Genomic DNA, 115,343 nt, shown 5'->3' on the forward strand with positions numbered 1-115,343 from the left:
CAGGACCGTGAAACGACTCCACGCCGATGATAGTGCGGATTGCCCGTGTGAAAGTAGGTAATCGTCAGGCTCCCCCACAAGCCAGAAACCCCACCCCCAGCGGTGGGGTTTTTGCGTTTACGCGGCCAATTCCGCGCGCTTCAACTACTTTCCGATCCGAAGCGCATCCGCGTAACCCGGCGACTTCCGACACGCTCGCTTAAAATCCGTGTCCTTCCGGCTCAGGCGGTCGGCACTTCCTCTAAAACCGCTATGCCCGCTTTCGCGCCGGCGCTCGATCGGATCCCCCTGCAATAAACCGGTCGAGTCTCTCACTGGCCTCGGTAATCGCCCAAAGCGGAGCGCGATGCAACTGCCGATCGTACCTCGTCGCGATCGATGCAAAGAGCTCGAATCGCGCTTCGTCCAGCTTCCATTCGTCGCGTTCCCGACCTGCGTCGAACACCATCGCCGAGGCGCGATCCGCGGCGTGGAGTTCTTCATGGCTCATCGAGCCGAAGCCGGCATCGGCGAGGTAGCTGGTCAACAGCATGATCTGCGTGAGCGTCTGTGCATCGCTCTTCGTGCCGACGCCGCGACGCAATGCGTCGAGCGACAGATGAACTCGTAACGCGAGATCGTCGGCGATCTGGCGCGCGATGGGCAACAGCATGGCTTTGGCATGCCGCGCGCGGGCGGCGCTGGTGTTGCGGAAAGGAATCGGTTGTGCCATGGAGATCCAAGGGGTTTGCCTGAGCACATGCAATAACGGCGCGCTTCGCAAAAGGTTGAGCCTTCATTGCGTTTTACCCGCTTCCTTCGACGAAAACGTTTGCTGGCAACCACTTGCGCGCAAATTGCCGGCATGTCGCGGCGTCTGTAGTCGAGCGGATTGACACCTACATCGCCCGCGGTGCGCCGTTTGCTACCCTCGAATCCAGCGGTTTTCCCTCCCATCCTTCGCCCACGGAAAAGCGTCGCCACATTCCGACCTCGCGGACGTCCGGTCGTCAGCCTTGGCCAAACCTCTCTATCATGACAATTGGAACAACACCGACCAGCAAGCCGGAAGGGAGCAAGTCCGGCCCGCAAGCGCCATCCAGCTGCGTTCGACCCAAGGAAGCATCGATGCGGGCTCCATGCGGTGAACTGCCTCGCGCGCTCGATCATGCGCCGCGTCGCCGCGGCACGGTCGGCTGTCTCGACGTGCCTGTTCCCGATGGATGTGATCAGCGGCGCGGGCCACGACGCGGTCTATCTCGCGCGCGTCACACCCGGCAAGACGATCTTCGTTCCATGAAAGGACGGCGTCAGCCACAACGAAACCGAGGACGCGCGCCGATCAGCTGGAAGCCGGCTTCAATATGCTGCTGCAGCTGAGCGCGACGTCGAGGACAGGGAGCATACGCGCATGAAGATCCTGATCGCACGAATGAACCACGAGACCAACACGTTCTCGCCGGTAGAAACCCCGCTGGCCGCATTCGGCCGCAACGGTCCCAGCTACGGCCGCGCCGCGTTCGACGAAAACAAGGGTATGCAAACCGCGATGGCCGCGTTCATCGACGCGGCCGAGCGCGTCCACGCCGAAATCGTGACACCGATCTCCGCCATGGCGAATCCGAGCGGGCCAGTGGACGCCGCCGCCTACGATACGATCAGCGACGCGATCGTGGCAGCCGCGACGGGCTGCGACGCGGTAATGCTCGATCTGCACGGCGCGATGGTCGCCGAAAACTCGGTCGACGGCGAAGGCGATCTGCTCGCGCGTGTCCGTGCCTCATTGCCGCAAGCGCCGATCGCGGTCGCACTCGATCTGCACGGCAACGTCACGCAGAAGATGATCGACAACGCCGACATCATCGTCAGTTTCAAGACCTATCCGCACGTCGACATGTACGAGACTGGCGCGCACGCGGCGCGCCTATTGTTCGACATGATCGACGGCCACGCAAAGCCGGTCATCGCGTGGCGTCAACCGCCGCTGCTCACGCACACGCTGCGCAGCGCGAGCGCCGACGGCGCGATGAAACGCGCGCTCGATGCCGCGCACGCCGCCGAGGCCGAGGGCATGCTCGCGGTGTCGGTGCTGGCGGGCTTCTCGCTCGCCGATATCGACGCGCCATGCATTAGCGTCGTTGTAGTCGGCAATGGCGAGCGCGCGGATGCGGAGGCGGTCGCCGAGCGAGTCGCGCGGCAGATCTGGGACGAGCGCGACGATTTCGTCTATCGCAGCGCGCCGCTTGCCGAATCGGTCGCGCGGGCGGCGTCGCTCGCGCGCGGCGCCGACAAACCGGTGCTGCTGCTCGATCATGGCGACAACTGCATGTCAGGCGGCACGTGCGACACGATGGATCTGCTCGAGGAAGCATTGAAGCAGGGCCTCGAAGGCATCGTCAGCGGGCCGTTGTGCGACCCGCAGGCGGTCGCGGCCCTCGCGGCCTCAGGAGTCGGAAGTACAGTCACGCTCGCGATCGGCAACAAGCTGACAAACGATGCTTTGCCATCGCGTTCGCCGCTCGCCCTGACCGGCGTCGTGCGCGCGCTGACGGACGGCGAATACGTGATCAGCGGTCCGACCTACACGGGCCAACGCGCGTACATGGGTCGCGCGGCGGTGCTCGACACTGGCACGGTGAAACTCGTCGTGACCGAACACACGCATGAGCCATGGGATCTCGGCGTGTTCGAGAGCGTCGGCATCGATCCGCGCCGCGCGCGTTTTCTGCTGCTCAAATCACGCATGTATTGCCGGCCCGTATTCTTGCCGATCGCGGCGGCGCTCGTCGAATGCGATAGCCGCGGCGTCACGAGTTCGGACTACGGTCTGTTCAGATTCGAGCACGTGAAACGGCCGGTTTATCCATTGGACCCTGACACCGAATGGACCGCGACGAACTGATCAACACACATGCGTTTCGATAAATCGCCGCAAGGGCTTGTGAAGTCCGCAATGAGTCTCTATAATTCGCGCCTCTAAAGGCTCGTAGCTCAGTTGGTTAGAGCACCACCTTGACATGGTGGGGGTCGTTGGTTCGAATCCAATCGAGCCTACCAACGCATCTGTGACGTAGACGAAAGCGGTTCCGCTTTCGTCTACGGTCCTGTCAAATCCATCCCGTCGTTCCCGCAGTTTCGCCGTTCGGCATCACGTTCCCTTCGTTTTCGTTGTCCGCTCGTGGCTCACAGCTCGCGCACATTCACGCGCTCTCTGCCGCTGCCGCGTCGTCGTTCGACAACGCGCGGCGAGGTCGCGCTGATCTCCGGCGGCGGCTCGGGCCACGAGCCCGCGCACGGCGGCTACGTCGGCCACGGCATGCTGAGCGCGGCGGTGGCCGGCGAAGTCTTTACATCGCCATCCACCGACGCCGTGCTCGACGCAATCCGTGCGGTGGCCGGTCCCGCGGGCGCGTTGCTGATCGCCAAGAACTACACGGGGGACCGCTTCAACTTTGGCCTCGCGGCCGAAATGGCGCGCGCCGAGGGCATTCCCGTCGAGATGATGATCGTCGCCGACGACGTCGCGTTGAGCGCGAGCGCGATCACGCGGGCCGTCGCGGACTAGCGGGCACGGTGCTGGTTCACAAGATCGCGGGCGCGGCAGCGGCGCGCGGTTTGCCGTTGGCCGAGGTCGCGCGGATCGCCAAAGAAGCGGCCGCGTCTCTCGGCACGATGGGCGTCGCGCTGACGCCCTGCACGGTGCCGGCCGCGGGCAAGCCGGGCTTCGAACTGGGCGATCGCGAAATCGAATGGGGCCTCGGCATTCATGGCGAACCCGGCGTGGCGCGCGGTGCGCTGGAGCCGGCCGATGCGATGGTCGGCAAGCTGCTGGCAACGACCTCGCGTACCGCCTCGATGCATCCGCGCCGCGGGCGTTCGAGTTATGTCGGCGAGCGAGCGATCGGTCATGTGGACCCGGGCGCGCACGCGGTGGCGTTATGGCTCGCAGCGATTCGCGAGGCCCTTTCCGGTCAGGCGCGGGCGAACGCGAACGCTACTGCGAACGCAACGGGCAAACGAGCTTGCACGGACGAGAAAAACAACGATGCCTTCAAGGCCGCAGCAGATCGAACCCCGCGAAAGCAACGACGCCGCTCAGCGCGATCAGCGCCACCGAATGCTGTCCAACGTACAGCAGCCCGGCGGCGGACCAACACGTGACGGCGAAAGCGGCGATACGTTTCATGCTTCCTTCTTCTACGACTCGAACTCAAAAACCGGCTCAGAAGCCTAGCGTAACGGCCAGCAAGCCACTGACGACACCGCACACCACCACCGCGCAGGCCACCATCGTCAGCACGCGCCGCGGAAACGACCGCGCGAGCATCGCGAGCGACGGCACGCTGACGAGCGGCAGCGTCATCAGCAGCGCGCCGGCGGGGCCGGCGGCCATACCGAACGACAGCATCGCCTGAATGATCGGCACTTCACCTGCGGTCGGAATCACGAACAGCGTGCCGGCGATCGACAGCGCAATGATCCACAGCAGGCTGTTGTCGACGTCCGGGCCTATATGCGGAAACAGCCACGCGCGCGCCGCGCCGAGAATCAGCACGAGCACGATGTATTCCGGCACGAGCCGCAGCGTCATGCGCCCGAGAATCGAGATCCAGCGCGAGAACGCGGTGCCCGGATCGTCGGCGCTGACCAGTTGCGCGACGGCCTCTCGCGACGCTTGCGCTTCCTGCGGCGTGACCATGCGGTTCACGAGGTAGCCGAGGCCGAACACCATCACGATGCCGAGCGCGAGACGCAGGCCCATCCACTGCCAGCCGAGCACGAAGCCCATGAAGATCAGTGTCGCGGGATTCAGCGCGGTATTACCGAGCCAAAAAGCAATCGCCGCACCCGGCGCCGCTTCGCGTGCGCGCAGGCCGGCGACGACCGGCGCCGCGCAGCAGGTGCACATCATGCCCGGCAACGACATCAGGCCGCCTTTGACGACGCTGTTGAAGTCGGCACGACCGAGCGCGCGCGCGACCCACTGCGGCGGAATCAGCGCCTGCACCGCGGAGCCGAGCAGCAGGCCGAGCACCATCGCCTGCCAGATCGCCTTGCCGTACGTGAGCGCGAAGTCGATCGCGGCCTGCCACGAGGCCGCCGGGGCGCTCGCGGACGTGCCCATCAAGATCGACTTGCCGATCGAATGCTGGCTCGCGGCGACGAACGCGCGGTTGTAGTACGGAAACCACTTCACATAGAAGAGGCCGACGACGGCGATCAGCAGGAATACGACCCAGCCAAGCGTGACGCGGGGTTGCCGAAGGGTTGATTGCATGATGGTTCTTAAATGTCGTTGTGAGTCAACCGAGGACTAGCGTACGGGTGTCGAGCTGCGCGAGCAGCGTTTTCGCCTGCTCGACGACGTCGGCATCGTTCGGGCGGAAATCGAGTTGCAGCGCATTCGGCAGCTGATCGAAATGCTGGCCGCTGCTGCGCGCATACGCGGGATCGTAGTGAAGTTCGATCAGTTCGTGCGCGAGCTCGGCGCGCCGGTTGTCGTCGACGAGCCGCTGCCAGCCCGTGACCCGCTCGCGGCTGTGCAGACCGATCAGCCGTTCCAGCTGTCCCTTGAAGTAGTCGGGATGCTCGAACAGATGCGCGTAATCCTGCAGCAGAAATGCCGCGCGATCCTCCCGGCTCGAACGCACCTCGACGCACGCGCCTCGATGAAACGTTTCGAGCAGCGCGAGCGGCAGCGTGACGGTGCCGATGCGCCGGCTTTCCGCCTCGACGAACACCGGCCGGTTCACGTCGAAATCTTGCAGAGCGGTGACGAGCAGCGTGTCGAAACGCTTCTGCGACGGCTGCTGCACGCCCGTGTACGCGCCGAGCAGCGAGCCGCGATGCGAGGCGAGCGCCTCGAGGTCGAGCGTTTGCGCGCCGGCCTGATGCAGCGCCGACAGCAGCCGTGTCTTGCCGCTGCCGGTCGGGCCGACGAGCGCGATGTAGCTGAAGCGGCGCGGCAGGGTTTCGAGCCTCTCCAGCGTGGCGCGCCGATAGCTCTTGTAGCCGCCCTCGAGTTGCCGCGCTGACCAGCCGATCATGTTGAACAGCGTCGTGACCGAGCCCGAGCGCTTGCCGCCGCGCCAGCAGTAGATGAGCGGGCGCCAGTTGCGCGGCCGGTCGGCGAACGTGGTTTCGAGATGATGCGCGATGTTGCGCGCGACGAGCGCCGCGCCGAGCCGCGTGCCCTCGAACGGCGACACCTGCTTGTAGGTCGTGCCGACCAGCACGCGTTCTTCGTTGCTGAGCACTGGCGCGTTGGTCGCGCCCGGAATATGGTCTTCCTCGAACTCGAGCGGCGTGCGAACGTCGACGATTTCATCGAAATCGTCGGCTTTATCGAGGCTGACTAGAAGACTTTTCAAGGGAGTAGGGACAAAACGGACCGCGGGAAGACCGAAATTATCGCATGCGCGGCTCGTTCGGGCCGGTTATGCGTCCTTGCCGGCGTTCTCCGGTGACGCGTCCCCTCAGCCGCCTGCCTCAGATGACCTCGACTCGCGCTTCCCCGCTCACCAGCTCGCCGATCACCCGCGCGTCGGCGAAGCCATCGGCGCGGAACAGCGCGAGCACCTCGTCGACCGCATCGGGCGCGCACGACACCAGCAGCCCGCCCGACGTCTGCGGATCGGTCAACAACGCGCGGCCGGCGGACGGCAACGTGGCGGGCAGCACCACGTCGTGGCCGTAGGCGTCCCAATTGCGGCCCGATGCGCCGGTGAAGATGCCGGCTTCCGCCAGGCTCGCGACGTTCGGCAGCCACGGCAGGTCCGCATAGCGCACGCGCGCGGTCAGCTTCGAGCCGCGCGCGAGTTCCAGCGTGTGACCGAGCAGGCCGAAGCCGGTGATGTCGGTCAGCGCATGCACGCCGTCGAGCCGCGCCAGCTCGGCGCCCGGCCGGTTCAGCTTGGTGGTCGCGCCGATCATGGCCGCGTAGCCGGCGTCATCGAGCCGGTCTTTTTTCAGTGCCGCGGACAGAATGCCGACGCCGAGCGGCTTGCCGAGGATCAGCACGTCGCCGGCCTGGCCGCCCGCGTTGCGCTTGACGCGCTTCGGATCGACGATGCCCAGCGCAACCAGGCCGTATATCGGCTCGACCGAATCGATCGAATGGCCGCCCGCGAGCGGGATGCCCGCGTCCGCGCAGACCGATTCGCCGCCTTTCAGCACGGCCGCGATCACGTCGTGCGGCAGCACGTTGATCGGCATGCCGACGATCGCGAGCGCCATGATCGGCTTGCCGCCCATCGCGTAGACGTCGGAAATCGCATTGGTCGCGGCGATGCGGCCGAAGTCGAACGGATCGTCGACGATCGGCATGAAGAAATCCGTGGTCGCGACGATCGCCTGGTCTTCGTTGAGCTTGTAGACGGCGGCGTCGTCGGCGGTGTCGTTGCCGACCAGCAGGTCGGGAAAAAACGGCAGCGGCGCGCTTCGCTTGAGCAGATCGGCGAGCAGGCCGGGCGCGATCTTGCAGCCGCAGCCGCCACCGTGCGACAGGCTCGTAAGGCGGGGCGACTGGCTTGCTTGGACTTGGGTCATGAGAGCGGGAGTTCGGGTTCGTCGAATGACCGCATTATGAGGGTAGTTTTCACACTGTGCAGCGTCGGCGCGGGCCGCAAACCGGCTTTATGCCAAAGCGGTATATCCGAACGATAAACGCCCGCGTAAAAAGTACTAACCCCGAAGCAAATGCCAACGGCAGGTGAGGCGATGAAACGAATTGTTCACGCGCTAACGCAATTGCGCATCGCCGCGCGAATTGATCGCCGTCGCCAATTAGCAAACCAATTACCGCGCGGTTGCAATGCCTTATTTATTGCTGCCCGCGCCGGTCCCATACAAGCCATTGTTGAATCCGCCGGCGCCTTGGGCTTTTTGTCCCTGGCCGGCGGTTTTGCCGCGCGCATTACCTTGTCCGCTGTCTTTCGACTGAGGCGTTTGCGATTCGTGAACCGCCGATGCGGCCGGTTCAGGCTTCGAACCCATTCCGGACGAACGGCTTTCCATGTGCGAAGAGCCGCCCGACTGGGGAATCTGCGCAAGGCTGGGAGAGTTGGTGGCCAACAGTGCGGCGCCGAGAAGCGCAAGCGAGGCTGCGCCGGCTACCGCGCGGCAGGAGTAAGTAGAGTAGTTCATAGGAGCGAATAATCCGTCGAGAAGGTCAATTGAATTTCACCATTCGCGGATAGAGCATGAACGGTGCCCGGCACCTGGAATAAATCGTGCAGGCAGGGTGCGCCGTTCACTCAACCGATTTTCGCATGTCCGATTTACCCGGGTGGCCAATGCACTACGATCGAGGTACATGTCGTGAAACGGCATCTATAATCAATTTTGTTCCCAAAAGAGCCGAGGCCATGCAATGACGCAAATGACTCGGCGACAATTCCTGAAGGTTTCTGCCACCTCGCTCGCCGGATCGAGCCTAGCCCTGATGGGCTTCTCGCCGACACCCGCGCTGGCCGAAGTCCGTCAGTACAAATTGTCGCGTGCTACCGAAACCCGCAACACCTGCCCGTACTGCTCGGTGGGCTGCGGCGTCCTCATGTACGGGCTTGGCGACCAGGCCAAGAACGTGAAGACGAGCATCTTCCACATCGAGGGCGACCCCGACCATCCGGTCAATCGCGGCACGCTGTGCCCGAAGGGCGCGAGCCTGATCGACTTCATCCATAGCCCGAGCCGTCTGCGCTATCCCGAGTACCGCGCGGCCGGGGCGAACGAGTGGAAGCGCATCTCGTGGGAAGACGCGCTCGACCGCATCGCCAAACTGATGAAGGAAGACCGCGACGCGAATTTCGTCGAGACGACCGCAGACGGCAAGAAGGTCAACCGCTGGCTGACAACCGGGATGCTCGCGGCGTCGGCCAGCAGTAACGAGGTGGGTTATCTGACGCACAAGACTGCTCGCAGTCTTGGCATGCTTGGATTCGACAATCAGGCGCGTGTCTGACATGGCCCGACGGTGGCAGGTCTTGCCCCGACGTTTGGCCGTGGAGCGATGACGAACCATTGGGTCGACATCAGAAACGCGGACTTGATTCTCGTGATGGGCGGCAATGCGGCCGAGGCCCACCCGTGCGGTTTCAAATGGGTCACCGAGGCGAAGGCGCACCGCAAGGCGCGCCTGATCGTGGTCGACCCGCGCTTTAATCGCACGGCGTCGGTCGCGGACTACTACGCGCCGATTCGCACCGGGACGGACATCGCATTCCTCGGCGGGGTGATCAACTATCTGCTGACGAACGACAAGATCCAGCACGAGTACGTGAAGAACTACACGGACGTGTCGTTTATCGTCCGTGAGGATTTTGCGTTCAACGACGGCATGTTCTCCGGCTACAACGCCGACAAGCGCAGCTACGACAAGACCTCGTGGGACTACGAGCGCGGCGACGACGGCTTCGCCAAGGTCGACCCCACGCTGCAGGACCCGCGCTGCGTCTATCAGCTGATGAAGAAGCATTACTCGCGCTACACGCCCGAGCAGGTCGAAAAAATCTGCGGCACGCCGAAGGACAAGTTCCTGCACGTATGCGAGATGCTCGCGGCGACGTCGGTGCCGGGACGCGCGACCACGATCATGTACGCGCTCGGCTGGACGCAGCACTCGATCGGCTCGCAGATCATCCGCACCGGCGCGATGGTCCAGCTGCTGCTCGGCAACATCGGCATCGCGGGCGGCGGCATGAATGCGCTGCGCGGCCACTCGAACATCCAGGGCCTGACGGACCTCGGCCTGATGTCGAACCTGCTGCCGGGCTACATGACGCTGCCAATGGAGGCGGAGCAGGACTTCGACGCCTACATCGCGAAACGCGCCGCGCAGCCGCTGCGGCCGAACCAGCTGAGCTACTGGCGCAACTATCGCGCGTTCCACGTGAGCTTCATGAAGTCGTGGTGGGGCGACAAGGCGACCGCCGAGAACAACTTCGCTTTCGACTATCTGCCGAAGCTCGACAAGTCCTACGACCTGCTGCAGGTCTTCGAGCTGATGAGTCAGGGCAAGATGACCGGCTACATCGCGCAGGGCTTCAACCCGCTTGCCGCCGCGCCGTACAAGTCAAAGAACGGCGCGGCTCTGGCCAAGCTGAAGTGGCTCGTGATCATGGATCCGCTCGCGACCGAAACGTCGGAGTTCTGGAAGAACCACGGCCCGTTCAACGACGTCGACAGCGCATCGATCCAGACCGAGGTGTTCCGTCTGCCGACCACCTGCTTCGCCGAGGAACGCGGCTCGCTCGTCAGTTCGAGCCGGGTGCTGCAATGGCACTGGCAGGGCGCGGACGGCCCCGGCGAAGCGAAGAGCGACCTCGAGATCATGGCTGGGCTGTGGCTGCGGATTCGCGACGCTTATCGCAAGGACGGCGGCAAGTATCCCGATCCGATCCTGAACATGAGCTGGCCGTATGCGAGGCCGGACAGCCCGACGCCCGAAGAAATCGCGATGGAGTTCAACGGCAAGGCGCTCGCGGACGTCACCGATCCGAAGGACCCGACCAAGGTGCTCGCGAAGAAAGGCGAGCAGCTCGCGAGTTTCGCGCTGCTGCGCGACGACGGCTCGACTTCGAGCGGCTGCTGGATCTTCTGCGGTGCGTGGACCCAGGCGGGCAACCAGATGGGCCGCCGCGACAACTCGGACCCGACCGGCATCGGCAACACGCTGAACTGGGCGTGGGCATGGCCGGTGAACCGGCGGGTTCTGTACAACCGCGCGTCGTGCGATCTCAACGGCAAGCCGTTCGATCCGACGCGTAAGCTGATCGCGTGGAACGGCAGCACGTGGTCGGGCGCCGACATTCCGGACTTCAAGGTCGACGAGCCGCCTGACGGCGGCATGAATCCGTTCATCATGAATCCGGAAGGCGTCGCGCGGTTCTTCGCGCGCGACGCGATGGTCGAGGGGCCGTTCCCCGAGCACTATGAACCGTTCGAGACGCCGCTCGGCTACAACCCGCTGCATCCGGACAACAAGCTGGTCGTCAGCAACCCGGCGGCGCGCGTGTTCCCGGCCGACAAAGCCACGTTCGGCACGCACGAGAACTTCCCGCATACGGCGACCAGCTATCGGCTGACCGAGCATTTCCACTACTGGACGAAGCACGCGAAGCTGAATGCGATCATCCAGCCCGAGCAGTTCGTCGAGATCGGCGAAGATCTCGCGAAGGAGATCGGCGTGGTGGCGGGCGACCGGGTCAAGGTGAGCTCGAACCGCGGGCATCTGATAGCCGTCGCGGTCGTGACCAAGCGCATCAAACCGCTGACTGTCGAAGGCAAGAAGGTGCAGACCGTTGGGCTGCCGATTCATTGGGGCTTCATGGGGCTCGCAAGGCCGGGCTATCTCGTCAATGCGCTGACGCCCCCGGTGGGCGACGGGAACTCGCAGACACCGGAAACCAAGTCGTTCCTCGTCAAGGTCGAAAAGGCATAAGGTAAAGAGATGGCACTGCAATCACTGGACATCAGACGCGTCTCGGCCACGACCACGCAGCCGCCGGTGGCCCGCGCGCCGGCCTCCGGGCAGGTCGCGAAGCTCATCGACGTGTCGAAGTGCATCGGCTGCAAGGCGTGTCAAACCGCCTGCATGGAGTGGAACGATTTGCGCGACGAAATCGGCGTGAACGTCGGCGTCTACGACAATCCGCCCGACTTGACTCCGGATTCGTGGACCGTGATGCGTTTCGCGGAGTACGAGAACTCCGCCGGCGATCTCGAATGGCTGATCCGCAAGGACGGCTGCATGCACTGCGAAGACCCGGGCTGTCTGAAGGCCTGTCCGTCGCCGGGCGCGATCGTGCAGTACACGAACGGCATCGTGGATTTTCACGAGGAGAACTGCATCGGCTGCGGCTTTTGCATCGCGGGCTGTCCGTTCAACATACCGCGCATGTCAAAGAAGGATCGCCGCGTGTACAAGTGCACGCTGTGTTCGGACCGCGTGGCGGTCGGCCAGGAGCCGGCCTGCGTGAAGACCTGCCCGACCGGCGCGATCATGTTCGGCACCAAGGAGGACATGAAGCTGCAGGCCGAGGACCGCATCGTCGATCTGAAGGAGCGCGGTTTCCAGAACGCTGGCCTGTACAACCCGGAAAAGGTCGGCGGCACGCATGTGATGTACGTGCTGCATCACGCCGACCGGCCGTCGCTGTATCACGGCCTGCCGGACGATCCGCGCATCAGTCCGATGGTGACGTTGTGGAAGGGCATAGCCAAGCCGATCGGGCTCGCCATCATGGGGATCGCCGCGCTCGCGGGCTTCTTCCACTACACGCGCGTCGGTCCGAACGAGGTGACCGAGGCCGACGAAGCCGCCGCCGTCGAGGAAGCCGAAGAGGCACGCCGTTCGCGGGAGGGTAAGCAATGAACCACTCTGAGCACACCGACTTCACGGACGTGAAGGGCAACCGCCTGATCGTGCGCTATACGCCGAACGAGCGCACGAACCATTGGATCACCGCGATCTGTTTCATCCTGCTTGCGCTGTCCGGTCTCGCGTTGTTCCATCCGTCGATGGCGTTTCTGTACTTCGTGCTTGGCGGCGGACAGTGGACGCGAATCCTGCACCCGTTCATCGGCTGCGTGATGTTCATCTCGTTCCTGATCCTTGCGTTGCGCTTCTGGCATCACAACTATCTGGACCAGGCGGATATCCAGTGGATGAAGCAGTACCGCGACGTGCTGAACAACCGCGAGGAGCGCCTGCCCGCAATCGGCAGGTACAACGCCGGGCAGAAGCTGCTGTTCTTCGTGATGGTGATCTGTATGCTGCTGCTGTTGCTGAGCGGCATCGTGATCTGGCGGCGCTATTTTTCGCTCTACTTCCCGATTGGCCTGATCCGGCTCTCCGCGGTCGTGCACGCGGTGACGGCGTTCTTGCTGATCGTCGGCATCATCGTGCATATCTATGCGGCGCTGTGGGTCAAGGGCTCCATAGGTGCGATGACGCGCGGCACCGTTACTTATGGCTGGGCGCGCAAGCACCATCCGAACTGGTTCAGAGAAATCATCGGCAAGTAAAGTATGTTCAATCGGCGCTGCCTCAGCGCGTGTCTCAATGCGCCGCACGCAGCACCCCGCGCACCGGGCCGCCGCGCCACGTCGATGACGGGCGGCGGCTCTTCAGTTTTCAGAGGTCGATAACTTGGCTCAACGCATTCTCGAAGCCGCCGACATCGAGTCGCTCGATCCCTCGGCAATACCCCGCATCCGCATGCCGGAGCGGCTCGCGGTGTTCGCGCCGCGCGCCGCGCGCCTGCGCCAGCTCGCCTCGCGCGGCAATCCGATTGCCGGCTATCTGCGGCTGATGGCGGCGCTGGCCGATGCGCAGCAGGCGGTGCTCACGCACTTCAAGGCACAGCCGCCGAGCCCCGAGCTGATCGCGAGCGCGCAGCAGTATTCGATGCCGCTAATTCCGGCGCTGTCCGGCGCGCGCGATCCGGCGTGGCGCGACGTGCTGCTGCAACTGCTCGACAAGATCGAAGCCGCGGGTCCGTTGACGCCGCCGCTCGTCGCGGTGTTCGCGCGCCTGCGCTCGCTCGACGTCGCCACGCTCGAAGCGCAGGCCGACGCGATCTTCGCGCAGCGCTTCGCCGACGTCGAGCCGGCGAGCGCGCCGTTCATCATGGCCGCGCTGCAAGTCGTATGGACCGACCTCGCCGCCGACATCGACAAGCGCGCCGTGCCGTATCTCGACACGCCGGGGCTGTGCCCGGTGTGCGGCTCGCATCCGGTGGCGAGCACGCTGCGCATCGGCGGCGCGTACGACAACTATCGCTATCTGCAATGCGGGCTGTGCGCGACCGAATGGCATATGGTCCGTAGCAAATGCTCGAACTGCGATTCGACGAAAGGCATCGCGTACCACGTGGCCGGCTCGCCCGACGCCGATGCGGCCACGCGCGAAGCCGAAACGAAAAACGCCGTGCTGAAGGCGGAGTCGTGCGACGAATGCCATACTTACCGCAAGATCGGCATCCAGGCGAAGGACTACGAGTTCGATCCATTCGCGGACGACCTCGCGAGCCTCACGCTCGATCTGCTGATGGGCGCGGAAGGTTACCGGCGCGCGTCGCCGCATCCATGGCTGTGGCCGGAGCAGACGGCCGGCGCGACGGAAGCGGAGGGCGACGAGTCCGCCTGACGGCGACCTGGCCGGACGCAAGTTCAACACGACATAAGGATTGCTCGTGAGCGATGTGAGCAGCTCGGAATTGCGTGCGCTGATGGCGCGCGTGCCGTCGGTGGACAAGGTGATGGCGTCGGCGGAATTCGCGCCGCTGATCGGCGAATACGGGCGCACCCAGGTGCTCAATGCGCTGCGCGATGCGCTCGATGCGTGGCGTATCAGCGCGCAATCGGGCGATGCGGCGGCCAACCCGGCGGTGAGCGCGCTCGATACCCCGCAGCTGCATGCGGCGGTCGCCGCGGCGCTGCTCGCACGCAACGCGTCGCGGCTGCGCAGCGTATTCAATCTGACCGGCACCGTATTGCACACGAACCTCGGCCGCGCGCTGCTGCCCGACGAGTCGGTGCGCGCCGTGATGACCGCGCTCACGCAACCGGCCAACCTCGAGTTCGATCTCGCCACCGGCATGCGCGGCGACCGCGACGACCTGATCGACGGTCTGATCTGCGAGCTGACCGGCGCCGAAGCGGCAACCATCGTCAACAACAACGCGGCCGCGGTGCTGCTCACGCTGTCCGCGCTCGCGGCGAAGAAGGAAGTGGTGGTGTCGCGCGGCGAGCTCGTCGAAATCGGCGGCGCGTTTCGCATTCCCGACATCATGAGCCGCGCGGGCGCGAAGCTGCGCGAAGTCGGCACGACGAACCGCACTCATCTGAAGGACTATGAACAGGCGATCAACGCGCGCACCGCGCTGCTGATGAAAGTCCACGCAAGCAACTATGCGATCAGCGGCTTCACGAAGGAAGTCGGCATCGACGAGATCGCGCCGCTCGCGCACGCGCGCGGGCTCGCGGTCGCTGTCGATCTCGGCAGCGGCACGCTGGTCGATCTCGCCGAATGGGGCTTGCCGCGCGAGCCGACGGTGCGCGAGACCGTCGCGGCGGGCGCCGATGTGGTCACGTTCAGCGGCGACAAACTGCTCGGTGGGCCGCAGGCCGGGTTGATCGTCGGGCGGCGCGATCTGATCGCGAAGATCAAGAAGCATCCGTTGAAGCGCGCACTGCGCGTCGGCAAGCTGACGCTCGCGGCGTTGGAGCCGGTGCTGCGGCTGTATCGCGCGCCCGAGAAGTTGACGGAGCGGCTGACCACGCTACGGCTCCTCACGCGTGCCGCCGAAGACATTCACGCTGCCGCGCTGCGCGTGCTACCGGCGCTGCAGCAGGCGATCGGCGCGCGCTACACCGTGGCGGCGGAACCGATGTTCAGCCAGATCGGCAGCGGCGCATTGCCGGTCGACGTGCTGCCGAGCCATGGCCTCGTCATCAGGATGAGCGACGGCAAGCGCGGCGGCCGTCATCTGCTCGCGCTCGAAAAGCAGTTGCGCGAGATGGCGCGGCCGGTGATCGGCCGGATCGCGGACGACGCGTTGCGGCTCGATCTGCGCTGCCTCGAAGCCGCCGACGAAGCGCAATTGATCGCACAGCTAATCGCGCAACCGGAAAGCAACTGAAGGACAGGCACGCATGATCGTCGGTACAGCGGGGCATATCGACCACGGCAAAACCAGCCTCGTGAAGGCACTGACCGGCGTCGATACGGACCGGCTCAAGGAAGAAAAAGCGCGCGGCATTTCGATCGAGCTCGGCTACGCGTACGTGCCGCTCGAGAACGGCGACGTGCTCGGTCTGATCGACGTGCCGGGCCACGAAAGGCTCGTGCATACGATGACCGCGGGCGCGAGCGGCATCGACTTCGCGCTGCTCGTGATCGCCGCCGACGACGGCGTGATGCCGCAAACCCGCGAACATCTGGCGATCGTCGAACTGCTCGGCATCCGGCACGGGGCGATCGCGTTGACGAAAGTGGATCGCGTCGACGACCAGCGACTGCGCGAAGTGCACGACGAAGTGACTGCGTTCGTCGGCGATAGCGTGCTGCGCGACGCGCCGGTATTCGATACCTGCGCGACGCGCGCGGGCGATGCGGGCGTCGCGGCGTTGAATGCGCATCTGCGCGAACAGGCCGCTGCATGGCGCACGAAGCGCGATGACGGCCTGTTCCGCCTCGCCGTCGATCGTGTGTTCACGCTCGCGGGGCAGGGCACGATCGTGACGGGGACCGTCGTAGCAGGCAGCGTGAACGTCGGCGACACAATGCTGCTCGCGCCGAAAGATCAGCCGGTGCGTGTGCGCGGTATCCATGCGCAGAATCGCCCCGCCGAAACCGGCCGCGCCGGTCAGCGCTGCGCGCTGAATCTGGCGGGCATCGACAGGAGTGCGATCGAGCGGGGCGACTGGATCGTCGATCCGCGACTGTCGCAAGGCAGTGAGCGTATCGACGTCACGTTGACGCTGCTCGCCGACGCGCCGCACCCGCTCGAACACTGGACGCCGCTGCATGTGCATCTCGGCACGCAGCATCAGGTTGCGCATGTCGCGCTGCTCGAAGGCGATACGCTCGCGCCCGGTCAGCGCGCGCGCGTGCAACTGGTGTTCGAACGGCCGCTGTGCGCGGTGCCGGGCGATCGCTTCGTCGTGCGTAACGCTCAGGCCAATCGCACGGTGGGCGGCGGGCACGTGCTCGATCCGTTCGCTCCGGCGCGCAAGCGGCGCTCGGCGGAACGCTTCGACCGGCTCGACGCGATACAGACGCTGCTCGACACCGGCTCGCTCGATGCGCTGTTCGCGCGCGCGCCGCACGGTTTGTCGCGGGCGTTGCTGGAGCGCCTGACGGGCATGCCGGCAGCCACGTTCGCGTTGCCCGCCGGGACGCGCACGATCGAACTACCGGGCCATGACGCACTGCTGCTCGCGGACGCGACATGGCATGCCCTTGCCGGGCGCGTGACGAGCGCGCTCGCGCAATATCACGAGCGCTCGCCGGATGAATTGGGCCCGGACGTGTCGCGCTTGCGGCGCATCGCGGCGCCACTGGTCGACGACGCGCTGTGGCGCGCGTTGGTCGACGATGCGGCGGCGCGTGGCGAGCTCGTCAGACGCGGACCGTGGCTGCACTTGCCCGACCACACCGTGACACTCGACGCAGCCGATCAGGCGCTTGCCGCGACGCTGCTGCCCGAGATCGAGGCGGGACGTTTCGATCCGCCGTGGGTGCGCGAGCTCGCAAACGCGCACGGTGTGCCGGAGGAGCGCATGCGACAGTTGCTGCGCAAGCTCGCGCGTCAGGGCGAGCTGTTCCAGGTCGTGCATGACCTGTTCTATCACCAGCAGGTGATTCGCGAACTTGCGTCGATCGCGGCGACGGAGGCGCAGAAGAACGCCGGCACCGTGGCGGCCGCGCCGTTTCGCGACGCGACCGGACTCGGCCGAAAACGCGCGATCCAGCTTTTGGAGTTCTTCGACCGGGTTGGGTATACTCGCTTCCACCGTGGCCTGCACCTCGTGCGCACGGATAGCCGCTGGCTCGATCTGCGTTGATCCGGCTTTTGCGGCCTGTTTCTATCGGGCACGCGTCATTCAATCACCGTAGGAAGGCATTCGTATCCGGTGGTGCGGCTGGGCTTCAAACCCAGTTGAGGGCGTCAGACGCTCTCAGGTCGGTTCGACTCCGGCTGCCTTCCGCCATAAGAACATCGAGTCGCCGCTTGCTAAATCCTGTGCTGGCCGACATTGCCAGCGACTACGGTTTTGGCCGCGATCAGGCGCGCGCCATCGCTCTTGATCCTGAACAGCACCATCGCGTCGAAACGGAAGCGTTCAAGTCGGCGAATACCGGTGTCCGTTCGGTTCCTCACTTTGTCTTTGGGGAAAGCATTGCCATCAATGGAGGGCGCAGCGAAGACGAGATTGCTGCGGCAATACAAGCAGCTTCCGGCGCGATCTCTCTCTGACGCGGCTTCCTCAAATCCAATGACTCGGAACTCGGCGTACGCCAAGTCGATAAGGTTCTGCGATCCGTTGACTGTGTTGGCCGATGCCCGACCAACAAGACCGGCCGTCGGATGACCGCAATACTTCAAGAAGCGACGAAGGGACCGCGATCTTACGACCGACCGCAATGGATCGGGTTGAGTCCGTGCGCTCCCCAAACTCATCGCTCGGAAGCGGTCACTGGATTCAGCGGCCCGCAACCGGCCAGTCGGCAGTGCGCACTCCTGACCCGTTTCTGACGCTCGATGCAACACCGCCTTAACGACAGCTTTCAAGGTGCATCGGTCAATGCTGGTCGAGATACAGCTTGGCCAGTCGTACCTCCGGCCGCACCGTGTCCGCGTTTTGCGTGAGCGTGACAAGCTTCGCGTAGTAGAGTTGCGCCTTCTTATCGTGCGCCAGGTCCGCTGCTTTCGCCGCACCATACAGGCCACGCAGGCGGTTCGGGGTTGCTTGCATCGATGCCTCATACTCCTTCAGCGCATCGGCAGGTCGCTTCAGATCGAGCAACATTTCGCCCAGCAACTCCCGCATCGGGTAAAGCCGGTTCTCCATCGCGACCTGCTTTTCGCTGCCGTCCTCCAGATCGGCGGCGGCGTGCATCTGCTTGAGCGCCTGATCGTCCTTGCCCTGAAGATGATCCAGCCACGCCGAGGCGGCGAGGATTTGAATCTGGACCTGATCGGCCCAGTATGGCTGCTTGGCCTCTTCGAGCTTGGCGCGCAACTGCATGAGCATGTCGATATTGGTCTGCGCCATGTCCGCCTTGCTGCTGCGAGCGCAGCCTAGTGCACGGGCAAAATACGTGATTGCCTCAGCTTGCGGCCAGCGGCTGCCACGCGGCTCGAGCGTGGCAGCCTCCTGCCAGTCGCCGCGCTCGAGCGCATAGCGTGCCGGGATGGCAGCCAGCGCCGTGTAGACTGCCAGTCGGTCGAATGGAAATTTCGTGACAGCATTGGCGTCATCGCGCACCTGTTTTGCACGCGCGTCCTGGCCCAGCTGTAGATAGGCGTACTCCATGAAATCCCAGGAATGGGGCGCCCCTGTATGGGTGGCGCCCGGCCAGCTTCTGGCGGCTTCTTCCTGCATCACCTTCAGCGCCGCTTCGTTCGATTTGATGGATGCATCCCACATGCCGAGCATCGAGTAAATATGCGACGGCATGTGCAGGGCGTGCGGCGCCGCCGGGGCGATCTGCGCGTATTTGTTGGCAAACGGCAGTCCGCGCTTCGCGAGCGGCGGGTAGTCGTAGCTGTGGATCAGGTAGTGCGCGACACCGGGGTGGTCGGGCTGCTCACGGTAGATTTTCTCCAGGATCGTTGCAGCCTCGAGTTGGTTGGCGTACGTCTTGTCGCTGGGGTCCGCGGCCTCGTTGAGCGCAAGCGCATAGAAAATCGCGGCTTCCGTATCGTCGGGATATTTCTGCGTCAGGCGTGCCATCGCATGCTCGTATGCCAACGTGCGCTGGCTTTGTGGGACTTTGTCGTAGTCTTTGTAAAATGCTTCGGCAGCCAGCAGCCAATCGCGCTCCCGTTCGGTCTTGGGATCCAGCGCCAATCCCTTCTCCGCAGCTTCCCATCCGCGCTTGAGTGCCGTCTCGTCAAACGGCGGGACCAGCGGATTAGGACGCTGGGCAATTGCAATGCCCCAGTATGCAATCGCACATTGCGGATCGATCTGGGTCACGGCCTCGAACGCCTTGAGTGTCGAAGGGTAAAAGAAGGAATGGAGCATCGCCAATGCCTTCTCAAACTGGCTTTGTGCCGCAAGGCTGCACGAAGTGGGGAACTTCACGGTGCCGAACTTGCCGCCAGTCGGCGGCGCAGCGGGGTGTTCTTCGTGCTGGGCGAGCGCGGGAGCGGATGCGAGGACCGCGAGCAGGCATGCGGTTATTAGCTGCTTGTGATACATGATGAACATGATGACCTCCCCCGCAGGATGAATGGCAAACTTCACGCGAGATCGTCGAAAGCGGTGGTGCCAGGCGGCCCGACGGCGATGCCCATCGCAATGACATTGTCGTGGGCGAGGGCTCCGGGCGCCGTGGACTATTCCGACGGGAGTGAGTGGTGAGCACTCTTTTTCTAGTCAAGGCGTTACGTGCCCACAAGCTCGGAAACCCTAGGCGGCTGCACATTTTCACTAACGGATCGAACGCACAGACCAGTTGCAGCCGCTTAGCCATCAGCCCACCGCGCAGTCGTTCAAAGTTGGATTGGCCGCAAGGCACCGTCCCCGGCATTGGCCGATGAATAGGCTTGCATCGTCACTGATCGAACGGCCGGTTACGGGTGAGGAACGGACGCGTCAATGTCACTGGTACGGTTCGGTCGGATGGCCCTTGGTGGCCGCGTCGAGGCAATGCCACTGGCGATCTCCTCGCCGAAGACCGGTCATCGAGCGTGGCCGGACGAGAGCTGGGAGACCGAAGTGGATGGCGACCTCGACCGACCGCTTGTGGCCGGAGGACTAAACCCCTCGCGCGCCTCGCTCCATGCAGAAGGCATAGCCCCTTGAGTCATTCACTGATAACGACGAACCTAAACGAAGACCCGACTTGTGGGTCGATCGTCTTTTGCTGAAAGGGAGCATGAATGTGAGTGGTGCGAGCGTTAAAATCTGCGCGATCCTGGTTATGGTCCCCATAAGTTGTGGCTCGATCCACGCTGGCGCGCACACGGGTGAGAACATGGGTGCTGGCGCGACAGCGCAGCGGGTGGAGGACTCGACGTCGCGGCTTCAGAACAGGCCGGACAGCGCCGTGAGTCGTGACGTCCGCAGCGCCCTTAGGCGGACACCGCGCCTGGATGCTTCAGGGATTCGGGTCAGGGCGCGCCTCGGCGTCGTGACGCTGACGGGATGGGTGCCTGAGCACAGGCAGATCGCGCTCGCCGGCAACACGGCAAGATCGGTGCGCGGAGTCAGATCGGTGACGAATCAGTTGACCTTGCGGAACAGCCGTTAGCCAGCGATTCGAAAGAATGAAGCCATTGCGGTCCTTCGTACCTCAGCGAGTTCGACCTATTGTGAATGGCCGTTTCCGGGCACTTCGAGCAGGCGTTATCGAATCGTTTCAGCCATTGGACTTTCTCGTAAGCAGACGACCGCGTCGGGAATGGGCGCGCCAGCGCGAGACGTGCGCCCGCACGATGCGCGATGCCTACCGAACACCGCTTCCCTATCAGGGTCGCCCGGGTCATCGAAATATTTGAGGAGGGCAACTGTGAATCTAGCCGGGACAGTTCGTCTTCGAGCTAACAACAACGAAGATTCGTAGTCCAATCCGTCTCCGAGTGCCGACCACGGACGCAAAGCTGTTTCCCGAGGTGGATAAGAGAGCAGAGGGGCTACTGCCAATGGCACTACCCAGGAGGAACCATGCTCCCGCTCATTCTCGGACCACGATACAACATCCGCGTCACCTGCGATGCCAGCCCCAGCAATGACCGAAGCGAATCGACGCTAGAAGTCAATCCGACCAATCCGTACAACATGGTCGGGTCGTCCAAACGATTCACCGACCCCCACACCTATGCGTTCTCACTCGCCGCGTATTCGACATTCGACGCGGGCCGATCGTGGCAGGAGGCCGCGCCGCTCGGGCTGCTCGCGGGTTGGGACGGCGTGTCGGATCCGACGGTCGCCTTCGACGATGTTGGCGGCGCGTATCTCGTTGCTCTGCCGTTTCAGGGCCCGGAACCGATGGCCATTGCGGTCTACAAGTCGACGGACGGTGGTTTGACCTGGTCTGCGCCGAACCTCATTCACTCGGCGCAGGGCGATGACAAGCAGTCGGCCGCGGGCGATACGAATCCCGCAAGCCCCTATCACGGCCGCGTCTACGCCGCCTGGGACGGTCCGGGTGGCATGCTGTTCGGGCGCACGATCGACTACGGCGCCAGCTGGCGCGGCACCGGTGCGAGCCCGGTCGGAACCTCGCTCGCCCCCGACTCCTTCGGACCTCAGGTCGTGGTGGCCGCGGACAGCAGCGTCTACATCTTCTTCATCGCTGGCAACGACATTCAGTTTGTCAAATCCACCGATGGCGGGGACTCGTTCTCGAACCCGGCCACCGTCGCGAGCGGAATCACGGGTTTGCCCGGCCAGCTACCCGGTGGGACGTTCCGAACGCCTACGGTCGCGACGGCCTGTGCCGGCGCCAACGCGACCGACCTGGTGGTCGGCTGGGCCGACTATCGACAGAACGTCGCGCGCATCTACTATGCGCGATCCAACAATAGTGGCGCCAGCTGGCAGGCCGGCACCGGCTCCGGCATGCCGTTGCTGAGCGGCGGCGCCGTTTCCGCGCCGGATCAGCACGAGTTCCAACCCCAACTCGCCTGCACGCCAGACGGAGACGTGGGCTGCGATTTCTATCTCTTCGGGCCGAAGGGCGGCGGCACGACGCCGCTGATCGACGTGGTCCTGACCGTGTCCGCCGACAACGCGGCGAGTTTCGTGGACCGAGTGACGGTGACGGAGATGCCATGGGACCCGACAGTCGATGCCGTTTGGGCGCACGGCGATCCGAACATCACCTTCATCGGTGATTACTTCGGTCTGGCGGCGAGTCCGCTTGGCTTCTTCCCGTTCTGGATGGATACACGCACCGGAACCCAGGAGATGTTCACGGCACGAGTCGCGGTCCGTCCCGCGAACGTCTACATCCGGGACTCCTCGAGCGACACTGGAACAGTCCCGTCACCCGGCAATCATTGGGAGGCCCCGGACCTGATCGTACGCCGGCAGCAGGACGGCAATACGGTCTGGGTCGATCAGGATCTGTTGCGCGACGGTGTGACGGATCATTTCATCTACGGCAAGATCACCAACCTGGGGCCCAATCCCGCGGAGAACGTCACGTTCGCGGTTACCGTGGGCAACTATCCCGCGCTCGATGCGCTGCCCGGGCTAGAGTTTCGTTATCCGCAGGATTGGTATCCGGGCGACTGGCAGACTGCGGCGGTCCAGCAGAGGCACCTGTATCTGGGTGAGAGCGCACCGCAGAATCTGACGGTGGGCGCTACGCGCATCTTCGGTCCCATTCGCTGGCCGGCCGTGCAAATTCCTCAGGAGGGCACGTGGCACCCCTGCCTGCTGGCCGAGGCGCGTGGCAACAACAATGACTCCGCAGGCGGGCTCAATGGGGCGCCGGTGCTGGTCGCGCCCGGTACCTGCGATTACGGTAGCTACTTCTGGGGCGACAACAACGTCTGTCAGCGCAACCTCTCATATGCCCATGTCTTCGCCAAGGCCGAGAGCCTGATCGAGTTGCCCTTCATCGTAGGTAGTCCGTACAGTCATGCAAGGCTCGTCGAGGTTATCGTCCACAAGGACGGCCGGCTCGACGGCGTGCCGATGATTCTCGAACTGCTTCCGCCCAGGAAGGGAGAGAAACCGGCTGTACCTGACAAGACCCACCTGCATGGCGCCAAGCTTGCCGGCAAGCATTGGAACCTGACCCATCGGGTGGCTGGAGTCGGCTTTGCGATCGAGCCGGGGCAGATTTTGCGCCTGAAGCTGTCGGTCAGGATGCCAGAAAACTTCGATCTCGACGCGCCCGCCAAAGTGACCCTGTTCCAGCGCAACGACAGCCATGTCATGACCGGCAGCGCCATCCTGGAACTGGTTCGCGTTCATGCCACGCAAGCGGACAAGGAACCTAAGAAACGTGATGCCAAGGCGCGCAACAAAGGGCGATAAGGGCGATGACACCACGCATGACTGAACCTGTCGTCTTCACCTGCCTCGACGCGGCCAAATCCGGCCATTCGACAATGTTGACCAGATCGTCAACAATCCATGAGCTTGTTCGAAATCAACGCGAAGAACGAACGCGTAGACTTTAAATTCGTCAGCGCCGATATCAAATCAACCCGGAAGAGCTATGCCGAATTTTTCATGGGAACCGCTGGATTTTCTGGAGGTTCTTAATGTGGTGCCGATCGAGGAAGAGTACGGAATTTCGTATCGGTACGTTGTCTCCCGGACACCGGTGGTCCTGAGTCTAACAATATGGGCCACTTAGCTGTGACGTGGAACTTTTGATCAGTTATGAAGGAGTAGCAGAGCCGCTAGTACGGCTCAATTTGTTGGATTGTCCGGGGCACGGGTCGTGCGAGACGATTGCCGTACGCACATTGAATTTTCAGCCGCGAACTTGTTCAACGGGCGCTACGATTGCGCGGACGCGCCACCATACGGATTCCGTTTGCAGATTCAGCCGTCTATCCAGCTCTCAACATTTTCCCATCCTGTCTAATCGCATCTGACGTCTGCGAGGGGCGTCTCACCCGCGCTTCTCATGGCGGCACGCGGCCAACAAGCGTCCTTCGCCTTGACCGTCAGACGGACGTTCAGACGTCGGCTCCGCACTGCAAACGGTCACTGGCCTTCGGTTGGTTGTTGTCGGAATAGTAAGCGTGTGATAACACGCGCCGCACTACGAACGGGCATGGAAGTTCCACGCGAAGGCGCAAAACGCTGAGATATTGACGTGCCCCAGCGATGCTAACGGCTATTCTTCAGACGCAGCGACTCACGCGTTTCCGGCCGGCTCTGCGGGTCGTCGGCAGCCATTCCGTACACACGCCGGAAAGGGGGCTGTATGTCACATCCAGGACTACTTCGGCCCGCGCGACGCGCACTGCGTCGACAGCAATCGCGCGGATACGTCTGGCTCGCCGTCGGCGTTTCGCTGACTGGACTGTCCCTGACACCCTTGGTGTTCGCGGCGGGTGTGCTTCCACAAGGCGGGACCTACGTCGCCGGCGCGGGCACGATAGCCAGCCAGGGGAATGGTCTCTTGATCACGCAACCGGGTTCGACGCGCGGCGTGATTGACTGGAACAATTTCTCGATCGGCAGGCACAACAGCGTGACGTTCGACAACGGTTCGGGCGCGACGCTGAACCGGGTAACGGGTGGCACACCTTCGGCCATTCTGGGCAGCCTCAGTGCGACGGGAAGCCTCTATGTGATCAATCCGCAGGGCATCGTCGTGGGGTCATCGGGCGTAATCACAACGGGCGGACGTTTCGTCGCGTCCACTCTGGATGTCTGCAATGACGCCTTCATGCAAGCCAGCGGCGCGCTGACACTCTCGGGCGACTCCGATGCAAGTGTCATCAACCTCGGTAGGATCAGCTCCAGCGGCGGCGATGTGTTCCTGATCGCGCGGGGCGCGGTGACCAATGCGGGCGCCGTCTCCGCGCCCAACGGCACGGCGGAACTGGCCGCAGGCGAACAGGTACTCCTGCGGGATTCGGGCAGCAGCAGGCAGGTGTTCGTGCAAACGGGCAGTCAGGGCACGGTCATTAACAAGGGGCGGATAACGGCCGCACAGGTCGGCCTGCAGGCCGCCGACGGCAACGTGTATGCGCTCGCCGGCGGCGGTGCGCGCATCCGCGCAACCGGCACGGCCAGCCGCGACGGACACGTCTGGCTCGTTGCCGACAGCGGCCGTGTCGATCAACTCGGCAAGATCGCCGCAAGCAACGCGGACGGCAGCGGCGGAACGGTCGATACACAGGCGGCACAACCGACCTTCGGCAAGCACGCGGTGGTCGATGCAGGTCAGTGGAATCTCTCAACGCCTGCTTTCACGATCGATGATGCCGCCGCGCATGCGTTGCAACGCAGCCTGAACGCGGGCACCTCGGTGGATGTCGAGACGACGGGCGCCCACGGGGCGACGGGCGATCTGGGCGTCGCGGCGAGCATGCGCTGGTCCGGTCCGGCTTCGCTCACGCTCGCCGCGTACCACGACGTCTCGGTAGCGACGGCTACGACCATCGCGAACTCCGGTGCGGGCAACCTGACGTTGCGCGCGGACGCGTCGGGAATTGACAACGGCGGCAGCGTCATCAACACCGGCACGATTGACTGGTCGCGCAGCACGGGCATCGTGAGTGCATTGCATGACATAACCGGTGAATACTTACCCGGAAACATCCTCTCAAACAGCACATGGTCTGCCGCTCCAGACAGTGGTCTGGTGACGCAAGTTACCGTCTATGCGCTGGTGAATACCGTCTCACAGCTGGGCGCAGTTGGACTCAACCCCTCGGGCAACTACGCGCTCGGCAGGGACATCGACGCGACGCCTCCGCCCGGTGAATTCAGTCCGACCGTGGCTTCGTTCTCGGGCCAGTTTGATGGCATGGGACACACGATTTCGAATCTTTGGTTATCTGAATCGCTTTTCGGGGAGATCGGGTACTCGGGCGTCGTTCGGAACCTCAACATTCAGGGCACTGCCAACTTGCCCAAGTCTGACGCCTGGGCGGGCTTTCTCGCAGACAGGAACGACGGCACGATCGCATCCGTGCATTCAAGCGGCAGTGTTACTTCAATCGGCCGTCTTTCAACTGGAGGACTTGTGGGCTTGAACTTCGACGGCACGATCACGCGTTCCTCAAGCACCGCCGACGTTTCATCTGATTCCGCGACGGGAGGCCTGGTCGGAACCAACAGCTTCGGCGTAATCCGGCAATCGTTCGCATCGGGCGATGTCACCTCGACCCATCTCCAAGGAGCGGGCGGTCTGGCCGGCTACAATTTTGGCGTTATCACAGAGTCTTATGCGACTGGAACAGTTCATGTGCAGCCGCAATGTGACACCGTCAATGCGTGCGGGGGTGGGCTAGTTGGCGGGACTTCAGGCACGATCAGTCAGTCGTTCGCAACCGGCAAGATTGACCAGCCATCCGGACCTGCAGGGGGGCCGGGCGGCATCGCGGATTACAACGCAAATTACATCGCGTCTTCCCCGGGGACCATCACCAACGATGTCTACTGGGATACGCAAACGACAGGCGCGCCAGTCGGCGTCCGCACCACGATCCTGGGCGCGAACCTGGGTAACGCTCAAGGCTTGACTACTATGCAGATGAGCACGCCATCCAGCTTTGGTCCTACATACGACTTTAGCCCAGGCGGCGTTTGGGCGATGCCCGCGGGAGCGACGCATCCGATATTGCAGTGGCAACTGGCACAATGAGACCGCCTGTTATCCACAATCGTCAGTGAACAGTCATCCTGTCGCATTGTGGCGGCAATGGGTCAACCACCAGCCGCCGCAATGACTGTTGATTGGTGACGGACCGAAGACGAGTTCATAGTTGAAGGTGCGGTTGGCCGTTTTACTCTGATACCTGCTGTTGGGACCGCGAAGACCCGACTGTCGGCAATGGGGTCGGCTGCTGCCCGATGTCGACCGATCACGGGCGCATTACGTTGCCGGTTCGACGTCGGACCGGGTTCGGCCAGGTTCAGCCATCCACGATTCCACCGTGAGCGCCCGCTTCGCCGTACGCAGCAGCCGTCAATATAGCGTTCATCGCGACATCAGGTGATGCCGCGCTCATCGCCTGCTGAGTATCCTTGATACCCGTATCGCTGATGCTAAGGAATTGATGAATGACGACGACTTGCGCACTCCTCATCACCAAACCGCATAGTTCCGCGAAACACATCGATGCGAGATCGGATCGACGACCTTATAGGGTCGCCTCTGCTGATCCAGCACTTCTGTCCAACGCCTAAGTGTCGACGGAGAGGTCGAGCGAGCGCTAACGTACCGAACACCGAATCGACCGATCTCCTCGGTGCACTCGATTGGGACTGCTCTCGCCGAGATACTCGCAAGGTCGCACGGTAGAATTTCTATGGCGTACATGGAAGCGGCGTATCGAGATGCACGTCGCAAAGCTCCCATCGGTGCCCGGCTAACGCGGACGACGCAGCAGTCTCAATCAGCATTCGGACCGGCCGCTCGACAACATGAGTCATTCAGCCGGCGGTGTTATCCAACACCACCGGCAATGTTTGCTCAGAGATCGATCAACGAAGCACGGCCCAAATCAGGCACGTACAAACGCCAGCAGATCTGCGTTGAGCGTTTCCGCATTGACAGTCAACATGCCGTGCGAAAAGCTGGGGTAGGTCTTGAGCGTCCCGTTCTTAAGCAGCTTGATCGACTTGCGTGCCGAGTCTGCGATCGGGACGATTTGGTCGTCTTCACCGTGCAGTACCAAAGTCGGCACCGTAATCTCCCGGAGGTCGTCGGTCTGGTCGGTTTCAGAGAAAGCCTTGATGCCCTCATAGTGAGCCTTGGCGCTGCCCGTCATTCCCTGACGCCACCAGTTCTGGATCACGCCCGGATGTACGGTCGCGCCCGGACGGTTGAAGCCGTAGAAAGGCCCGGTCGGCACATCGACGAAGAATTGCGCGCGGTTGGCCGCGAGCGCCTGGCGGAATCCGTCGAACACGCTCAGCGGCAGACCTTCGGGGTTCGAGTCGGTCTTGACCATCAGCGGCGTAACGGCGCTGACCAGCACCGCCTTGGCCACGCGTCCCGAAGGCTGTCCGTGCTTTGCGACGTAACGCGCGACTTCGCCGCCCCCGGTCGAATGGCCGATATGCACTGCGTTGCGAAGGTTGAGCGCTTCGACAACCGCAAAGGCGTCCGCGGCATAGTGGTCCATGTCGTGGCCTTCGGACACTTGTGACGAACGGCCGTGACCGCGCCGGTCATGTGCGACGACACGATAGCCGTGCTGCACGAAGAACAGCATCTGCGTATCCCAGTCGTCCGATGACAGCGGCCAACCGTGATGGAACACGATGGGTTGTGCATCCTTTGGGCCCCAGTCTTTGTAGAAGATCTGAGTACCGTCCTTCGTGGTGACGTAGTTCATGTCAGCGATTCCATGTTGATGAGGTGCCGCAGTGTGCGCGCTGGCTTGATGCACTTCCGCCGAAGCGAGGCACGGCGCGCCAACCGCCGCTACGGCGGCGCCCGCGCCTGCCAGCAAAGCCTTGCGGCGCGCCAACGATGGCTGGTCAAACTGATCGTTCATCTACTTTTCCCGGTGATAATTGTTTTTTGTAAGGCGGCGACTGATCTGGGTACCGACAGGGACACCCAGCGAAATCGGACGCAAAGACTCGCGCTTTATGTCATTGCCAATGCTCAGCTCACACCTGCGCCTGACCACCGTCGGCAAAGATCTCGGCACCGTTGACGAAACTCGAATCATCGGATGCGAGAAAGACCACCACCTTGCCGATCTCCGACGGATCCGCAAGGCGACCCATCGGAATCAGCGAGGCGAGGTAAGTCAGCAAGCCTTCCTGGGCTTCCTTTGAGTCGCCAGCCAGTTCGGCCAGTCCGATGGTCTTCGTCGCACCGGGGCTCACGACGTTCACGCGAATTCCACGTTCTTTCAGATCAAGTACCCAACTGCGCGCGAGGTTGCGTACCGCAGCTTTCGATGCGCTATAAATGCTGAACGCTTGCGTGCCGGACGAGCCCGCAGTGGAGCCTGTCAAAATGATGGAAGCCCCTGCGCTCATCAGCGGCAACGACTTTTGAACAGTGAACACCAGCGCGCGCACGTTGCGATTGAAAGTGTCGTCGAAATGCTCCTCCGTGATCTGTCCGAGTGGCGCCATCGTTCCGCCGCCGGCATTGGCGAAGAGGACGTCGATCCGACCTTCTGCGGATCGAAGGGTCTCGATCAACGCGTCGAGGTCACTGTTCGATGTGACGTCACCCTTGATCCCGCGAACCCCATGTCCGATGTTGGCGCAGGCAGCGTCCAACTCTGCCAGGCGGCGCCCCGTGATGTATACCGTTGCTCCCTCGAGAGCGAGTTCCTTTGCCGTGGCCAAACCGATGCCGCTCGTTCCGCCCGTCACGAGTGCCACTTTTCCCGCCAATCGATTGCTCATCCTTAACTCCCTTAGAAAAAATCGATAGGCGAGACGGTAATCATTTCTGGCGCGCGAATATATATTCGACTTATTAAATCTTCTGCTATCGCGGGCCTAAGTCTTAAAAGGCCTCCTGCGCGAGCGATTCGATCAGGACCTTGGCTCAGACGGATTCATAGAATTTAAGAATCTAGAGGGGGAAAGCGATCGGCACTCGGCGTAATGTGTCGCCTCGAGACGCTGGCAAGAAAATTGGCGCCGGAGGCGCGCCTTCGTTCCATTCCACGATGGGCGTCACGCGCACCCATTAAGAGACCGGCAAGACGGACACGCTGGAGACGCCCCTGCAAGGCTCAGGTACGAAAAGGACCAGACCGATGGACCAACAACACCTTCGGCATCGAACCGGCGTGAATCGGACGATCGCCGGAATACAGATCCCGACATCCCGTCTCGCCGCTGATGCAGCGATGATGGCTCGCACATGTCTGCCCGAGGTGCTCTATCACCACACATGGCGCATCTTTCTGTTCGGCTCGCTTCTGGCACGCCAGGAATCCATTTCTGTCGCCGCGGACACGTTGTCAGTAGCGGCACACTTTTCCTGCATGGGGCTGTCCGCGGAATATGCATCGTCACAGCAGCGAGATGCTCTATTGGGTTCCAACGTTAGCGTGTCCGCCAGAGGGCGCTAGCCGCGAGCAAGTTGAGACATCGGATTCGGTCCGCCTGGTCGCCTATCGCTCGCAGCGTTTTTCAATGCCCTTGGCCAACCACGAAGCGACGCTATCGACGGTCGCGGACATATGCCGGCGGCTCGATGGAATGCCTCTGGCGATCGAACTCGCAGCATCGCGAACGGCCAGCCTGGGGCTGGAGGCCATCAAGTCCAACCTCGACAGAAGGTTTTCGATCCTCACTGGCGGATCTCGCGACGCACTGCCGAGACATCAGGCGCTCAAGGCCGTCTTTGACTGGAGTTACCGACTGCTTTCGACAAACGAGCAGTTGCTCTTCCGCGTGATGGGGGTATTTGTAGACGGATTCTCACTGGAGGGCGCATGGTCGATTGCGACAGGCTTCGGCTTGACCTCTCAGGAGACGACTCGCTTGCAAGCCTCGTGTCAAAGTCCCTGGTTTCGATCGATCGAACCTGCGCGAGGCGATATCGCCTGTCGGATAGCACACGCGCCTATGCACTCGATTGCATGGAGGCGAATGGGGAACGCACAGTTGCCGACCGACTGCATGCAGAGTTCTTAAGGAGCCTTGTCGCCGATGCGCAGGTTGCAGTGAGAGAAGCTGCGGGAATCCACCCCCTGCACGTTCTCCGTCGCTAACCCACGTCTCTATCCCAACGCGCGCCAAGTATGCGGCCGCAGTGATTCGATCGCCGAAAGCGTTCGTCTAACCGCTCGAGAATGTCCGCGCCTGCCGTACTGTGTACGGGTTAGGGTCGATGAAGCATGCTACGTCCGACAGCTTCGAGATAGTCACGCGCAAAGCTTTCGCCGCGCGGAAATGCATCCACTATTTCTGTCCTTTCTGACCTCGTCAGAACACCAATCCCATCTCCGAAAAGGTCCATCCGTAAGGCGTGGGCAAGCAGCCGCGAAGTGGCTTCCATACGTTCCGGGAGCCCAAGGGTCGTGTGGATGGCGATCGCGTTCCATACGGTGCTGTGGATTTCTTCACTGATCTGGTTTTGCCGCAAGAAGCGCGCAGCACAATCTGCCGAATCAAGCTCGTATCACCGCTGATCTCAAGCGGTTCACGACCTGTCGCGATGACGCGCATATCGCAATTGTCCGCCGTTAAATCGCGTTCTTGGGGACCAGAGATCCTCTGCGCGCGATCAGCACATTGAGAACCGCGTACGCGCGATTTCCCAGTGGCACTCGAACATCATTCCGCGTCACCGTACGTCGTTCGAGATTCATTTCCAGCGGCCCAGCCGTCTCCACGGCGGATCGATTTACGGACAAGCGAAACGATTCCACGTGATCGCTCGTTGAAATCAACTTCTGGCTCTCTATCGACTGGGCTTTCAAGGACATACTGGAACTTCACTGACTGCTGAGTTACTGCGCGGCGTGCGTGTTGTCGCTCGAATCGAGGGCGCGCAAAAAGCGGCGAACCGTGTTGGGCATTCGGTAAGCGGCGCGCGAGCCTTCGAAGTTTCGAAAAACGAACGCGCTATCAATCACGCCACTCAGTGCCTCGAAGGAGGCCTCTTCAGAAAGTCCAACCGTGCGAGCGATGGTGCTCAGGTCCTTTAGCGATGCATGTTGCCGACTGCTGGCGAAATGACTAAGGATCTTCTGTTGGTCACTCGGCAGATGGTTCCAGGTCCACGATAGCGCTGAGGTCAGCGACTCGTGTCGGGCATCTCCCATGTGCCTGATGACTCGCTTGGGTAACTCGATATCGCGCTCGAATAGCGCCCGTACAGAATCAACACCCAGCAACGCAGTTTGACGCGCGACAAACTCGATTCCTAGCGGCAGACCGTCTACCTCTTGCACCATCTCCCTGAGATAGGGAATCAAGCCGTCGTCGGTATAGGTGGATGCGCGCACATCAGACGCTCGCGCCACAAACATGTCGATGGCGGTACTGAGGTCGCGCTCGTCACAATCGACTCGAAACGGTTCCACGTAGACAACGTCCTCCATGGAAAGTCTCAATGGCGCTCGCGAGGTTGCGATCACAGAAAGCGCTCGCCCGGCAGCGTGCATGGCACTGACGAACTCCGCGACGCGCTCTGCGACGAGGTCGCAATTGTCGACAAGAACGAGCGTGTGCTGCCCCGGTGATGGACCATCGGTCGACCCGGCCGTCTGAATCAATAATTGTTCAATGTGACCGAAGGCATCGGTAGCGGCGGCACCGCTTGCCATCGACAGATAGAGGGTGCGAACCGCGCCATGTTGCTCCAGTCGTCTTGCGGCTTCCAGCGCCAGCCGTGACTTTCCGCATCCCGCCGGACCAACAACAGTGAGTAACGGTCGGCGCTCCTGCACTCGAATGATCAACTGACCCAGGAGCGCTTCGCGTCCGAAGAACTCGTCAAGATAGAGTGGCGGCTTGTACATCGCCAAATCAATCGAAGCGGTGCTCACTAAAGGGTTCACGGGCGCAATAACTGCCGACGCGTCGCCCGGCCGCTCCAGGCGATAGCCACGGCCAAACACATTCTTGATGAGCCCCTTGTGGCGACCGAACAACTTTCGGAGCGCACAGATCTGAACCTGAATGTTGTTTTCTTCGACGATCGTCGTCGGCCAGACCTTGGCCATGATGGCTTCGTTCGAAACAAGAGCGCCGTGGGCGTCGATCAGCATCTCGAGCAAATCAAAGGCACGACTACTGATTTTAACGGGTGAGCCCGAGCGTAAGACCTCGCGGGACTCGCGCAGCACCTCGATTTCGCCGAATTTCATCTCACCCTCGCTGGACCCTTTCCTTCACGGGAAACGGCGTTCGTCGTGCCTCAGGACCGCGACCCGCAACACGCTGTGCACCCGCCCCGATCCCAACCGCGAGGAATCGACCCGGTCGATTGACGAATTGTACCGGCCAAAAGGACGATTCGTCGGGGCCGCAGCCTGTTCAAAGACAGATTTCAGATTCTTTAATAGTTCATTAAGGACTGATGGACCGGATCCCGAGAACAATTCACATCGCCGAAGTCTCCTTCGTCAGGTTCCGCGGACGATAACGACCCAATATGTGGGCGCGGGACTCGAGCATCTGGAGACTGCAGTGATGGACGAGGCGGCGACCGCCTCGGCGTGAATGCAGATGACCCTTTTCGAAGCCGGCTCGCGTTCTGCTCATTGCGACGTCCCGAACGCGGCGCCAGGCGCAATTCAATCTGACCTGCAAGACACGACCAGGAATCCGCGTGATGCGCGATACCAGAGGCAACGATCCTTGGCTGGGCATTGTCCGCAATCTGTTGCTGGCGAAATCCGTGACTGCCGCGACGACACTCCTTTCGGCGACCTGCGCCGAACGCCGCATTCGTGTTGATTTCCGCGCACCGGGGGGCGCGTGCGGGGCCCGGATTGACGACGGAACACGCGCGGCACGCATCGTCAATGTGCTCGATCGCCTGAGCGATCACACCGTGGCGATTTCGTGGCGCGATGCGACGATGTGCCACTACAACGATCAGATCTGGCGCCTGGGCGTCGCCCGACGTCAAGGGGAGTGCGCGCTGACTGGCGAGTCAGTGGGCGTCGGAGAGGCCATCTATCGGCCCATCCCGATCACGCCTCCTCCGCTCAATGCCCAGGCCATGATTCTGGCGAGCGCGCTGGCCGGCGCCGTCAGTCATGGCGATGACCTCATTCAGGAACGTCCGAAGCGGCGTTCGTGCCGGCCTCGAATCTGAGGTCGAACGGACGCCGGATCGGCACAGATCCCTCACCGGCCGATCGGGACGATCGAACGCGAGTCGAAGCCATCACGCCTGCCTGCTGTCATCGCACGTTTTTTCTTCTCACCACCTAGCGAGGTTCCAATGAAATCAGCGTCAGAGCTTCTCACCACCTATCTTGACTCCATCCGCGACCCCAAAGCGGCCGCCGCGCTCTTCGCCGACGATGGCGTGCTCGAGCTTCCGTATCTCGCGAGCATCAACCCTAAAACCGGTGCACAGGGTCCAGCTGCCATCGAAACATTCATCGCGTCGCTACTCGCGGCGGTGCCGGACTTCGCCTTCAAGAACGCGAACATCCTGATCGATACGCCGGACCAGGCGTTTGGCGAGTATGAGGTGGAGGCGCGCGTCGTGACCACTGGCAAGACGTATCGGCAGATGTACGCCGGACGCCTCGTCGCCGAAAACGGAAAAATCAAACTGCTGCGCGAGTCGCTCGACACCGTCGCTGCTCAACGTGCGTTCAGCAAAGACGTCTGACCATCGCACGGGCCTGCTTGCGCCCATGTCAATCCCGCAATCCCGCAATCGCCCGCTCGCGCGCTCGAACTCACGCTTCGGCCGCGCTGCGAGCTGCCTCCCGCGACTGCACCCACGCAGGCGACTCGGTGTTCTCAGTATGTCCCCGGTTCCACCGAGTGACCCTTGCGCTCGGTTTCGTTCTTGTTGTCTGCATCTCAAGTCCTTCCGCGCAGGCTGCCGGAGCTGTCGCTTCAAGCGAACAAGAAGCCCGCTTTCTGTCTGAAAACGATCGGGCTATGACGGCTATGATGAATGGCATGTCCGTTCACCCGACGGGTGACGTCGATCAGGACTTCGTCGCAATGATGGTGCCTCACCATCAAGGCGCGATTGACATGGCACAAGCCGAATTGCGCCATGGGCACGATGAGCGGCTTCGCCGCATCGCTCAGGAAATCATCGTCGAGCAACAACAGGAGATCGTCGCCATGCGGCTCCCTCTGGGCCAGCCCTTGCCCGCTCCGGAGCCTGCGCCTGATCAACTGATGCCAGGGCCGTCCTCTGCCACTCGGACGACTCGGGCCCATGACCACACGAATATGAACATGTCGAAGGACGCGCAATGAAACCGCTTCTCACGCTCCCATCGATAATCTGCGCCGCACTGCTCGCATCGGCGCACGTTTGCTACGCCGGCCAGGCTCCAGGCTCCCTGTCTGACCCGGACATTCCGGTCAGCCACCACGATCGCGTCTATGCGGTCGAACAGTTCTCGAACACCGTGTCGGTGACCGATCCGACAGACAATAAGCTACTGGGCGTGGTCCGAGTGGGCCAGCCGGCACCGACGAATTTCGGCCCGCTGTATCGCGGACAGGTTCTGGTGCACGGGATGGGCTTTTCGCCAGATCACCGCACGCTCGCGGTGGTATCGATCGGCTCGAATTCGGTCAGCTTTATCGACACCGAAACCAATACGGTCAAGCACGAGAAAATATGGCTTTGTGTGTTCCTCGTTTAACCCCGAAATCGATGTGGTCGAGGTCAAATCGCATCAGATCGTGGGTCGTCTTCAACAGTCGAGTCCTTTCTGCCCCAACATCGCGGTATCCCCGGACAACAAGCAGGTCTGGATCACGCTCAAGGATAGCGGCAGGACGCAGGCATTTAGCGCACAGCCGCCCTTCGCGTTGCTGAAGACGCTGGAAACGGGACCGATCACGAACCACGTCAACATGTCCACAACGAGCATGGCATGCTCGCGTACGTCACTGTCGGGGCCCTGAATCGCGTCAAGGTTTTCCGCACCGATGACTTCGAGCAAGTTGCTGATATCCCCGTGGGCAATCTTCCGCACGGAGTCTGGCCGTCAGGAGACGGTACGCGAGTCTACGTCGGGCTTGAGAACGCCGACGCGCTGGCTGCCATCGATACTCGCACCAATACGGTTGTCGCGACCATTCCAATCGGGCAGGCACCTCAAGCCGTGGCCTATGTTCCAAATTCGGTTCCCGAAGGAGACGGCACGCAAAACCTTCAGTCGTTTGGGGGTAGCGGGGCAGGTGGCCAACGTCTATCTCTCGGCCATCGGCGCGGCACAAGCGGGCACGCCCCCGACGAGCGTTTCACTGTTTGATCAAGGCCTGCTGCAAGTTCTCCAGGCTGCCGTGTCAGGGCTCGAGCCGAAGCGCCCCTATGTCTTGGCGCTGGCCGACAAGGCAGACGCATCCGGTCCCCTCGAACCTCTTTCGAACTTCATGACCAATCCCGCGGGCGCTGCAGTCGTCAATGCCATTGGGCAAATCCGCGAACTCGTGGCGCAAGGCACGAGCGCGCCGGAGCACCGTCGCTATCTGGTCATCGCGCCTGTCACCGACGGCAAGCCCGGCTCTCCTGTCCAGTTGCAGCGGATGTAGTCGGGCAATACGGACCGCCCCCTAATTGCCCTTCACACGTGCGGGAAAGCATTCCAGCAACCAATCGATGAACACGCGGAGTCGATGCGTCACGTGTCGATTCTGCGGATACACGATATGAAACGGGTACGGTGGGGGGCGCCACTTGCGCAGGATTTCCACGAGTGTGCCTTCGTCGAGCGCGGCTCTGGCTGAATACGAAAAAGTCTGAATGATGCCCATGCCTGCAACAGCAGCGGCAAGGTGCGCGTTGCTTTCGTTGATGCCAATCCGATGGTCAACCTTGATCTCACTTTTCTCGTTGTTCCGCGCGAAGCGGAATGGAAGTGCCCGGCCGTTCTGCGCCGAGACGTAAGCAATCAAGCGGTGTCCGTTCTTCAATTCGTCTGGATAGGCAGGCACGCCATAGAGCTTCAGGTATTCGGGCGTCGCGCAGGTGACCATCGCCGCGTCGCCGATATGTCGCGCGATCAACGATGAGTTATCGAGCGGACCGCCACGAATCACACAGTCGACATTGTCTTCAATAAGGTCGACCGATCGATCCGACACACCGAGATCGATCCGGATGTCGGGATAGCGCGCCATAAAGTCGGGAAGCAATGGAATCAGCACGTCCCGCGCGGTCGATCCGCCGACGTCGATGCGCAAATGACCGCGCGGGTGTGATTTCGCCGAGTTGAACGACGAATCCATGTCTTCCAGGTCACGAAGGACGCGCGTCGCCTTCGCGTAATAGTCCTGTCCCTCGGGCGTCACGGTGACACGTCGCGTCGTCCTCTGTAGCAGCCGCACGCCCAGATGTGCCTCGAGCTCCCGGACCAGCTTGCTCATGGTCGCGTTTGGCAGATTGAGCGAGTCTGCCGCACGCGTAAAGCTACCCGCCTCGACGACACGCGCAAAGGCACGCATCGCCAATAACTGATCCATTCGAAGTGACTCCCTGGTAATGCCTCTGATTGTGCACAATTGTGCATAGTATTTTCATTATTGTCCATTTATCGAAGAATGTCCGCCCGGTACATTGACGCCATGCCTGAAGCGAAGCGCGGCGGCGAGCGGAGTGTCGAGCTGGACGACACCCACATCGACAAAGCGATGTCGGGCAGAAAACCAACCCTCAATCTACGAAATGGAGCATTCCATGAGCAAGCCACTGAACGGAAAGATCGCCCTCGTTACCGGCGGCACGACAGGCATCGGCCTCGGCGCTGCGCAGGAACTCGCCGCACAGGGCGCACGCGTCTTCATCACGGGTCGTCGGCAAGGTGAACTGGATGCAGCCGTTGCTGCGATCGGGACTGCGGCGACGGGTATCCGCGCCGACGCATCGGTGATGGCCGACCTCGACGCGGTCTATGCGCAGATCGCCAAGGAAGCCGGCAAGCTCGATATCTTGTTCGCCAACGCCGGTGGCGGTGACATGCTTCCGCTGGGTGCGATTACCGAGGAGCATTTCGATCGCATCTTCGGCACCAACGTGCGCGGCGTCCTGTTCACTGTTCAGAAGGCACTTCCGCTGCTTGTCGACGGCGCATCGATCATCCTGACCTCGTCGACGACATCGGTTAAGGGAACGCCGAACTTCAGCGTGTACAGCGCAAGCAAGGCAGCGGTTCGCAACTTCGCACGGTCGTGGACACTGGACCTCAAGGATCGCGGCATCCGCGTCAATGTCGTCAGCCCCGGCCCGATCCGCACGCCGGGTCTGGGTGGCCTGGTGCCTGAAGAGGCTCGTCAAGGACTGTTCGACGCACTCGCCTCGCAAGTACCTGCAGGCCGCATCGGGGAGCCCGAAGAAGTCGGCAAGGCCGTTGCCTTCCTTGCCTCCGACGCGTCGAGTTTCATCAACGGCATCGAGCTGTTCGTCGACGGCGGCATGGCACAAGTTTGATCAACACGGACGACGGCCTCCGATCCGATATCGAGGCCGTTATCGACACTTTTCGACCGCAGCTCCATGAAAAAACTTGCCTTTGTGGGCGCATGGCTGATCGCATCGCTGACCGCGCCCACGGTTCATTCACAGGACGTACGCCCCATGAACAACGACGCTCAAGACATCGTTGTCGCTCAGCATTTGATCGACCGCCACTTCGAGATCTGGAACGAGCGCGATAAGGCGATGCGTGTGGACAAATTTCCGACTGTCTACACGCCCGACATCTTTGTGTCCGACTACGCCGAGATCGCTTCGGGCTATGCGAACGTCAACCGACTCATCGAGCGTGTTCAAACCGAACACGCGGGGTTTGCGTTCACACCGGACCCTGTCTCATGGAATCACGGACTCGGTCGCGTGACCTGGGGCTACGGTCCTAAAGACAATCCGAATCTCGTTCGGGGCGAAGACATTTTCTCCATTCATGACGGCAAGCTCGCCAGCCTGCGCGTATTCCTCAACAAAAACTAACTCTCCACACCTGACCGAATCATCATGAAATCCATCGCTGCACTGCTCTCGGCACTCGTTTTGAGTGCGACCGCGTCGGCTCAAACCCCGGCGATCAAGACCGCCGGCGTTGACCACGTCGGCATCAATGTCCCCAATCTCGCAGAGGCAGGGGCATTCCTCTCAACGACATTCGGATGCAAGCCTGTCACGCTCATTGGACCGTTCAAGCTGACCAGCTCGTTGTCCGAGGATCGCACCCACCAAGTCGCCGCGCGAGCCGATAGCGTTTCGATCGCCATGTTGCGTTGCGGGACGGGTTCAAACATCGAGTTGTTCGAATACAAGAACTCGACGGGAAGCACACTGATCCCGAACAACGAAGATCTGGGTGCATCTCACATCGCCTTTTACACTGACGACGTGCAAGCTGGTGCGGCCTACCTCAAATCTCGAGGCATTACGGTCTTTGGCGAACCCATGAAGATGGAGAGCGGTGACACTGCAGGCGAGACATGGGTGCATTTCCGCTCGCCTTGGGGCTCTGAAATGGAACTCGTCGGCTACCCGAAGGGTAAAGCGTATGAGAAGTCGAAGCGCATCAAGCTCTGGGATCCCAAGCATCCGAACGAGTGAATTTCCCTCTGCCGGCGACAGGTCGAGCTGAAAGACTGTCGCTACTCTGATGAAAATTGGTGATCTTGAAGTCGTACGTGCGTCGCGTGTCGTTTTGCGTTCAGGCGTACCGGTAAAACTCAGCGATCGCGCCTACGACTTGCTCGAACTTCTGATCGACGCCAACGGTGCGTTGGTGTCGAGGCGTTTCATCATTTCGCTAGACAACGGCCTTTGACATGTTCCTGGCAAACGCTCCGCGCTTAGCCCGTCAAGCCGCACTGATGACGATATAATTCCCCAAGTCGAGGACATCGTCCGGCACGTTGGGAAGTTCCCGCGCGAGATCCTCACCTCGGCGTTATCGTGGACGTGGGAGCATTGACGATTGAACGTAGTTCCAGGTAGTGATACTGACGCATCGCATCGCCCGTCGGAACGGCGATCGCCCGTGGAGCAAGTCGGTCCATTGGAAGTCAATCTCGAACAAAGAACGGTCACACGCGACAATGAGCGCGTGTCGCTGGGCCGCCGCGCCTATGCGATTCTCGCTGTATTGATCGAACACCGAGGGTCATTGGTGACCAAGCAGGATCTTGCCAAACAGGTCTGGCGAGATCGCGATGTTGAAGAGAACACGCTGCAGGTGCACGTGATGTCGTTGCGTCGCGCGCTCGGAACGGAGCGATCGCTGATACAGACGATCCCCGGACGGGGCTATATCCTGCTCGCTCGACCCATCCACGCTCCTGGAAGAACCCGACGCGCCACGCACCAGGAATTGCCGTACGTCGACACGCTGTTTGGGCGAGAGACGGCGATTACGCACGTTGTCGATCTGATGGCCTCACGACAAGTCGTGACGCTAGTAGGCGCGGGCGGAATCGGGAAGACCAGTCTCGCTGTCGAACTTTGTCGAGGCCTTGGCGATCGTTTCGAGGTCGTCCGCTTCATCTCGCTGTCATCCATTTCGACCGAGAGACAGGCGAGGGAAGCACTGCTTTCTGCGTTTTCCGACACCGCTCGCGGCACCGCGGTTTCGGTTGATCAACTGGTCGGCGCGCTGAAGGGGACGCGCTGCCTGCTGGTCCTGGACAACTGCGAGCATCTCATCGACGTAGCGGCCGCGATCGCCGTTGCTTTGACCGCAGCCAATTCCGATATGCGCGTCGTTGCGACAAGTCGTGAGCCACTTGCCATTAGCGGCGAGGCCCTCTACTGGGTGCCGACTTTGGCGTGTCCGCCGGAGGGCGCCACGCTCGAGCAACTCGAGACCGCCGACTCGGTGCGCTTGTTTACGTACCGCTCGCGGCGATTCTCGATGCCTTTGGTAAACGACGAGGCCACGCTTTCGATGGTCGCCGATATTTGCCGACGGCTGGACGGAATTCCCCTCGCGATCGAACTTGCCGCGTCTCGTACAGCCAGCCTCGGGCTGGAAGCGATTAAGGCAAACCTCAACCGAAGGTTTGCCATCCTGACCGGCGGTTCACGCGACGCGTTGCCGAGGCATCAGACGCTCAGGGCTGTCTTTGACTGGAGCTACCGATTGCTCTCTGCGAAGGAGCAGTTAGTGTTCCGGCTCGTCGGAGTGTTCGTCGACGGGTTTTCTCTGGAAGGCGCGTGGTCGCTCGCAACCGGCTTTGGCCTGACATCGCAAGAGACGACTGAGGCACTCGCAAGCTTAGTGTCTAAATCGCTGATCTCGATGGACCGCACGCGTGCGAAACGATATCAACTACTGGACAGCGCGCGGGCCTATGCAATCGATTGCATGGAGGCCAACGGTGAAAAGGCCGCCGCCGATCGAGCTCATGCAGAGTTTTTCAAGAGCCTTGTCGCCGATGTGCGCATAGCGGTACGCGAAGCGGCGGGTATTCAAACGTGGCCCGAGTTTGAGGCTGACCGGGGTAATCTGCGCTCCGCGATGACGTGGGCGTTCAGCCCACTCGGTGACGTGCGATTCGGCATTGAACTCGCATCGCAGTCTGCATCGCACTTCTTCGAACTGTCGGCCCTGGACGAGTGCACGTATTGGTCTTCGAAGGCACTGCAGGCGCTGCGCGATGCCTCGCTTGAAGAGCAGTTGCCGACGGTTCACCTGAATCTGCTGTGTGCGTATGCAGCTGCGCTTGTGTACATTGAAGGTCCAAGCCCTCTTGTGTACACGTTGTGGGAACAAACGTTGGCTGTTGCCTTGGCGCACGACGCGTTAAGCCACCAGTTACGTGCGATGTGGGGTCTTTGGAACGCGAGCCAGTACGGCGGATTCGCCTATACCGCGCTCAACCGCGTAAAGGAGTTCGACAAGGTCGCTTCAACGCGCGGAAGCACCTTCCAGGCAACCCTGAGTCACCGACTGTATGGCATTGCCTTGCACTACCTCGGACGTCACCACGAGGCTGCGGTCGAGCTCAAAGCGGCGCTCAGTTCTGACGAACTTGACACGAAGAAGTGGGTGATCACCGGGATACGAACAGGTCAGGCTGCGGTCACCAAGGCGACGCTTGCCAGAGTGTTGTGGTTTCAGAGCGATCGAGAGGGCGCCCTTGCCATGACGCGTGAGGCCGAGGACGATGGAAGGACATTCGGCCACGAATTGACGTTAGCTTATATCCTGCTTGAAGCGAGCGTATCCATCGCCATATTTACCCGAGATTCCGTTGCCCTGGTGGATGCGGTCGAGGAGCTTGCTCGTGAGTGCAAAAAAGCCGCACTCCATATTTGGCTCCAGTGTTGTGATGCGTTTATGTGGGTCGCGCGCGCGATGAACTCGCGCCTCGATTCGAGCGAGCTCCGTAGCTTCGAGACAGCCATCGTACGACTCAAGCAGACACACTATCTGGCGGTCTATCCGCTGGTTGCCGTTGAGTACGCGCGCGCGTTGCACACTGCCGGCCGTTCCTCCGGCGCAGTCGATTTCCTCTCCGACGTCATTGGCGAGTGCGAACTGTCCGGCAACCTTTGGTATGTCGACGAGCTTCGAGCAGTGCTCCGCGACCTACCTGGATGATGTGCGAGTCTGATCGAGTTCCGACGTCGCGGCCTCCACCGACATCGATCCGGCAAGCATACGCTGCGTATCTCGACGCAAGACTTCAACTTCGGACAACCCGATAGAGTTCTGCGGCATCGGAGCGCGACAGCAGGAAATCCATTCAAGAATTTTCTTTCCATTCGGGCTGTCGATGCCATCACGCGAGAATTGGCCATCGGACACCATCGCTCCGCCTGTTTCGAACAGCGTCCTGAGGTGTGTGCTCGAGACCATCGATTTCACGTAAGCGAGTGCAAGGTCTTTATGCGGAGACCAACGCGTGATCGCCCACCCGATGCCGCCGGCAATGGGCAGCGAGAGTTTCGCACCCGGGGCATTGGCACCCGCTGAGCCCGAGAGCGCGACGGGCAAATAGCTTCCGACCTTATCGGGCCCGACGACCGCTTCGAATTGCTTCCAGTGTGCGGTGTCCGAGACGAGACCGATGACATTTGCGGCTTCTCCGCGCATGAATCGATCGTATTGGTCTGGGAATGTCGCTGTCGAGTTCACCCCTTTGGTGTACCAGCCTGCTTTTGATTTCTCGACCCAGACACGCAGGATGCTGCTCACAGCAGGGTCGCTCCACGCGAGCTTTCGGTCCGCCCAGGCGGCTCGCTGTGCGTCGCTCCATGAATTCGCCGCAATAGAATTGAAGAAGAACATCGAGCCATAGCCATCCTTGTTGCCCATCGCGAAGCATGCGACATGCAATCTCGCGATGAGCCGGGTGCAGTCGGCTTCGAGTTCCGCCCAATTGACCGGAGGCCTGTCTGGATCGAGTCCGGCCTTACGATAAAGATCCTTGTTGTAGTAAACGACCTGGCCTTGCAGCGTGAGCGGAACTGCGTAGATCGTATTGTTCTCAGCCGAGAACGCTTCCCATCCGACAAGCCGGTCTCGAAGCCTGCCGAGATCTGGATTCAGCGCCACGAGCGCACCGGCCCGCTCGCGGGTCGGGGTGCCTCCGTGAAGCATCACGATATCCGGTCCTTGATTCGCACCGATCGCGGCACCCAGCAGCGAATAATACTGGTCGTGGGGCTGCGCGACATGCTTGACGATGACGCCCGGATGTGCCGCTTCAAAATCTTTGACCGTCTGCTGGAAGTATGCAGCGATCGAGGGGTCCGCCGATTTAAAATCCCAGACCGTGATCGTGGTGGTTTCTGCCGAGGCGATTCCGCTAGATGCCGCCAGTGTGACGAGAACGACCCACATCGCTACGCACTCGCGAAGCTGTTGCCATATAACGCGGTACTGCTCAAAACGCATTGAAATTCTCCGATGGAGGTTAAATCAGTTGCTGGCGAAACACCTGCGATCGCTCCGTCGTGCGGTGGCCACCGCCGTTTGTTAGCGCAAGAGAATATAGCTGAAAATATAAGGTCGTCTTCGCCGCCCAGTCGCGGTGACGTTGCGAGTGGGTAAATGGATCGCTGCGACGTCTGTAACACAGGGCTCGCCGCCGGCAGCCCCCTCATTACCAGACGGCGTAGTTTCGCGACAGACGTTGGCGCGAGTTTGCACCCCTACACTGCGAACCGGTTGGAACTCGTTCTGCCTTCGGCGTCGTCCATCCGGAGAGAGCCCCATGTGTCATTTATCTTGAGAACGGAGAGCGTACATGTCGAACGACAATGCAATACTGGTTTTGGGCGCATGAGAACTCGGCCTGGCCGTGCTGCGCAACCTGGCGCGACGTGCGATGCGTGCGGCCGGCGTATCCATCAATACCGGATCGCGGCGACTCATCGGCACCGGCATATTTGCCTGAACCCTGCGATGCGTCTCAGATACGAGACGTTGTCGAGCGCGTGCGCTTCTCGCTCAATACATCCCGAGATTGCGCTGCAACGCCGCCGCGAAGTGCGCCGTGACGGCGGCTTCGGCGGCATCCGGATCACGCAGCCTGCAAGCCTCGAGAATCGCGAGGTGTTCCTTGAGCGTGCGCAGTACTAACGGCGCAGTGAGCTTGCGTTCGAGGCGCAACAGCTTCAGGTAATTGTGCATGCGCCGGTAACTGTTCTCGACGAGCGGATTGCCGAGCGACGTGATGACCGCATGATGCAGCGAGGTTTCGAGCGCTTCGACTTCGGTGAGGTACTGCGCATTGAGACCTTGCTTCTCGATCGCGGTCACCAGCGCGAGATGGCGCTTTTCGAGTGAACCAATCGACTCTTCATCCGCGGTCTCGGCGAACACGCGAATCGCCGCGCGCTCGATGATGCTGCGGAACTGATACGTCGCACGAGTAAGTTCGAGCCCCGGCTTGATGAACTGAATGCCCGAGCGCGGGTGAATTGTCAGTACCCCTTCCGCTTCGAGCACGCGCAATGCGTCACGCAGCGGCGCTACGGGTATACCCAGAAGCTGGACGAGTTCGTTCTGCGAAACGAATGCGCCGGCAGGCAGTTTGCGCTCGAACAGCCCCTCGAGAATCCGCTCGTACGCAATGTCGCTGAGCCGCCCGCCGCCGCTTGCAGTCTCGGTGGCCGGAGAACTCTCCACGGCCGTTTTAGCGGATGCCGGCTCGGCGAGGGCATCTTTTCTCGTTCTACCCACTTGTGATCTCCGATCGCAACGACTAACATGATATATCAATTGCGGCATCTGATCTATCAGAGCACTCGATCATGCGTATCGTTGACTTCCGTATTACGCGTTTCCAGTTTGCCCGAGATCGGGTGATCGGCGATAGCCAGGTCCGGGCCGACGATGCTCACGTCGTGGCGCTCGAGCTGATCGGTGAGAACGGGCTCACCGGCCTGGGCTTTGCGCAGTCATTGTTCGTACCGTTGCCGCCCGAAGCGGAAATCGAGCGCATTTTCCGCTTCGAAGTCTGGCCCACGCTGGAAGGAGAGCGGCCGCTCGCACTGGTGCACCGTGTAGCGCGTCCGCGAGGCGGCAACCACCGCGCGTGGACGTTGCCTTTCCATGAAGCAATCCAGGTCGCGCTATGGGACCTGGCCGCGAAGCAGGCGGGCATGCCGCTTTGGCAGATGCTCGGTGCGCGGCGCGACCGGATCAAGGCGTACGCAAGCGGGCTCGACTTTCATCTGAGCGACACCGACTTCGCCGAACTTTTTGGACGTGCCGACGCACTCGGCTATACCGCGTTCAAGATAAAGGTCGGGCACCCGGACTTCGAGCGCGACCTTCATCGCCTCGACTTGCTCAAGAAGGCCGTGCGGGCCGACGCGCACGTCATGATCGATGCGAACGAAGCGTGGTCACCCAAGGAAGCCGTCGTGAAACTCGAACGCATCCGCGACGCCGGTCACGCCTTGCTCTGGGTCGAGGATCCGACGTTGCGCAACGATTTCGAAGGCCTGCGGCACATCCGGCACAACGCCACGTGGACCGCGCTGAATGCCGGTGAGTATCTCGATGCCAGTGGCAAGCGTGCATTGATGGAGGCCGGCGCGGTCGATATCCTCAATGTGCACGGGCAGGTGACGGATGTCATGCGCGTGGGCTGGCTCGCGGCCGACCTCGGTGTGCCGGTCAGCATGGGCAATACCTTCCTCGAAGTCGGCGTGCACTGCGCATGCGCGCTGCCCGATGTCGAATGGCTTGAATACTCGTTCCAGAACTTCGACGCGCTCGTCGAAGAGTCGATCGCCATTGTCGACGGCATTGCGATGGCACCCGATCGTCCCGGACACGGGCTCGAACTCAGCGAATATGCGCGCCGCGAACTACGGCGGCCCGATGTGCGTGACCGGAGCGAGCTTGGCCCGCCGCCGCTCTCGAAACCGGCGGCCGTACCGACGGCCGGCTAGCCATGGATTTCATATAAAAACCATTGGAGACAGCTGTGCGAAGCCCATTCATCTCACGCATCGCGGTGTGTCTTGCCGGACTCGGATTATCCGCCGCCGCCGCGGCACAGACCCTGACGGTCTGGGACTGGAAGTCGAGCGATCCCGTTACGTCGACGTATTTCCAGAAGGTCAAGAAAGACTTTGAAGCCTCGCATCCGGGCGTCACGGTGAAGTTCGTCGGCCAGCCGATCGAGCAGTACTACACGATCCTGGGCACCTCGCTGTCGGCTAACGCCGGGCCCGACGTGTTCCTGATGAACGGCGGCGCGCAGGCACGTGCACGGATGTCGGACCTCGTCGATCTCAGCGGGCTCGACAAAGGCATGCTCGGGGTGAAGGAGTTTCAGGACGCAAGCGGCAAGACCTATGCATTGCCGCTGACGCTTCAGGGATTTGTCGTGTATTACAACAAGGCCCTCTACACGCAGGTCGGACTCGATCCGAACAAGCCGCCGAAGAACTGGGACGATCTCAAGCGCGTTTGCGCGGCCTTCAAGGCCAAGGGCGGCAAGATCCCGTGCTTTGCGCTCGGCAACAAGGAAGGCTACGGTGCCGAATTCGTCTTCTCCTCGCTGGCCGCGACGTCGATGACACCCGACGAACAGGCGCAATTCGCGGCGGGCAAGCTCAAGTGGTCGAGCCCGCAGGTCAAGGGGATTCTCCAGGCGTGGGTCGATACGCAAAAGGATGGCTGGTATCCGAAGGGCGCGAACTCGACGACGAAGTTCATGGATGAATACGAGCAATTCATGCGCGGCGATGCGGGCAACACGATCGGCCTGATTTCCGATGTCGCGCACTGGAAGCAGTTCGAGAATTTCCTCACGCCCGAAAAGCTCGGTGTCTACAAGATGCCGTCGCCGACCGTTGCGGCCGGCGATCCGCCCGACAATCCGCGTGTGCCTGTGTCCGGCGGTATCGGCTACGGCGTGAACAAGGCGTCGAAGAATGTCGCGCTGGCCAGGCAACTCGTGCAAGAGCTGGCGAGCCCGGCGGCCCTCCAGGTCTTCGCCAACGATGCGGGCGCGCTGCCGGCGAACAGCAGTGTCGACCTCGCTTCGTTCAAGGGCCCGACCGTCAAGATCATTCTCGGATGGCTCAAGGACTCCGCCGTGACGACGACGCTGCTCGGCGCATCGGCGGCCGAGATGGAAGAGTGGCACCGTCAGAGCCAGCTGTTGCTTAACGGCGATACGACGGTCGACAAGGCCGCTGCGCGTATGGATGAAGTCCAGGCGTCGGCAAAGCGGTGATGTGTAGCTTGTTGGGCGCGCCGGATTGTTGCAAGGTGAAGCCATCGCAGCACTCCACGTGGTGCGACTCGAGGGGCAACGCCACCCGATAGTGAAGCAAATCAGGCCAGCCCTTGACGATTGTGTGGCACTCGAAGGCACGTTGAACTACGACCCAGACATGTCGAAACCTTCTGCATCTATGACGAGCGGCGCGGCGCCCGCATCAAAGGCGTCGCCTGCGGTGGCCAGGCCGGGCGGTGACCGTTCGGAGCAGCGCATGGCGTTCGTGCTGTTGCTTCCCGCGTTGCTGCTCGTCATCGTCTTCCGCATCTTTCCGCTCGGATGGGGCGCAGTGCTGTCGTTCCTCGGCGTGACGTCGTCGGGTGCGGTCGGCTTTGTCGGTGTGTCGAACTACGTCGCGCTCGCGCACGATCCGTCGTTCCGCGATTCGATGGTCAACACACTGATCCTGCTGGCCACGCTGCCAGTCTGGGTCATGCTGCCGATGGTGCTGGCGATTCTGATTCATCAGGGGGTGCCGGGCGGCAAGGTGTTTCGTGCGATCTATTTCTTCCCGGCCGTGTTGTCGAGCGTGATCATCGGCTCGATCTTCAATGTGGTCCTGCGATACGACGGCAACCTCAATGCGATGCTGGATACGTTTGGCATCGATGCGGTCGACTGGCTTGGCAACGGTTCGACTGCGCTCATGAGCCTGATCGGCGTGCAGATGTGGTCGACCTTCGGCATGGGCGTGCTGATCTTCATGGCGGGCCTGTCGACGGTGCCCGATGAGATGATCGAAGCCGCGCGGCTTGACGGCGCCAATTTCTGGCAGACGTGGATCTACATCATCATCCCGATGCTGCGGCCGATCATCGAATTCGTGGCCGTCGTCACGACGGTCGGCGTGCTGACGTCAATGTTCGGACTCATCTACGTGTTGACCGATGGGGGGCCCGGCACATCGACGACCTTGCCGGAATTCTTGATCTGGATCGAGCAGGGCAAGATGAATCGCCCATCGTATGCGGCGGCGATCTCCGTCGTGCTATTTGCGCTGATGGGCGGCATTGCATGGCTGCAGATCCGGATCATGACCCGTAACGCGAACCTCTGAGGGCTCATGGCATGGCGATTACCGTCAAGCAGGACCGGCGAGTGCTCTGGACGCTGTCCGTTCCGATGGCCGTGCTCGCCGTGTCGTGCGTCTATCCGCTGGCGTTTGCGCTCAACAACGCGTTCAAGTCGACGCGTGACTATATCCTTGATCGTTTCGGCATCGCGGGTCATCCGACGTTCGAGAACTTCATTCAAGCTTGCGTGCAGGCCAATCTTGGCGAGTACTACATCAACTCGATACTCGTGACGGTCGGCGCGGTCGCGTGCTTGCTGTTCGTTTCATCGCTCGCGGGCTTTACGTTCGCATTTCTGCGGTTCCCGCATCGCAAGCTGATTTTCGTGGTCATTCTCGCGTCGCTGATGATTCCGGTGCAGGTGGTGCTCGTGCCGTTCTATCAGACGATTATTGCGTTGGGCCTATTGAATACCCGCGTGGGCCTGATCATTTCCTATACGGCCTTCTTTCTTCCGTTTAGCGTGTATCTGATGACCGCGTTTTATTCGAGTTTGCCGCGTGAGCTGCTCGAAGCCGCGCGGATCGATGGCGCGAGCATTCTGCAGGCGTGGTGGTACGTGATGCTGCCGATGGGCAAGCCTGCGCTCGTCACGCTCGGCATTCTGAACACGCTGTATTGCTGGAACGATGTACTGATTTCGCTGCTCGTGCTTCAGGACAAGCGCACGCTAATGGTCGGTATCGCGGCATTGCGCGGCGAATATACGACGAATGTTCCGCTGTTGTGCGCGGGTCTTGTGCTGGCCGCGGCGCCGATCGTCGTGCTTTACGTCGTGTTCCAGCGGCGCATCGTGTCCGGCATCGCCGTGGGTGCGGTAAAGGGGTGATCCGCTGCGGCCGGCATCAATCGTCCGGACGTGATTCAGCGCCTCGGCCAATATCCACCGCCGCTGGCGCGCCGCGCATTCTCGGCCTGGAGCTTTCCGGCACGATCGTCGGGGCCGGCCCAGAAGCCGATCCCGGTTGCTCCATGCGGTGAATCGAGGCGTGGCGACCCGTACCTGCGTACGTTGTTGATACATGGGGCGCGGTCTGTGCTGTGTCACGCCAAGGTACCAACCGCTTGGAAAAAGGCGATGCAGATGAGACGCCCAGCAAATGTAGTGGCGGTAGCCTTCAAACGAAATGGCACGAACTGCCTGGGCGATCCTCGCTCACGGGACGTCGTACGAAGTGCATCACGTAAGCAATAGACCCATTTAGAAGTTTTGTCTCTGAAGCGTCGAGGCACTGGTAGGTTACTAAGGTTGATTTCAATGTGATGGCGAGACAGGTTGGACCAGCCCGATCCACGTGCGCAGAGTGCATTGGTGGCGGGCGCCACGCCCGAGGCGAAGTTGTCGCTTTGTCTAGGTGGCCAAATCACTTGCTCATTGCTTGAGAAGTGCATGTCTCCCGAGAGCGCCATCCAACGAAGTATCGACCGGCATCTCGCGTAAACCTTGAACAAAAAATCTCTCCCGACTGCTCTCTGCATCCAGATTCGCAGGTTTAAGGCTGATTGCTCGTATAAGGACATCGTCCGACGAATGTCCGCCCCTCGAAACTTGCCATTGATGCAGAGCGGACTCCGCGGACCGCCTCGGGTCGGATATGGACGTTCACCGACCAAGTGGGCCGATCCAAGCATCGGCCGGCTGTGAACTTCCGTGTTCGGCCACGTAGCATCAATCGCTTGTCCGGACACTTGGACGTTCAGACGTCGGCTCTGCCCAAGTCACCGGGCATTCGATTGTCTTAACACGAAGAAGCACTATAACAATAGAGCGGTTACGCATGCAGGAAGTCGGTCGCGGACCGGACATGTGAGTCCTCGATACCGGGTCATCAACCCGCAATGTTCGTCGCGCCTACTTAATAAAACCCATCGCATGCGCCTGTCCCGACACTCATGGGAAAGAGGCGCGAAGCGGCGTGGACAGGCTACCACGCCGATGATGACGGTGGATGGGGCCTCCAGAGATCCAGCAATGACCGACGATCTGACGACATGGTTAGCGCAGATTGGCCTCGGCGCCCACACTGCGAAGTTCACCTCCCAAGGAATCGACTGGGATGTGCTCAGCGATCTTTCCGACGGTGACCTGAAGGAACTAGGCCTTACGCTTGGCGACCGCAAGCGGCTCGCAAAAGGACTTGCAGCGCTAAACGAAGCCCACGCACATTCGCTTGAGCGGGTATGGGAATGCCGAGACCCGCCATCGTCGCCTGCATCCCCAGCCATCGAGGCCGAGAGGCGTCAAATCACAGTAATGTTCATCGACCTCATCGATTCGACAGCGCTGGCGGAGCGCTTCGATCCAGAGGATATGCGACGTTTGCTAGGGGTCTACCATCAAGCCTGTGCGCGGGCAATCGAAGCTCATGAAGGTCACATCGCGCTTTATATCGGCGACGGGCTGCTCGTCTATTTCGGCTATCCGGGTGCGCACGAAGACGATGCCATACGTGCGGTACTCGCCGCGCTCGCTGCCACCACGGCGCTTCGCGATGCCAACGATCTCATCGAAACCGAGTATGGCGTGCGTCTGCATATGCGGATCGGGATCGAAACGGGACTTGTCGTCGCCGGCGCGATTGGCGCTGGATCTTCGCTGGATCACCAGGCAATCGTCGGGGAGGCGCCAATCATCGCAGCAAGGCTGCAGTCGCTCGCTCCGCCCGATGCGGTCGTCGTGGGTCCGGCCGCCCAACATCTGATCGATGGGTCATTCAAGCTTGAAGACCTTGGCTGGCGCGAACTGAAAGGGGTCACTAATCCGGTCAGGGTCCAACGTGTGCTGGCGCAAGCGGACATGATCGACCGCTTCGAAATCAGAGCCGTCCATGGGATGACGCCGCTCATTGGTCGGGCTGCGGAACTCGAGATGATCTGGCGGCGCTGGAAGCAAAGCGTCGATGGCGAAATGCGCTGCGTGCTGCTGACCGGCGAGCCGGGAATCGGAAAATCTCGTGTGCTGCGCGCGCTCTGCGACGGCATCAGTGACGACTCGCATGTGATCGTTTCGCTTCACTGTTCCACGTACTATCGCAACAGCCCATTTTGGCCGGTACAGCGCTGGCTACAGCGCACTTTTGGCGTCGGGGCCGACACGTCAGATGCGTCGGAAACGGAACGGATAGAGGCCGGAATCGCAAGACTTGGGGTCGATGTCGACGAGGCACTCCTGGTACTTACGAACTTGCTTGGGATTCAGACAGGCGCGCGCCATCCGCCAATTGACACATCTTCTCCCTCCTTCAAGCGCCGGACGCTGGACGTGCTGGTGGCCGTACTCGAAACGATGACGCGCGTTCAGCCGGTTCTTTTCGTTGTCGAAGACGCGCACTGGATCGATCCGTCATCCCTCGAGTTCGTTCGGCTCGTGGTTGAACGGCTGCTGGCCGCCCGGTTAATGGTACTTATCACGGCGCGGCCCGAGTTTGAACCGGGGTGGAGTTACCCTCATCTCGTACAACTCAGTCTCGATCGGTTATCGCGCCGCGATTGCGTTGCGATGGTCGAGCGGCTGACGGGTGGCAAGCGGCTGCCGGATATCATGCTCGATCAGATCGTCTCCAAGACGGACGGCGTGCCGCTATTTGTCGAGGAACTGACCAAGGCCGTTCTCCAGGGCGATCTGTTGCTGGATGCCGGCGTCAGCTACGAGTTGAAAGGCACGCCGCAGACGATCGCAATTCCGGACACGCTGCAGGGCTCGCTGCTGTCGAGGCTCGACCGACTGGAGCCAGCCGTCAAGGAAACTGCGCAGGTCGCGGCCACCGTGGGACGTGAGTTCGGCAGGACGTTGCTTGGCCTGATTGCTTCGAGGTCAGAGGACGAACTGCAGGAGTCGCTCGACCGCCTGATTGCAGCCGAAATCATTGTTCCTGCTTCAGGGAAACTCGGTGAAGGAGACGCCTTTTTGTTCCGGCATGCATTGATCCAGGAGATCGCATACCAATCCCTGCTGCTTGCGCGTCGCCGCCACTTCCACGCGCTAATCGGCGCTGCTCTCGAAGAACACTATCCGGACATCGTCGAGCGGCAACCCGAATTGATCGCTCATAACTTCTCCGCGGCCGACCTGCCGGATCGCGCGATTGGCTATTGGCAGCGTGCCGGAGAACGGGCGCTTGCGGGTGCCGCCTACGATGAGGCGATCGCCCATGTGCAGCGCGGACTTGAACTGGTCAACCGATGCTCCTACAGCGAGCCGGATCGGGCCGCTCACCTGCTGCCTCTGCTGCTGACAAGAGGCAGGGCAGAGTTCAGACTGGCCCAACGCGAGGCGATTGCGACCTTCCGCGAGGCCGCGCGAATTGCGCGCGAACGGAGGCTCACATCGTATCTCGTGCAGGCAGCGTTGGAGTTCGACACCGCCGAGACCTTCCTCGAAGGTTCCGGCGATGCATCGCTTTCGTTGCTGGAAGAGGCCCTCGCCCTGGTCGGCACCGAGGAATCGGTCGAGCGTTGCCGCCTGTTGAGTCGCCTCGTTCGCACCGTTCATATGACGGGTGCACGCGAACAAAGTAGTGAATTTGCCCAAGAGGCCGTCGCCCTCGCCAGACGCCTGAACGATCTGCCAAGCCTGTTCGATGCATTGGCGTGCGAGTTGATGCATGTCGGGGCTCTCCCCTTACCCGCGAACAGGTTTCTGGAGCGTGAAAGCGTGTTGCTGGAGTTGAGGCAGATGGCGGAAGATCTCGGCGATGCGCAAACCATCGGTCATGCATGCGCCCGATGTCTTGCCGGCTACCTGGAAATTGGCGAGGTGGACCGTTTCGAGAGCGCGCTGGAACGGTATCGGCAGATCGCCGCCAGCGGACAGCACTTCGTCGACAAGTGGTGCGTGACGGGGGCGCAGGCGATGCGGGCCATACTCGTCGGTGACTTCGCCGAGGCGGAGCAAAAGACGCGGGACTCGTTGCGGATGGCGCAGAACGCCGACGCGAATCTCGCTACGGGTGTCTACGGCATGCAGATGTTCGCGATACGTCGCGAACAGGGCCGGCTCGCCGAGGTCGCGCCCATATTCAAGCGGTTTGTCGACGAGCATTCCGAGGACGCTACGTGGCGGCCGGGATTCATGTTGATCTGCAGTGATCTCGGCTTCGAGGCGCAGGCCCGCGACAATCTCGTCCGGCTTGCGCAATCCGAATACAGCATCCCCGTGGACAGCAAGCGACTCGTCACATTGACATATCTGGCGGAGGTTGCTGCCCGCCTGCGGGACGTCGAACATGCCAAACATATTTATGCCCTTCTTCTGCCGTTCCAGGATCAGGTCGTCACGGTTCCAGTCTTTACGCTCTGCTGCGGCTCTGCGGCACGGTTTCTGGGCATATTGGCCCGTGCTCTGGGCGACTGGTCAGCCGCCGAACAGCATTTCGAATACGCGTTGCGCATGGACGAGCGCTTGCGAGCATGGCCTTGGCTCGCGCACAGCCGGCACGAATACGCGCTCATGCTGGCGGCACGCAATGGCATTAGAGATAGAGCACGTGCGCAAGATCTGCTCTCGATGGCAGCCGCCGCAGCCAAAAAACTTAAGATGTTCGCACTCGTCGAGCGTATTCGTGGCGCGCAGGCAAGAACAGGGCTCAAAAGTTAGCACAGGCTATCGCACAGTTTGACGGGCAATGTGCAGTCGCTACTCAAGGAGAATCATATGCCGCGGTTTATGATTGAACGTAATTTTGCAGAACAACTCGAGGTCACGGGCGAAAGTGCTGCAACCGTGAAGAGAATCAACGACGAGGAAGGCGTCGAGTGGCTCTTTTCGTTTCTCAGCGCGGACAAGAAGAAGACTTATTGCCTGTATGAGGCGCCCAGCGCCGACGCCATCCGCGCCGCAGCGCGCCGGGCCAATCTGCCGGCCGATGTGATCATCGAGGTAAGCGACTTGCGGCCGGAAATGTTTAACTAGAGGAAGGGGAACGATGCATCGTCTAATGGCTGAGCACCCGTATGCAACGACAGGATTGTCGCCAACGTCATCGGACAGCGGCGGCAGCGAGGAATAGACGCATTCGCGGCTGCCTGGCCACAGCTCGCCTTTAAGCCATAACTCGCATTTGCTCAAAGCGAGGACAGGGTCGAGCCGTTGAGGACGCGACGCCGAAAGGCAGAAAATGCCTGGGCCGTATCCCCGGTTCTGGAGGCGCGTGTGACTATGACCGGTGCACGTCGAAAGCGGCCCTTAGCCCGGCGTCAGGCGGAAGGGCCGCAACGGGTCGATATGACCCATTCGTTTTCTCACGTAAGCCACGTCTTTCGTTCCAGCGCTCGTTGATTACCAACGCTGCAGGCATCCCATTCACCAAATCGCGAAGCTGCCACGAGGAGCAAACCTATTCGCTTGACCTGCGACTGCAATTCGATCGCCAGACCGCCGCCAAGGAGATGTTCGATGACCGCCGCGGTATGCGGTCCAATGTCGACGGCCCAGTTGATTAGCCGTTGCCGATTCCAATCGGTGGTGGTCGCCCTACTAGATAGCGTCAAGCAACATGGCCAGTCGGCCAACCGATCACACAGTCCGCGCACTAACATCGGGCCCATCTACCCGGTCCAGACTAAATACCACCTTGTACTCGTAGACCATAAGCCTAGGGACCGCCAGCATCGCATATCGCAGGTTCTGGCCAATCTCACGCGCAACTATCACGCCATGAACCAGTTTGCCAGCTGCGATACATGTTGTCACCCAGCGCATATAGCGCGCCACCTGGCCAACGGCTTTATCGGCGCCACTCGCACGCTTCAGCTGGAAGAGGAAGCGTATTCATCGCCATTCTGTTTGAAATGCTACACGCCGTTATGCCGCCTCTCCGCCAACTTCGTCGCCCGAGAGTTCCGTCTCACGACTCGCCGGCGGTGAGCGGCTGCGGCCGAGACGCCCGATGTACTGACAACCTCGAAAGCAATAGCCCCAGCACAGCAATCACGGATGTGAGAATTACACTGTCTATCCGCATAGCTTCCGGAAAAGCCGTCAGATTACTAACGTGAACGTAAGTAGCGACAAGCAAAAACCGGCAAGCAAGGAACAGTGCCGTCGATAGCAGGACCGTTGCAGCTTCACGGCAAGCCGTCGTGACATGCCAACGGGCGACAATTCCCAGCACGAGGGCCGGCAATGAAAGACTGGCGAGCACGGCAATGGCTGTTGCAAGTTCAACCTTACCGGCGAAGCGATCTGCGAGGATGAAGGACGTGTTCACGGCGCAAAAGGCAAACATCGCTCGCGCGAAGAGGTCTCGCACCGAGAGCGATCGCTTCGCGGCTCGTGGATGAGCAAAATATGTCCTTGCCGAAGGAGCAAGGAAAAGCAGCGCCAGAATTGTGGAACCTATCAGTAGGGCGAGTACGTATGAATAGATGCCTTGAGCATTTTGTACGGGGATGGTGATAGCCGCAGTGGCGAGAATAGTCGCCGCGAGAATCCAGCGTACCCAAGACTTGCCGTGGACCAAGCCCACACCAACAACGACAGCGACCGGCAACAGACTGGCCATGTAGGTCCATTGCGCATGCACAGAGAGCGGCGAACCAATGTATAACGGGACTCGATTGATATACGGGCTATCGAATGCCTTGAGTATGTGTACAGCAGTCAACAACTGGACGTACGCGATTCCTGCGATGACGGATGGCCTGCGCATCATATTTGTTTGCGGTTTGGACATGGGATTGTATGCGATGGACAGCGCAAGATCATCCGCACTCGGCCGAATGACCAAGGTGCCGCGCTCAACGGTCGCTCGATGACCATGTGATGAGAGGCCGCTCCGGGTCGGGCTGAGTCCATCCGCGCTTCGAACTCATCGCCGTAAACCGGTCATTGGTATTTCGCTTCCCGACAGCGGCCGGTCGCCAACGCGCACTCACGACCCGTATCGGCCGATCGTCGCAACAGTGCCAACGTCTCTCACTCGTTCAAGCGCGGCCATCGAGGCTGTCAATTGCGACTTGGCCGGCATGAGTAGTTTGCGGGCGAAATCGTGGTGAGCAACAGACCGGTCTCAGCCAGAATGGAGGCCAGTTCGTGCGGACGGGCGAGCGCATCGCGCAGCAGCGTGCCGAACTGCGTCGAAACGGCGTCGCCGTTCGACAATCGCTCGATCAGAATCTCGAGATTGCGCCCGTATGTGGAATCCGGCTCCCATGCTCCGTGGTCCCTCGGGAGATGGGCAAGCAACGCTGCTGCCTGCGATGCGAGTCGGGAAAGATCAATCCTCGACATGCGATACATCGAGTTTTGACGTCGGACGCGGTAGCGCACACGCAACGGCCATGGCGGCCTGCTTTGATGCGTTGTGTGATGTCAGGCCGGATGACACGCATCCACCGAAGGGCAAGTAAATCAAATAATTTCGTATAGCTTTCGTTTATATTTCGTTTTAGTTATATATTCCGTCGCTAGTCGCGACGGCTGCCAGGTACCGATTGCATCCAATGCGGCAGAACGCGTGCGCGTCTAATGCATCACCCCGCGAACCGAGCTAATCTGTGCAACACTGGGTAAGAATCTTCAAGAAATCGTTTCGCGGGCGGGGCATCATTCAAGGCGCGTGACCGCGAGCAATACGGTCTGACTGACGAGAGTCAGATTTATTCGTGTGGGGGGAGCTTTGAGGGTATGTCGAGCCCGCCATCGGCACGTGCGTCGCTATTGATATCCATTGACGTCGCAGCATCATGATCAAATTCGGCCACGTTGAAGTCGACATAAGTAGGCGCATGGTACGCAAGGGCGACGAGGTCCTGCACGTCGGGTCACGCGCATTCGAAATTCTCGCGTTCCTCGCCTGCTCCAACGGACGGCTCGTCGCGAAAGACGAACTGATGAGCGCCGTCTGGCCGGATACGGTCGTCGAGGAGAACAACCTCAAGGTGCACCTTTCGGCGCTGCGCAAAGCGCTCGGTGAAGATCGTGACTGCATCGTCACTGTGCCGGGCCGAGGTTATCGGCTGATCCAGCATCCGGCTGCATCGCTGCCGTCCGAAAGCGCTGCGCCAAGCGACACACTGTGCACGTTGCCGCCGTTGGCAACAGGATTGATCGGCCGCGATGCGGACATCGCGCGGATTCGCGCAGCCTTCGATTCGGCACCCGTTCTGACGCTGACTGGCGCTGGCGGTATCGGAAAGACGACGCTGTCGATCGCTATCGCGCACCAGATTGCCGAAGGGCACTCCGAGCTTGTCTGTTTCGTCGAACTGGCGGGACTGACGGAAAGGCAGTCGATCCTCGCGTCCATCGCGCAAAGCTGTCACCTGTCTTCCGACGGCGACGTTCCTTGCGTCCACATGATCGCGGCGATGCTCGCGGACCATCCCCGGACGCTGGTTCTCGACAACGCCGAGCACGCGATTGCTCACGTGGCCGAGATCGTCGAAGCGCTGACGGACGGTAACCCTGCGTTGCGCGTTCTGGTCACGAGTCGGGAGCCATTGCATATTCCACGGGAAAGGACCATTCGCATTGAACCTCTCAGCGTGCCCGCGCGCGACGCCTCCGAACAGGAGGTCCTTGCGCAGTCTGCAGTCCACCTTTTCCTCGCGCGCGTAAGGGCGCTAGGGGGAAAGCCCAGCTTGGACAAAACAGAAACGTTGATGGCTGGCGACATATGCCGTCGGCTCGACGGTATGCCGCTGGCAATCGAACTGGCGGCAGGTCGCGTCTTTTCATTCGGTATCAAAGGCGTCTATCAGCGCCTCGACGCCCAGATGTCGATCCTGACGGGCGGCTATCGCACCGCGTTGCCACGCCATCAGACGCTTCGTGCCACGTTCGACTGGAGTTTCGCGCTGCTCGATCCAGGCGCTCAGGCTCTGTTCCGGCGACTCGCGATGTTCGGGGGTGCGTTCACGCTCGAAGCGATGTGCGCCGTCGCGTGCGATTCGGGCTTGACTATCGGTGCCGCGATCGATGGGATCTGCGAACTCGTGGCAAAGTCGATGGTAAGCGTCGGCCTCGAGGGTCCGGTCGCAGAGTACAGGATGAATGAATCGACTCGAGCGTATGCGCTCGAGATGCTTCAGGCAAACAACGAAACACAGGAAATCGCATCGCGTATCGCGCGCTATTTCGCGTCGCGTTTCGACGCGGGGGTGGGCCCTACGTATTCGCTGCAACTGGCGGACGGCTCCTCCGAGCTGCGGCAGACGCTCGACGATGCGCGTGCCGCGTCCGAGTGGGCATTTTCCGCTGGCGATCTGCATCTCGCCGTCGAGCTGACGTCGACGTTGACGGGCGTCCTGCTGCGTTGCTGCCTGATCGAGGAATGCGCCGCGCGAGCGGAACGTGCGGTGTCTGCGCTCAGCGAGTTGCCGGCCCGAGCGATAGATGCCGTGAACGAGATGCGTGTTCGAGCGGCGTTGGCTGCGACGTTGCCGAATCTGTGTGGTCCGATCGGGCGTTGCGCGCAACTTTGGAACGAGGTTCTCGATCTGGCCATCTCGTCCGCTAACGACGATTTTCAGGCTCGTGCGTACTGGGGGCTCTGGAATGCCGCGCTATACGGCGGCAACGTGCACGACGCAATTGATTATGCGCTGCGTTTTCAGACCTTCGCGCGGGACCGCGGTCATGCATGGCAGGAGACGCTGACAAGCCTGCTTGCCGCAGTCGCGCAGCACTGCTCCGGGCAGCACGATCTTGCGAAGTCCCGGATCGAAGCGGCCATGCGGCATCTCGCGGTTCACCCGGACGAAGCGGAGCAGATCACGAGCTTCGCCGTCGATCCTCTTGCCATCTGCTACGGCACGCTGGCGCGCATCGTCTGGTTGCAGGGCGATGCCGAAGAGGCGTTGGAGTACGTCGACCAGGGCGTCAACCTGATCAGGCCGGAGACGATGGAGCCCTGGCTCACGCATGTGCTCGGCGTGGTCGCCGTGCCGATCGCATTGCTCTCGGGCGATTTGGGGCGCGGCCGCCGCTATCTGGAGATCATGCGCTCGCAGACGGCACTGCACGGTTTCACGATCTGGCGTGAGTACGGCAATTGTCTCGACGGCTATTGCGATCTTCTCGAAGGAAAGATTGAAAGTGGCTTGCCGGTGCTCGAGGCGTCGCTGGATGCGCTGATTGCACGAGGCTTCAGGCGCCTGATTGCACCCTTCGTCGTTGCGTGCGCGGAGGGGCTGATCGCGCTCGGCCGCTTCGCCGAGGCTTCCGCGCGACTGCACGATACGTTGGCATTCTGCGGACGGCACAGCAAGCTGTTCTTTCTGCCTGAAGTATGGCGGGCGCTTGGTCTCGTCGCGCAAGCGCGAGCCAAGCTCGAGCCGAAGGGAGGCGATGCGTGGTGCGACGCACTCGTCGAAGCAAGAGGCTGCTTCCTGGAGGCGATGCAGTTATCGCAACAGCAGGGCGCCCGGATGTTGGAGCTGCGTGCTACAGCCGCGATGGCGCGGCTGCTGGACGAGGACGGGAAATCGGCAGATGCACTGGTCCTGCTGCAAGATCTTTCAGGCGGCTTCGATCGCGGCAGCGCAAGCGCAGATGTCCAGGCACTGTTCGAACTGATCGATGCCTTGGGCGCTCGTCATGCGGAACAAGTCGAGGATGGCGCGGCTGAGGTCGCGCCGGCCCGTCAGACGGCGGGCATTGCGTCACTCGCATAAGCCCCGACAGAAAATGCCTGCAACGCGGCGCCGTCGGGGACAAGTGCCGGAGAGTGTTCGCCGATGTGGCGGGTATGCCGCTCGAAAATCGTGCGGCTTTCTCCCGTCGCGAGCAGCTTTTCACGACCATACGCGCGAGCTGCGGCCGACAGGTAGTACCGCGCCTCCGCGCCATCGAACTGGACTTCGATGAGCGACTTGTCAATAAGCTCGCCGACACAATCCATCACGGCTTCAGCCGGGAGAGTGGCGTCGCGTGCGATCCGGGACGCCGCTTCGGCGCAGAAAGCGTGGCCGAAGACGCTCAGACGCCTGAACACCGTCTGCTCGCTGATGTCGAGCATGTCGAAGCTCCAGTCGAGCGCTGCCCGCAGGGTCCGATGTCTGGGCTGAGCGGTCCGATACCCGCCCGCGAGGTACAGCAGAGGTTCGTCGAGCCCTGCGCAGATGCCGTGCAGGCCTAGTGCACACGCACGGCCCGCCGCCAGTTCGAGCGCCAGTGGGATGCCTTCCAGACGGCGGCATATTTCTTCGACGAGCCGGAGGCGATCGTGATTCATATCGACGTTCACGCCGTTCGAACTGAGTCGGTTCAGGAACAGACGGACAGCCGGGGAGCGGAGTATGGCTTGCGGGTCGTCGCGGGAGTCAGCTAGCGCCAGCGGGCCGACACGATAGACGACTTCGCTCGATACGCGCAGACGGAACCTGCTGGTGACGAGGATCATGGCCTGGTGACCGGCCTGGCCGATCAGTCCGACGATCTCGGCCACGTGTTCCACGACGTGCTCCGCGTTGTCGATAACGAGCAACCCGCGCATTCTTGCCAGCACATTGGCGACGCTCTGGATGTCGGGTTCATCGTCGTGCAGTCGGAGTCCGCAGGCCTCGACGAACGCACGGATCACCGCATGGCGCGTTCTGTGCGCGGCGAGTTCGACAAAGTGGACATCGACGGCCTGCTCGTTTGCGAACTGGTGCGCGATTTCCCGGGCAATAGCTGTCTTACCGATGCCGCCCGCGCCAATGAGCGTCAGGACCGGTGCCGAGGCCATCATCGAGCGTATTTCGGCGATCGCGGATTCCCGACCGAGCAGCGCTTCGCTCGTCCGCGCCTGATAGGGCTCAGGCGCGAGCGTGCACTGACGGCGTGGCAAATGCACGATCGTGCCGCCGGACACTGGCGAGACGAGCTGATAGCCGCGCCCCGGCACCGTCACGATCAGTTTTCTATCCGGGCCCAGCGCCTTGCGGATTGCCGAAAGCTGCACGTGGATATTGTTTTCCTCGACGATCGTATCGGGCCAGACCGCATCCATGAGTTCGTCCTTCGACACGATTCGACCACCCGCCAAGGCGATGGTAGCGAGCAACTCGAACGCGCGCGAACCGAGTTCCACCACTCTGCCGCCGCGGCGCAGCGCCCGGACGCCGAGATCGACGTCGCATTCGCCGATCTGGATGACTGGCGGGCGGGGAGCGAATGTTCGAAAGTCGGCTATCGCGTGATTCATGGCTAAATCGTCCGACGTTGATTGGGGTGAGGCCGGGCGCCACATGCCGGTTGGTCGTTGCTGGACTGTTGGCGCGCCGGCAGTGTCGAGACGGATGATAGGTGAGCGGTGTTTTCCTCCCGGTGATTGTTAAATTAACTTTTGTTAATCTACGGCCGCGCGAGAGCATTTCGATAGCGAATGTCAATGCCGCACCGCGTATGCATTCAACGCTTAAGGGAGCGTTAACGAAATTTAAGGGGTGTCCAAAAGAGCAATGCTCCGCTCTCGACGGATAATTGAGGCAAACGATCAATGCAAAGGAAGACCAGGCTTTGCGTGTGCCCTATTGCGCTGCGACCCACTGGAAACGCGAGTGGCTGGGATGAAGATTTTGTTAGTGGAAGACAATGTGCAAGTTGCCGGCTTTCTGAAGAAGGGGCTTGCGGAGGCAGGGCACGTGGTCGACTTTGCAGATAACGGCCGCGACGGCATGTTCTTCGCCATGCAGGGCGCGTACGATGCGATCGTCCTCGACCGCATGTTGCCGGGCGGAGTCGATGGGCTTGGTATCGTGACCGCGCTGCGGGCCACCGGGAGCAAGGTGCCGGTACTGATCCTGAGCGCCCTCGACGCCGTGGACGAGCGCATTCGCGGCCTGAAGGCCGGCGGCGACGACTATGTCGTCAAGCCATTCGCTTTCGGCGAGGTGCTGGCGAGGCTCGAGGTACTGATGCGCCGCTCGCAGAGCGACGTATTCGAGACCACGCTCAAGGTGGGAGACCTGTGCATCGATCTGCTTTCGCGAAGGGTGACGCGGGCCGGCAAGGCGATCACTCTGAAGCCGCGAGAGTTCAAATTGCTTGAATACCTGATGCGACATGCCGATCAGGTCGTCACGCGCACGATGCTGCTGGAAAATATCTGGGAATACCACTTCGACCCACAGACCAATGTGATCGACGTGCATGTGAGCAAGCTCCGGCAGAAGATCGATGCGGGGTTTGAGCGTTCTCTTTTGCGCACCGTGCGAAATGCCGGGTACATGCTGTCGGCCGACGCATGACTTCCAAAGCTCCGTGAAGCTGCGTATCGATACGGCAGCCGCCATGAACCTCGAAGAATCGAAAACGCAAACGCTGTGGGACGATGGTGTCCTCGTCCTCTCGCGCATCAGGACGCGAGGCGCCGCGCAAACCCGGCTGGCCGTGAGGCCATCGGCTGGACAACCCTCCGCGCAAACGCTGGCGTTGCTCGAGAACGCCTATGGACTGCGCGCGCGCCTCGATAGTCCCCGCTTTGCGCAACCGGACGTCCTGTTGCGGGAGCGTCAACGCATCACGCTGTTCCTCGACGATCCAGGCGGCAGCGTGCTGGCGTCGATGCAAACGCAATCCCTGGCGCTGGGTCACGTTCTTTCTATCGCAGCGAATGTCGCGGCCGCGCTCGAAGCCTTGCATCAACGCGACCTCGTCCATAGCGATCTTCGCCCCGCGCACCTGCTCGTGAACCCAAACACTGGGGCGGTCGCGCTCACGGGCTTTGGAATGACTGCCGCCGCCGCTCCTGAAGGCCAGGAAATCAGCCAGCCGGTGCTGTATGCGGACGCGTTGCCCTACGTCGCGCCCGAGCGTACCGGCCTCGTGAATCGGCGGCCCGATGGCCGTTCGGATCTGTATTCGCTGGGCGTTCTGATCTTTTGGATGCTCACGGGCAAATATCCTTATGTGGCGAGTTCGCCGGCCGAATGGCTGCACTGCCATACCGCGAGAACACCCATTTCGCTCAAGGAATGTGCCGCCGACATTCCCGCTCCGCTAGCCGCGATCGTCGAGCGCCTGCTCGCAAAAGCCGCCGAGGACCGCTACCAGACAGCGCGCGGGGTGGAGCACGACTTGCGGCTATGTGTCGAGCAATTGCGGCGCGGTGGGCGCATCGAACCATTCTTACCTGGCGCGGCGGACAACAGATTGCTGATTCCTGAGCGCCTGTATGGGCGAGAAAAGGAAATACGAGCGTTGCGCGCCGTTTTGGACCGGGTCGCTCACAGTCGTCTCACGGAATTCGTTCTCATATCCGGCTATTCGGGGATCGGCAAATCGTCGTTGGTCGAAGAATTCCATCAGATGATTGTCTGTTCGGGCAGCCGGTTTGCCTCGGGCAAATTCGATCAGTTCAAGCGGGACATTCCGTACGCGACGATCGCACGGTGCATGCAGGTGCTCGTAGAACAGGTCCTGGAGGAGGGGGAGCCCGACATCGCCAGGTGGCGAAAGCATCTTCAGGATGCGCTCGGTTCTCACGGGCAACTGATCCTCGATCTGATCCCCGAGCTCGAACGTGTCGTCGGTCCTCAGCCCGCCGTGGCGGAGCTTCCGCCACAGGACGCCCAGAAGCGGTTCGTCGCGGTGTTGACGCGATTCATCGGTGCCTTCGCCTTTCCGGCACAACCGCTGGTGCTGTTCCTCGACGATCTCCAATGGCTCGATTCCGGCACGATCTCGGTGCTCGAGGCACTGGGCAAGGCACCGGACATCCAGCACCTGATGCTCATTGGGGCCTTTCGTGACAACGAAGTAGGGCCCACGCATGCCTTGGCGGATGTTGTCAGGACCATTCGCGCGGGGCGGGTTCCTGTTCATGAATTGTTATTGGCCCCTCTTGGTGTGAGCGAGGTGGCGCGTCTCGTGCGCGACGCGACCCACAGCAGCACGCCACACACGGCGCAACTCGCGCAAGTCATGTTTGAAAAGACGGGGGGAAATCCGTTCTTCGCCGTCCAGTTCCTTCGTGTTCTGGCAGACGAAGGCTTTCTCAGCTTCGACCGGGCACGTCGCGAGTGGGCGTGGAATGCGGATCAAATCGCAAGCAGAGGGTTTCCCGACAGCGTCGTTGACCTGATGGTCGATAGACTGGGTCGTCTGTCCAGCTCGACTCGACGAGCGCTTGCCGACTTCGCCTGTCTCGGCGCCAGTGTTTCCACTTCGGTTCTCGCACGCGTGAGTGGCGAGTCGAGCGAGACAGTCGAGGCCGTGCTGGCGGAAGCTGCCTCACAGGGTATCGTCTATCGATTGACCGATGGCTACGCTTTCGTACACGACAGGATTCAGGAGACCGCCTACGCGCTCATTGCGGAGGCGGATAGAGCGAGGGCGCATCTGCGCATCGGCGCGATGCTGGATGGCGGCGACAGTGACCCTGACGTAGAACGGAATATTTTCGAAATCGTCAATCAATACAATCGCGCGATCGATGCGATCGACGATGTCGAGGTGCGCACCCGCGTGGCCGGACTTAATCTGCGCGCCGGACGCCGTGCGAGGGCGTCGGCTGCCTACGGTTCCGCGCTCACGTATCTGGCGCTTGGCAGCGATATTTTCGGTAGCGGGGCGTGGGACACGCACTATGGCGAAAAATTTTCGCTCGAGCTGCTTCGCGCAGAATGCGAATTCCTGACCGGAAACGCCGAGGGTGCCGACGCGCGCCTGTGCGCTCTTGCTGCCCAAGCGAATAAGGTGCCCGACAAGGCTGCGGTGGCGTTTCTGCGCGTCACGCTGCATACGGCGCTCGATCGGATGCCGGCCGCCATCGATATCTGCCTCGACTATCTGCGTGATGTCGGCATCGATTGGGTCGCGCATCCTGCCCGCGAGGCGGCCAAAGCGGAGTTTGCGACGCTGCTCGGCCAGATCGGGCAAAGACCGATTTCGGCCCTGATCGACCTCCCTTTGCTCGAGGACGAGGCGTTGGAGGCGACACTCGATGTGTTGACCGCGGTCTTGCCCCCCGCGTTCTTTACTGACGAGAACCTGGTTTGTCTGGTGCTGTGCCGCATGGCGAACCTGAGCATCCGTCATGGGAACGCCGACGCTTCCTCGCTGGGCTTTGCCTATCTTGGTATGGTGGCGGGCCCGATTTTCGGCGATTACCGCGCGGGCTTCGAGTTCGGCAGACTGGGACTTTCGCTCGTCGACGAGAGGGGCCTTGGCCGGTTCAGGGCGCGCGTGTACATGTGCTTCGCCTATCACGTGATGCCATGGACGCAACCCATGCGCGCGGGACTCCCGCTGCTGCGGCGTGCCTTTGAAGCCGCGACGCAAAGCGGCGATCTCACGTACGTCGGCTTCAGCAGCTGCTGTCTCGTCACGAGTCTGCTTGCGGCCGGCGACGCGCTGGCCGAGGTCGAGGATCAGGCCGTCGAGCGTCTGCGCATCGTTCGCGCGGCCGGGTTCGGGCTGATCGTCGACATCATGACCGCGCAGTTGTCCCTGATTCGCGGGCTGCGTGGATCGGCGCCCTGGCTCGGCTCGGCCGAAGCGGACTATGCGGACGAGGCGAGCCTCGAGCAGCATCTCGAAGACGATCCGGCGCTCGCCATAGCAGCGTGCTGGTACTGGATACGGCAGCTGGAGGCGCGTTATTTCGCGGGCGATATCGCAGGTGCGCTCGCGGCGGCAAACAGGGCCTCGCCATTGCTGTGGACTTCGTCGGGCCACTTCGAACTGGCGGAATACCATTTCTTTTCCGCGCTGGCGCGTCTGCAATCGCACGACACCTTGGCGCCCGGCGAGCGGGTTGCCAACCTGGCGGCTCTCGCCGACCATGTCGACAAGTTGCGCGACTGGGCCAGTCACAGTCCCTCGAACTTCGCTTCGCGCGCCGCGCTGGTCGAGGCCGAAATCGCTCGTACGGAGGGCCGCGAGTTCGAGGCAATGCGCTTGTACGAGCGTGCGATCGAGAGTGCTCGCGAGCAACGCCTGCCGCATGTCGAAGGCCTCGCCAATGAAGTCGCTGGCCGGTTCTACATGGAACGCGGGTTTGCAGCGATCGGCGCGGTCTACTTGCGCAACGCGAGGCTGGCCTGGTTGAACTGGGGGGCAATGGCGAAAGTCAGGTCGCTCGAGGCTCGATACCCCGAGCTCGCGGCGCAGGGCATCGGGAGTCCACAGAGCGGAGCGGTGGCGAATCAACTGGAGGTGGAGACGGTCGTCAAGGCGTCGCAGGCGATTTCGAGCGAGCGGGCCCTGGAGCGTCTGATGCATACGCTGATGTCGATCGTGCTCGAGCACGCGGGCGCGAGGCGCGCGTTGTTGATCCTGCCGCACGCGGAGCAGCTTTGCGTCGAAGCGGAGGCCACGGCAATCCGGGAGGGCAGCACGGTCAACGTAGAGCGCCGGGCCGCATCTTTCAAGGAGGTGCCGCTCGCGATGCTCCATCACAGCCTTCGTACGCGCGAACCGGTGCTGGTGGATGATGCCGCAGTGGAGAATCCGTTCGCGTCGGATGAGTACTTCGACGGCCGGCAGGCTCGCTCGGTGCTGTCCCTGCCGCTCGTCAAGCAGGCCCGGGTGATCGGCGCTCTGTACCTCGAGAACGAACTCGCGCCCGGCGCTTTTACGCCCTCGCGCATGGCTGTGCTCAGGCTGCTCGCTTCGCAGGCGGCGATATCGATCGAAAATGCCAGCCTGGAGGAAATCGAAGCGCTGCTCGACGAAAAAGACGCTCTGCTGCACGAGGTGCATCACCGGGTCAAGAACAACCTGCAGTTGATCAGCAGCCTGCTCAACCTTCAGGCCGGACGCACGGACGACCGCTCGACAGCGGAACTCCTGCTCGACAGCAGGAACCGGGTACGCTCGATGGCGATGGTTCACGAGAATCTCTATCGGGCCGGCAATTTTGCGCGCATCGATATGGCGTCGCACATCCGGAATCTGTGCGCGCATCTCTCGCGCGCCTATGAATTGAGCCGGTTGAACGTCTCGCTCGACGTGCTCGTCGACGACGTGCAACTCGACATGAATCGGGCCGTGGCTTGCGGGATGATCGTCAACGAGCTGGTGTCGAACGCACTCAAGCACGCCTTTCCGGACGGGCGGCACGGGCGCTTGCGCGTCGAGCTGGCGTCGGACGATGAGCGCAGGTGCCGGCTGAGCGTGTCGGACGACGGCATTGGGCTGTCGACCGATTTTTCTATCGAAGAGGCGGATTCTCTCGGGTTGCAGCTCGTTTCCGACCTTTCGCGCCAGCTGCATGCCTCGCTACAGATCGGTCGCGATACGGGCACGAGCTTCGTCATTCACTTCACTCTCTAACAGGCGGGCTTGATCATGGCGCCGGCGCGCATCCTCATTGTGGAAGACGATCGGGTGGTCGCACGCGACATCGCGCAACAGTTGACGCGCTGCGGTCATGCGGTTGCAGGCAACTGCGCGAGCGGCGAGGAGGCGCTAGCGGTCGCCATGCAAACGCCGCTGGACCTCGTACTCATGGATGTTCAGCTCGAGGGAGAGCTGGACGGTATCGATACGGCCCGACGCTTGCGCGAAGCGCTCAATCTGCCGGTGGTGTTCCTCACGGCGTACGCAGACGAAGAGACGGTGCGGCGCGCGACGGTGACCGAGCCGTTCGGTTATGTCCTGAAGCCATTCGACGACCAGCAACTGCGCACCGTCGTCGAAATGGCGCTGTACAAGCATGCCGCTGAGCGCCGCCTGCGCGAGAGCGAGCAGCGTTACGCGGTCACGCTTGCCAGTATCGGTGACGGCGTGATCGCGACGGACTGCGATTCGCTCATTACGCTGTTCAATCCCGTGGCCGAAGCGTTGACCGGATGGTCGCGAGAACAGGCGCAGGGGCAACCTCTCGCGAATGTTCTGGTGCTGGTCGACGAGGATACGAACACGCCATTGAGCGATGTCGGCACCGCGGTGCTGCGCAAGGGGGCGCCGGTCGATCTGCCGGCACGAACCAGACTGATTGGCAGACACGGGCGTGAAGTGCCGGTTGAAAACCGGCGCACGCCCATTGTCGACGATGCCGGTCAGGTCGTCGGCGTGGTGCTCGTGATTCGCGACGTGACCGAGACACGGCGCGCGGCCCAGGCGGAAATCCTGCGCGAAACCAACGAGCGTCTTGGCGCGGCCATGCGCGGGTCGAACGTCGGCGCATGGGAACTCGAACTGGCAGGCGTTGATGAGCGTCACTGGTCATTGCGCAGCTGGAATATCCGGGAGTGGCTAGGCTATGGCGACGATGCCTGCCCCGACAGTTTCGACGGATTCATGGCGATCGTTCACCCTGACGACCGGCGCCGGGTTGCCGAGATGTTCACCAGTCAGAACAGGGATTCCAGCGATGCGATCGAGATCGAGCACCGCCTGCTTCATCGCGATGGCTCATGCCGTTGGGTGCTCACGCGCGGCACACAGCGCAATTCGGCAAGCTGTTCGCTCTGCCTGAGCGGCACGCTGATCGACATTACCGAGCGCAAGGCGCTCGAGGCGACGGTGCTGATCGCACGAGACGAGGCCGAAGCGGCGAACAAGGCAAAGGATCAATTCCTCGCCAACATCAGCCACGAACTCAGAACGCCGCTGAACGGCATCCTCGGCTACGCGCAGATCCTGCGCCGCGACGAGGCGCTAGGAACGCAGCAGAGATCGCGTGTGTTGGTCATCGAGCAAAGCGGGACTCACCTGCTGACGCTGATCAACGACCTGCTGGAGTTCGCCCGCATTGGCGCCGGCAGAATCGAACTGCAGCCGGGTGACGTGTTGCTTGCACCGTTTCTGGAAATGCTTGCCGAGCTGATCAGCGTGCCTGCCCGCGAGAAAGGCCTCACGCAGACCTGCATGATTGCGCCTGGGCTGCCGAAGGTGATCCGCGCTGACGAAAAGCGCTTGCGCCAGGTATTGCTCAACCTGCTTTCGAACGCGGTGAAATTTACGGACCACGGAGAAGTTGCATTCATGGTCGGACAGGGGCGCGCCGATAACGTGCGCTTCGAGGTACGGGACACCGGAATCGGCATCAAACCCGATCATATCGAGCGCATCTTTCAACCGTTCGAGCAGGCCGGCGATAGCGAGCGGCGCAGCGCGGGTGTGGGCCTGGGGCTGGCCATCAGCCAGCATCTGGTTCGACTCATGGGCAGCGAGATTCATGTGGAAAGTGAACACGGAAGAGGAAGCCGGTTCTGGTTCGATCTTGCCGTGCGAGACTCAAATGCAATGGCGCGCGACGCCGATGACACGAGCGGCACCACACGGCAAGACATCGACGCTGCGGTCGAAACGATGGCGCGCGACAGCGGAAATCGTGCGCTCGCGTCGGTGCTACCGGGGAACCCGTTCGCGGAGGCCGCGTGCGGGCCGGGTGATTCGGCGCCGGTCGCGGCGTGTCCTGGTCATCCCGACGCGTCCGCTACGCTGATCGTTCCAGCGCAGGAGGCCATCGAGGTTCTGCATCGCATGGCGTTGCGAGGCCAGATGCGCGACGTCATGAGGCACGCCGACTCACTGCTGGAAATCGATAGACGTTATGAGGCATTTGCCCTAAGGGTGCGCAAGCTCGCGGAAAGCTTCGAATCGCGGGAATTGCTTGCGTTCATCGAGCGGCATTTGAACGGGAAATAGTGGTCATGCCATATAGATCCAATAACAATCCGCCGCTCGTGCTGGTGGTCGACGATATGGCGTCGAATCTGGGCCTCGTGGTTGACTTTCTGGAAAGCAACGACCTGTGGGTCTCGATTGCCCGTGATGGAGAAGAGGCGCTCAGGCGGGCCGAACTCGTGTGCCCGGATCTGATCTTGCTCGATGTCATGATGCCCGGCGTGGATGGCTTCGAGGTGTGTCGGAGATTGAAGGCAAATCCGCAGACCAGTGAGATTCCGGTCATCTTCATGACGTCGCTTTCCCAGACGGAGGACAAGACGTCCGGCTTCGACGTCGGCGCAGTCGACTATGTGACCAAGCCGCTGCAAATGGCGGAATTGCTCGCAAGGGTAAAAACACACCTGAAGCTGGGGCGGCTGCAAAAAGCCCTCAAAGAGCAGAACGCGCGCCTCCAGGAAGAAGTGCGCAGCCGCGAAGCCGCGCAGGAAGCGCTGATCGAGATGATCCATAGCGTTCGCAACACGTCGAATGCCATCGCTCACGATTTGCGAACCCCGTTGACCGAGTTCCGTTCGAGGATGGAGGTGATGATCCTCGACCTGAAGAAGAAGGTCGATGTCGAAACGCTGGAGCGGTTTGAAAGCGCATTGGCTGACATCGATCGTGTCATCGGCATCTTCAACGCGCTTTTGCGGCTCGCTGAAATCGATGCGGGACTGCGTAACTCCGGATTTTTGCCCAGCGACGTGGCCCATATCGTTTCGGAAGCCGTGGAGTTCTATCAGCCGCTGGCGGAACTGCGCTCTCTCACCCTGTCGCTGCATTGCCCGGACAGTCTGCCCGCGTTGGTGGACCCTTTGCTGGTCGCGCAGGCGATCGGCAATCTGATCGACAACGCACTGAAGTTTGCGCGCACACGCGTCGATGTCGCGGTACGCGACTATGACGGCGTGATCGAGGCGAGCGTGAGCGACGACGGGCCAGGCGTTCCCGATGCCGAAAAAGATAAGGTAACCGAACGGTTCTACCGCGGTGACGCCAGCCGCGGGACCCCTGGCGTGGGGTTGGGGCTGGCCCTCGTCAAAGGAGTCGCGACGTTGCATCGCGGCGAACTTCGACTCGAGGACTGCCATCCTGGGCTGACCGTAAAGTTGACGCTAGCGCGCTGAGGCCAGCGCGCCGCGTGAAGGGTCGGGCTGCGCCCGGCCGGCGCGGCTCGACGACATGGGTCGAAGGGATCTTAGACCTATGGATAATGGTTCGGATTGCGTTCGCACACTAGCATACGTTCAAGCCCTGCCGCATTGCCGCCGAATCATGAACGCGGCAGTTGAATCTGGCAGGTTGGCCGTGCCGAAAGGCACCGGCGGACGTGTGGAGAGAGTGCGAAATGCTCAATTTTGGTCGAGTGACGGTCTCTCTCGAATGCCGTCAAGTGTTCGCCGATGGCCAGCCTGTGCATATCGGCGTGCGGGCGTTCGAGATCCTGGAACTTCTCATCGGTGCCGAGGGAGGGTTGGTCACAAAGGACGAGATCATGCGTACCGTGTGGCCGAACACGATCGTCGTCGAGAATAACATTCAGGTCCACGTTTCGACGCTGCGCAAGCTGTTCGGCGGCAAGTACGGCTGGATCCGGACCGAGGCGGGCAGGGGATACCGGTTCGCGCCGCCCGCCGACGGCACGCGCGCATCGGCCTGGGATGCCGTGCCCGTGCCCGTTCCCGCTTCCGTGCCGCGCAAATTGCCGTTGATTGGCCGCGAAAGCGAAACCGCGGAGCTTCGGAGCCTGATCGAGCGGGAATTGCTCGTGACGGTGGTGGGCACGGGCGGGGTCGGCAAGTCGCACCTCGCTCTGGAAGCCGCTGCAGCTCTCGCGTGTTCGCGCGGCACCAGGGCGTGTCACATCGATCTTGCCAACCTCGCCGGACGTGAAGCGCTCGTGGCCGCGGTACTGGGTGCGCTGCGTGGTTCAGCGCAAGCCTGCGAGGGCGGCATGGGTGACGTATTGCGCGAAATCGCCGCTCGCAAGTTCGTGCTCGTGTTCGACAACGGCGAGCGATGCGCGGATGAGCTTGCGGGCATTTGCGAGGCGATCGCCGCGTCGAACTCGGGGGCGTCGATGCTCGTAACGAGCCGGGAGCCCTTGCGGGTCGCCTGCGAACGCATTTATTGGGTCGGCCCGCTCGCCGTCCCCGATGCCGGGGCGAGCGACAGCGATCTTGCGACGTGCGGCGCCGTCAGGATGTTCATCGCGCGCGCGCGTGCGGTCGGGGCGGAGTTCGTCGAGGACTCGAAAACGCTAAGGGCCATTGCGAGCGTATGCCAAAGGCTCAACGGCTTGCCCCTGGGGCTGGAGCTTGCGGCCGCACGTGCTGCGTCGCTCGGCGTCAAGGGGCTCGTCGCGGATCTGGACCGATCGCTGCTGTCGCTCTCGGGCGGTTTGCGCACCGCGCATCCGAGGCAACGGACGCTGCGGGCGACCATAGAGTGGAGCTACGAGCTTCTCAGCGAGGTCGAGCGTACCGTATTGCGGCGCCTCGCCGTGTTCCCGGGTACGTTCAGGCTCGAAGCTGCCTGCGCGCTCGCTTGCTGCGAGCAACTAGGCCGCGACGCCGTGCTTGACTGCGTGGTCAGCCTCGCGTCCAGGTCGTTGCTCGTAGTACACGCGACGGGCGAGTCGAAATGCTATTCATTGCTGGAGTGGGTGCGCCTCTATGCGCTCGAAAAACTCGAGCAGGGTGGTGAGCGCGCACATGTTTGCGATCGTTACCTTTCGAATGCGGGAGCCGAAACGTCGCTGGCCGCCACCCGTCGAGCTTCACCGATGGCGCTGACGGTCGCCGCGCGGTCGCCATATCGCGACACCTATATGGTCTAGATTAAATGGCTATTGTCTGCATCATCGATGACGACGCATTGATACGCAAGAGTCTGACGAGTCTGCTGAAGTCGGCCGGTCATACCGCCGCGCCGTTTGCTTCCGGAGAGGCGTTCCTCGCTTCCCCTCATGCCGGCCACTCTGAGTGCATTCTGCTGGACCTGAAGCTGAAGGGCGCGAATGGGCTCGAGATTCAGCGGCAACTGCTCGAACGGGGCGTCGATGCTCCGGTGATATTCATCTCGTCGCTCGGCGACGACGCGTCCGTTGGGCGGGCGCTGGAACAGGGCGCGCGTGCGTTCTTGCACAAACCCTTTTCGTCCGAAGAGATACTCGAGCTGATCGATCGTTTCACCCCGCGCCGCGTGCCCAAGGCTGGCAGCGGCGACGCCGGCGAGGCATGAGCATGGTTGGAACAGGCGAGGCGCACATGATTGTCGCAGACGACACGAGCATCACCCCGCTCGAACCTGAAGTTCCATATTCTTCTCTGGAACATCGGGCGCACCAGATGTTTCCGCGTCTTTCCGGTACCGAGATTCTTAGTGCGAGCCGCTTTGCCCGCCCCAGGTCGTTCAACGCCGGTGATTCGATTTTCCAGATGGGACACGTCGCCGATGGGCTGTTCATCCTGTTGCGCGGACGCGTGCGGATCTCTTCGCGCGACCCGCAAGGACATGCCACGCTCGTAACGGAGCACGACGAAGGGCATTTCATGGCCGAAATGGCCCAGCTCACCGGCAAGCCTTCGCTCGTGGACGCGGTCGCGTTGACCGACTGCGATACGCTCGTGCTGAGGCCCGATCAGCTACGGGCGCTGATCATCGCGGATGCCCAGCTCGGCGAGCACATCATGCGCGCGTTGATCCTGAGGCGTCTCGGGCTCATCGAGCAGGGGCTGGGTCCCGTCATCGTCGGTCATGGCGACGACACGCGGCTGCTTCGTCTGCAAGGCTTTCTGCGGCGCAACGCCTATCCGGCCGCGGTGCTCGATGCACGCAACGATGCGGACGCCGTGGGGCTGCTTGCCGGCCTCACCTCGACTCCGGACGACTTCCCGCTCGTCTTTTGTCCGGACGGATCGGTCCTGAGAGCACCGGACGAAGTGGAACTCGCCACACGGCTCGGACTCGTGCCGACCTTCTGTGCTTCGCAATGCTATGACATCGCAATCATCGGGGCCGGGCCGGCTGGTCTCGCGGCTGCGGTCTATGCGGCTACGGAAGGCCTTTGCGTCGTGGTCTTCGACCAGCGCGCCCCCGGCGGCCAGGCCGGAGCGAGCGCGCGTATCGAGAACTATCTCGGCTTTCCCACTGGAATATCGGGGCAGGCGCTCGCGGCGCGCGCGTTCCAGCAGGCGCTGAAATTCGGCGTGCACGTGGCCATTCCGAGCGCGGTCACGCGTATCGAGCGCTCGCGAGGCCGCTTCATGCTCCGGCTGTCCGATCGCCAGTGCGTTCGGGCGCGCACGGTCGTCATTGCGAGCGGCGCCGCCTATCGAAAGCCTGCTATGCCCGGATTCGACCGCTTCGAGGGCGCCGGGCTCTACTACTGGGCATCGCCGATCGAGGCGCGTCTCGTGAAAGGCCATGACGTCGTGCTGATCGGTGGCGGAAACTCGGCGGGCCAGGCGGTCGTATTCCTCGCCAACTTCGCCAAGAGCATACGCGTCCTGATACGCGGCCATAGTCTCGAAGCGACCATGTCGCGCTACCTGATCGATCGAATCGGCGCGCTCTCGAATGTCTCCATTTGCACGGGATGCACGCTTGAATCACTGGAAGCGAACGATGGGCGTCTCGCGCGCATTCGGGTTCGCCATCGGCAATCAGGAGCCGAGATCATCGAGACGCGGTATCTGTTTCTGTTTATCGGCGCCGACCCGAACACCGACTGGCTGGCGTCGCTCGGCGTTCGACTGGACGAGCGTGGATTCGTCCTGACCGGGCGTACCGAGGCCAACAACGGTTCGGCGTGTCTCCCACTGGAGACGAACGTGCCGGGCCTTTTCGCGATCGGCGACGTGCGCTCTGGCGCGCCGAAACGGGTGGCCGCGGCGGTAGGAGACGGCGCGGCGGTCGTGAGCCAGATTCATGCGTGGCTCAGTCGAGATGCAGAGGAGAGCGAGGTTTCCTGAACGGTACGGGGAGCGCCTCGCTACGGTTCGAGCAGGCGTAAGAGGCGCAGCTCCTCGAGATCCAGTTCGGACTCGATGCGATGCAGCACGCCGTCGTCCACCTTGCCGTCACGATGGAGATCGAGCAACGCCTCGCGCGACACGCCTACCAGATCGAGTTCGGCGCGCAGAAAGCCTGCGCGGTGCGCGACCCGCTCCGCGCCCGAGGCGTGCGCGTCTTTGTTCGCCGCGACGCGGACCCGGTACTCGGCGAGCAGGCGATCGAGCGTCGCGCGGTCCAAGCCGGAGGTGCGCTTGCCGGTCTCTTCGAGCGCGGCGAGCGCCGCGCCGAACGTATGCGCCCGCGCCTCATGCTCGGACATGGTGTGACGTGCGCTCGGGCGCAATTTCAGCAAGCGGATGAGAGGTGCCAGGCTCGCGCCTTGCACGACGAGCGTCGCGATGATGAGCAGGAAAGTACTGAAGACGATCAGGTCTCGGCCCGGAAAATTACCCGGCAGCGCAAGCGCCGCTGCGAGGCTGACGACGCCGCGCATGCCGGCCCAGCCGAGCACGACCGCCTCGGCGAACGACCACGGCTGGCCGCCCGCTGTCCCCGCACGGATGCGGCCCGGCAGCCAAAGCGCCGCGAATACCCACAGGAGGCGAGCGACGATCGCCGCCGCGGTCGCCGGCAACGCGACGCGCAGGCCCGCCATCAATACAGCGCCTTCGTGATTCACGCGCGCGAGTATGCCGTGCAGTGCGAGCCCAATCAGGATGAAGACGAGCGCATCCAGCACGAACACGATCGCCTGCCAGGTCGCCTTGGCCTTGATGCGCATGTCGGCGTCAAAGACCCAATGCTGGCGGATGCCGAGCACGAGGCCACAGGTCACGACGGAAAGCACGCCTGATCCGTGCACGGCCTCGGCGACGCCATAGCTCGCCCATGCCGCCATGAAGGTCACGACGATGCCGAGCATGGGATCGTGCAGACGCGGCAGCACCCAGCACATCGCCTGGCCACAGACCAGACCGACAGCGATGCCGATTAGCGTCAGCATGAAGAACAGGCCCGTTCCACCCGCAACGGTGACCGTGGCCGCCAGCGCCGCCGAGACCGCTATCTGGTAGAGCAGCAGGCCCGAGGCGTCATTGACGAGGCTTTCTCCTTCGAGCACCGCTACGAGTCGTGCGGGCAGCGGGTTGCGCTGCAGGATCGCCTTCGCGGCAACGGCGTCGGGAGGCGAGACGATCGCACCCAGCGTGAAGCACGCGGCCCATGGCAGGCCAGGATTGAAAGCGTGCACGGTGGCGGCGACCGCGACCGTCGTGAACGTTACAGCCCCGAGCACGAGCGAGACGATCGTGCCGATTGACTGCCGGAATTCCTTCCACGCCGTATAGAACGAGCTCGACATCAGCAGTGGCGGCATCACGGCCGCGAGCAGCAGGTCGGGGTCCATGTCGGGCACGCGCTTGCCGGCGACTGCAATCACGCAGCCGCCCGTCAGTAGCACGACCGCAGGCGGGATGGCGGCACGAGCGGCAAGCCAGGTCAGCGCGCCCGCGCCGCAGATCAGGAGCAGCAGGTATTGAAAGAGCTCGACGTTGTTCATTCGTGTACCGGCGGATAACGCAGCGTGCACGAGCGTGAGTGGCAGCCCATCACGATGATCGCTGGTCTCTTGGGGCCGCGTCGGATACGTGAGCGCCTGGCAGCCGCCCGAACATGTGCTGGCTGCATTTGGCTTCGCGCCATGCCGCGCCCAGATGCAGGCCCGATAGCACCTGCCGTGCGAGGGGAAGAATCTGCTCGCCTGCCAGCATGCCGAGCAGGCCGAGCAGCGCGATCGTGGGCGGGGCCGGCGACTGCACGCCGATCGCAGCGTAAACGATACCGGCGAGCAAGCCGGCGCACAGCGAAAGGAAGTAGGGTTTCATGTTGCGGATCTCGTTGACTAGCATCGGGTTGCGCAGGCTCTGCGTGGAAAAGTCGTTGAAAGCGTATCGGCTTCCAGAGCCTAAGAGAAGGCCGATTAAGGTTTATTAAGGGTAAATTTTTTGAATTAGATTAATTCGATTTTTTAGTTGTTGGTTTCCCGCCTTTTCATGTCAAATGCATGCAGCTGGACGACACCCTACCAGCTCAGCGCACATTCGAATCCTCCCGATCATTGCGGCGAGGTGGATTTTTCTCCCACCGGTTCAAAGGACATTTAAATCATGAGTAATCCGAAACTTGAAGTGCTGACCCCGCAGAACAGTCAGCTGATCATCATCGATCAGCAACCGCAAATGGCTTTCGGCGTGCAGTCGATCGACCGTCAGGTGCTGAAGAACAACGTGGTCGCGCTCGCCAAGGCGGCCAAGGTCTTCAAGATTCCGACCACGATCACGACGGTCGAAACGCAAAGCTTCTCGGGTTTCACGTATCCCGAGCTGCTTGACGTATTTCCTGATCACAAGCTGCTCGAGCGCACTTCGATGAATTCGTGGGACGACCAGAAGGTCCGCGATGCGCTCGCCGCAAACGGCCGCAAGAAAGTGGTCGTGGCGGGCCTGTGGACGGAGGTCTGCAATACGACTTTCGCGCTCTGTGCAATGCTCGAAGGCGACTACGAGATCTACATGGTGGCTGATGCATCGGGCGGCACGTCCAAGGACGCGCACGACTATTCGATGCAACGAATGGTGCAGGCCGGTGTCGTGCCCGTCACGTGGCAACAGGTGATGCTCGAATGGCAGCGCGACTGGGCGCACCGCGAAACCTACGACGCGGTCATGGCGATCGCCAAGGAACACTCGGGTGCATACGGCATGGGCGTCGACTATGCGTACACGATGGTCCACAAGTCCCCGCAGCGCACGAGCGTGCAGCACGAGTTGCTCGCAGCGGTGCCTGCGAAATAAACGCGTTCGTCACGATTGCGGGAGCTGTCGCGTCGCGTTCCGTTCGAAGGCGTCGCTCACTCCCGCGTCAAAGGCTCGGACATGGCCCAGGGAGCGTGTGCCAGATGCTCAACGAGAAAGTTGATCAACACGGTAACGCGTGTGGTTCGAAGCATGCCAGGCGGCGTCATCAGGTTGACGTCGACGTCGGCGACTTTCCAGTCGCACATAACATGCTCGAGCTCGCCACGCTGCAGCGCGTCCCACACCAGATACTCGGGCTGGACCGCGAGGCCACGCCCCGCGATCAACGCCGGCAGGATCGCTTCGGCATTGTTGGTGCGAATGCGCGCGTGCAGCGGCACCGTGTACTCGTCGCCCGATACCGTGTTGCGAAAGCGCCAGTATTCCGGCATTTGCAGGTTCGTGTAGACGAGGCTCTGATGGCGCTCGAAGTCGCGCGGGTGCGTCGGGCGCCCGTGCTGCTCGAGATAGGCAGGCGCTGCGACGACCGGCCTGCGCACCGCGCAGAGTCGCCTTGTCCGCAACGAGGAATCACCCAGATCGGCAATCCGGATCGCGATATCGATACCGGCGGACACGATGTCGACCAGCTCGTCGCTGAGCACGAGATCGACGTCGACGCTCGGGTAGCGCTCGAGAAAGCCAGGGAACAAGGGCGCCAGATAGCGCAAGCCGAACGACGCAGGGGCGGCCATGCGTACGAGCCCGTGCGGCTCGAGCGCGAGAGCGGACGTTTCGCTCTCGAATATAGCGGCGTCCGTAAGCAGCTGGATCGCCCGGTCACGCAGCGACTCGCCTGTCGCCGTGAGCGACAGTTTGCGCGTCGTGCGGTACAGCAGCATTGCGCCGAGGCGTTGCTCGAGCCGGGCGATCGCTTTGGAGACTGTCGGTTTCGAGATGCCAAGCAGTTCGGCGGCTTTCGCGAACGAGCCGGTCTCGGCAACACGCGCGAAGATGGCCCAGGCTTCGAGGTCGGGTAGGTTTTTCATGTCGGCAGTCGAATCGAAGAAGGTATGACATATCTCTTCTTGAGAAGGACAGCCAAATACTACCGGGAAATAGAGAGCCTGACCCGGGGGCTTTAACCGGAATGTGATGGTTTGCATCCCGATCTGACAGTGAGAGTGAGCGTATGGAATCGTATCTGGTGTCACTGGGTGCGGGCGTGCTGATAGGCGTGATCTACAGCGTAATCAAGGTCCGCTCGCCGGCGCCGCCGATGATTGCCCTCATCGGACTGTTGGGCATGTTGATCGGCGCCCAAGCCGTTCCATCCCTCAAGTCGTTATTCGGCTTTTAAACGTATTGAGTCAAGCGAGGAAACGCACATGAGTGCCACCAGTACCCAACCCGATCTCATACTTCATAACGGACAGTTCACTACACTGGACCGTTCGAATCCGGTCGCCACCGCGGTGGCGATTGCCGATGGCCGCTTCGTTGCGGTGGGCAGCGATGCCGAGGTCGTGCCGCTCGCAGGCAGCGCGACGAGAGTCATCGATCTCGCTGGCCGGCCCGCGCTACCCGGCCTGATCGACAACCACCTGCATCTGATCCGCGGTGGCCTCAACTACAACATGGAGCTGCGCTGGGACGGCGTGCGCTCGCTCGCCGTCGCCATGGAGATGCTCAAGCAGCAGGTTGCGATCACGCCCGCGCCGCAATGGGTGCGCGTGGTCGGCGGCTTCACCGAGCACCAGTTCGTGGAAAAGCGCCTGCCAACGCTCGAGGAGCTCAACGCGGCGGCGCCGGATACCCCGGTGTTCATCCTGCATCTGTACGACCGCGCACTGCTCAATGCAGCCGCGCTGCGTGTGGTCGGCTATACGAAGGACACGCCGGAGCCGCCGGGAGGCAAGATCCTGCGCGACGGCGCGGGCAATCCGACCGGGCTTCTGCTCGCCAATCCGAATGCCGCGATCCTCTATGCCACGCTCGCGAAAGGCCCCAAGCTGCCGGCCGAGTATCAATACAACTCGACGCGCCATTTCATGCGCGATCTGAACCGACTTGGCGTGACCGGTGCAATTGACGCTGGCGGCGGATCACAGAACTACCCCGACGATTACGAAGTCATTCGCAAGCTGCACGACGCGGGCGAGATGACCATTCGCATCGCGTACAACCTCTTCACGCAAAAGCCGAAGGCCGAGAAAGAGGACTTCGTGAACTGGACCAGCTCGGTCAAGTATCACGACGGAACGGACTATTTCCGCCACAACGGCGCGGGCGAGATGCTCGTGTTTTCGGCGGCGGACTTCGAGGACTTCCGCGTGGCGCGCCCAGAGCTGCCGCCCGAGATGGAGGACGAACTCGAAGGCGTGGTGCGCGTGCTTGCGCAGAATCGCTGGCCGTGGCGGCTGCATGCCACCTACGACGAAACTATCAGCCGCGCGCTCGACGTGTTCGAGAAGGTCAACAAGGACATTCCGCTCGAGGGCATCAACTGGTTCTTCGATCATGCTGAAACTGTCTCCGAACGTTCAATGGACCGCATCGCGGCGCTGGGTGGCGGCATCGCGGTCCAGCACCGCATGGCCTACCAGGGCGAATACTTCGTCGAGCAATATGGCGCGCGCGCAGCCGAAGCGACCCCGCCGGTCGCGAGGATGCTGGAGAAGGGCCTGAAGGTATCCGCCGGCACCGACGCGACGCGAGTGGCGTCGTACAACCCGTGGGTGTCGCTTGCGTGGCTCGTGAGCGGCAAGACGGTTGGGGGCTTGCGCATGTATCCGCAGCGCAACCTGCTCGACCGTGAAACGGCTCTGCGCATGTGGACGGAGTACGTCACGTGGTTCTCGAACGAACAGGGCAAGAAAGGCCGCATCGCGGTCGGACAACTCGCCGACCTGATGGTGCCGGACCGCGACTTCTTCAAGTGCGCCGAGGACGATATTGCCGATACGACCGCATTGCTGACGGTGGTCGGAGGCAGGATCGTCTGGGGTGCGGGCCCGTTCTCGCAGTATGACCTGCCGATTCCCCCGGCGATGCCCGACTGGTCGCCGGTGCGCGAGTATGGCGGCTACGGCGGCTGGGGCGCTACGCAGCGCAGCGGCGCACCGCTGCAAGGAGCCGCTGCGGCGGCGCTGTGCGGCTGCGCGAGTGCCTGCAACATGCACGGCCATGCACACGCACGCGCATGGAGCAGCGCGTTGCCGACCTCTGACGCGAAGGGCTTCTGGGGCGCGTTCGGCTGCTCCTGCTGGGCGGTCTGAGATGGCGACCATGACTGCCCGAAGCAATCCCGCGTGGGTTCGCGCGCTGCTTTCGCAGCCGTGGGTAGGGCCGCTCGTGCGCCTCGCGCTCGTGTCGGCGTTCCTGATCGGCGGCATCGACAAGGCGTTGAACTTCGACGCGGCGATTGCCGAGCAGGCGCATTTCGGCCTGCATCCGCCCGCCCTTTGGGCAGGCCTCGCGGTCGTGGTGGAGATCGTCGGTTCGCTGTGCGTGGTGTTGCGACGCTACACATGGATCGGCGCCGGCGGACTCGCCGTGCTGACCGTGGTCGCGATGCTGGTTGCCAACGACTTCTGGAACAAGACCGGCAACGCGCGCTTCATGGCGCTCAACAGTTTTTTCGAGCACCTCGGTCTCGTCGCGGCACTCGTGCTCGCGACCATGTCCGGCGATTCAGGAAATGCCGCGGGCAGCGATCGCGCCTGATGGCTTCAACAGTATGACGAAACAACAAGGGAATATCGTGATGAAAACCATTCGCTCGGCGTTGCTCGCCTTGATGATTGCCGGCGGTCTCGCCGCCGCGCCGGTGTCGTTCGCCAAGCCGCCGGTCATGGCGGCGGAGACCCCGGCCGTAGCCGTCGCACCGCAGTACGACACGACGCACGTATATGTCGCGCCGGAGGACTATGACCGCTTCACCGACAGCTTCGTTGCGACGTTCGGTGGCAGCAAGTCGAAGCAGGGCGTTTTCCAGGTAACGCCCACGCCCAGCCAGACGATGTCGCAACTCGTGTTTACGCCGGTGGGCACGATCTCCGTATTCGGCTTCAAGACGCCCACGCCATACCCCTTCGGCGAGGAGCGAACGGGCTACCTCGTGACCGACATGGACGCGGCCGTGAACGCTGCGCGCGCCCACGGCGCGGACGTGATCGTCGACACGTTCCCCGACCCGATCGGTCGCGACGTGGTCATCCAGTGGCCGGGCGGCCTGAACATGCAACTGTATTGGCATACGCAGGCACCGCACTACGATGCGCTGCAGAGCGTTCCCGAGAACCGCGTCTACGTGTCGCCGCAAAGCGTGCACAAGCTCGTGCACGATTTCGTGAAGTTCTCGCACGGCAAGGTGGTGTCCGATGACCTCAAGGCGCCCGGCGTCGAAATCGGCCGGCCGAACGACACCTATCGCCGCATTCGCATCGAGTCGGGCTTCGGCAAGATGACCGTGCTGGTGACGGATGGCCATCTGCCTTATCCGTTCGGCCGGGAAACCACAGGCTATGAAGTCTCGAAGCTCGACGAGACGCTGCAGAAGGCGAAGGCCGCTGGTGTGACCGTGCTCGTGCCGCCGTTCTCATCGGACGGACGCGAAGCCGCGCTGGTCCAGTTCCCTGGCGGCTACGTCGCCGAGATCCACGCCAGCGTGTCGAAATGAAATCCGAGGACACGATCCTTGCCGCGGTCGCCGGCTTCGTCGATACGTTGAGCTTCGTCGCGCTGTTCGGGTTGTTCACCGCGCACGTCACGGGCAACTTCGTGCTGATCGGCGCCGGCGTCGCGGGCTTCGGCCGGGGCGTGCTGCTCAAGCTCATCGTGTTTCCCGCATTCGTGGGCGGGGTGGTCGTGAGCAGCCTGCTGGTGCGATCGCTCTCCGAACGGTATGAGCGCCAGGGCGCGCGTCTGCTTCATGCGGTGCAGGCCGTGTTCATGTTCGGCTATTGCCTCGCCGGCGTCTGGGCGACGCCCATCACCCAGCCCGAAAGCCTCGCGGTCACGGTGGCGGGTATCGTCGGCGCGTTTGCGATGGGCGTGCAGAATGCGCACCCGAAGCTCATCAAGCGCCCCGGCGTGCCGAATACGGTGATGACGGGCAACGTCACGCAAGCCATCCTCGACATGGTTGACATGCTTTCGGCGGACACCGCCGAGAGCGTCCGCGAAGCCGCGCACGCACGATTCGCGACGATGATGCCAGCCATCGTCGCATTCGCGGTCGGGGCGATAGCCGGAGCTTTGGGCTACCGGTACACGGGCTTCTGGGCGCTGCTCGCGCCGGCGTGCGCACTAGCTGTGCTCGCCTTGACCACTGGCGAGCACGAGCGCGCCGCGTTACCGGGGCGCACCTGAGTGGCGCGCACGATTACAACCACAAGCCGGTAATGGCAAGGAAACTCATGGCATCGACTACGAAGCGCGCGCGTCGATTCGACAAGACCGCAAGCTTGACTGCTCTCGCTGGGCTATTGCTGACGGGCGGCAACTCTGCGTTCGCGGATTCGGTTGCCGCGCCCGTTGCAGATGTGAGCCTCGCGGCTGATTCTGCCAATGCGGCCAGCGGCGCCACGGCGGCTGCGTGCAACGCCAAACGTCCCATCGTCCTGTTCAATCGCTGGCAGGAAGACTGGTCGGTGCTCGCGAATCCCTGTGTTCAGCGCGAGCCGCTCGACAGCCTCAAATACATTCCGCTCGGTGGCAATCCGTCGTCGTATCTGTCGCTCGGCGTGAACCTGCGCGAGCGCCTCGAAAGCAATAACGCGCCGCTGTTCGGCATCGGCACTCAGTCGGACACGTATCTGATCCAGCGCATCCAGGTTCATGCCGACGCGCATCTTGCCGATCACTGGCAATTCTTCGTGCAACTCGTGGACGCGCGCGCATTTGGCAAGAACGTGGTGACGCCCGTGGACAAGAATCCGCTGGATCTCGAGCAGGCGTTCGTGACCTACACGGGCGCACTCGGCGGCGGCACGTTCAAGTTCCGTGTTGGCCGGCAGGAAATGGCGTTCGACTTGCAGCGTTTCGTTTCAGTACGCGATGGTCCGAACGTGCGCCAGGCTTTCGATGCAGTGTGGGCCGACTACGAATACCAGAAGTGGCGCTTCATTGCTTACGCGACACAGCCCGTGCAGAATCGCAACGCGACGGTCTTCGACGACATATCGAATCGCGATCTCACGTTCAGCGGCGTGCGCTTCGAACGCCAGTCGGTGGGTCCGGGCGATCTGTCCGGCTACTGGTCGCGCTATAACCGTACCAACGCGCGATACCTCGACGCGAGCGGCCCCGAGCATCGTGACGTTTGGGACCTGCGCTATACCGGCACGCACGGCCGCTTCGACTGGGATATCGAAGGCATGCTGCAAACGGGAACGGTCGGCAACAGCACGATCGGCGCGTGGGCGATCGGTTCGATTGCGGGCTACAAGCTCGACATGCCATGGTCGCCCCGCATCGGACTGCAGGTCGACGCGGCTTCGGGCGACCGGCATCCGCACGATGGCCGGGTCGAAACGTTCAATCCGCTGTTTCCGAACGGGTATTACTTCACGCTCGCCGGCTACACCGGATACACGAACCTGATTCACGTCAAGCCGTCCATCACGCTCAAACCGACCGCGAATCTCGCACTACTCGGCGCGCTGGGCTTCCAGTGGCGCGAGACGACCGGCGACGCCGTGTATCAGCAGGCTAGCCAGATCGTGCCTGGCACTGCGGGCAAAGGCAGCCTGTGGACGGGCATGTACGTGCAGTTGCGCGCTGACTGGACGATAGCGGCCAACCTGATCGGTTCGATCGAAGCAGTGCACTTCCAGGTCGGCAACACGATACGCCAAGCGGGTGGACATAACGCCGACTACGCCGGTGTGGAACTCAAATACGGGTGGTAGGGCACGCATCCGCTCCTGGTGGAGCGCGTATGAAGTGAATCCTCCATCACGCGCTTCAGAACGTTTAACCACAATTAAGCCAATCGCATTTGCAATCGTTGAGACTGGCATGCATGCTGGATCGCCTGCACCCGTCCCGCGCGTTCAGCTCGCCGGCGGCCGGGAGAAATTGAGCAGGCGATAGGTGGGCGATGATGGCGGAAAGCGAACAGTATCCTTCTGATGACGGCATCGTTTGGGACGAAGTCCAATATGCGCAAACAAAACCGCGCTTCCTCGGATCGTCAGGGAACATAGCGGAGTTCAGTCTTCTCGAGGCTCGCACCGGCACGCAGTGGCGAGCACGCCAAACCACCTGGGCGTTCGGCGAGCGGTGTCGTCAGTTCGAACACGAGTACGATCTGCGAAGCCGGCTCGCACCGGAGTGGGCCGTGACGCCGAGCGCGCTGATCCGCGCCGGCGACGGGCCGGTGCTGCTCTACCCCGAGCCCTTCGGTATCACGCTCGACCAATTCGCGAACGGTAGCCTGTCGATTTCAGAGGTACTGCAAATCGCTCGCGGCATGGCTCAGGCTCTTGCGCAACTGCACGCCCGCGCGCTCGTGCATGGTGACGTGCAACTCGTTAATTTCGTGCGGACCGTGGATGGCCGCGTTCGGATCCGTTCGTTTCTGACCACGCGCTCGCCCCACGAGAACCTGCCGCTCGACGAGCATCTCGGTACCGTTGCAGCGCCGTATGCCGCGCCCGAGCGTACGCGTGCCGAGAAAAGATTCGCTGACGAGCGCAGCGACCTCTACTCGCTCGGAGTCGCGATCTTCCGCCTGCTCACAGGAACGTTCCCTTTCAACGCGAGTTCCGCGGAGGAGTGGCTTCACGCGCACGTCGCCATGCACCCGGCGCCTTCGTGGCAGTTTCGCGCCGACGCTCCGGCCATGTTCGACGAGCTGATTGCAAGGCTGCTTGCCAAGGAAGCTGGCGACCGGTATCAGACGGCAGAATCGCTGTGCCAGGATCTGATTCACATGCAGGCGGAGTGGGACGCGTCTCGCGCGATCGCCCGCTTCGAGATCGCCCGTGGCGAGCGGCTCATGCACATCGAGAGCGAGACGTCGCTCGTCGGCAGACAAACCGAGGCCTCGCAGCTTGCCCATGCCTATGGCGCGGTGTTGCAATCAGCAGAGGCGCGGATCGTGCTGATCGAAGGGGCGCCTGGCGTAGGCAAAACCATGCTCACTGCGGATCTCAGGAAGCGTCTGCTGCCGTCGTCGTTCTGGTCTTCGGGCAAGGCGAGCCAGTATCAGTCTCCACCTCCGTATGGCCCGGTCGTGCAGGCTTTGAAGTCGTTGTGCATGAACGTGATCGGCAAGGGTGGCGCCGCGCTCGCGGAGTGGAGCGCACGATTGAACGCTTGCGCGGGCGATTACTTGGATGTGCTAGTGCGGCTCGTCCCCGAGGTGGAACTCGTGGCGGGGCCGGGCAGCGCCGACACCGAGCCAGGCGCGGACACGCCGGCTCGGCGCATTCAGCTTGCGCTCGTGCATGCATTTGGCGCGTTCGCGTCGGTAGGGGCTCCGTTGGTGCTGTTGCTCGATGACCTGCAATGGGCCGACGAAGCAACGCTTGCGTTCGTCGAGACCGTCGCCGCCGAACGGCCCGCGAATATGCTTCTCATCCTTGCGTGGCGTAGCGAAGACCCTGCCCGGAACAGCCCGTTCGGCGATTTCGTCGAGCGTGTCAAAGCTCGAAGCTCGCTCGCCATCACACTCGGGCCAATGTCGGCAGAGGACGTGGCGCAACTCATCGGCGTGCTCATCGACGAGCCGCCTGCGCGCGTCGAGCGTCTCGCACGCATCGTCCGGGCGAAGACGGGGGGAAATCCATTCCATGTCCGCCAGATCATGCGGGCGCTCTTTGACGAGCGGCTCGTCAGGTTCGACGGCACGAAACGCGAATGGATCTGGGACGAAGAAAGCATCGAGGCGCTGCGGCAAACGGACAGCATCATCGAACTGGTGACGGCCAGGCTTGAACGTCTGTCGCCTGAGGTGCGGAAGGTTCTGGAGTGGCTTGCCTGCATGGGCATCCAGAGCGATGAAGCACTGCTAGGGCGCGTGTGCGGTCTACCCCTGGCGGAGCTTCGCCGGCGGCTCGATGTGGCTCGCCGCGCGGGACTCGTCGAAGCGCGCGATGACGGCTGGTCCTTCGTGCACGACCGCGTGCACGAAGCTTCGTATGCCTTGCTGGATCTTCGCGCGCGGCCCGGGCGACATGCGGCCATCGCGATGGCGATGATCGATCTGCATAGCGATCGCGTCGATCAGATCGCACTCGACATCGCCACGCAGATCGAGCTTGCCCGCGAAGCTTCGCTGAGCGGCGCGCAGGCCGACGCATTTGCGGGCGTGCTCGTCGAGGCCGCCATGCGGGCGATCGTGGCGGCGGCGCGCGATCGCGCGCTGGCGTATCTCTCGCGCGCCGCCGAGCTGCTTGGCGAGACGCGCTGGACCAACCGTTACGAACTGGCGCTGAGGATCGCGGTGCTGCGCTGCGAGAGCCTGCTCGCGCTTGGGCGTCTCGACGCCGCTGCGCAGGAGATCGACGTGCTGATGGCGCGGACGCGCTCGAACGTGGATCATGCGCAGGCGCATCGCCTCAAGGCGGCTTTGCTCACGGTGCGCTCGGACTACGCGGGCGCAGTGAACGTCGCGCTTGCAGGCCTCGCGCGCCTGGGCGTGCATCTGCCGGTGCGTCCATCGGACGATGATCTGAACGCAGCGCGAGATGCGCTCAGGGCAGAACTCGGTGAACGGCAGATTGGCGATCTCGTGCGTCTGCCCAGAATGGAAGACCCACGCATCGAGGCCGTGATGGCCTTGCTGACGGCGCTGGAAGCCGCGATGTTCGAGCCGAGCGGCCTCGCGCTGCTGTATTGCGCGACCGTCGTGCAACTGACGTTGCGCCACGGCGTGACGGGCGCTTCCGTGCAGGGCCTGGCGTGGTATGGCGTCTACGTCGCGCAGACCTGGGGAGACTATGACGAGGGTCTCGAATACGCGAAGGTCGCGCTCGCCCTGGTGAATCACCATGGCTTCGAACGCTACCGGGCCCCGGCGTTGATCGCGCTCGATCAGGTGGCGGTCTGGACCCAGCCGCTGTCGTGGGTGCTGGCGCGGGCCCGCGAAGCCAAGGCGGCGGGCAACCTGAGTGCCGAGTTGCGCTGGATGTGCTACAGCTGCAACCACATCGTGGCGGACCTGATCGCCATCGGCGAAGCGCTACCGAAGATTCACGAAGAGCTGGCGCCGCTGCTGGCGGCGGCGCGCGGCACGGCCTATCGGGACATCGTCGATCTGCTGGCGACGCAGGCGGAATTCGTCATCTCGCTGTGGCACGGCAATGGCCCGCGAATCGGCTCATGGCTGGCGCCAGACGGCGCCGGTCCGGCTACCGCGGCCGATAAGGCGCCGCGCATGCCGGTGCTGACCTTCTGGACGCTCGTGTTGCGGGGCCAATCCGGGTTTCTGCTTGGAGACCTGCAGGCGGCCGGGGACGCTTTGCGTGACGCGGCGGCGTTTGCGTGGTCGTCCCCGGCGCATATCCTGCTCTCGGACTTCAGGCTCTATGGCGCGCTCACGCTCGTCTATGGGAACTCGCGGCAAACCGGCGACGCGTCGTTACAAGCTGCACTCAAGGACCATCTCGATCAGTTCTCCGTCTGGGCCGCGTTGAACCCCGGCACGTTTCAGAACAAGCTCGCGCTGCTCGAAGCGGAGCGTGAACGCATCGCGGGCAATCACGTAGAGGCCATGAGGCGCTACGAAGCGTCGGCCAGCGCCGCCGCGGCGGCGGGTTTTGTTCACGAACAGGCGCTTGCGCACGAGCTTGCGGGACGCCATGCCGCAGGCCTCGAACTGTTTGGCGTGGCACGGCATCATCTGCGGATTGCGTACGCGTGCTACAGACGCTGGGGGGCCCTGGCAAAAGCCGCCCAACTCGAGAAGGACTACGCATTTCTCGCCATCGACGACGTCACCACGCCGCGTTTGCTTCCCGCTCACGGCAAGGACGACCTCGATTTCATGGTCGCGATGCGCACGGCCCAGTCGCTTTCAGAAGAGATCATTCTCGAACGGCTGATTCAGAATCTGATGAAGAACATGATCGTGCATGCGGGAGCCCGATACGGCCTGCTGCTGCTCATGCGCCACGGCAAACTGCAAATCGAAGCGACGGGCCGGGTAGTGGAAAGCGAAGTTCTCGTCGATATCGGCTCCGCGACACCGACCGATCAGCACATTCCGCTCTCGATACTGAACACCGTGGTGCACACGAAAAAGCCGCTGGTGTTCGACGACGCACCGCAGGAGGGGGAGGGTGCACACTCGGAAAGCTTCAGCATTCATCCGGCCCGCTCGGTATTCTGTCAGCCGCTCATGAAGCAAGGAATCCTGATCGGTGTGCTGTATCTCGAGAATTCCCTGATGCATAGCGTATTCACGCCCGGCAAGATCGCCATGCTCGAAGTGCTGGCGCCACAAGCGGCGAATTCGCTCGAAGCGGCACGGTTGTATGCGGAACTCGTGGAAGAGAATGCGCGCCGGCAGGAGACCGAGGCTGCGTTGGGCCGCACTCGGGCGGACTTGGCGCGGGCCGCGCATTTGACGGTGCTGGGAGAAATGGCGGCCTCGATTGCGCACGAAATCAATCAGCCGCTCACCAGCATTATCTCGAGCGTCGGTGCTGGCGTTCGCTGGCTCAATGGCAGTAGTCCCGATTTCAAGGAGGCGGTGCTCGCAAGCCTCGAGGACGTCCGGGCTGCTGGTCTGCGAGCGGCCGACATCGTGCGCTCCCTGCGATCGCTGGCAAAGCAGGAGCCGGCGACCCTTGCGCCTGTCGCGATTGACGACGTGCTGCGCGAGATGCTGAAGCTGACCGGGATGGAAATCGACACGAAGGGTGTCGTGCTGCACGCCGAGTTCGATGCCGGCAGCGTAGAGGTGCTCGCTGATCGAACCCAGGTTCAGCAGATAGTGCTGAATCTGATTACGAATGCGCTGGACGCGATGGACGGCGCGAAACATGCGCGTGAGCTCACGGTGGCGTCACAGCGGGAAGGCAACTGGGTGATCGTGACCATTGCCGATACAGGAACCGGCATCGCCGAGGACATCGCCGAACGCATTTTCGAGCCCTTCTTTACGACCAAGGAGCGCGGCATGGGGATGGGGCTCGCCATCTGCAGATCGATCATGGAAGCACACGGCGGCTCGCTTCACGCTCACGGCCGTGCTTCGGGCGGTTCGTCATTCGTGTTCAAGCTGCCGCTCGCATCTTCCCGCTAGCGGGCACGACGCGCGGCACAGGCATGCATGAGGCTCCGGGGCGATTGGCGCGATCAGCCGCTGATTCGCGTGTCGTGCGGCTTGATACCCAGCGCTTCGGCCTTGCGAACGAGGTCGGGGACCGAGCGTGCTTCCATTTTTCGCATCACTTGAGCCCGGTGCACTTTCACGGTGACTTCATGAATGTTCATGGCCGCCGCGATCTGCTTGTTCATCATGCCGGCGATGACGAATCCCATGACCTCGCGTTCCCTGGCGGTTAGCAATTCAAACGTTGCCTTGAGTGCAGCAAGCTCACGTTGCGCATCGAGACGCCGCGCGTCGACCTGCAGCGCCTCGGTGACGGCGTCGATCATCTCCTGATCGTGGTACGGCTTCGTGAGGAAATTGACGGCGCCGCGTTTCATCGCCTTGACCGACATCTGCACATCGCCATGGCCAGTCATGAAGAGGATCGGGATCGCGATGCCGGAGCGGTCGGCTTGCTCCTGGAACGCGAGGCCGCTCTCGCCTCGTAGACGAACGTCGAGAACCAGGCAGCTGGGGACGTGAGGGCGCTCATACTCGAGGAACTCGCGCGACGACGCAAACAATTCGACCTGCAGGCCAACGGAGCGCAGCAGCGAGCCCAGCGAGCGCCGAAGTAGTTCGTCGTCGTCCACCACATAGACGATGGAGGTGCTCGCATTGGCGATAGAGCCATCCGGCGAGCGCGAGACGTTCACGCCTTCCATTCCTGTTGCCTTCCCAAAGGTTCGGTCGAGTATTTGAGGGCCACCGTTACTCAGCATTCGTCAGATCGCTTAAGTCCGCCATTGACGACTTTTAAGGCGCCGCCGCGAATAATGACCACATGCTACTACTGCGTCGCGCCAGCGCGCCAGTCGTTCACCAATACGCGCGATTTCGAAAGCGGGCGGCATCGCCTGGAACGGAGCATAGTCATGAGGATCGAAGACACGCCGCCGAGGTTCACGGGTGATGCCAGCATATCGGATTTCGGGAGCTATCTGGCAGCTACTCCAAACCCGGTTCGCAAAAAACGCGCGGAAAATTGGAACTACGTAACCGGACTGCTCATCCTCGCCGTCGGCATATTGTCACTTGCACAAACGCGGATCGAGCTGGATGCAGCGAGCCCCAGTTCGTCCGCAATGTGTGCGGTCGTCGTTGCGAAACTGATATGGATCTGCATTGGGAGTCTCGCAATCTCGGGAAAGCGAAGCTGTCGAGGTGTCTTCGCGTTTCTTTGCTGCGCAAGCGTGCTCGCGGTCGGGCCAGCGCTCCCTTCGGTCTTTTCGATATCCAGACCGCTCTTCTGGCTGTTGCTCACGGAATGTGCAATTAGGGCGCTGTGTCTGGCCGCATTGCTGTGCAATCGCATTTCGCCGCCGCTGTTCTGCCATGACACGCTGAGCGGGCGTGAGCGCGCTCCCGCGGAAGCTCAAGCCGCCAGGTTCTCAAGCACCGGGTAATCCGTGAGACCGTTCGCGCCGCCGCCGAACAGCGTCTCCCGATGATGTTGCGCGAGCGGCGCGCCGACGCGCAAACGCTGCACGAGTTCGGGACTGACGACGAACGGTCGGCCGGAGGCGATGAGGTCGGCCCAGTCCGACTCGACGGCGCCGCGCGCGTTCGCCTGTGTATTTGCCGGTGTAGATCAGCACGCCTGGATAAGCAGCGCGCAACTTTTGCTTGAACTTGAGCGGAAGGTGTTCGCTATGTCGAGCCCGCCTTCGTTGCCAACTTGTCCCGCGCCGACAATCGTGTGCACTTCGCCGATGAAAATCAACAGGTCGTCGCGGTTAGCAACGATTTCGGCCATAATCTGTTTGACACGCTCTTCGAATTCGTCGCGATACTTCGCTCCCGCGACGAGGGAAAGTAATCCTCGAGCAAAACGAACAAAAGCCAGTGAAGACGGAAGTTGCCCTCCACGTCCCTTTTGGCTGCTCGCTCAAGCATCTTCTCTGCCCAGATTTTTCTTACTTCTAATTCCGGGATTGGCACATCGTCAGGTCGTGCGTCAAAGAGCGCCTTCACACCATCAAGAACCTTGTCGCCAAGTCCGTTCTGCTGAAAAAGTACTCGCCCGCCGATGATCCTGATCCAACTGCGATCCGCTTCGTCATTCGATGTGTGTACGAATAGAACGAGGAACAGACCATTTCATCGCGACGCGACGTGCTGGCGGTCATCGGTGTTCCGAAAGGCAATTTCATTTTCAACCGGCACATGTTGGTGATATCACGATGGTCGCGGATTTTGGCGGCGATGCGGACGACGGACTGTGGTCGACTAGCGCCCGACGGCCGAGTGCGGCGATCACATCGGGTCCGCAGTCCATACAAACGGTATGACACGACCGGAGGCCGTCTCGTGGATTTTCCACCGCGGACATTGAATCAATATGTCGCCGGCCGATTTGTTGACGAACAATTTCTGATTACACTACTTCACCGTGCTTTCAATGGAGGACGACGTGACGAGGGTTCACATCGATGTACTACCGCGTGAAATTTTAACGGCACGCCTGAAACTTGTACCGGCATGTGAGCAATTCACGCATGAGTTGCACGAATACTCCATTGAAAATCGCGCTCACCTGCAGCCTTGGGAGCCGCTTAGAGCCGAAAGTTTCTTTGAAAAAAAATCAGTTCGCCGACGGCTGTCCATGATGGCGCACAACAACAACTCGGGAGTCGCAGTGCATCTACTCCTATTTTCGCTTGGAACCGGCGAAATAGTCGGTGAATGCAACTTCACCAACATCGTGCGTGGCCCGTTTCAGGCATGTCATCTTGGGTTTTCGCTTGCCAAGCGGTTTGAGGGACAAGGTTTGATGCGCGAAGCATTGACCTCTGCGATCACCTATATCTTTGACGAAATCGGCTTGCACAGAATAATGGCGAATTTTAGACCTGAAAATGTTCGTAGCGAACAACTATTGAAGCGGCTAGGGTTTGAGCGTGAAGGCTTGGCTCGTTCCTATCTGAGGATCAATGGGGTATGGGTCGACCACGTTCTCACATCGCTCATCAACCACATTCGAGAACGTTGAACCGGTCTGGCAGCTTTCGCTCCTACCTTTCTATCTTCGCGGACTTAAAGCCGGCGGCGCCGTCGGAAGGGCGGAAATAAGTTGAGCCTACCGGAAAAGGGCCCAACGGATCTTCATCGTCAGCGATCCATTTCGTCACGTCCGGGCCGCAGTCGCCGGTCGCCGGCTCAGGCGCACGGGATATCCAACGAGGTCCGAATCCGCTTTCCCATCTCGAACGCGCGAATCTCGTAGCCCAATTCTCGGTACAGATTGACCGCCTGTTCGTTAAACTCCCAGACGGCTAGTCTGATATCGGTGGCACCCTGCTTCCGCGCCCACTCTTCTGCGAGTTTAATAAGAGAGCTGCCGACCCCGCGTCCTCTGATTTGTTCTAAAACTGCGACGGAACCGATGCGACCGACGACCATCGGCTGCAATAGCGGGCTTATCGGCTTCACCACCTGTATCGTAATGAAACCGACGGCGTTGCTGCCAAACTCGGCAAGAAACGTCGCTCGATCTTCTCCTTGGAGGCTGACGAGCCAGTGCTGCTCGTCTCGGCCGAATTCTGTGGTGGCATCTGCGTAGATGTCGGGGCGTGCCAAGTGGTGGCTCGCATTCAAAATTTGACCCAATTCGCAGATTGTCAGAATGTCTTCGATTGTCGCGCGTCGATAGCTTATCGGAAAGGTCATCGTCAGCCCTGATGAGGGAAATTTTCGGGGGCGGTCGCCTCAGTGCGACCCCACAAGCGACGTGCGGACCGCCGGTAAGAAGACCGATACGCGATAGGGTCAGGCGCTCCACGCTGCATTTTGCAAGACGAGCCGATAGCCGTGAGGATCCTCGAATGTTCGAGCCGACACGTCCCAGTAAGGATTGAACGACTTTACGCAAACAAATCCATTTTCGACAAGGCGATCACACATCGCCCTCCACACTTGTCGATCCGGTATGTAAAACACCAGCAAGTCCTCACTCGTTGGGCGAGGCATCACAGGATGTTCGCTGCAATGGGTAAACTCAAAATGATAGTCCATGCTGGGACTTCCAAGCATCACCCCGTCGAATTCCTGATGATCCTGAAATCTGGCGAGCACGGCCAGACCAAGCGCTGAGCAATACATGCGTTCAGTACGGGCAAGATCGGAAACGGGCCGAGCGACTCTGAGATGCATCTTCATCGAATGGAATCGTGGAGCTTGTTGAAAACGTATCAAACATCGGTTTGCAACACAAAGCCGAGCGACGTCTGTGCCGAAGGATGTCGATCTGAAGGCCGAACCGCTTACACTTGGTTTGTGACTGGCCGGCGTGGAATTCGGTAAACGCAGGATGTGTACTTTGGCGTCACGCGGCTTTCCACGATGACGCCGCCTAACGATTCGGCAATGTGCCGGCTCGAGCGGTTCTCTTCTGCGACCGGATAGGTGAAGCTTGCACAGCCAATGGTTCGCGTTGCCCATTGCGCAACGGCAGTTACGGCCTCGCGGCCGAAGCCATTTCGATGACGATCTTCACGAATCCATATGCCGAGTTCCGGGCTCTCCATGCGTACGCGGTGCAGTCCGGCCAACCCAAGAAAACTCCCGTCTGCGCGGTGCCGTATCGCGAATACATAGTCTGACCCGTCGTCTATCGACGGTATCCACGACTGCCAGACCTCGTCGAAGTCTTGCCGGGATGCCGGCGTCTCCCAGGCCATGTGACGGGTGAGCGAAGGGGTGATGCATGCGAACGTGGCATCGGCGTCGCTGGCCGTGAACGGTTTAATCAGGAGCCGGGTTGATTCAATCTGGATTTCTGTCGGCCGCTGCAGCATCTCAGGCTTCCGTCGAGGTTTGTTCATATGTCGACGAATCAGAAACATGCATCGACTGGTTGAATCCGCCGACAGGGCCGCTCTGGGATAATGCTCAGCGCACGCAGCATGCACCGATGTTTTACGGATATCCCACGCGTCGAACGCGTCATCGCGATTCGCTTTTCGCATCGTCAGCACGCAACGCTCCTTGATTCGAGCGGCCAAAACGGCACGTCGGCACCGTCACCGAGAACGGGAACACCTACTCTGTCATGCATGCAATCATTCCTATTTGCGCCAACGCGATTCGGAGCGGCATAAAAGACGCGGCCCCGTCATGATTCGCGGGGCCGTTGGAAAAAGCTGTGTACAGTGTATGGACGTCGCGATCCCCACGCCTCGCCACTGGCGGTCATGGTGCACAGGATGAAATTGAGCGCGGCGGAGCTCATTGAAGCATGTTGCCTTTCGAAGAAAATGTCGTCAATGTCGATTTGCAACTGATCAACAACCCGCGGGGCGTCGTGAATCTCTGCAACTAGCCGGTCAGCGTCCCCTCGCTGACGGGCCATCATCCTACTGCTCAGTCTGTTCTGCCATTTCAGGGGCGTCGTCTACCTCGATGCCGAGGCAGCGGACCGTACTTTCCAGTTTGTGTGGCCACGCAGTAACTGCACAGCCCGGAAGTTCCTGCTGCGACGATAGATCGTAAGCGGTCTTTTGACGACGTCTCTCGGAGGCCAGGCGCAGCCGGGGAGTGCTTATGGCATGAGCGCGGCATAGTCGTCGGCGTCTTTCGACGAGCGAGTAAAGATCAGCACTGGCTTGCGCCCCGGCAACGGTGTCGGCGAACAACCATGACTTCCGGTCAACAACGACCGGAGTGATCATGAGCGATGCCGTTGCATAGCTCGTTCATTCACTTTGTTAAGGGCTCTTACGCTAGCCACTTCAATTCCTCAACGACAAGCTATGCAGGATCCCGCTCCTGTTTTTTTTGGGTGAAGCTCCATTCCACTAAACTTGTCCATGCCGGCGGTGTTCGCACCATGACTCTAAGCCTCCGTTTGGCTCGAACGGAGGGTGCTAGCCATCTAAATGCCAGAACTAGCAAGAAGGGCTGACTAGAGGCAGTAATCTAAAGCGACGTTCTGTGCATAGAGAACGCCATGACATTTTTGGTGCGAAATCCCCAATGCGATGCATTTAGGGGAATTGTGTATAAGGTCGTTGCGCCAAGGCGGCGAATTTCCGAAAGCCGGAACTTCAGATTTTCTCGGCCAACGTTTTTATATCGGCTGCAACCCGTCGACGCTAGTCATTTGATAAACAAAGCAATCTTCATCAGCGGGGGGCGCAATGCCGCTTTACCTTTCACAGCCCGAGCGACGCGCTGAAGTGAAATGAGTGCAAGCACCAATACGGCGCATTGGTGTAGCGTGGCCTAAAGGAAAAAAAATTTTGCTGTCATCAAACAAATTTTGACACTGTTTTTTTACTGATATCTTTGGTTACAGATATGAAACGTGATGACAGAAAAAGCAACGCCCCTCTATTGATGGGCAGCAAGATAAGAGCGCTGCGCAAGCGACTCGAGCGTACCTTGGACGAAACTGCAACGGCGGCCGGAATCTCGAAGCCGTTCCTTTCCCAGGTCGAGCGAGGGCAGGCGACACCGTCCATTTCGTCATTGGCCGGTATTGCGCAAGCGCTTGGAGTAACAATGCAGTACTTCGTCGAAACGCCGACCGAGGCGAAGTCCGTCCGCCGCGCAGCCGAAGGGCAGTACTTCAGCTTTGCCGACTCGGCGAATCGGTTTGCTCGCCTCACCAATGCAGCGGTCGGCAGGCAGCTTGACGCGATTCTCGTCCGAATGCCTGCCGGTCAGCCGCCGTCGGAAGTGACGACACATGCTGGAGAGGAGTTTCTCTATGTACTCAGCGGTCGGGTTTCGCTGAGCCTGGAGGGTCGTACCTTTATGCTTGATCCGGGTGACAGCGCGCACTTCGAGTCGACGGTCCCACACGGCTGGGCCAATGCGGCTACCGAAGAAACCGTGATTGTCTGGGTAGGTTCGCCGAGATTGTTTTAACCATTGTTGGTTTTGCCGCATTCGCGGCGCATCTTCGTTTCATACATTCGATTCTCCTAAGTGTATGAATATGCGTGAATACAAAAGGATCCATCGTATCCGTGCGAACGATGGCTGGGGATTCGCTTTGCCTGAAACTTCTTGTGACAAGAATCAGGACATTTTGTCATCCTCGTTGATCACCGAAATGGATAAGGGATGACTTTGGCGTTCGCATAGTCGGTGGTGGGCGGAGGTCATGAAGTAACGGGGCGGTCTCGGACGGGTACCGCTCGGGGGAAAGTGCCAAAGGTGTTCTCTGGCATGTCGATTTGGGTCAATGACACACGAAGGGAAAAATGAAACTCACGGCTTTGGGATCTACCATAAGGAAAATAGTGTGGGCAGAGATTGCGCTGACGGCCGCGCTTGGAACCACGGCGTTTGCACAGGTTCAATCGCCGAGCACCGCAGCGGCGAAAACTGACACGGCCTCTGCTCAACCCGATGGGCAAGACGCGAATGCGGCGGCGGCCGCACCGACCATAACATCGGGCGCCGCGGCGGGAACGACGTCGGTGAAGCAGTTGCAGAAGTTCGAGGTGACAGGTTCTCTGATCCGCAGCGCAGACAAACAAGGCCGCACTGAGGTTCAAGTCATCACCGCAAAAGAAATTCAGCAAAGCGGCTACACAACCGTGGCCGACTTCCTGCGCGGCACAGCGGTCAACTCCGCAAGCAGCTGGTCGCAATCGACGGCTTCGAGCTCGGCTCCGGGCGGTGCAGGTCTCGCACTGCGCGGCCTCAGCGAAAAGTACACGCTCGTGCTCGTCGACGGGCAGCGCGTGGCCAACTACGCGCAGGCCGTCAACTTCACCGACACGTTCTTCGACATCAACACGATCCCGATGAACATCGTGGACCGCATTGAAATCGTGAAGACGGGCGCTGTGTCTGTGTATGGTTCCGACGCGATCGCGGGTGTCGTGAACATCATCACGAAGAAGAACTTCGAGGGCTTGCAGCTCGACGCCATGCTCGGCAAGGCGCAGCATCCCGGCAATGCCGAGGGCACCTTCAGCGTTTTAGGCGGTGTCGGCAACCTGGCTTCCGACCGCTGGAACATCACGGCGGCCGCCAGCTACTATCGTGACAGCGGTTCGACGCTCGCCGACCGCGACATGACGAAAAACCAGGACTTCACGCAGTTTCCGGGCGGCAACGCGGCGCCGTTGGGTCCGAACCAGCAGTCGTACTGGCAACTCGCGGACGGCACCCATCAGGCGCTCAGCCCCTGTCCGCCGGGCAGCAACGCGACGGCGACGGGTGGCCAGTCGTGTACTTACAACGTTGCGAACACCACGTCGCTCATTCCGGCGACGACGCGGCTGAACGCGAAGGTGCGCGCCACATTCAAGATCGACGACACCACGCAAGCCTATGCAGGTTTCTGGGCGAGCCGCAATGAAACCGTGCAGTTAAACGGTCCGGCGTCGCTCAGCAGCACGACGAACGTGTTCGACCCGTCGACGGGCACGGTCTCGCCTGTTCCGCGCACCGTCTCGGCTTCGAACCCGTTCAACCCGTACGGCGTTCCGACGCTGATCAACCTGACGTTCCCGAACAACACACGAGTCACCGATACAACCTCGACGTTCCTGATGGCGAACACGGGCATCAAAGGTTCGTTCGACACGGCGAAGTTCGGCAACTGGGATTGGTCGGCAGAGTACGGCCATTCGCAAAGTACCGTCGCAAGCACCTTCGGGAACACGCTCAATGTGGCGGGCCTCGAGAACATGCTCGCGAACGGTACCTATAACTTCTCGAACCCGGGCTCGACGCCGAATGGTCTGAACGGCGTGTTCCAGGACGACAACCAGCTGTCGATCACGAAGCTCGACCAGGTGCTGGCGAAGGCCTCGACGACCAACCTCTTCACGCTGCCGGCCGGCGGCGTGGGTCTGGGTGTCGGCAGTGAGTTCCGTCACGAGTCGACCGTCATCAACTCGCAGACCTATGCGACGCAAGGCATTACGGCACCCGCCAACGTCCAGACCGTGGACGGCGAGCGCAATGTCGCGGCCGCCTTCTATCAGATCGACATTCCGATCATCCGCAACCTGACGTTTACGCAGTCGGGCCGTTACGACCACTACAGCGATTTCGGCGGCGCCTTCTCGCCGAGCTTCGCGCTCCGCTTCCAGCCGGTTCGCATGCTGACGGCGTACGCATCGTACGGCCGGGGATTCCGCGCGCCGACGGCGGTCGAGAACTCGCAATCGGTTTATCTGGGCCACCAGAACCTCGTGGACCCGAACGATCCGAGCGGCACACCCACGAAGCATTTCACGACGGAGCAGACGACCGGCAATCCGAACCTGCAGCCTGAGCACACGAAGAACTACAACATCGGCTTTACGCTCTCGCCGGACGCGACGACGGACTTCGGTGCGGCCTTCTACAAGGTGCACATCGACAGCGTCATCGGCACGCCGGATCCGAACGCGATTCTGCAGGCGAACGATCCGAATTTCGTCGTGCGTAACTCCGACGGCACCATTCGCTACATCAAAATGCCGTTCCAGAACCTGGGCTCGCTCGATACGGACGGCTTCGACCTCGATTTCCGCAAGAGCGTGGGCACGAAGTACGGCACGTTCACGCTGTCGGGAGACTGGGCCTACGTCTGGCACTTCAAGCTGAAGGGCGGCGGCGAGACTCAAGACTTCGCGGGCAACAACCTGGCGCTGCTGCAGCCGTTCGGCGCGAGCAATCCGCGCTGGAAGGGCAATACGAGCCTGAGCTGGGATTACCGCCAACTGACCACCACGCTCACGTGGCAGTACACGGGCCCCTACACGAACGCGGTTGCGGCCGAGTTCGGCGATGGCGGCACGCTGTCGGTTGCCTCGTACAGCCAGTTCAACCTGGTGGCCACCTATCGCGGCTTCAAGCACTGGACCATTTATGGCGGTATCCAGAACCTGTTCGACAGGAAGCCGCCGTTCGACGTCGAATGGCAGTCGACTCCTGACATCACGGGTTACGACCAATCGCTGTACACGAACCTTGGCCGCTTCTTCCAGGTGGGTGCGACTTATCGTTTCTGATCGCGACAGGCCGGCGCCCGACCGTGCGAGGCACAGTCATGCGCCGGCCCGCGTGTAATGGCAGTGGCAAGTAATCCCTTGTGAACAGCCTCATCCGCGGTTCGAGTCGCGACAGCGCCTCGAACATGGAACAGGCGAATCACGCTGCGAGGATCGAAGGTATGAAAGTAGAAGCACGTATGACTCCGACATCATCCGTGAACGCGGGCGGGGTCGCGAGGCCCGGGCGCCCGCGCGCATTCGGGCGCAAGCAGCAAAATCCGGCTCGCCGCTTCGGCGGCATTGCTGTCGTCATCGTCCTGCACATCGTGCTGGTCTATGCGCTGCTCAACGGCCTCGCGACGAAGGTCGTACAAGTCATTCAGCATCCCATCGAAACGAAGATCATCGAGCCGGTCAAGCCGCCGCCTCCGCCGCCGCTGCCCGAGGTGAAGCTGCCGCCGCCGAGGTTTGCGCCGCCACCGCCGCCCTTTGTGCCGCCGCCCGAAGTGCCGGTTCAAGCGCCGCCGCAGCCCACGATCGCGCACCAGGCCACGCCCGTGCAGTCGGCGCCCGTGACGGCACCACCCGCACCGCCTGCGCCGCCCGTCAAGGCTGCTGCGCCGGTGCGCACCGAAGTCGGTGTCGTCTGCCCGAATTCCGATCAGATCCGCAGTTCTATCGCCTATCCGAAGGAAGCGCAGGAGAACGGCGATACCGGCGATGTGGTGATCGAATTCACCGTCGATCCCGAAGGACATCTTGGCAACGTTCATGTGGCCAAGTCGTCGGATCACGACAGTCTGGACGAGGCGGCATACAAGGCCGTCAAGCGGTTCAACTGCATCGCGCAAGGCCAGGCCGTACGCGTGCAGGTGCCTTTTTCGTTCAACCTGAATTGACTCGAGACATAGCAATCCGCGCCAGACGCCCGCGGTGCCGGCAACGACAGCCTGCACCGACGGTTTAACCCAATTTCTTAGGTTCAACGATTGAACTGGAGCTCAACATGAATAAGCGTTCCGTCGCCACCCTGGCAACCAGCCTCCTGATCGCCGCCGCCGCGGTGAATATCCTCGTCGCACCGCAACTCGCGCATGCTCAAGCAAGCGTGGCCGCCTCCGCCGCGCCCGCCGTAGCGGCACCGCAGATGAACGCGTCCGCCACCGCAACCGACGAGCCGGCGCCGCCGCCCGCCCCGGCGGCGACGCAGTCCGTCGAGAACCCCTACGGTCTCGGCGCGCTGTGGAAGAACGGCGACTTCGTCGCGCGCTTTGTGCTGCTCCTGCTGGTCATCATGTCGATGGGCAGCTGGTACATCATGGTCACGAAGTTCTTCGAGCAGTTTCGCGCCAATCGCCGCGCGAAGCATGCCGACGAGCAATTGTGGAGCGCGCCGTCGCTCACCGAAGGTACCCAGCAGCTCGATGAGTCATCGCCGTTCCGCTTCATCGCAGAGACGGCGATCGAGGCAGGCCAGCATCACGATGAGGCACTGCTCGAAGCCGTCGACCGCAATACATGGATCGACGTCTCGGTGGAGCGTGCGATCACGAACGTGTCGAACCGTATGCAAGACGGTCTCGCGTTCCTCGCGACAGTCGGCTCGACGGCCCCTTTCATCGGCCTGTTCGGCACCGTCTGGGGCATCTATCACGCGCTGACCGCGATCGGCATCGCGGGTCAGGCCTCAATCGACAAGGTGGCCGGCCCCGTCGGTGAAGCGCTGATCATGACGGCTATCGGTCTTGGCGTCGCGGTGCCGGCCGTGCTCGGCTACAACTTCCTCGTTCGCCGCAACAAGTCGGTGATGGAGCGCGTCCGTGCCTTCGGCGCTCAACTCCATGCCGTGCTGCTCGCCGGCAGCAAGCGTTCGGCCCGTCCTGTCGCGGTGCGTTCCGCCGCGACCGCCCCGTAACCGGCAGTCTGAAGCCTGAGCGAGGTCCATCATGGCCATGAGCGTGGGACAAAACGAAGATAGCGACGACGTTATCGCCGCCATCAATACGACGCCGCTCGTCGACGTGATGCTGGTGTTGCTGATCATCTTCCTGATCACGATCCCGGTCGTCACGCATACGGTGCCGGTGCAACTGCCGAAAGAGACGATCCAGCCGCTACAGACGACACCGACGAGCATCGAGATCGCGGTCAATCGCGACGGCGATTTCTTCTGGAACGAGAAGCACGTGGATAGTGCGACGCTGCTGTCGCGGCTGAAGGATGTTTCGCTGATGCAGCCGCAGCCCGAGGTGCACGTGCGCGGCGACCAGAGCACGCGTTACGAGTTCATCGGCCGCGTGATCACGACCTGTGAACGCGCCGGCATCGCGAAGGTGTCATTTATCACGGAGCCGCCTGCGCGCGGCGGCTAGGAGGCGAATATGGGAATGAACGTTCCTTCGGGCGGCGCTGGCGGTGACCCGGAAGTGATGGTGGATATCAACACCACGCCGCTCATCGACGTGATGCTGGTGTTACTGATCATGCTGATCATCACGATCCCGATCCAGATGCATGCGGTGAAGATGAATCTGCCGGTCGGCAATCCGCCGCCGCCGCTCACGCAGCCTGAAATCGTGCAGATCGACATCGATTTCGACGGCACGACGACCTGGAACGGCACGCTGGTGCCGGACCAGGCGGCGCTCGAGGCGAAGCTTGCGCACGTCGCGGCCGAGCCCGTGCAGGCCGAGATTCATCTGCGTCCGAACAAGCTCGCGCCTTACAAGGATGTGGCGGCCGTCATGGCGTCGGCGCAGCGCGTTGGCGCCACGAAGATTGGGCTCATCGGTAACGAGCAGTACATGCAATAAGGACGGTGTGATGAGAATAGTCAATCGACGGCTCAAACAGGCGTTGTCGGCGGCCGTCGTCGGCGTGGTCTTCACCGCGGCGGCGCTGCCGGCCGCGGCCGACACCCTGCGTCCCGACGTCGGCAAGCCGCTCAGCGCGGCCCAGGATCTCTATCGGGCGCACAAGTACAAGGATGCACTTGCCAGGATCGCGCAAGCCGCGGCCGTGCCGAACAAGACGCCGTACGAGATCTACATGGTCGAGGAAATGCGCGGCGCGGCGCTGATGGCGGACGGCGAGGCGGGTGCGGCCGCCCAGGCCTATCAGACGCTGCTCGGCACCGGGCAACTGAAGGGCGACGACGAACAACGCGTGAGCGCGACGCTGGCTGGCATTTACTTCCAGCAGCACGACTATGCGCGCGCGATTGCAACGGCACAGCGTTACCAGAAGGCGGGAGGCAGCGATCCGCAGATGAAGGAGCTGCTCGTGCAGTCGTACTACCTGTCGAACGATTGCACGAGTGTAGTCGGTGCGCTGAAGCCGGCGATCGACGCGCAAGTGCGCGGCAACCACGCGCCCGATGAGTCGCAATTGCAGCTATTGAGTACGTGCGCGCAACGCAGCAAGGACGACGCGACCTATCGCACCGCACTTGAAGCGCTGGTCGCCTACCACCCGAGGCAGGCGTACTGGGACAACCTGTTCTCGGCGATTCGTGCAAAGCCGGGCTACTCGCCGAAACTTGACGTGGACGTGCACCGGTTGCGCCGCGCCAACGGTGCTTTCGGCTCGGTGGACGACTACATGGAGATGACGCAGCTTTCCCTCGTCGCGGGTACGCCGGCCGAAGCGAAACAGGTCATCGATCAGGGCTTCGCCTCGGGCGTGCTCGGCAAAGATGCGCAGGCGGAGCGCGAAAAGCGCCTGCAGGCGCTCACGGCGAAGCGCGCGCAGGCGGGCAGCGATGCCGGCGATCCCGTCGCGCCCGTCGACCAGGGGTTCAACCTCGTGTTCGCTGGTCACGCGAAAGACGGACTGGCGATGATGGAGTCGGCGATCGCGAAGGGCGGCCTCGCCCATCCCGATCAGGCGCAACTGCATCTGGGCATCGCCTACTACTTGGCGGGACAGAAGCCGCGCGCGATTCAGGCTTTCAGGGCGGTCAAAGGCACGGACGGCTCCGCCGACCTTGGCCGGCTGTGGACGCTCACGGCGTCGAAGTAGGCCGACCGGCCGGGCCCGCGCCCGGCCGTGTGCTCCGATCCGATCAATGTCACGCCGGCTTTCGTCCGGCGTGCGCACACGCACAGTGACAATGAAACTTCTGACGTTCCGCTCGTTGCGCCGGCTCTCGTCGCTTGCGCCGATGGTCACGCCCCTGATCGCCGCGATGGTCGCGACGACCGGCGCGACCATCGCATTGCCGGCCGCCGCCAAACCGGCGATCGCGCAATTCGGCGAACCGAAATACCAAGCGGATTTCACGCATTTCGACTACGCGAATCCCGACGCGCCGACTACCGGCGAATTGACTTTCCAGAACTACAACGACAACCAGAGCTACGATTCGACGAATCCGTTCATCGTGCGCGGCATGCCCGCGCCGGATATCCGTAACCTGATGTTCGATACCCTGATGCAACGCAGCTGGGACGAGCTGGCTTCCGAATATCCGCTGATCGCGGACGATGTGGTGCTCGCGCCCGACCAACGCTCCGCGACGTTCCACATCAATCCGGCGGCGCGTTTCTCGAACGGCGATCCGATCACTGCACAGGACGTCAAATACTCGTTCGATACGCTGAAGAGCGCGCAGGCGTCCCCGTTGATTTCGTCGCAGTTCGTGCAGATCAAGCGCGCGACGGTGATCGACCGTCTGACCGTGCGCTTCGACTTCGTCGACAACTCGAGATCCAATCCGTTGATCGCCGGTGATCTGCCGGTGTTTTCGCCGAAGTGGGGCATGCAACAGGATGGCAAGCGCTTGCCATTCGATCAACTGTCCGTCGATCCGCCGATCGCGAGCGGCGCCTATCTGATCGAGTCGCGTAAGAACGACAAGCAGATCACCTATCGCCGCAACCCGAACTATTGGGCCGCGAACCTGCCGGCGCGGCGTGGGATGTTCCGCTTCGAGCGCGTGACGTTCAAGCTCTATGTCGACCAATACACGATGCTCGAATCGTTCAAGGCCGGCAACGAGGATGTGCGCGTCGAATACAGTTCGACTCAGTGGGCGCGCAAATATGTCGGCAAGAACTTCAAGTCTGGGTTCCTGCACAGGGGCGAGTTCGAAGACGGCCCCGCGCAAATGCAGGGCTTCATCATCAACACGCGCAAGCCCCAATTCCAGGACCGGCGGGTTCGCCATGCGCTTGCACTCGCATTCGACTACGAGTGGATGAACCGGATGATGTTCTACGGGCAGTATCGCCGAACGAACAGCTTCTGGCAGGACAGCCCGTTCGGTGCGACCGGCATACCTAGCGAGAAGGAGGTGAAGCTGCTCGAGCCGTTCCGCGCATCGTTGCCTCCCGAAGTGTTCGGCCCGATGGTCAAGCTGCCGAACACGCTGCCGCCCGGCTCGCTACGGCAGAACCTGCGGCAGGCGCGCGACCTGCTCGCCGACGCGGGCTGGCACTACCGCGACGGCGCATTGCGTGATGCGAGCGGCAAGCCGATGACGATCGAGATCATCGATAACCAGCCGGGCATGGACCGCATCATCATCCCCTACACGCAGGCGCTGCAGACGCTGGGCATCCACGCTTACTTCCGCGAACTCGACAGTGCGCTTTATCAGAAGCGGCTGGACAACTTCGAGTACGACATGACGACGTATATCTATCCGCCCGTCACGATCCCGGGGCCGGAGCTGATACGCCGGTTCACGAGCCCTGCTGCATCGCAGGTCGGTTCGGAAAACTACATGGGTATTCGTTCGAAGGCCGTGGATACGCTCGTGCACGCGGCTATCGCGGCCGACACGCTCGATGACCTCGAGACGGCCACGCGCGCGCTCGATCGCGTGCTGATCAACGAGTACTACCTCGTGCCGCAGTACTACGAGCCGTACGCGCGGATCGGCTACAAGTCGACCATCGGGTTCCCGAAGGTGACACCGATCACCTATCAGTACGAGGACTGGGTCATCAACTACTGGTATCGCAAACCGCAGGCGCAGACAACCGCCGCAGTGCATTGAGGAGCGTCATGTTCGCCTACATTCTCAGACGTCTGCTGTTGATGGTGCCGACGATCATCGGTGTCGTCACGCTGACTTTCGTCGTGACCCAGTTCGTGCCGGGCGGCCCGGTGGAGCAGATGGTGACCCAGCTTCGTCACGGCGAGTCGCGCCACGGTGCCGACGGTGGCGGCGGCAGCGGCTACCACGGCAACCAGGGCCTCGACCCGCAGCAGATCGAGCAGATCAAGAAGCAATTCGGCTTCGACAAGCCGGCGCACACACGTTACCTGTTGATGTTAAAGAGTTACGCGACGTTCGATCTCGGCCAGTCGTACTTCCAGCACAAGAGCGTGTGGGAGGTGATCCGCAGCAAGTTGCCAGTCTCCATTTCGCTCGGGCTCTGGACCGTGATGCTGACTTACGCGGTGGCCGTTCCGCTCGGCATCGCCAAAGCCGTGCGCAACGGCTCGCGCTTCGATGCGGTGACGAGCGTACTCGTCCTCGTCGGCTACGCGATTCCCGGATTCGTGCTCGGCGTGTTGTTGCTGATGCTGTTCGGCGGCGGCACGTTCTGGCAGCTCTTTCCGATGCGCGGACTCACATCGGACGACTTCGCCGATCTGTCCGCCGTGGGCAAGGTGCTCGACTATGTCTGGCACATGGTGCTGCCCGTGACGGCGTCCGTGGTCGGCAACTTCGCGATCGTGACGATACTGACGAAGAACACGTTCCTCGAAGAGATCGGCCGGCAATACGTACTGACGGCTCGCGCCAAAGGTGCGCCCGAGCGCGACGTGTTGTGGAAGCACGTGCTGCGCAACGCCGCCATTCCGTTGTTGACAGGGCTGCCCGCTGCGTTCGTCGGCGCGTTCCTGAACGGCAACCTGCTGATCGAGACGCTGTTCTCGCTCGACGGCATGGGTCAGCTGTCGTACGACTCGGTGATTCGCCGCGACTACCCGGTGGTGCTCGGCTCGCTGTTTCTCTTCACCCTGATCGGCCTTCTAACCAAACTCATTGCTGATGTCTGCTATGTCATCGTCGACCCCCGCATCCAATTCGACCGCGTGGACCGCTAAGGCGGCCGCGGCGTCCTCCGTGTCGGTCTCGCCGTGGCGACGCACCTGGCTGCGCTTCAAGAGCCAGAAGCTCGGCTACTGGAGTCTGATCGTATTCGTCGCGCTGTTCGTCGTCAGCCTTGCCGGCGAACTGCTCGCCAATGACAAGCCACTCGTCGTGCGCTACGACGGGCACTACTACTTCCCGATTCTGAAGGAGTATCCGGAGACGCAGTTCGGCGGCGATTTCCCCGCGAAGACCAACTATCTGGATCCGTATATCCGCTCCCGCCTGGAGGCAAACGGAAATTTCGCGGTCTATGCGCCGAACCACAACTACTACGACACGATCGACTATTTCGCCGAGCGGCCGTTTCCGGCGCCGCCGAGCGCCGCGAACTGGCTCGGCACCGATCAGTTCGGGCGCGACGTTCTCGCGCGGCTGCTCTACGGCTTTCGGGTCTCGGTGCTGATGGCGATCGCGCTGACCTTGTCAGGCGTGTTCTTTGGCGTGTTGACGGGTGCGCTGCAAGGCTTCTACGGCGGACGGACCGACCTCATCGGCCAGCGCCTGATCGAGATCTGGTCGTCGATGCCGGACCTCTATCTGCTCATCATCTTCGCCTCGATCTTCGAGCCGACGCTTTGGCTGCTGTTCATCCTGCTGTCGATGTTCGGCTGGCTGCTGTTGTCCGATTACGTGCGCGCGGAATTCCTGCGCAATCGCGCGCTCGACTACGTGAAGGCCGCGCGCACGATGGGACTCTCGAACTGGCAGATCATCTGGCGTCACATATTGCCGAACAGCCTGACACCGGTCATCACGTTCCTGCCGTTTCGCATGAGCGCCGCGATTCTCTCACTGACGAGCCTCGACTTTCTCGGCCTCGGCGTTCCGCCGCCCACGCCGAGCCTCGGCGAACTGTTGCAGGAGGGCAAGAACAATCTGGACGCCTGGTGGATCTCGGTATCGGTGTTCTCCGCGCTCGTCGCCACGCTGCTGCTTCTGACGTTCATGGGCGACGCGCTGCGCAACGCGCTCGATACCCGCAACCGCGGCTCGGCGTTCGGAGGTGGGAAATGAGCGAAAACTGCAAACCGCTGCTCAGCATCGAAGATTTTTGCGTCTCGTTCGGCGACAGGCAATGCGTGTTCGACGTCAACCTCGCGATCGGCCGCGGCGAGCGTGTTGCGCTCGTCGGCGAATCGGGCTCGGGCAAGAGCGTGACCGCGCTGTCGGTGCTGCGCCTCGTGCGCGATGCCACGCACACGGGCCGCATCGTCTTCGATGGAGAAGACCTGCTGACGAAGAGCGAACAGCAGATGCGCGGCGTACGCGGCGCCGATATCGCGATGGTGTTCCAGGAGCCGATGACGGCGCTCAATCCGCTTTATACGGTGGGCCAGCAGATCGCGGAGAGCCTGCGGCTGCACGAGGGGCTGCGCCCGAACGCGGCGCGCGAGCGCGGCATCGAGTTGCTGCGCCGTACGGGCATTCCCGAACCCGAACGCCGCATCGACAGCTACCCGCACCAACTGTCGGGCGGCCAGCGCCAGCGCGCGATGATCGCGATGGCGCTCGCGTGCCGCCCGCGGCTGCTGCTGGCCGACGAGCCGACCACGGCGCTCGATGTGACGGTGCGCCAGCAGATCGTCGACCTGCTGATCGGCTTGCAGGAGCAGGAGGCGCGGGAGCGCGGCATGGCCGTGCTGTTGATCACGCATGACCTGAATCTTGTGCGGCGGTTCGCGCAGCGCGTCGCCGTCATGGAGAAGGGCGTGCTCGTCGAAACGAACACGACCGAAGCGCTGTTCGCGAATCCGCAACATCCTTACACGAAGCGATTGCTCGATAGCGAGCCGCGTCGCGCAATCGAGACCGTGCCTGATGATGCGCAGAACGTGCTGTCAATCGAGGGGCTCGCGGTCGACTATCGAACGAGCGCCAAAGGCTGGCGTTCGTTGTTCGGCAGGACGGCGTTCCGCGCGCTGCACGAAGTCGATCTCACGCTGCGCCGCGGCGAGACGCTCGGCATCGTCGGGGAATCCGGCTCCGGCAAGTCGACGCTCGCCTCGACGGTGCTCGGCTTGCAGCGGGCCACGGTCGGCGACGTCAAGGTGGCCGGCAAGCCGCTGCGCGAATATCGATCGTCCAGCAAGGCCTGGCGTGCGCTGTCTGCGCGCATGCAGATCGTGTTCCAGGATCCGTTCGGCTCGCTTTCGCCGCGCATGACGATCGAGCAGATCGTCGGCGAGGGGTTGCGGGTTCATCGTCCCCAGCTCGATGCGCCTGAACGCAGGGCGCGTATCGTCGAGCTGCTGCAGGAGGTCGGTTTGTCCGCCGACGTGCTGCTGCGTTATCCGCACGAATTCTCGGGCGGTCAGAGACAACGGATCGCGATTGCGCGCGCGCTTGCCGTAGAGCCCGAATTGATCGTGCTCGACGAGCCGACGAGTGCGCTCGACGTATCGGTGCAGCAGCAAGTGCTCGGCCTGTTGACGCGCTTGCAGAAAAAGTATGGGCTCAGCTACCTTTTCATCACGCATGATCTGGCCGTGATCCGCGCGATGGCGCACCGCGTGGTCGTCATGAAATCGGGGCGGATCGTGGAGACCGGCGACACGCTCGACGTGTTCGACGCACCTTCGCATCCCTATACCCAGTCGTTGCTCGCGGCGTCGATTCTGCAGAACGCCGCGCTCAAGGAGAACATTGCATGATCGAAGAACTCTGGACATCGGCCGCGCGCGCATTGCGCAGCGATGCCGATTTCTGGTCGGTGCGTTTCGTGGACGAACGCACGGACGAGCACGTTGTGCGCAACGACGTGGCCTTGCCGCTTTCCACCGCACGCGAGCGCGGTGCGATGGTGACGGCGTGGGCCGGTGCGGGCGCGGGCTACGCGGCGACCGCGGATCTTTCGGCAAGCGGCCTGCAACGCGCGCTCGACATCGCCGCCGCACGTGCGCAGGCGAGCGCGGCACACACGCTCATCGACCATCGCGAGATTGCGCGGCCGACGCAAAGCGGCAGCTATGTGTCACCGAATGCACAGGGCGCTCTGCCGTCGCGGCGCGAATGGCTCGAACGGCTCGCGCACGAATGCGCGGCTGCAAATCTGGGCGAGCGCATCGTCGAGCGCGTGGCCGGCATGCAAGTGACGCACTGCGATCAGCTTTACTTGACGAGCGATGGCGTGCGCATCGATCAACAGTTGCGCTTTCTCATGCCGAGCCTTTCGGCAGTCGCGCACGGCGACGGCGACACCCAGGAGCGAACGCTCGCGGGCCACTATGGGACGCTCGCGCAGGGCGGCATGGATATCCTCGCGCGCTACGGCTTTGACGGCGCTGGTGCGCGCGTGGCCGACGAGGCGCTGCAACTGCTGGCCGCGCCGAACTGTCCCAGCGGCCGCCGCGACTTGCTGCTGATGCCCGACCAGATGATGCTGCAAATTCACGAATCGATTGGCCATCCACTCGAACTCGACCGCATTCTCGGCGACGAGCGCAATTTCGCGGGCTGGAGCTTCGTGAAGCCGGAGATGTTCGGCCACTACCAGTACGGCTCGGAATTGCTGAACGTGACCTTCGACCCGGATGTGCGCGAAGAAGCCGCCGCCTACGCGTTCGACGACGACGGCAGCGCCGCCAGCCGCCAATATCTGATTCGTGCCGGCGTGCTGGAACGGCCGCTCGGCGGCGCGCTGTCACAGCAGCGGGCGGGACTGCCTGGCGTGGCGAACTCGCGCGCATCCAACTGGAACCGGCCGCCTATCGACCGCATGGCGAACCTCAACATTGAACCCGGTGAATCGTCGCTCGACGTGCTGATCGCGGGCATCGAGCATGGCATCCTTATGAAAACCAACACGTCCTGGTCCATCGACGATCATCGCAACAAGTTCCAGTTCGGCTGCGAATTCGGCCAGCTGATCGAGAACGGAAACCTCACGCAGGTCGTCAAGCGTCCGAACTATCGTGGCGTTTCCGCGAGCTTCTGGCGCAGCCTCGCCGCGGTTGGCAATGCATCCACGCGCGAAATCTACGGCACACCAATGTGCGGCAAGGGTGAACCCGCGCAGGTGATCCGTGTGGGTCATGCGTCGCCCGCTTGCGTGTTTTCGAACGTCGAAGTATTCGGAGGCGCGTGATGACCGAGATGCTTTTCCCGGGCGGCGTCGAGGCGATCGACTGGCACGCGCGTTTCATGATGCTCGCCAGCGCGATTGAGCGCCTGCGCCGACCCGGTGAGACCGTGCTTAGTTCGTTTGCGGGCGAGCAGTCGGATTTCATCCGCTTCAACGCGGGCAAGGTGCGGCAAAGCGGTCAGGTGGAGCAGGGGCGATTGACACTGCGGCTCGTGAACGGTGCGCGTCAGGCGTATTTCACGCTCGACCTGAGCGGCGACACCCACGCCGACGTGCGTGACGTGGACAAAGCGCTCGCGGCGCTGCGCGAAAGCCTGCTGGACGCACCCGACGATCCGCATGTGCTGTTCGATAGCACGGCGTGGTCGCGCAGCACGCACCGCAGCGGTAGGCTCCCGGAGCCGCAAGCGCTCGTCGAACTCGTCGCGCAGTGTGCGCAGGGTCTCGATTTCGTGGGCTTCTACGCGGGCGGCACGGTTTTGCGCGGCTTCGCCTCGACCTCGGGTAGCCGCGGCTGGTACGAAGTGAAGAATTTCAATTTCAGCTGGTCCCTCTATCAGCCAAACGGGCGCGCGATCAAGACGACCTACGCGGGCGACGCGTGGGACGACGTCGTGTTCGCGGGCAAGGTGAGCGAGGCGGCGGCGCGCTTGCCCGTGTTGCTGCGTACGCCGCGCGTGCTCACGCCGGGCGGCTATCGCGCCTGGCTCGCACCGGCAGCGCTTTCGGAGTTGGTGGAATCGATGGCCTCGAATGGCTTTTCGGCGCGTGCCCAGGCGAACTCAATGAGTCCACTCTACAAGCTCCACACCGGCGCGTGCGCGTTCGACGCGCGCGTGGCGCTGGCGGAATCGCTTGAACTTGGCATCGCACCCGGTTTCAACGACGACGGCTATCTACGTGAGAGCGTGCCACTGATAGACGCGGGTCGCAGCGTTGGCCAGCTAACGAGCGCGCGTTCTGCGCGCGAGTGCGGGCTCGAACCGAACGGCGCACTGCCGGAGGAACTGCCCACCTCGCTTGCGATGGCCGGCGGCGACCTCGTCGAGGACGACGTGCTCGCACGCCTCGGTACCGGACTTTATGTCGGCAACCTGTGGTACGTGAACTTCTCGGACCGCATGAATTGTCGCCTGACCGGCATGACGCGCTTCGCGACCTTCTGGGTGGAGGACGGCGAGATCGTTGCGCCCGTCGACGCGATGCGCTTCGACGACAGCCTCTACGGCCTGCTTGGCGAACGTCTCGAAGCGCTTGGGGCTTGTCCGGAACTGCTGCTCTCCGACGCCACGTGGGGACAGCGCGCGACCGGTGGTCTACAACTGCCCGGCGCGCTTGTAAAGTCGTTCGAGCTGGTGTTGTAGCGCGGCGCGCTGGCCAGGTGGTCACGCATTACGGAAGTGCGGCACGACGTAAAACAACAAGGAGGCACAGATGTCGACCGACTCAACTTCGGACCAGCGCGAGCCGCTCACGCTGCGCGCGATTGGCGTGCGCGACGCCAAACAGTTGCACGCGTTGATCTACGCGCCGTCGATGTCGCACGGCGATCCACAAACACCCTTTCGCTCGGTGGAATCCACGCGCGAGTGGATCGAGAAGCGTCCGCCGCAGCACATCGAAATCGGCGCCTGGGTGGGCGAGCAGTTGATCGGCCACGCCCAGATCGAGGTCGGCAGGACTCGTCGGGCTCACGTCGGCGCGATCGGCGTCGGCGTACACGGCGACTGGCGTCGTCGGGGCGTCGCCACGCGCCTCGTGGGCGAAGTGATCGATCTGGCCGACAACTGGCTCGGCCTACGTCGGCTCGAACTCAAGGTGTTCGTCGACAACGATGCCGCCATCGCGCTGTATCGCAAGTCCGGCTTCGAGATCGAAGGGCGGCTGCGTGGCTATATGCTGCGTCAGGGCGCCCTTGTCGATGCGTATCTGATGGGGCGCCTGAGCGCGCCACTGCCTCACATTACGGAGTGACGCCCGATGAATCACCATGGTGAAGCCGTGGCGGCCCACGTCGCGTTCGCGAAGACGGTGCGTCTACGCGCTGCCGAACTCGATGATTGCGAGGCGATCGCCGCGCTCATGAACCTGCCTGGTGTGCGGCCCGGCATTCTTTCGCACGGTTATCGCACCGCCGCATCGCTGCGCGACTGGCTCGAGAATCTCGCAGCGAATTCGATGATAGTCGTCGCCGAATGTGAAGGGCGTTTGATCGGACAGGCTGGACTCATGGTGCACACGGGGCGGCGCGCGCACAGCGCTTCGCTTGGCATCGCGGTGCACGACGCGTATCACGGCTGCGGCGTGGGCTCGCTGCTGCTCGGTGCGCTACTCGAAGCCGCCGACAATGCGCTCGGCCTGCGCCGCATCGAGCTCAGCGTATTCGCGGACAATGCCCCGGCGATCGCGCTGTATCAGAAGTTCGGCTTCGTGATGGAAGCGCGCGCACGGGCCGACGCTGTACGCGACGGTGCGCTGCACGACGTCTTCCATATGGCGCGCATCGCCAGCGCGCCCGAATTCGGTCCGGCGCAAGTGCTCACGGATTCCACTGCAGCCCTCTGACCCAGGACCCCACACGTGCCCTTCTTCTTCATCGACAGACCGGTTTTCGCGTGGGTGATCGCGTTCGCCGTGATGGTGGCCGGTGCGCTTGCCATCACGCAGTTGCCAGTCTCGCAGTATCCGCGCCTTGCGCCGCCGCGCGTCGTCATCTCCGCGACTTACCCCGGCGCGACAGCCGAGCAGATCGACAGCGACGTCGCGAGCCTGATCGAGCAGAGCCTCGACGGCGCAACGGGACTCTCGTACTACGAGACGACGAGCGACGGGCTCGGCGAGCTCGAGATCGATGTCATGTTCACGCCCGGCACGAATCCCGACCTGGCAATGGTCGACGTGCAGAACCGCCTGAAGCAAGTCGAACCGCGTTTGCCGCAGCAGGTCGTGCAGCAGGGCATCAGTGTCTTCAACGCGGCGAACACGTTCCTCATGCTCGTCACGCTGGTGTCGACCGACGGCACACGCGATTCCACGACATTGAGCGACTATCTGAACCGTTATCTGCTGCGCGAATTGAAACGCACGCCAGGCGTCGGCTCGGCTGAACTGTGGGACGCCGACGAGGCGATGCGTATCTGGCTCGATCCGGTAAAGCTGCGCGAATACAGCCTGTCTCCCGCCGACGTCAGCGCCGCGATCCGTGCACAGAATTCGACCGTCACGGCGGGCTCGATAGGCGATGCGCCAGCCACGGCCGGGCAGGCGCTGACCGCGTCCGTCAACGTGCATGGGCAGTTGCGCACCCCGGCCGAGTTCGCCGCGATCGTGCTGAAGGCGCAGCCGGGCGGGGGCGTGGTGCGGCTCGGCGACGTGGCCCGCGTCGAGGTTGGGCGCGACAGCTATACCTTCTGGTCACGCCTGAACGGCCATTCGGCCGCGACCGTCGGCATCCAGCTCGGGCCGCTCGGCAACGCGCTCGCCACGTCGGACTCGATCCGCGCGCGCATCGACGCATTGTCGAAGACGCTGCCAGCAGGCATCGAGGTGCGGATTCCCTACGACGGCGCGCACTTCGTCAAGATTGCCATCAAGGAGGTCGTCCTGACGCTCTGCGAGGCGATCGTTCTCGTATTCTGCGTGATGTGGCTGTTCCTGCGCGAGCTGCGCTACGCGCTCGTGCCGACCGTCGTGATTCCCGTCACGCTGTTGGGCTCGTTCCTCGCCA

The 115,343-nt window shown here is 61.9% G+C and carries 83 protein-coding genes, 2 tRNA genes and 7 pseudogenes (1 of these 92 running past the window's edge); 67 read left to right on the forward strand and 25 right to left on the reverse strand.

Going from position 1 to position 115,343, the window contains the following annotated elements:
- Positions 1–250: 250 nt before the first annotated feature.
- Positions 251–712 carry a hypothetical protein gene (locus VSR82_RS31115; protein ID WP_429456580.1) on the reverse strand — a complete coding sequence of 154 codons (462 nt, stop codon included), beginning with the start codon at positions 710–712 and terminating at the stop codon, positions 251–253.
- 477 nt (positions 713–1,189) lie between these two features.
- Between VSR82_RS31115 and VSR82_RS31120 the strand changes: the two are divergent.
- From VSR82_RS31120 to VSR82_RS31135, 4 genes and pseudogenes are all read left to right on the forward strand, one after another.
- Positions 1,190–1,394, forward strand: a pseudogene (locus tag VSR82_RS31120) (Zn-dependent hydrolase); the annotation flags it as partial.
- On the forward strand, positions 1,391–2,881 hold the full coding sequence (locus VSR82_RS31125; protein ID WP_498858317.1) for a M81 family metallopeptidase: 1,491 nt from the start codon (positions 1,391–1,393) through the stop codon (positions 2,879–2,881). The pseudogene VSR82_RS31120 and the gene VSR82_RS31125, both read left to right, overlap by 4 nt.
- Positions 2,882–2,959: 78 nt before the next feature.
- Positions 2,960–3,036, forward strand: a tRNA-Val gene (locus tag VSR82_RS31130).
- 154 nt (positions 3,037–3,190) lie between these two features.
- Positions 3,191–3,813 (forward strand): annotated as a pseudogene (locus VSR82_RS31135) (dihydroxyacetone kinase subunit DhaK); the annotation flags it as partial.
- 388 nt (positions 3,814–4,201) lie between these two features.
- On the opposite strand, the gene VSR82_RS31140 reads toward VSR82_RS31135, so the two are convergent.
- From VSR82_RS31140 to VSR82_RS31155, 4 genes are all read right to left on the reverse strand, one after another.
- A complete protein-coding gene (locus VSR82_RS31140) occupies positions 4,202–5,257 on the reverse strand; it encodes a permease (protein ID WP_429456584.1) in 1,056 nt (351 codons plus the stop codon).
- A gap of 25 nt (positions 5,258–5,282) precedes the next feature.
- The gene (mnmH, locus tag VSR82_RS31145) at positions 5,283–6,350 is read right to left on the reverse strand and encodes a tRNA 2-selenouridine(34) synthase MnmH (protein ID WP_429456586.1); all 1,068 of its coding nucleotides are present in this window, start codon (positions 6,348–6,350) and stop codon (positions 5,283–5,285) included.
- A gap of 118 nt (positions 6,351–6,468) precedes the next feature.
- On the reverse strand, positions 6,469–7,527 hold the full coding sequence (gene selD, locus VSR82_RS31150; RefSeq protein ID WP_429456588.1) for a selenide, water dikinase SelD: 1,059 nt from the start codon (positions 7,525–7,527) through the stop codon (positions 6,469–6,471).
- A gap of 270 nt (positions 7,528–7,797) precedes the next feature.
- Positions 7,798–8,124: a beta-xylosidase gene (locus tag VSR82_RS31155; protein ID WP_429456590.1), complete on the reverse strand. Its 327-nt coding sequence runs from the start codon at positions 8,122–8,124 to the stop codon at positions 7,798–7,800.
- Positions 8,125–8,350: 226 nt separating this feature from the next.
- On the opposite strand from VSR82_RS31155, the gene fdnG reads away from it, so the two are divergent.
- The 8 genes from fdnG to VSR82_RS31195 all read left to right on the forward strand — a co-directional run bounded on the left by fdnG (position 8,351) and on the right by VSR82_RS31195 (position 17,963).
- Positions 8,351–11,419: a formate dehydrogenase-N subunit alpha gene (gene fdnG, locus VSR82_RS31160; RefSeq protein ID WP_498858318.1), complete on the forward strand. Its 3,069-nt coding sequence runs from the start codon at positions 8,351–8,353 to the stop codon at positions 11,417–11,419.
- Positions 11,420–11,428: 9 nt separating this feature from the next.
- Positions 11,429–12,352 carry a formate dehydrogenase subunit beta gene (gene fdxH / locus VSR82_RS31165; protein WP_410852743.1) on the forward strand — a complete coding sequence of 308 codons (924 nt, stop codon included), beginning with the start codon at positions 11,429–11,431 and terminating at the stop codon, positions 12,350–12,352.
- The gene (locus VSR82_RS31170) at positions 12,349–13,005 is read left to right on the forward strand and encodes a formate dehydrogenase subunit gamma (protein WP_368587308.1); all 657 of its coding nucleotides are present in this window, start codon (positions 12,349–12,351) and stop codon (positions 13,003–13,005) included. Before fdxH ends, VSR82_RS31170 begins: the two co-directional genes overlap by 4 nt.
- Positions 13,006–13,129: 124 nt before the next feature.
- Complete coding sequence (gene fdhE / locus VSR82_RS31175) at positions 13,130–14,128, forward strand: formate dehydrogenase accessory protein FdhE (protein WP_368587307.1); 999 nt, start codon at positions 13,130–13,132, stop codon at positions 14,126–14,128.
- Between the two features lie 46 nt (positions 14,129–14,174).
- The gene (gene selA / locus VSR82_RS31180; protein WP_410852742.1) at positions 14,175–15,623 is read left to right on the forward strand and encodes an L-seryl-tRNA(Sec) selenium transferase; all 1,449 of its coding nucleotides are present in this window, start codon (positions 14,175–14,177) and stop codon (positions 15,621–15,623) included.
- 13 nt (positions 15,624–15,636) lie between these two features.
- Positions 15,637–17,550 carry a selenocysteine-specific translation elongation factor gene (gene selB, locus VSR82_RS31185; protein WP_429456596.1) on the forward strand — a complete coding sequence of 638 codons (1,914 nt, stop codon included), beginning with the start codon at positions 15,637–15,639 and terminating at the stop codon, positions 17,548–17,550.
- A 51-nt stretch (positions 17,551–17,601) separates the two neighbouring features.
- Positions 17,602–17,697: transfer RNA gene (locus VSR82_RS31190), tRNA-Sec, on the forward strand.
- Positions 17,698–17,717: 20 nt separating this feature from the next.
- A complete protein-coding gene (locus tag VSR82_RS31195) occupies positions 17,718–17,963 on the forward strand; it encodes a hypothetical protein (RefSeq protein ID WP_498858319.1) in 246 nt (81 codons plus the stop codon).
- Between the two features lie 325 nt (positions 17,964–18,288).
- Here VSR82_RS31195 and VSR82_RS31200 read toward each other — a convergent pair whose 3' ends face one another.
- On the reverse strand, positions 18,289–19,959 hold the full coding sequence (locus VSR82_RS31200) for a tetratricopeptide repeat protein (RefSeq protein WP_498858320.1): 1,671 nt from the start codon (positions 19,957–19,959) through the stop codon (positions 18,289–18,291).
- A 733-nt stretch (positions 19,960–20,692) separates the two neighbouring features.
- Between VSR82_RS31200 and VSR82_RS31205 the strand changes: the two genes are divergently transcribed.
- The 3 genes from VSR82_RS31205 (at position 20,693) to VSR82_RS31215 (ending at position 27,004) form a co-directional block, all read left to right on the forward strand.
- Positions 20,693–20,968 (forward strand): BON domain-containing protein, encoded by a 276-nt coding sequence (locus VSR82_RS31205; protein WP_410853168.1) that lies wholly within the window; start codon positions 20,693–20,695, stop codon positions 20,966–20,968.
- Between the two features lie 413 nt (positions 20,969–21,381).
- Complete coding sequence (locus tag VSR82_RS31210) at positions 21,382–23,706, forward strand: sialidase family protein (RefSeq protein WP_498858321.1); 2,325 nt, start codon at positions 21,382–21,384, stop codon at positions 23,704–23,706.
- 904 nt (positions 23,707–24,610) lie between these two features.
- Positions 24,611–27,004: a two-partner secretion domain-containing protein gene (locus VSR82_RS31215; protein WP_498858322.1), complete on the forward strand. Its 2,394-nt coding sequence runs from the start codon at positions 24,611–24,613 to the stop codon at positions 27,002–27,004.
- Between the two features lie 862 nt (positions 27,005–27,866).
- Here the strand turns inward: VSR82_RS31215 and VSR82_RS31220 are convergent.
- Positions 27,867–28,703 (reverse strand): alpha/beta fold hydrolase, encoded by an 837-nt coding sequence (locus VSR82_RS31220; protein ID WP_184139175.1) that lies wholly within the window; start codon positions 28,701–28,703, stop codon positions 27,867–27,869.
- Between the two features lie 280 nt (positions 28,704–28,983).
- Positions 28,984–29,739 carry an SDR family NAD(P)-dependent oxidoreductase gene (locus tag VSR82_RS31225; RefSeq protein ID WP_152854075.1) on the reverse strand — a complete coding sequence of 252 codons (756 nt, stop codon included), beginning with the start codon at positions 29,737–29,739 and terminating at the stop codon, positions 28,984–28,986.
- 359 nt (positions 29,740–30,098) lie between these two features.
- Here VSR82_RS31225 and VSR82_RS31230 point away from each other — a divergent pair, with 359 nt between their 5' ends.
- Complete coding sequence (locus VSR82_RS31230) at positions 30,099–30,416, forward strand: hypothetical protein (RefSeq protein WP_498858323.1); 318 nt, start codon at positions 30,099–30,101, stop codon at positions 30,414–30,416.
- Between the two features lie 1,386 nt (positions 30,417–31,802).
- Here the strand turns inward: VSR82_RS31230 and VSR82_RS31235 are convergent.
- Positions 31,803–33,164: an ATP-binding protein gene (locus tag VSR82_RS31235; RefSeq protein WP_498858324.1), complete on the reverse strand. Its 1,362-nt coding sequence runs from the start codon at positions 33,162–33,164 to the stop codon at positions 31,803–31,805.
- Between the two features lie 467 nt (positions 33,165–33,631).
- On the opposite strand from VSR82_RS31235, the gene VSR82_RS31240 reads away from it, so the two are divergent.
- The 4 genes and pseudogenes from VSR82_RS31240 (at position 33,632) to VSR82_RS31255 (ending at position 36,546) form a co-directional block, all read left to right on the forward strand.
- Complete coding sequence (locus tag VSR82_RS31240) at positions 33,632–34,120, forward strand: DUF3331 domain-containing protein (RefSeq protein ID WP_498858325.1); 489 nt, start codon at positions 33,632–33,634, stop codon at positions 34,118–34,120.
- Positions 34,121–34,249: 129 nt separating this feature from the next.
- Positions 34,250–34,648, forward strand: a complete 399-nt coding sequence (locus tag VSR82_RS31245) for a nuclear transport factor 2 family protein (RefSeq protein ID WP_184138923.1) — start codon at positions 34,250–34,252, stop codon at positions 34,646–34,648.
- Positions 34,649–34,806: 158 nt separating this feature from the next.
- Entirely contained in the window at positions 34,807–35,256 is a 450-nt protein-coding gene (locus tag VSR82_RS31250) for a DUF305 domain-containing protein (RefSeq protein ID WP_498858326.1), read from the forward strand.
- Positions 35,253–36,546 (forward strand): annotated as a pseudogene (locus VSR82_RS31255) (YncE family protein). The gene VSR82_RS31250 and the pseudogene VSR82_RS31255 overlap by 4 nt, the downstream one beginning before the upstream one ends.
- Before the next feature lie 21 nt (positions 36,547–36,567).
- Here VSR82_RS31255 and VSR82_RS31260 read toward each other — a convergent pair.
- Positions 36,568–37,476, reverse strand: coding sequence for a LysR family transcriptional regulator (locus VSR82_RS31260; protein ID WP_184139176.1), 909 nt, complete (start codon positions 37,474–37,476; stop codon positions 36,568–36,570).
- A 214-nt stretch (positions 37,477–37,690) separates the two neighbouring features.
- On the opposite strand from VSR82_RS31260, the gene VSR82_RS31265 reads away from it, so the two are divergent.
- The 5 genes from VSR82_RS31265 (at position 37,691) to VSR82_RS31285 (ending at position 42,566) form a co-directional block, all read left to right on the forward strand.
- Positions 37,691–38,440, forward strand: a complete 750-nt coding sequence (locus VSR82_RS31265) for an SDR family oxidoreductase (protein WP_152854069.1) — start codon at positions 37,691–37,693, stop codon at positions 38,438–38,440.
- Positions 38,441–38,506: 66 nt separating this feature from the next.
- A complete protein-coding gene (locus VSR82_RS31270; protein WP_260326606.1) occupies positions 38,507–38,959 on the forward strand; it encodes a nuclear transport factor 2-like protein in 453 nt (150 codons plus the stop codon).
- A gap of 24 nt (positions 38,960–38,983) precedes the next feature.
- Entirely contained in the window at positions 38,984–39,574 is a 591-nt protein-coding gene (locus tag VSR82_RS31275) for a VOC family protein (RefSeq protein WP_184138925.1), read from the forward strand.
- A gap of 49 nt (positions 39,575–39,623) precedes the next feature.
- A complete protein-coding gene (locus VSR82_RS31280; RefSeq protein ID WP_368582201.1) occupies positions 39,624–39,791 on the forward strand; it encodes a winged helix-turn-helix domain-containing protein in 168 nt (55 codons plus the stop codon).
- 213 nt (positions 39,792–40,004) lie between these two features.
- Positions 40,005–42,566 carry an ATP-binding protein gene (locus tag VSR82_RS31285; protein WP_498858327.1) on the forward strand — a complete coding sequence of 854 codons (2,562 nt, stop codon included), beginning with the start codon at positions 40,005–40,007 and terminating at the stop codon, positions 42,564–42,566.
- Here VSR82_RS31285 and VSR82_RS31290 read toward each other — a convergent pair.
- Together VSR82_RS31290 and VSR82_RS31295 are read right to left on the reverse strand one after the other, a co-directional pair.
- Positions 42,555–43,865, reverse strand: coding sequence for an ABC transporter substrate-binding protein (locus tag VSR82_RS31290; protein WP_498858328.1), 1,311 nt, complete (start codon positions 43,863–43,865; stop codon positions 42,555–42,557). The genes VSR82_RS31285 and VSR82_RS31290 overlap by 12 nt on opposite strands.
- 555 nt (positions 43,866–44,420) lie before the next feature.
- A complete protein-coding gene (locus tag VSR82_RS31295; RefSeq protein WP_368624046.1) occupies positions 44,421–45,155 on the reverse strand; it encodes a GntR family transcriptional regulator in 735 nt (244 codons plus the stop codon).
- Between the two features lie 71 nt (positions 45,156–45,226).
- On the opposite strand from VSR82_RS31295, the gene VSR82_RS31300 reads away from it, so the two are divergent.
- From VSR82_RS31300 to VSR82_RS31330, 7 genes and pseudogenes are all read left to right on the forward strand, one after another.
- Complete coding sequence (locus VSR82_RS31300) at positions 45,227–46,375, forward strand: mandelate racemase/muconate lactonizing enzyme family protein (protein WP_498858329.1); 1,149 nt, start codon at positions 45,227–45,229, stop codon at positions 46,373–46,375.
- A gap of 35 nt (positions 46,376–46,410) precedes the next feature.
- Positions 46,411–47,670: an ABC transporter substrate-binding protein gene (locus VSR82_RS31305; RefSeq protein WP_498858330.1), complete on the forward strand. Its 1,260-nt coding sequence runs from the start codon at positions 46,411–46,413 to the stop codon at positions 47,668–47,670.
- 160 nt (positions 47,671–47,830) lie between these two features.
- Complete coding sequence (locus VSR82_RS31310; protein WP_498858331.1) at positions 47,831–48,772, forward strand: carbohydrate ABC transporter permease; 942 nt, start codon at positions 47,831–47,833, stop codon at positions 48,770–48,772.
- Between the two features lie 11 nt (positions 48,773–48,783).
- Positions 48,784–49,617, forward strand: coding sequence for a carbohydrate ABC transporter permease (locus VSR82_RS31315; RefSeq protein ID WP_184138932.1), 834 nt, complete (start codon positions 48,784–48,786; stop codon positions 49,615–49,617).
- A gap of 147 nt (positions 49,618–49,764) precedes the next feature.
- Positions 49,765–49,993: pseudogene (locus tag VSR82_RS31320) on the forward strand (IS110 family transposase); the annotation flags it as partial.
- A 767-nt stretch (positions 49,994–50,760) separates the two neighbouring features.
- Positions 50,761–54,384 carry an AAA family ATPase gene (locus VSR82_RS31325; protein WP_498858332.1) on the forward strand — a complete coding sequence of 1,208 codons (3,624 nt, stop codon included), beginning with the start codon at positions 50,761–50,763 and terminating at the stop codon, positions 54,382–54,384.
- A gap of 57 nt (positions 54,385–54,441) precedes the next feature.
- Positions 54,442–54,699, forward strand: a complete 258-nt coding sequence (locus VSR82_RS31330) for a DUF4242 domain-containing protein (RefSeq protein ID WP_176379811.1) — start codon at positions 54,442–54,444, stop codon at positions 54,697–54,699.
- Between the two features lie 934 nt (positions 54,700–55,633).
- On the opposite strand, the gene VSR82_RS31335 is transcribed toward VSR82_RS31330, so the two are convergent.
- Both VSR82_RS31335 and VSR82_RS31340 read right to left on the reverse strand, forming a co-directional pair.
- Positions 55,634–56,461 (reverse strand): hypothetical protein, encoded by an 828-nt coding sequence (locus VSR82_RS31335; protein ID WP_498858333.1) that lies wholly within the window; start codon positions 56,459–56,461, stop codon positions 55,634–55,636.
- A 272-nt stretch (positions 56,462–56,733) separates the two neighbouring features.
- Positions 56,734–57,018, reverse strand: a complete 285-nt coding sequence (locus VSR82_RS31340) for a hypothetical protein (protein ID WP_498858334.1) — start codon at positions 57,016–57,018, stop codon at positions 56,734–56,736.
- 497 nt (positions 57,019–57,515) lie between these two features.
- Here VSR82_RS31340 and VSR82_RS31345 point away from each other — a divergent pair, with 497 nt between their 5' ends.
- Positions 57,516–60,404: an ATP-binding protein gene (locus VSR82_RS31345; protein ID WP_498858335.1), complete on the forward strand. Its 2,889-nt coding sequence runs from the start codon at positions 57,516–57,518 to the stop codon at positions 60,402–60,404.
- On the opposite strand, the gene VSR82_RS31350 is transcribed toward VSR82_RS31345, so the two are convergent.
- Positions 60,374–61,963, reverse strand: coding sequence for an ATP-binding protein (locus tag VSR82_RS31350; protein WP_498858336.1), 1,590 nt, complete (start codon positions 61,961–61,963; stop codon positions 60,374–60,376). The genes VSR82_RS31345 and VSR82_RS31350 overlap by 31 nt on opposite strands.
- A gap of 319 nt (positions 61,964–62,282) precedes the next feature.
- On the opposite strand from VSR82_RS31350, the gene VSR82_RS31355 reads away from it, so the two are divergent.
- From VSR82_RS31355 to VSR82_RS31390, 8 genes and pseudogenes are all read left to right on the forward strand, one after another.
- On the forward strand, positions 62,283–62,963 hold the full coding sequence (locus VSR82_RS31355; RefSeq protein ID WP_368582192.1) for a winged helix-turn-helix domain-containing protein: 681 nt from the start codon (positions 62,283–62,285) through the stop codon (positions 62,961–62,963).
- A 43-nt stretch (positions 62,964–63,006) separates the two neighbouring features.
- The gene (locus tag VSR82_RS31360; RefSeq protein WP_498858337.1) at positions 63,007–67,992 is read left to right on the forward strand and encodes an AAA family ATPase; all 4,986 of its coding nucleotides are present in this window, start codon (positions 63,007–63,009) and stop codon (positions 67,990–67,992) included.
- 15 nt (positions 67,993–68,007) lie between these two features.
- Positions 68,008–68,712: pseudogene (locus VSR82_RS31365) on the forward strand (response regulator); the annotation flags it as partial.
- Between the two features lie 111 nt (positions 68,713–68,823).
- Complete coding sequence (locus tag VSR82_RS31370) at positions 68,824–70,314, forward strand: sensor histidine kinase (protein ID WP_498858363.1); 1,491 nt, start codon at positions 68,824–68,826, stop codon at positions 70,312–70,314.
- A gap of 38 nt (positions 70,315–70,352) precedes the next feature.
- Positions 70,353–71,465 carry a hybrid sensor histidine kinase/response regulator gene (locus VSR82_RS31375; RefSeq protein WP_368582189.1) on the forward strand — a complete coding sequence of 371 codons (1,113 nt, stop codon included), beginning with the start codon at positions 70,353–70,355 and terminating at the stop codon, positions 71,463–71,465.
- A 266-nt stretch (positions 71,466–71,731) separates the two neighbouring features.
- The gene (locus tag VSR82_RS31380) at positions 71,732–73,177 is read left to right on the forward strand and encodes an ATP-binding protein (protein WP_498858338.1); all 1,446 of its coding nucleotides are present in this window, start codon (positions 71,732–71,734) and stop codon (positions 73,175–73,177) included.
- Positions 73,178–73,182: 5 nt separating this feature from the next.
- Positions 73,183–73,581 carry a response regulator transcription factor gene (locus VSR82_RS31385; RefSeq protein WP_498858339.1) on the forward strand — a complete coding sequence of 133 codons (399 nt, stop codon included), beginning with the start codon at positions 73,183–73,185 and terminating at the stop codon, positions 73,579–73,581.
- A gap of 26 nt (positions 73,582–73,607) precedes the next feature.
- The gene (locus tag VSR82_RS31390; RefSeq protein WP_498858340.1) at positions 73,608–75,314 is read left to right on the forward strand and encodes an FAD-dependent oxidoreductase; all 1,707 of its coding nucleotides are present in this window, start codon (positions 73,608–73,610) and stop codon (positions 75,312–75,314) included.
- Positions 75,315–75,334: 20 nt separating this feature from the next.
- Here the strand turns inward: VSR82_RS31390 and VSR82_RS31395 are convergent, their stop codons facing one another.
- Positions 75,335–76,915, reverse strand: coding sequence for a Na+/H+ antiporter (locus tag VSR82_RS31395; RefSeq protein WP_498858341.1), 1,581 nt, complete (start codon positions 76,913–76,915; stop codon positions 75,335–75,337).
- Positions 76,916–76,964: 49 nt separating this feature from the next.
- Positions 76,965–77,240 (reverse strand): DUF1427 family protein, encoded by a 276-nt coding sequence (locus VSR82_RS31400; protein WP_498858342.1) that lies wholly within the window; start codon positions 77,238–77,240, stop codon positions 76,965–76,967.
- 282 nt (positions 77,241–77,522) lie between these two features.
- Here VSR82_RS31400 and VSR82_RS31405 point away from each other — a divergent pair, with 282 nt between their 5' ends.
- Positions 77,523–78,209 carry a hydrolase gene (locus tag VSR82_RS31405; protein ID WP_368582183.1) on the forward strand — a complete coding sequence of 229 codons (687 nt, stop codon included), beginning with the start codon at positions 77,523–77,525 and terminating at the stop codon, positions 78,207–78,209.
- 56 nt (positions 78,210–78,265) lie between these two features.
- Here VSR82_RS31405 and VSR82_RS31410 read toward each other — a convergent pair whose 3' ends face one another.
- Positions 78,266–79,201, reverse strand: a complete 936-nt coding sequence (locus VSR82_RS31410; protein ID WP_498858343.1) for a LysR family transcriptional regulator — start codon at positions 79,199–79,201, stop codon at positions 78,266–78,268.
- A 143-nt stretch (positions 79,202–79,344) separates the two neighbouring features.
- Here VSR82_RS31410 and VSR82_RS31415 point away from each other — a divergent pair, with 143 nt between their 5' ends.
- From VSR82_RS31415 to VSR82_RS31445, 7 genes are all read left to right on the forward strand, one after another.
- A complete protein-coding gene (locus VSR82_RS31415; RefSeq protein ID WP_368582181.1) occupies positions 79,345–79,512 on the forward strand; it encodes a DUF1427 family protein in 168 nt (55 codons plus the stop codon).
- 28 nt (positions 79,513–79,540) lie between these two features.
- On the forward strand, positions 79,541–81,430 hold the full coding sequence (locus VSR82_RS31420; RefSeq protein ID WP_498858344.1) for an amidohydrolase: 1,890 nt from the start codon (positions 79,541–79,543) through the stop codon (positions 81,428–81,430).
- A 1-nt stretch (position 81,431) separates the two neighbouring features.
- On the forward strand, positions 81,432–81,878 hold the full coding sequence (locus tag VSR82_RS31425) for a DoxX family protein (RefSeq protein ID WP_498858345.1): 447 nt from the start codon (positions 81,432–81,434) through the stop codon (positions 81,876–81,878).
- A 40-nt stretch (positions 81,879–81,918) separates the two neighbouring features.
- Positions 81,919–82,833 (forward strand): glyoxalase, encoded by a 915-nt coding sequence (locus VSR82_RS31430; protein WP_368582178.1) that lies wholly within the window; start codon positions 81,919–81,921, stop codon positions 82,831–82,833.
- Entirely contained in the window at positions 82,830–83,525 is a 696-nt protein-coding gene (locus VSR82_RS31435; protein ID WP_368582177.1) for a YoaK family protein, read from the forward strand. Before VSR82_RS31430 ends, VSR82_RS31435 begins: the two co-directional genes overlap by 4 nt.
- Positions 83,526–83,572: 47 nt before the next feature.
- The gene (locus VSR82_RS31440; RefSeq protein ID WP_368582176.1) at positions 83,573–85,066 is read left to right on the forward strand and encodes an alginate export family protein; all 1,494 of its coding nucleotides are present in this window, start codon (positions 83,573–83,575) and stop codon (positions 85,064–85,066) included.
- 431 nt (positions 85,067–85,497) lie between these two features.
- Entirely contained in the window at positions 85,498–90,411 is a 4,914-nt protein-coding gene (locus tag VSR82_RS31445; RefSeq protein ID WP_498858346.1) for a trifunctional serine/threonine-protein kinase/ATP-binding protein/sensor histidine kinase, read from the forward strand.
- Between the two features lie 53 nt (positions 90,412–90,464).
- On the opposite strand, the gene VSR82_RS31450 is transcribed toward VSR82_RS31445, so the two are convergent.
- Complete coding sequence (locus VSR82_RS31450) at positions 90,465–91,145, reverse strand: response regulator transcription factor (RefSeq protein ID WP_410850474.1); 681 nt, start codon at positions 91,143–91,145, stop codon at positions 90,465–90,467.
- Positions 91,146–91,355: 210 nt separating this feature from the next.
- Between VSR82_RS31450 and VSR82_RS31455 the strand changes: the two genes are divergently transcribed.
- Entirely contained in the window at positions 91,356–91,886 is a 531-nt protein-coding gene (locus VSR82_RS31455) for a hypothetical protein (protein ID WP_498858364.1), read from the forward strand.
- Here VSR82_RS31455 and VSR82_RS31460 read toward each other — a convergent pair.
- Positions 91,856–92,123: pseudogene (locus VSR82_RS31460) on the reverse strand (alkene reductase); the annotation flags it as partial. The gene VSR82_RS31455 and the pseudogene VSR82_RS31460 overlap by 31 nt on opposite strands.
- Positions 92,072–92,236, reverse strand: coding sequence for a hypothetical protein (locus VSR82_RS31465; RefSeq protein ID WP_498858347.1), 165 nt, complete (start codon positions 92,234–92,236; stop codon positions 92,072–92,074). The pseudogene VSR82_RS31460 and the gene VSR82_RS31465, both read right to left, overlap by 52 nt.
- 657 nt (positions 92,237–92,893) lie before the next feature.
- Between VSR82_RS31465 and VSR82_RS31470 the strand changes: the two genes are divergently transcribed.
- Positions 92,894–93,472: a GNAT family N-acetyltransferase gene (locus VSR82_RS31470; RefSeq protein WP_410850471.1), complete on the forward strand. Its 579-nt coding sequence runs from the start codon at positions 92,894–92,896 to the stop codon at positions 93,470–93,472.
- Positions 93,473–93,639: 167 nt separating this feature from the next.
- Here the strand turns inward: VSR82_RS31470 and VSR82_RS31475 are convergent, their stop codons facing one another.
- The 4 genes and pseudogenes from VSR82_RS31475 to VSR82_RS31490 form a co-directional block, all read right to left on the reverse strand.
- Complete coding sequence (locus VSR82_RS31475) at positions 93,640–94,149, reverse strand: GNAT family N-acetyltransferase (RefSeq protein WP_498858348.1); 510 nt, start codon at positions 94,147–94,149, stop codon at positions 93,640–93,642.
- Positions 94,150–94,248: 99 nt separating this feature from the next.
- Entirely contained in the window at positions 94,249–94,638 is a 390-nt protein-coding gene (locus tag VSR82_RS31480) for a VOC family protein (RefSeq protein WP_498858349.1), read from the reverse strand.
- 104 nt (positions 94,639–94,742) lie between these two features.
- Positions 94,743–95,276, reverse strand: a complete 534-nt coding sequence (locus VSR82_RS31485) for a GNAT family N-acetyltransferase (protein ID WP_368582224.1) — start codon at positions 95,274–95,276, stop codon at positions 94,743–94,745.
- A gap of 558 nt (positions 95,277–95,834) precedes the next feature.
- Positions 95,835–95,965, reverse strand: a pseudogene (locus VSR82_RS31490) (integrase); the annotation flags it as partial.
- An 812-nt stretch (positions 95,966–96,777) separates the two neighbouring features.
- Between VSR82_RS31490 and VSR82_RS31495 the strand changes: the two are divergent.
- The 16 genes from VSR82_RS31495 to VSR82_RS31570 form a co-directional block, all read left to right on the forward strand.
- Positions 96,778–97,350, forward strand: coding sequence for a helix-turn-helix domain-containing protein (locus VSR82_RS31495; RefSeq protein WP_410850468.1), 573 nt, complete (start codon positions 96,778–96,780; stop codon positions 97,348–97,350).
- Between the two features lie 338 nt (positions 97,351–97,688).
- Entirely contained in the window at positions 97,689–100,442 is a 2,754-nt protein-coding gene (locus tag VSR82_RS31500) for a TonB-dependent receptor plug domain-containing protein (RefSeq protein ID WP_498858350.1), read from the forward strand.
- 161 nt (positions 100,443–100,603) lie between these two features.
- On the forward strand, positions 100,604–101,323 hold the full coding sequence (locus VSR82_RS31505) for an energy transducer TonB (RefSeq protein ID WP_498858351.1): 720 nt from the start codon (positions 100,604–100,606) through the stop codon (positions 101,321–101,323).
- 107 nt (positions 101,324–101,430) lie between these two features.
- On the forward strand, positions 101,431–102,339 hold the full coding sequence (locus VSR82_RS31510) for a MotA/TolQ/ExbB proton channel family protein (RefSeq protein WP_498858352.1): 909 nt from the start codon (positions 101,431–101,433) through the stop codon (positions 102,337–102,339).
- 31 nt (positions 102,340–102,370) lie between these two features.
- Positions 102,371–102,796 carry an ExbD/TolR family protein gene (locus VSR82_RS31515; RefSeq protein WP_368582117.1) on the forward strand — a complete coding sequence of 142 codons (426 nt, stop codon included), beginning with the start codon at positions 102,371–102,373 and terminating at the stop codon, positions 102,794–102,796.
- 9 nt (positions 102,797–102,805) lie between these two features.
- Positions 102,806–103,237, forward strand: a complete 432-nt coding sequence (locus VSR82_RS31520) for an ExbD/TolR family protein (protein ID WP_368582116.1) — start codon at positions 102,806–102,808, stop codon at positions 103,235–103,237.
- A gap of 10 nt (positions 103,238–103,247) precedes the next feature.
- Positions 103,248–104,444, forward strand: coding sequence for a tetratricopeptide repeat protein (locus tag VSR82_RS31525; RefSeq protein WP_498858353.1), 1,197 nt, complete (start codon positions 103,248–103,250; stop codon positions 104,442–104,444).
- A gap of 91 nt (positions 104,445–104,535) precedes the next feature.
- Positions 104,536–106,425, forward strand: coding sequence for an extracellular solute-binding protein (locus VSR82_RS31530; RefSeq protein WP_498858354.1), 1,890 nt, complete (start codon positions 104,536–104,538; stop codon positions 106,423–106,425).
- Between the two features lie 8 nt (positions 106,426–106,433).
- Positions 106,434–107,486 (forward strand): microcin C ABC transporter permease YejB, encoded by a 1,053-nt coding sequence (locus VSR82_RS31535; protein ID WP_368582111.1) that lies wholly within the window; start codon positions 106,434–106,436, stop codon positions 107,484–107,486.
- A complete protein-coding gene (locus VSR82_RS31540) occupies positions 107,440–108,549 on the forward strand; it encodes an ABC transporter permease (protein WP_498858355.1) in 1,110 nt (369 codons plus the stop codon). The genes VSR82_RS31535 and VSR82_RS31540 overlap by 47 nt, the downstream gene beginning before the upstream one ends.
- Positions 108,546–110,186 carry an ABC transporter ATP-binding protein gene (locus tag VSR82_RS31545; RefSeq protein ID WP_368582108.1) on the forward strand — a complete coding sequence of 547 codons (1,641 nt, stop codon included), beginning with the start codon at positions 108,546–108,548 and terminating at the stop codon, positions 110,184–110,186. The genes VSR82_RS31540 and VSR82_RS31545 overlap by 4 nt, the downstream gene beginning before the upstream one ends.
- Positions 110,183–111,619 (forward strand): TldD/PmbA family protein, encoded by a 1,437-nt coding sequence (locus tag VSR82_RS31550; RefSeq protein WP_498858356.1) that lies wholly within the window; start codon positions 110,183–110,185, stop codon positions 111,617–111,619. Before VSR82_RS31545 ends, VSR82_RS31550 begins: the two co-directional genes overlap by 4 nt.
- A complete protein-coding gene (locus VSR82_RS31555) occupies positions 111,619–112,980 on the forward strand; it encodes a TldD/PmbA family protein (RefSeq protein ID WP_498858357.1) in 1,362 nt (453 codons plus the stop codon). Before VSR82_RS31550 ends, VSR82_RS31555 begins: the two co-directional genes overlap by 1 nt.
- Positions 112,981–113,050: 70 nt before the next feature.
- A complete protein-coding gene (locus VSR82_RS31560) occupies positions 113,051–113,590 on the forward strand; it encodes a GNAT family N-acetyltransferase (protein WP_498858358.1) in 540 nt (179 codons plus the stop codon).
- A gap of 6 nt (positions 113,591–113,596) precedes the next feature.
- Complete coding sequence (locus VSR82_RS31565; RefSeq protein WP_498858359.1) at positions 113,597–114,181, forward strand: GNAT family N-acetyltransferase; 585 nt, start codon at positions 113,597–113,599, stop codon at positions 114,179–114,181.
- 15 nt (positions 114,182–114,196) lie between these two features.
- Positions 114,197–115,343, forward strand: the beginning of a protein-coding gene (locus VSR82_RS31570; protein WP_498858360.1) for a multidrug efflux RND transporter permease subunit. Its footprint extends 2,036 nt past the window's final position; only the first 1,147 of its 3,183 coding nucleotides appear in the window; its start codon is at positions 114,197–114,199; its stop codon lies off the right edge, out of view.

This window comes from Burkholderia sp. JPY481 (genome assembly GCF_038900515.1).
In the GTDB taxonomy this organism is placed as follows: Bacteria; Pseudomonadota; Gammaproteobacteria; order Burkholderiales; family Burkholderiaceae; genus Paraburkholderia; species Paraburkholderia youngii.

What these genes read in the sequence shown, in the direction of transcription:
- VSR82_RS31115 (WP_429456580.1), bottom strand. Translation starts at nt 712, where the DNA reads ATGGCACAACCGATTCCTTTCCGCAACACCAGCGCCGCCCGCGCGCGG.
- VSR82_RS31125 (WP_498858317.1), top strand. Translation starts at nt 1,391, where the DNA reads ATGAAGATCCTGATCGCACGAATGAACCACGAGACCAACACGTTCTCG.
- VSR82_RS31140 (WP_429456584.1), bottom strand. Translation starts at nt 5,257, where the DNA reads ATGCAATCAACCCTTCGGCAACCCCGCGTCACGCTTGGCTGGGTCGTA.
- selD (WP_429456588.1), bottom strand. Translation starts at nt 7,527, where the DNA reads ATGACCCAAGTCCAAGCAAGCCAGTCGCCCCGCCTTACGAGCCTGTCG.
- VSR82_RS31155 (WP_429456590.1), bottom strand. Translation starts at nt 8,124, where the DNA reads ATGAACTACTCTACTTACTCCTGCCGCGCGGTAGCCGGCGCAGCCTCG.
- fdxH (WP_410852743.1), top strand. Translation starts at nt 11,429, where the DNA reads ATGGCACTGCAATCACTGGACATCAGACGCGTCTCGGCCACGACCACG.
- VSR82_RS31170 (WP_368587308.1), top strand. Translation starts at nt 12,349, where the DNA reads ATGAACCACTCTGAGCACACCGACTTCACGGACGTGAAGGGCAACCGC.
- selB (WP_429456596.1), top strand. Translation starts at nt 15,637, where the DNA reads ATGATCGTCGGTACAGCGGGGCATATCGACCACGGCAAAACCAGCCTC.
- VSR82_RS31205 (WP_410853168.1), top strand. Translation starts at nt 20,693, where the DNA reads ATGGGTGCTGGCGCGACAGCGCAGCGGGTGGAGGACTCGACGTCGCGG.
- VSR82_RS31210 (WP_498858321.1), top strand. Translation starts at nt 21,382, where the DNA reads ATGCTCCCGCTCATTCTCGGACCACGATACAACATCCGCGTCACCTGC.
- VSR82_RS31215 (WP_498858322.1), top strand. Translation starts at nt 24,611, where the DNA reads ATGTCACATCCAGGACTACTTCGGCCCGCGCGACGCGCACTGCGTCGA.
- VSR82_RS31220 (WP_184139175.1), bottom strand. Translation starts at nt 28,703, where the DNA reads ATGAACTACGTCACCACGAAGGACGGTACTCAGATCTTCTACAAAGAC.
- VSR82_RS31225 (WP_152854075.1), bottom strand. Translation starts at nt 29,739, where the DNA reads ATGAGCAATCGATTGGCGGGAAAAGTGGCACTCGTGACGGGCGGAACG.
- VSR82_RS31230 (WP_498858323.1), top strand. Translation starts at nt 30,099, where the DNA reads ATGGACCAACAACACCTTCGGCATCGAACCGGCGTGAATCGGACGATC.
- VSR82_RS31235 (WP_498858324.1), bottom strand. Translation starts at nt 33,164, where the DNA reads ATGAAATTCGGCGAAATCGAGGTGCTGCGCGAGTCCCGCGAGGTCTTA.
- VSR82_RS31240 (WP_498858325.1), top strand. Translation starts at nt 33,632, where the DNA reads ATGCGCGATACCAGAGGCAACGATCCTTGGCTGGGCATTGTCCGCAAT.
- VSR82_RS31245 (WP_184138923.1), top strand. Translation starts at nt 34,250, where the DNA reads ATGAAATCAGCGTCAGAGCTTCTCACCACCTATCTTGACTCCATCCGC.
- VSR82_RS31260 (WP_184139176.1), bottom strand. Translation starts at nt 37,476, where the DNA reads ATGGATCAGTTATTGGCGATGCGTGCCTTTGCGCGTGTCGTCGAGGCG.
- VSR82_RS31265 (WP_152854069.1), top strand. Translation starts at nt 37,691, where the DNA reads ATGAGCAAGCCACTGAACGGAAAGATCGCCCTCGTTACCGGCGGCACG.
- VSR82_RS31270 (WP_260326606.1), top strand. Translation starts at nt 38,507, where the DNA reads ATGAAAAAACTTGCCTTTGTGGGCGCATGGCTGATCGCATCGCTGACC.
- VSR82_RS31275 (WP_184138925.1), top strand. Translation starts at nt 38,984, where the DNA reads ATGAAATCCATCGCTGCACTGCTCTCGGCACTCGTTTTGAGTGCGACC.
- VSR82_RS31280 (WP_368582201.1), top strand. Translation starts at nt 39,624, where the DNA reads ATGAAAATTGGTGATCTTGAAGTCGTACGTGCGTCGCGTGTCGTTTTG.
- VSR82_RS31290 (WP_498858328.1), bottom strand. Translation starts at nt 43,865, where the DNA reads ATGCGTTTTGAGCAGTACCGCGTTATATGGCAACAGCTTCGCGAGTGC.
- VSR82_RS31300 (WP_498858329.1), top strand. Translation starts at nt 45,227, where the DNA reads ATGCGTATCGTTGACTTCCGTATTACGCGTTTCCAGTTTGCCCGAGAT.
- VSR82_RS31310 (WP_498858331.1), top strand. Translation starts at nt 47,831, where the DNA reads ATGTCGAAACCTTCTGCATCTATGACGAGCGGCGCGGCGCCCGCATCA.
- VSR82_RS31315 (WP_184138932.1), top strand. Translation starts at nt 48,784, where the DNA reads ATGGCGATTACCGTCAAGCAGGACCGGCGAGTGCTCTGGACGCTGTCC.
- VSR82_RS31325 (WP_498858332.1), top strand. Translation starts at nt 50,761, where the DNA reads ATGACCGACGATCTGACGACATGGTTAGCGCAGATTGGCCTCGGCGCC.
- VSR82_RS31330 (WP_176379811.1), top strand. Translation starts at nt 54,442, where the DNA reads ATGCCGCGGTTTATGATTGAACGTAATTTTGCAGAACAACTCGAGGTC.
- VSR82_RS31335 (WP_498858333.1), bottom strand. Translation starts at nt 56,461, where the DNA reads ATGTCCAAACCGCAAACAAATATGATGCGCAGGCCATCCGTCATCGCA.
- VSR82_RS31340 (WP_498858334.1), bottom strand. Translation starts at nt 57,018, where the DNA reads ATGTCGAGGATTGATCTTTCCCGACTCGCATCGCAGGCAGCAGCGTTG.
- VSR82_RS31345 (WP_498858335.1), top strand. Translation starts at nt 57,516, where the DNA reads ATGGTACGCAAGGGCGACGAGGTCCTGCACGTCGGGTCACGCGCATTC.
- VSR82_RS31350 (WP_498858336.1), bottom strand. Translation starts at nt 61,963, where the DNA reads ATGTGGCGCCCGGCCTCACCCCAATCAACGTCGGACGATTTAGCCATG.
- VSR82_RS31355 (WP_368582192.1), top strand. Translation starts at nt 62,283, where the DNA reads ATGAAGATTTTGTTAGTGGAAGACAATGTGCAAGTTGCCGGCTTTCTG.
- VSR82_RS31360 (WP_498858337.1), top strand. Translation starts at nt 63,007, where the DNA reads ATGAACCTCGAAGAATCGAAAACGCAAACGCTGTGGGACGATGGTGTC.
- VSR82_RS31370 (WP_498858363.1), top strand. Translation starts at nt 68,824, where the DNA reads ATGCGCGGGTCGAACGTCGGCGCATGGGAACTCGAACTGGCAGGCGTT.
- VSR82_RS31385 (WP_498858339.1), top strand. Translation starts at nt 73,183, where the DNA reads ATGGCTATTGTCTGCATCATCGATGACGACGCATTGATACGCAAGAGT.
- VSR82_RS31390 (WP_498858340.1), top strand. Translation starts at nt 73,608, where the DNA reads ATGATTGTCGCAGACGACACGAGCATCACCCCGCTCGAACCTGAAGTT.
- VSR82_RS31395 (WP_498858341.1), bottom strand. Translation starts at nt 76,915, where the DNA reads ATGAACAACGTCGAGCTCTTTCAATACCTGCTGCTCCTGATCTGCGGC.
- VSR82_RS31400 (WP_498858342.1), bottom strand. Translation starts at nt 77,240, where the DNA reads ATGAAACCCTACTTCCTTTCGCTGTGCGCCGGCTTGCTCGCCGGTATC.
- VSR82_RS31405 (WP_368582183.1), top strand. Translation starts at nt 77,523, where the DNA reads ATGAGTAATCCGAAACTTGAAGTGCTGACCCCGCAGAACAGTCAGCTG.
- VSR82_RS31410 (WP_498858343.1), bottom strand. Translation starts at nt 79,201, where the DNA reads ATGAAAAACCTACCCGACCTCGAAGCCTGGGCCATCTTCGCGCGTGTT.
- VSR82_RS31415 (WP_368582181.1), top strand. Translation starts at nt 79,345, where the DNA reads ATGGAATCGTATCTGGTGTCACTGGGTGCGGGCGTGCTGATAGGCGTG.
- VSR82_RS31420 (WP_498858344.1), top strand. Translation starts at nt 79,541, where the DNA reads ATGAGTGCCACCAGTACCCAACCCGATCTCATACTTCATAACGGACAG.
- VSR82_RS31425 (WP_498858345.1), top strand. Translation starts at nt 81,432, where the DNA reads ATGGCGACCATGACTGCCCGAAGCAATCCCGCGTGGGTTCGCGCGCTG.
- VSR82_RS31430 (WP_368582178.1), top strand. Translation starts at nt 81,919, where the DNA reads ATGAAAACCATTCGCTCGGCGTTGCTCGCCTTGATGATTGCCGGCGGT.
- VSR82_RS31435 (WP_368582177.1), top strand. Translation starts at nt 82,830, where the DNA reads ATGAAATCCGAGGACACGATCCTTGCCGCGGTCGCCGGCTTCGTCGAT.
- VSR82_RS31440 (WP_368582176.1), top strand. Translation starts at nt 83,573, where the DNA reads ATGGCATCGACTACGAAGCGCGCGCGTCGATTCGACAAGACCGCAAGC.
- VSR82_RS31450 (WP_410850474.1), bottom strand. Translation starts at nt 91,145, where the DNA reads ATGGAAGGCGTGAACGTCTCGCGCTCGCCGGATGGCTCTATCGCCAAT.
- VSR82_RS31455 (WP_498858364.1), top strand. Translation starts at nt 91,356, where the DNA reads ATGAGGATCGAAGACACGCCGCCGAGGTTCACGGGTGATGCCAGCATA.
- VSR82_RS31465 (WP_498858347.1), bottom strand. Translation starts at nt 92,236, where the DNA reads ATGGCCGAAATCGTTGCTAACCGCGACGACCTGTTGATTTTCATCGGC.
- VSR82_RS31475 (WP_498858348.1), bottom strand. Translation starts at nt 94,149, where the DNA reads ATGACCTTTCCGATAAGCTATCGACGCGCGACAATCGAAGACATTCTG.
- VSR82_RS31480 (WP_498858349.1), bottom strand. Translation starts at nt 94,638, where the DNA reads ATGAAGATGCATCTCAGAGTCGCTCGGCCCGTTTCCGATCTTGCCCGT.
- VSR82_RS31485 (WP_368582224.1), bottom strand. Translation starts at nt 95,276, where the DNA reads ATGCTGCAGCGGCCGACAGAAATCCAGATTGAATCAACCCGGCTCCTG.
- VSR82_RS31495 (WP_410850468.1), top strand. Translation starts at nt 96,778, where the DNA reads ATGAAACGTGATGACAGAAAAAGCAACGCCCCTCTATTGATGGGCAGC.
- VSR82_RS31500 (WP_498858350.1), top strand. Translation starts at nt 97,689, where the DNA reads ATGAAACTCACGGCTTTGGGATCTACCATAAGGAAAATAGTGTGGGCA.
- VSR82_RS31505 (WP_498858351.1), top strand. Translation starts at nt 100,604, where the DNA reads ATGAAAGTAGAAGCACGTATGACTCCGACATCATCCGTGAACGCGGGC.
- VSR82_RS31510 (WP_498858352.1), top strand. Translation starts at nt 101,431, where the DNA reads ATGAATAAGCGTTCCGTCGCCACCCTGGCAACCAGCCTCCTGATCGCC.
- VSR82_RS31515 (WP_368582117.1), top strand. Translation starts at nt 102,371, where the DNA reads ATGGCCATGAGCGTGGGACAAAACGAAGATAGCGACGACGTTATCGCC.
- VSR82_RS31520 (WP_368582116.1), top strand. Translation starts at nt 102,806, where the DNA reads ATGGGAATGAACGTTCCTTCGGGCGGCGCTGGCGGTGACCCGGAAGTG.
- VSR82_RS31525 (WP_498858353.1), top strand. Translation starts at nt 103,248, where the DNA reads ATGAGAATAGTCAATCGACGGCTCAAACAGGCGTTGTCGGCGGCCGTC.
- VSR82_RS31530 (WP_498858354.1), top strand. Translation starts at nt 104,536, where the DNA reads ATGAAACTTCTGACGTTCCGCTCGTTGCGCCGGCTCTCGTCGCTTGCG.
- VSR82_RS31535 (WP_368582111.1), top strand. Translation starts at nt 106,434, where the DNA reads ATGTTCGCCTACATTCTCAGACGTCTGCTGTTGATGGTGCCGACGATC.
- VSR82_RS31540 (WP_498858355.1), top strand. Translation starts at nt 107,440, where the DNA reads ATGTCATCGTCGACCCCCGCATCCAATTCGACCGCGTGGACCGCTAAG.
- VSR82_RS31545 (WP_368582108.1), top strand. Translation starts at nt 108,546, where the DNA reads ATGAGCGAAAACTGCAAACCGCTGCTCAGCATCGAAGATTTTTGCGTC.
- VSR82_RS31550 (WP_498858356.1), top strand. Translation starts at nt 110,183, where the DNA reads ATGATCGAAGAACTCTGGACATCGGCCGCGCGCGCATTGCGCAGCGAT.
- VSR82_RS31555 (WP_498858357.1), top strand. Translation starts at nt 111,619, where the DNA reads ATGACCGAGATGCTTTTCCCGGGCGGCGTCGAGGCGATCGACTGGCAC.
- VSR82_RS31560 (WP_498858358.1), top strand. Translation starts at nt 113,051, where the DNA reads ATGTCGACCGACTCAACTTCGGACCAGCGCGAGCCGCTCACGCTGCGC.
- VSR82_RS31565 (WP_498858359.1), top strand. Translation starts at nt 113,597, where the DNA reads ATGAATCACCATGGTGAAGCCGTGGCGGCCCACGTCGCGTTCGCGAAG.